This window comes from Streptomyces sp. NA02950, from assembly GCF_013364155.1.
In the GTDB taxonomy this organism is placed as follows: Bacteria; Actinomycetota; Actinomycetes; order Streptomycetales; family Streptomycetaceae; genus Streptomyces.
Genome location: NZ_CP054916.1, coordinates 8708106 through 8818434, shown reverse-complemented (window position 1 = coordinate 8818434; position 110329 = coordinate 8708106). Strand labels below are relative to the sequence as shown.

General features: G+C 71.5%; 112 protein-coding genes and 1 pseudogene (2 of these 113 only partly in view). 55 read left to right on the top strand and 58 right to left on the bottom strand.

All coding sequences use genetic code 11. The annotated features are described in order from the left end of the window. Positions 1–222: the 5' portion of a hypothetical protein gene (locus tag HUT19_RS37940; protein WP_176185348.1), read on the bottom strand. It extends 57 nt beyond the left edge of the window; 222 of the gene's 279 nt are visible here — the first part of the coding sequence; its start codon is at positions 220–222; the stop codon falls past the left edge of the window. Between the two features lie 121 nt (positions 223–343). Between HUT19_RS37940 and HUT19_RS37935 the strand changes: the two genes are divergently transcribed. After that, positions 344–712: an arsenate reductase family protein gene (locus tag HUT19_RS37935; protein WP_176185346.1), complete on the top strand. Its 369-nt coding sequence runs from the start codon at positions 344–346 to the stop codon at positions 710–712. Positions 713–817: 105 nt separating this feature from the next. Here HUT19_RS37935 and HUT19_RS37930 read toward each other — a convergent pair whose 3' ends face one another. Then, positions 818–2452: an AMP-binding protein gene (locus tag HUT19_RS37930; protein ID WP_217712328.1), complete on the bottom strand. Its 1635-nt coding sequence runs from the start codon at positions 2450–2452 to the stop codon at positions 818–820. Between the two features lie 347 nt (positions 2453–2799). Here HUT19_RS37930 and HUT19_RS37925 point away from each other — a divergent pair, with 347 nt between their 5' ends. Both HUT19_RS37925 and HUT19_RS37920 read left to right on the top strand, forming a co-directional pair. Beyond that, complete coding sequence (locus HUT19_RS37925; protein ID WP_176185344.1) at positions 2800–3621, top strand: hypothetical protein; 822 nt, start codon at positions 2800–2802, stop codon at positions 3619–3621. A 153-nt stretch (positions 3622–3774) separates the two neighbouring features. Then, positions 3775–5823: a M6 family metalloprotease domain-containing protein gene (locus HUT19_RS37920; RefSeq protein WP_176185342.1), complete on the top strand. Its 2049-nt coding sequence runs from the start codon at positions 3775–3777 to the stop codon at positions 5821–5823. 119 nt (positions 5824–5942) lie between these two features. On the opposite strand, the gene HUT19_RS37915 is transcribed toward HUT19_RS37920, so the two are convergent. After that, on the bottom strand, positions 5943–6218 hold the full coding sequence (locus HUT19_RS37915; RefSeq protein WP_176185340.1) for a hypothetical protein: 276 nt from the start codon (positions 6216–6218) through the stop codon (positions 5943–5945). Positions 6219–6280: 62 nt separating this feature from the next. On the opposite strand from HUT19_RS37915, the gene HUT19_RS37910 reads away from it, so the two are divergent. Further along, positions 6281–6823 carry a CocE/NonD family hydrolase C-terminal non-catalytic domain-containing protein gene (locus HUT19_RS37910; RefSeq protein ID WP_176187790.1) on the top strand — a complete coding sequence of 181 codons (543 nt, stop codon included), beginning with the start codon at positions 6281–6283 and terminating at the stop codon, positions 6821–6823. 212 nt (positions 6824–7035) lie between these two features. Here HUT19_RS37910 and HUT19_RS37905 read toward each other — a convergent pair whose 3' ends face one another. After that, entirely contained in the window at positions 7036–7899 is an 864-nt protein-coding gene (locus HUT19_RS37905; RefSeq protein ID WP_176185338.1) for a class I SAM-dependent methyltransferase, read from the bottom strand. Between the two features lie 296 nt (positions 7900–8195). Between HUT19_RS37905 and HUT19_RS37900 the strand changes: the two genes are divergently transcribed. Beyond that, positions 8196–9365, top strand: a complete 1170-nt coding sequence (locus HUT19_RS37900) for a CapA family protein (protein ID WP_176185336.1) — start codon at positions 8196–8198, stop codon at positions 9363–9365. A gap of 74 nt (positions 9366–9439) precedes the next feature. On the opposite strand, the gene HUT19_RS37895 is transcribed toward HUT19_RS37900, so the two are convergent. After that, positions 9440–10327, bottom strand: coding sequence for an NAD(P)-dependent oxidoreductase (locus tag HUT19_RS37895; protein ID WP_176185334.1), 888 nt, complete (start codon positions 10325–10327; stop codon positions 9440–9442). 67 nt (positions 10328–10394) lie between these two features. On the opposite strand from HUT19_RS37895, the gene HUT19_RS37890 reads away from it, so the two are divergent. Beyond that, positions 10395–10745 carry a helix-turn-helix domain-containing protein gene (locus tag HUT19_RS37890; protein ID WP_176185332.1) on the top strand — a complete coding sequence of 117 codons (351 nt, stop codon included), beginning with the start codon at positions 10395–10397 and terminating at the stop codon, positions 10743–10745. Positions 10746–10870: 125 nt separating this feature from the next. Here HUT19_RS37890 and HUT19_RS37885 read toward each other — a convergent pair whose 3' ends face one another. Both HUT19_RS37885 and HUT19_RS37880 read right to left on the bottom strand, forming a co-directional pair. Next, entirely contained in the window at positions 10871–13402 is a 2532-nt protein-coding gene (locus HUT19_RS37885; protein WP_176185330.1) for an ATP-dependent Clp protease ATP-binding subunit, read from the bottom strand. A 26-nt stretch (positions 13403–13428) separates the two neighbouring features. Further along, positions 13429–13770 carry a hypothetical protein gene (locus HUT19_RS37880; RefSeq protein ID WP_176185328.1) on the bottom strand — a complete coding sequence of 114 codons (342 nt, stop codon included), beginning with the start codon at positions 13768–13770 and terminating at the stop codon, positions 13429–13431. Between the two features lie 80 nt (positions 13771–13850). On the opposite strand from HUT19_RS37880, the gene sigJ reads away from it, so the two are divergent. The 4 genes from sigJ (at position 13851) to HUT19_RS37860 (ending at position 18896) form a co-directional block, all read left to right on the top strand. Beyond that, positions 13851–14723, top strand: coding sequence for an RNA polymerase sigma factor SigJ (gene sigJ, locus HUT19_RS37875; RefSeq protein ID WP_176185326.1), 873 nt, complete (start codon positions 13851–13853; stop codon positions 14721–14723). Positions 14724–14802: 79 nt separating this feature from the next. Next, positions 14803–15930, top strand: coding sequence for an NAD(P)/FAD-dependent oxidoreductase (locus HUT19_RS37870; protein WP_254886007.1), 1128 nt, complete (start codon positions 14803–14805; stop codon positions 15928–15930). 251 nt (positions 15931–16181) lie between these two features. Beyond that, positions 16182–18104, top strand: coding sequence for a serine/threonine-protein kinase (locus tag HUT19_RS37865; protein WP_176185324.1), 1923 nt, complete (start codon positions 16182–16184; stop codon positions 18102–18104). Positions 18105–18203: 99 nt separating this feature from the next. Next, positions 18204–18896: an FHA domain-containing protein gene (locus HUT19_RS37860; RefSeq protein WP_254886006.1), complete on the top strand. Its 693-nt coding sequence runs from the start codon at positions 18204–18206 to the stop codon at positions 18894–18896. A 61-nt stretch (positions 18897–18957) separates the two neighbouring features. Here the strand turns inward: HUT19_RS37860 and HUT19_RS37855 are convergent, their stop codons facing one another. Further along, on the bottom strand, positions 18958–19527 hold the full coding sequence (locus HUT19_RS37855) for a helix-turn-helix domain-containing protein (protein ID WP_176185322.1): 570 nt from the start codon (positions 19525–19527) through the stop codon (positions 18958–18960). 65 nt (positions 19528–19592) lie between these two features. On the opposite strand from HUT19_RS37855, the gene HUT19_RS37850 reads away from it, so the two are divergent. The 3 genes from HUT19_RS37850 to HUT19_RS37840 all read left to right on the top strand — a co-directional run bounded on the left by HUT19_RS37850 (position 19593) and on the right by HUT19_RS37840 (position 23125). Continuing rightward, complete coding sequence (locus tag HUT19_RS37850) at positions 19593–20261, top strand: AzlC family ABC transporter permease (protein ID WP_176185320.1); 669 nt, start codon at positions 19593–19595, stop codon at positions 20259–20261. Beyond that, positions 20258–20566: an AzlD domain-containing protein gene (locus HUT19_RS37845; RefSeq protein WP_176185318.1), complete on the top strand. Its 309-nt coding sequence runs from the start codon at positions 20258–20260 to the stop codon at positions 20564–20566. The genes HUT19_RS37850 and HUT19_RS37845 overlap by 4 nt, the downstream gene beginning before the upstream one ends. A 138-nt stretch (positions 20567–20704) precedes the next feature. After that, positions 20705–23125 carry a tetratricopeptide repeat protein gene (locus tag HUT19_RS37840; protein WP_254886004.1) on the top strand — a complete coding sequence of 807 codons (2421 nt, stop codon included), beginning with the start codon at positions 20705–20707 and terminating at the stop codon, positions 23123–23125. A gap of 182 nt (positions 23126–23307) precedes the next feature. On the opposite strand, the gene HUT19_RS37835 is transcribed toward HUT19_RS37840, so the two are convergent. The 4 genes from HUT19_RS37835 to HUT19_RS37820 all read right to left on the bottom strand — a co-directional run bounded on the left by HUT19_RS37835 (position 23308) and on the right by HUT19_RS37820 (position 25540). After that, complete coding sequence (locus HUT19_RS37835; protein WP_176185316.1) at positions 23308–23616, bottom strand: hypothetical protein; 309 nt, start codon at positions 23614–23616, stop codon at positions 23308–23310. A gap of 110 nt (positions 23617–23726) precedes the next feature. Further along, a complete protein-coding gene (locus HUT19_RS37830) occupies positions 23727–24197 on the bottom strand; it encodes a hypothetical protein (protein WP_176185314.1) in 471 nt (156 codons plus the stop codon). A 204-nt stretch (positions 24198–24401) separates the two neighbouring features. Next, complete coding sequence (locus tag HUT19_RS37825) at positions 24402–24728, bottom strand: MmcQ/YjbR family DNA-binding protein (RefSeq protein WP_176185312.1); 327 nt, start codon at positions 24726–24728, stop codon at positions 24402–24404. After that, positions 24725–25540: a GNAT family N-acetyltransferase gene (locus tag HUT19_RS37820; protein WP_176185310.1), complete on the bottom strand. Its 816-nt coding sequence runs from the start codon at positions 25538–25540 to the stop codon at positions 24725–24727. The genes HUT19_RS37825 and HUT19_RS37820 overlap by 4 nt, the downstream gene beginning before the upstream one ends. A gap of 108 nt (positions 25541–25648) precedes the next feature. Here HUT19_RS37820 and HUT19_RS37815 point away from each other — a divergent pair, with 108 nt between their 5' ends. Next, entirely contained in the window at positions 25649–26308 is a 660-nt protein-coding gene (locus tag HUT19_RS37815; RefSeq protein ID WP_254886003.1) for a PhzF family phenazine biosynthesis protein, read from the top strand. A gap of 19 nt (positions 26309–26327) precedes the next feature. Here HUT19_RS37815 and HUT19_RS37810 read toward each other — a convergent pair whose 3' ends face one another. Together HUT19_RS37810 and HUT19_RS37805 are read right to left on the bottom strand one after the other, a co-directional pair. Beyond that, on the bottom strand, positions 26328–27260 hold the full coding sequence (locus tag HUT19_RS37810; protein ID WP_176185306.1) for a pseudouridine-5'-phosphate glycosidase: 933 nt from the start codon (positions 27258–27260) through the stop codon (positions 26328–26330). Next, positions 27257–28381 carry a carbohydrate kinase gene (locus HUT19_RS37805; protein WP_176185304.1) on the bottom strand — a complete coding sequence of 375 codons (1125 nt, stop codon included), beginning with the start codon at positions 28379–28381 and terminating at the stop codon, positions 27257–27259. Before HUT19_RS37805 ends, HUT19_RS37810 begins: the two co-directional genes overlap by 4 nt. A 171-nt stretch (positions 28382–28552) precedes the next feature. Between HUT19_RS37805 and HUT19_RS37800 the strand changes: the two genes are divergently transcribed. From HUT19_RS37800 to HUT19_RS37785, 4 genes are all read left to right on the top strand, one after another. After that, the gene (locus HUT19_RS37800; RefSeq protein ID WP_176185302.1) at positions 28553–29461 is read left to right on the top strand and encodes a RimK family alpha-L-glutamate ligase; all 909 of its coding nucleotides are present in this window, start codon (positions 28553–28555) and stop codon (positions 29459–29461) included. Beyond that, positions 29461–30375: a RimK family alpha-L-glutamate ligase gene (locus HUT19_RS37795; protein ID WP_254886002.1), complete on the top strand. Its 915-nt coding sequence runs from the start codon at positions 29461–29463 to the stop codon at positions 30373–30375. The genes HUT19_RS37800 and HUT19_RS37795 overlap by 1 nt, the downstream gene beginning before the upstream one ends. A gap of 140 nt (positions 30376–30515) precedes the next feature. Beyond that, on the top strand, positions 30516–31274 hold the full coding sequence (locus HUT19_RS37790) for a thioesterase II family protein (RefSeq protein WP_176185300.1): 759 nt from the start codon (positions 30516–30518) through the stop codon (positions 31272–31274). A 72-nt stretch (positions 31275–31346) separates the two neighbouring features. Then, positions 31347–31526, top strand: a complete 180-nt coding sequence (locus HUT19_RS37785) for a hypothetical protein (RefSeq protein ID WP_176185298.1) — start codon at positions 31347–31349, stop codon at positions 31524–31526. On the opposite strand, the gene HUT19_RS37780 is transcribed toward HUT19_RS37785, so the two are convergent. Beyond that, on the bottom strand, positions 31487–32701 hold the full coding sequence (locus HUT19_RS37780; RefSeq protein ID WP_176185296.1) for a DUF4032 domain-containing protein: 1215 nt from the start codon (positions 32699–32701) through the stop codon (positions 31487–31489). The two genes, HUT19_RS37785 and HUT19_RS37780, sit on opposite strands and share 40 nt — an antisense overlap. 363 nt (positions 32702–33064) lie before the next feature. Here HUT19_RS37780 and HUT19_RS37775 point away from each other — a divergent pair, with 363 nt between their 5' ends. After that, complete coding sequence (locus HUT19_RS37775; protein WP_176185294.1) at positions 33065–33841, top strand: SDR family NAD(P)-dependent oxidoreductase; 777 nt, start codon at positions 33065–33067, stop codon at positions 33839–33841. Between the two features lie 140 nt (positions 33842–33981). Here HUT19_RS37775 and HUT19_RS37770 read toward each other — a convergent pair whose 3' ends face one another. Next, the gene (locus tag HUT19_RS37770; RefSeq protein WP_176185292.1) at positions 33982–34950 is read right to left on the bottom strand and encodes a helix-turn-helix transcriptional regulator; all 969 of its coding nucleotides are present in this window, start codon (positions 34948–34950) and stop codon (positions 33982–33984) included. A gap of 126 nt (positions 34951–35076) precedes the next feature. Between HUT19_RS37770 and HUT19_RS37765 the strand changes: the two genes are divergently transcribed. Continuing rightward, positions 35077–35451, top strand: a complete 375-nt coding sequence (locus tag HUT19_RS37765) for a DUF6415 family natural product biosynthesis protein (RefSeq protein ID WP_176185290.1) — start codon at positions 35077–35079, stop codon at positions 35449–35451. A gap of 452 nt (positions 35452–35903) precedes the next feature. Next, a complete protein-coding gene (locus HUT19_RS37760) occupies positions 35904–36113 on the top strand; it encodes a DUF397 domain-containing protein (RefSeq protein WP_176185288.1) in 210 nt (69 codons plus the stop codon). A gap of 327 nt (positions 36114–36440) precedes the next feature. On the opposite strand, the gene HUT19_RS37755 is transcribed toward HUT19_RS37760, so the two are convergent. Continuing rightward, on the bottom strand, positions 36441–38789 hold the full coding sequence (locus HUT19_RS37755; protein ID WP_176185286.1) for a pyruvate dehydrogenase: 2349 nt from the start codon (positions 38787–38789) through the stop codon (positions 36441–36443). 451 nt (positions 38790–39240) lie between these two features. On the opposite strand from HUT19_RS37755, the gene HUT19_RS37750 reads away from it, so the two are divergent. The 6 genes from HUT19_RS37750 (at position 39241) to HUT19_RS37725 (ending at position 43683) form a co-directional block, all read left to right on the top strand. Further along, positions 39241–40767 (top strand): AlkA N-terminal domain-containing protein, encoded by a 1527-nt coding sequence (locus tag HUT19_RS37750; protein WP_176187784.1) that lies wholly within the window; start codon positions 39241–39243, stop codon positions 40765–40767. Positions 40768–40876: 109 nt separating this feature from the next. Further along, positions 40877–41419 (top strand): methylated-DNA--[protein]-cysteine S-methyltransferase, encoded by a 543-nt coding sequence (locus HUT19_RS37745; protein ID WP_176185284.1) that lies wholly within the window; start codon positions 40877–40879, stop codon positions 41417–41419. Then, positions 41416–42144: a 2OG-Fe(II) oxygenase gene (locus HUT19_RS37740; protein ID WP_176185282.1), complete on the top strand. Its 729-nt coding sequence runs from the start codon at positions 41416–41418 to the stop codon at positions 42142–42144. The genes HUT19_RS37745 and HUT19_RS37740 overlap by 4 nt, the downstream gene beginning before the upstream one ends. A 95-nt stretch (positions 42145–42239) precedes the next feature. Further along, positions 42240–42449, top strand: a complete 210-nt coding sequence (locus tag HUT19_RS37735) for an Ada metal-binding domain-containing protein (RefSeq protein WP_176185280.1) — start codon at positions 42240–42242, stop codon at positions 42447–42449. Beyond that, on the top strand, positions 42449–43030 hold the full coding sequence (locus HUT19_RS37730) for a hypothetical protein (protein WP_254886001.1): 582 nt from the start codon (positions 42449–42451) through the stop codon (positions 43028–43030). Before HUT19_RS37735 ends, HUT19_RS37730 begins: the two co-directional genes overlap by 1 nt. Continuing rightward, complete coding sequence (locus HUT19_RS37725) at positions 43018–43683, top strand: alpha-ketoglutarate-dependent dioxygenase AlkB (RefSeq protein WP_254886000.1); 666 nt, start codon at positions 43018–43020, stop codon at positions 43681–43683. The genes HUT19_RS37730 and HUT19_RS37725 overlap by 13 nt, the downstream gene beginning before the upstream one ends. 75 nt (positions 43684–43758) lie before the next feature. On the opposite strand, the gene HUT19_RS37720 is transcribed toward HUT19_RS37725, so the two are convergent. Beyond that, positions 43759–45696 (bottom strand): FUSC family protein, encoded by a 1938-nt coding sequence (locus tag HUT19_RS37720; protein WP_176185276.1) that lies wholly within the window; start codon positions 45694–45696, stop codon positions 43759–43761. A 444-nt stretch (positions 45697–46140) separates the two neighbouring features. On the opposite strand from HUT19_RS37720, the gene HUT19_RS37715 reads away from it, so the two are divergent. The 6 genes from HUT19_RS37715 (at position 46141) to HUT19_RS37690 (ending at position 52727) form a co-directional block, all read left to right on the top strand. Beyond that, positions 46141–47376 carry a cytochrome P450 gene (locus HUT19_RS37715; protein WP_176185274.1) on the top strand — a complete coding sequence of 412 codons (1236 nt, stop codon included), beginning with the start codon at positions 46141–46143 and terminating at the stop codon, positions 47374–47376. A 47-nt stretch (positions 47377–47423) separates the two neighbouring features. Continuing rightward, positions 47424–47621, top strand: a complete 198-nt coding sequence (locus HUT19_RS37710; protein WP_176185272.1) for a ferredoxin — start codon at positions 47424–47426, stop codon at positions 47619–47621. After that, positions 47618–48826 carry an NAD(P)/FAD-dependent oxidoreductase gene (locus HUT19_RS37705; protein WP_217712327.1) on the top strand — a complete coding sequence of 403 codons (1209 nt, stop codon included), beginning with the start codon at positions 47618–47620 and terminating at the stop codon, positions 48824–48826. Before HUT19_RS37710 ends, HUT19_RS37705 begins: the two co-directional genes overlap by 4 nt. Before the next feature lie 114 nt (positions 48827–48940). After that, entirely contained in the window at positions 48941–50407 is a 1467-nt protein-coding gene (gene mptB, locus HUT19_RS37700) for a polyprenol phosphomannose-dependent alpha 1,6 mannosyltransferase MptB (protein WP_176187777.1), read from the top strand. After that, entirely contained in the window at positions 50404–51645 is a 1242-nt protein-coding gene (locus HUT19_RS37695; protein WP_176185270.1) for a glycosyltransferase 87 family protein, read from the top strand. The genes mptB and HUT19_RS37695 overlap by 4 nt, the downstream gene beginning before the upstream one ends. A gap of 74 nt (positions 51646–51719) precedes the next feature. Next, on the top strand, positions 51720–52727 hold the full coding sequence (locus HUT19_RS37690; protein ID WP_254885999.1) for a lysylphosphatidylglycerol synthase transmembrane domain-containing protein: 1008 nt from the start codon (positions 51720–51722) through the stop codon (positions 52725–52727). A gap of 11 nt (positions 52728–52738) precedes the next feature. On the opposite strand, the gene HUT19_RS37685 is transcribed toward HUT19_RS37690, so the two are convergent. Continuing rightward, a complete protein-coding gene (locus HUT19_RS37685) occupies positions 52739–53356 on the bottom strand; it encodes a class I SAM-dependent methyltransferase (protein ID WP_176185265.1) in 618 nt (205 codons plus the stop codon). A 14-nt stretch (positions 53357–53370) separates the two neighbouring features. Then, entirely contained in the window at positions 53371–54492 is a 1122-nt protein-coding gene (locus HUT19_RS37680; RefSeq protein ID WP_176185263.1) for a CapA family protein, read from the bottom strand. Positions 54493–54715: 223 nt separating this feature from the next. On the opposite strand from HUT19_RS37680, the pseudogene HUT19_RS37675 reads away from it, so the two are divergent. From HUT19_RS37675 to HUT19_RS37650, 6 genes and pseudogenes are all read left to right on the top strand, one after another. After that, positions 54716–55756, top strand: a pseudogene (locus HUT19_RS37675) (alkaline phosphatase family protein); the annotation flags it as partial. 121 nt (positions 55757–55877) lie between these two features. Further along, entirely contained in the window at positions 55878–56102 is a 225-nt protein-coding gene (locus tag HUT19_RS37670; protein ID WP_176185261.1) for a hypothetical protein, read from the top strand. Next, positions 56102–56458, top strand: coding sequence for a hypothetical protein (locus tag HUT19_RS37665; RefSeq protein WP_176185259.1), 357 nt, complete (start codon positions 56102–56104; stop codon positions 56456–56458). Before HUT19_RS37670 ends, HUT19_RS37665 begins: the two co-directional genes overlap by 1 nt. A 265-nt stretch (positions 56459–56723) precedes the next feature. Further along, positions 56724–57140, top strand: a complete 417-nt coding sequence (locus HUT19_RS37660) for a sigma-70 region 4 domain-containing protein (protein ID WP_176185257.1) — start codon at positions 56724–56726, stop codon at positions 57138–57140. Between the two features lie 348 nt (positions 57141–57488). Next, a complete protein-coding gene (locus HUT19_RS37655) occupies positions 57489–57983 on the top strand; it encodes a hypothetical protein (protein WP_176185255.1) in 495 nt (164 codons plus the stop codon). Between the two features lie 42 nt (positions 57984–58025). Next, positions 58026–58241 carry a hypothetical protein gene (locus HUT19_RS37650; protein ID WP_176185253.1) on the top strand — a complete coding sequence of 72 codons (216 nt, stop codon included), beginning with the start codon at positions 58026–58028 and terminating at the stop codon, positions 58239–58241. Positions 58242–58605: 364 nt separating this feature from the next. Here HUT19_RS37650 and HUT19_RS37645 read toward each other — a convergent pair whose 3' ends face one another. From HUT19_RS37645 to HUT19_RS37595, 10 genes are all read right to left on the bottom strand, one after another. Beyond that, entirely contained in the window at positions 58606–59820 is a 1215-nt protein-coding gene (locus HUT19_RS37645) for a site-specific integrase (RefSeq protein ID WP_176185251.1), read from the bottom strand. Positions 59821–59890: 70 nt separating this feature from the next. Then, complete coding sequence (locus tag HUT19_RS37640) at positions 59891–60376, bottom strand: hypothetical protein (protein WP_176185249.1); 486 nt, start codon at positions 60374–60376, stop codon at positions 59891–59893. Between the two features lie 65 nt (positions 60377–60441). After that, positions 60442–60915 carry a hypothetical protein gene (locus tag HUT19_RS37635; protein ID WP_176185247.1) on the bottom strand — a complete coding sequence of 158 codons (474 nt, stop codon included), beginning with the start codon at positions 60913–60915 and terminating at the stop codon, positions 60442–60444. Between the two features lie 75 nt (positions 60916–60990). Next, positions 60991–61200 carry a hypothetical protein gene (locus HUT19_RS37630; protein ID WP_176185245.1) on the bottom strand — a complete coding sequence of 70 codons (210 nt, stop codon included), beginning with the start codon at positions 61198–61200 and terminating at the stop codon, positions 60991–60993. Positions 61201–61537: 337 nt separating this feature from the next. Beyond that, a complete protein-coding gene (locus tag HUT19_RS37620; RefSeq protein ID WP_176185241.1) occupies positions 61538–61909 on the bottom strand; it encodes an HNH endonuclease signature motif containing protein in 372 nt (123 codons plus the stop codon). A 221-nt stretch (positions 61910–62130) separates the two neighbouring features. Further along, on the bottom strand, positions 62131–62418 hold the full coding sequence (locus HUT19_RS37615) for a hypothetical protein (protein ID WP_176185239.1): 288 nt from the start codon (positions 62416–62418) through the stop codon (positions 62131–62133). Next, positions 62411–62800: a hypothetical protein gene (locus HUT19_RS37610; RefSeq protein ID WP_176185237.1), complete on the bottom strand. Its 390-nt coding sequence runs from the start codon at positions 62798–62800 to the stop codon at positions 62411–62413. Before HUT19_RS37610 ends, HUT19_RS37615 begins: the two co-directional genes overlap by 8 nt. Positions 62801–62949: 149 nt before the next feature. Continuing rightward, positions 62950–63261: a hypothetical protein gene (locus HUT19_RS37605; RefSeq protein ID WP_176185235.1), complete on the bottom strand. Its 312-nt coding sequence runs from the start codon at positions 63259–63261 to the stop codon at positions 62950–62952. Next, entirely contained in the window at positions 63261–63635 is a 375-nt protein-coding gene (locus tag HUT19_RS37600) for a hypothetical protein (protein WP_176185233.1), read from the bottom strand. The genes HUT19_RS37605 and HUT19_RS37600 overlap by 1 nt, the downstream gene beginning before the upstream one ends. Then, positions 63635–65842: a phage/plasmid primase, P4 family gene (locus tag HUT19_RS37595; protein WP_176185231.1), complete on the bottom strand. Its 2208-nt coding sequence runs from the start codon at positions 65840–65842 to the stop codon at positions 63635–63637. Before HUT19_RS37595 ends, HUT19_RS37600 begins: the two co-directional genes overlap by 1 nt. 1095 nt (positions 65843–66937) lie before the next feature. Here HUT19_RS37595 and HUT19_RS37590 point away from each other — a divergent pair. Both HUT19_RS37590 and HUT19_RS37585 read left to right on the top strand, forming a co-directional pair. Next, positions 66938–68089 carry a phospholipase domain-containing protein gene (locus tag HUT19_RS37590; RefSeq protein ID WP_368661730.1) on the top strand — a complete coding sequence of 384 codons (1152 nt, stop codon included), beginning with the start codon at positions 66938–66940 and terminating at the stop codon, positions 68087–68089. A gap of 785 nt (positions 68090–68874) precedes the next feature. Continuing rightward, entirely contained in the window at positions 68875–69447 is a 573-nt protein-coding gene (locus tag HUT19_RS37585; RefSeq protein ID WP_176187775.1) for a MarR family winged helix-turn-helix transcriptional regulator, read from the top strand. Positions 69448–69646: 199 nt separating this feature from the next. Here the strand turns inward: HUT19_RS37585 and HUT19_RS37580 are convergent, their stop codons facing one another. The 10 genes from HUT19_RS37580 to HUT19_RS37535 form a co-directional block, all read right to left on the bottom strand. Further along, on the bottom strand, positions 69647–70375 hold the full coding sequence (locus HUT19_RS37580; RefSeq protein ID WP_254885998.1) for a gamma-glutamyl-gamma-aminobutyrate hydrolase family protein: 729 nt from the start codon (positions 70373–70375) through the stop codon (positions 69647–69649). Further along, on the bottom strand, positions 70372–71868 hold the full coding sequence (locus HUT19_RS37575; RefSeq protein WP_176185227.1) for an aldehyde dehydrogenase: 1497 nt from the start codon (positions 71866–71868) through the stop codon (positions 70372–70374). Before HUT19_RS37575 ends, HUT19_RS37580 begins: the two co-directional genes overlap by 4 nt. A 62-nt stretch (positions 71869–71930) precedes the next feature. Continuing rightward, on the bottom strand, positions 71931–73379 hold the full coding sequence (locus HUT19_RS37570; protein ID WP_176185225.1) for an APC family permease: 1449 nt from the start codon (positions 73377–73379) through the stop codon (positions 71931–71933). Between the two features lie 125 nt (positions 73380–73504). Continuing rightward, positions 73505–74227 carry a TetR/AcrR family transcriptional regulator gene (locus tag HUT19_RS37565; protein WP_176185223.1) on the bottom strand — a complete coding sequence of 241 codons (723 nt, stop codon included), beginning with the start codon at positions 74225–74227 and terminating at the stop codon, positions 73505–73507. A 57-nt stretch (positions 74228–74284) separates the two neighbouring features. Then, positions 74285–75133, bottom strand: coding sequence for a fumarylacetoacetate hydrolase family protein (locus HUT19_RS37560; protein ID WP_176185221.1), 849 nt, complete (start codon positions 75131–75133; stop codon positions 74285–74287). Continuing rightward, positions 75126–76046, bottom strand: coding sequence for a 3,4-dihydroxyphenylacetate 2,3-dioxygenase (locus HUT19_RS37555; protein ID WP_176185219.1), 921 nt, complete (start codon positions 76044–76046; stop codon positions 75126–75128). Before HUT19_RS37555 ends, HUT19_RS37560 begins: the two co-directional genes overlap by 8 nt. Next, complete coding sequence (locus HUT19_RS37550) at positions 76039–77514, bottom strand: aldehyde dehydrogenase (protein WP_176185217.1); 1476 nt, start codon at positions 77512–77514, stop codon at positions 76039–76041. The genes HUT19_RS37555 and HUT19_RS37550 overlap by 8 nt, the downstream gene beginning before the upstream one ends. Before the next feature lie 260 nt (positions 77515–77774). Then, complete coding sequence (locus HUT19_RS37545; RefSeq protein WP_176185215.1) at positions 77775–78581, bottom strand: acetoacetate decarboxylase family protein; 807 nt, start codon at positions 78579–78581, stop codon at positions 77775–77777. Positions 78582–78592: 11 nt separating this feature from the next. Continuing rightward, positions 78593–79843 carry an NAD(P)/FAD-dependent oxidoreductase gene (locus HUT19_RS37540; protein WP_176185213.1) on the bottom strand — a complete coding sequence of 417 codons (1251 nt, stop codon included), beginning with the start codon at positions 79841–79843 and terminating at the stop codon, positions 78593–78595. After that, positions 79840–80037, bottom strand: a complete 198-nt coding sequence (locus HUT19_RS37535) for a ferredoxin (protein WP_176185211.1) — start codon at positions 80035–80037, stop codon at positions 79840–79842. Before HUT19_RS37535 ends, HUT19_RS37540 begins: the two co-directional genes overlap by 4 nt. Positions 80038–80305: 268 nt before the next feature. Here HUT19_RS37535 and HUT19_RS37530 point away from each other — a divergent pair, with 268 nt between their 5' ends. From HUT19_RS37530 to HUT19_RS37515, 4 genes are all read left to right on the top strand, one after another. Next, entirely contained in the window at positions 80306–81661 is a 1356-nt protein-coding gene (locus HUT19_RS37530) for a glutamine synthetase family protein (RefSeq protein ID WP_176185209.1), read from the top strand. Positions 81662–81707: 46 nt separating this feature from the next. After that, on the top strand, positions 81708–82997 hold the full coding sequence (locus HUT19_RS37525; protein WP_176185207.1) for a cytochrome P450: 1290 nt from the start codon (positions 81708–81710) through the stop codon (positions 82995–82997). A 224-nt stretch (positions 82998–83221) separates the two neighbouring features. Further along, positions 83222–84040 (top strand): maleylpyruvate isomerase family mycothiol-dependent enzyme, encoded by an 819-nt coding sequence (locus HUT19_RS37520; protein WP_176185205.1) that lies wholly within the window; start codon positions 83222–83224, stop codon positions 84038–84040. A gap of 131 nt (positions 84041–84171) precedes the next feature. Further along, a complete protein-coding gene (locus tag HUT19_RS37515) occupies positions 84172–84678 on the top strand; it encodes a DUF664 domain-containing protein (protein ID WP_176185203.1) in 507 nt (168 codons plus the stop codon). Here the strand turns inward: HUT19_RS37515 and HUT19_RS37510 are convergent. Beyond that, positions 84675–85103 (bottom strand): tautomerase family protein, encoded by a 429-nt coding sequence (locus tag HUT19_RS37510; protein ID WP_176185201.1) that lies wholly within the window; start codon positions 85101–85103, stop codon positions 84675–84677. The genes HUT19_RS37515 and HUT19_RS37510 overlap by 4 nt on opposite strands. Before the next feature lie 168 nt (positions 85104–85271). On the opposite strand from HUT19_RS37510, the gene HUT19_RS37505 reads away from it, so the two are divergent. Continuing rightward, complete coding sequence (locus HUT19_RS37505) at positions 85272–86033, top strand: metalloregulator ArsR/SmtB family transcription factor (RefSeq protein ID WP_176187771.1); 762 nt, start codon at positions 85272–85274, stop codon at positions 86031–86033. A gap of 43 nt (positions 86034–86076) precedes the next feature. Here HUT19_RS37505 and HUT19_RS37500 read toward each other — a convergent pair whose 3' ends face one another. The 3 genes from HUT19_RS37500 to HUT19_RS37490 all read right to left on the bottom strand — a co-directional run bounded on the left by HUT19_RS37500 (position 86077) and on the right by HUT19_RS37490 (position 88570). Beyond that, complete coding sequence (locus tag HUT19_RS37500; protein ID WP_176185199.1) at positions 86077–87186, bottom strand: diaminopropionate ammonia-lyase; 1110 nt, start codon at positions 87184–87186, stop codon at positions 86077–86079. 100 nt (positions 87187–87286) lie between these two features. Then, positions 87287–87988, bottom strand: coding sequence for a pentapeptide repeat-containing protein (locus HUT19_RS37495; RefSeq protein WP_176185197.1), 702 nt, complete (start codon positions 87986–87988; stop codon positions 87287–87289). A 6-nt stretch (positions 87989–87994) separates the two neighbouring features. Next, positions 87995–88570 (bottom strand): GNAT family N-acetyltransferase, encoded by a 576-nt coding sequence (locus HUT19_RS37490; RefSeq protein ID WP_368661729.1) that lies wholly within the window; start codon positions 88568–88570, stop codon positions 87995–87997. 611 nt (positions 88571–89181) lie between these two features. Here HUT19_RS37490 and HUT19_RS37485 point away from each other — a divergent pair. Continuing rightward, entirely contained in the window at positions 89182–90021 is an 840-nt protein-coding gene (locus HUT19_RS37485; RefSeq protein WP_176185195.1) for a hypothetical protein, read from the top strand. A gap of 52 nt (positions 90022–90073) precedes the next feature. Here the strand turns inward: HUT19_RS37485 and HUT19_RS37480 are convergent, their stop codons facing one another. The 6 genes from HUT19_RS37480 to HUT19_RS37455 form a co-directional block, all read right to left on the bottom strand. Then, positions 90074–91264 (bottom strand): damage-control phosphatase ARMT1 family protein, encoded by a 1191-nt coding sequence (locus tag HUT19_RS37480; protein WP_176185193.1) that lies wholly within the window; start codon positions 91262–91264, stop codon positions 90074–90076. A 38-nt stretch (positions 91265–91302) separates the two neighbouring features. Continuing rightward, on the bottom strand, positions 91303–92136 hold the full coding sequence (locus tag HUT19_RS37475) for a pentapeptide repeat-containing protein (protein WP_176185191.1): 834 nt from the start codon (positions 92134–92136) through the stop codon (positions 91303–91305). A 69-nt stretch (positions 92137–92205) separates the two neighbouring features. Continuing rightward, entirely contained in the window at positions 92206–92490 is a 285-nt protein-coding gene (locus HUT19_RS37470) for a hypothetical protein (protein ID WP_176185189.1), read from the bottom strand. Positions 92491–92556: 66 nt separating this feature from the next. Further along, on the bottom strand, positions 92557–93699 hold the full coding sequence (locus tag HUT19_RS37465; protein WP_176185187.1) for an inorganic phosphate transporter: 1143 nt from the start codon (positions 93697–93699) through the stop codon (positions 92557–92559). A gap of 116 nt (positions 93700–93815) precedes the next feature. Continuing rightward, positions 93816–95045: a flavin-dependent oxidoreductase gene (locus HUT19_RS37460; protein WP_176185185.1), complete on the bottom strand. Its 1230-nt coding sequence runs from the start codon at positions 95043–95045 to the stop codon at positions 93816–93818. Then, positions 95045–95422, bottom strand: a complete 378-nt coding sequence (locus tag HUT19_RS37455) for an SgcJ/EcaC family oxidoreductase (RefSeq protein WP_176185183.1) — start codon at positions 95420–95422, stop codon at positions 95045–95047. Before HUT19_RS37455 ends, HUT19_RS37460 begins: the two co-directional genes overlap by 1 nt. Before the next feature lie 88 nt (positions 95423–95510). Here HUT19_RS37455 and HUT19_RS37450 point away from each other — a divergent pair, with 88 nt between their 5' ends. Further along, entirely contained in the window at positions 95511–96434 is a 924-nt protein-coding gene (locus HUT19_RS37450; protein ID WP_176185181.1) for a LysR family transcriptional regulator, read from the top strand. A 7-nt stretch (positions 96435–96441) separates the two neighbouring features. Here the strand turns inward: HUT19_RS37450 and HUT19_RS37445 are convergent, their stop codons facing one another. Continuing rightward, positions 96442–97125: a GNAT family N-acetyltransferase gene (locus HUT19_RS37445; RefSeq protein WP_176187769.1), complete on the bottom strand. Its 684-nt coding sequence runs from the start codon at positions 97123–97125 to the stop codon at positions 96442–96444. Between the two features lie 264 nt (positions 97126–97389). Between HUT19_RS37445 and HUT19_RS37440 the strand changes: the two genes are divergently transcribed. Beyond that, positions 97390–98343 (top strand): TauD/TfdA family dioxygenase, encoded by a 954-nt coding sequence (locus HUT19_RS37440; RefSeq protein WP_176185179.1) that lies wholly within the window; start codon positions 97390–97392, stop codon positions 98341–98343. 157 nt (positions 98344–98500) lie between these two features. Next, a complete protein-coding gene (gene fumC, locus HUT19_RS37435) occupies positions 98501–99967 on the top strand; it encodes a class II fumarate hydratase (RefSeq protein ID WP_176185177.1) in 1467 nt (488 codons plus the stop codon). Here the strand turns inward: fumC and HUT19_RS37430 are convergent. The 3 genes from HUT19_RS37430 to HUT19_RS37420 are packed head-to-tail and all read right to left on the bottom strand — an operon-like array spanning position 99957 to position 102484. Continuing rightward, positions 99957–100697 (bottom strand): polysaccharide deacetylase family protein, encoded by a 741-nt coding sequence (locus HUT19_RS37430; RefSeq protein ID WP_254885997.1) that lies wholly within the window; start codon positions 100695–100697, stop codon positions 99957–99959. The two genes, fumC and HUT19_RS37430, sit on opposite strands and share 11 nt — an antisense overlap. Next, positions 100694–101659 (bottom strand): DMT family transporter, encoded by a 966-nt coding sequence (locus tag HUT19_RS37425; RefSeq protein WP_176185175.1) that lies wholly within the window; start codon positions 101657–101659, stop codon positions 100694–100696. The genes HUT19_RS37430 and HUT19_RS37425 overlap by 4 nt, the downstream gene beginning before the upstream one ends. A gap of 6 nt (positions 101660–101665) precedes the next feature. Continuing rightward, on the bottom strand, positions 101666–102484 hold the full coding sequence (locus HUT19_RS37420) for an SDR family oxidoreductase (protein WP_176185173.1): 819 nt from the start codon (positions 102482–102484) through the stop codon (positions 101666–101668). A 133-nt stretch (positions 102485–102617) separates the two neighbouring features. Between HUT19_RS37420 and HUT19_RS37415 the strand changes: the two genes are divergently transcribed. Further along, entirely contained in the window at positions 102618–103754 is a 1137-nt protein-coding gene (locus tag HUT19_RS37415; RefSeq protein ID WP_254885996.1) for a galactosyldiacylglycerol synthase, read from the top strand. Between the two features lie 364 nt (positions 103755–104118). Here the strand turns inward: HUT19_RS37415 and HUT19_RS37410 are convergent, their stop codons facing one another. Next, a complete protein-coding gene (locus HUT19_RS37410) occupies positions 104119–104901 on the bottom strand; it encodes a prephenate dehydrogenase (RefSeq protein ID WP_254885995.1) in 783 nt (260 codons plus the stop codon). 381 nt (positions 104902–105282) lie between these two features. On the opposite strand from HUT19_RS37410, the gene HUT19_RS37405 reads away from it, so the two are divergent. The 3 genes from HUT19_RS37405 (at position 105283) to HUT19_RS37395 (ending at position 107796) form a co-directional block, all read left to right on the top strand. Next, a complete protein-coding gene (locus tag HUT19_RS37405; RefSeq protein ID WP_176185171.1) occupies positions 105283–105885 on the top strand; it encodes a TetR/AcrR family transcriptional regulator in 603 nt (200 codons plus the stop codon). Next, the gene (locus tag HUT19_RS37400) at positions 105882–106760 is read left to right on the top strand and encodes an alpha/beta fold hydrolase (RefSeq protein ID WP_176185169.1); all 879 of its coding nucleotides are present in this window, start codon (positions 105882–105884) and stop codon (positions 106758–106760) included. Before HUT19_RS37405 ends, HUT19_RS37400 begins: the two co-directional genes overlap by 4 nt. A gap of 70 nt (positions 106761–106830) precedes the next feature. Continuing rightward, positions 106831–107796: a D-2-hydroxyacid dehydrogenase family protein gene (locus HUT19_RS37395; protein ID WP_176185167.1), complete on the top strand. Its 966-nt coding sequence runs from the start codon at positions 106831–106833 to the stop codon at positions 107794–107796. Between the two features lie 35 nt (positions 107797–107831). Here the strand turns inward: HUT19_RS37395 and HUT19_RS37390 are convergent, their stop codons facing one another. The 3 genes from HUT19_RS37390 to HUT19_RS43660 all read right to left on the bottom strand — a co-directional run bounded on the left by HUT19_RS37390 (position 107832) and on the right by HUT19_RS43660 (position 110100). Beyond that, complete coding sequence (locus HUT19_RS37390; RefSeq protein WP_176185165.1) at positions 107832–109337, bottom strand: FGGY-family carbohydrate kinase; 1506 nt, start codon at positions 109335–109337, stop codon at positions 107832–107834. An 87-nt stretch (positions 109338–109424) separates the two neighbouring features. Next, the gene (locus HUT19_RS43665) at positions 109425–109835 is read right to left on the bottom strand and encodes a LysR substrate-binding domain-containing protein (protein ID WP_254885994.1); all 411 of its coding nucleotides are present in this window, start codon (positions 109833–109835) and stop codon (positions 109425–109427) included. Beyond that, complete coding sequence (locus HUT19_RS43660) at positions 109747–110100, bottom strand: LysR substrate-binding domain-containing protein (RefSeq protein WP_254885993.1); 354 nt, start codon at positions 110098–110100, stop codon at positions 109747–109749. Before HUT19_RS43660 ends, HUT19_RS43665 begins: the two co-directional genes overlap by 89 nt. Positions 110101–110282: 182 nt before the next feature. Between HUT19_RS43660 and HUT19_RS37380 the strand changes: the two genes are divergently transcribed. Next, on the top strand, positions 110283–110329 hold the start of the coding sequence (locus tag HUT19_RS37380; RefSeq protein WP_254885992.1) for a hypothetical protein. 1051 nt of this gene lie beyond the right edge of the window; the window shows 47 of its 1098 coding nt (coding positions 1–47); the start codon lies at positions 110283–110285; its stop codon lies beyond the right edge, outside the window.

The following is a 110329-nucleotide window of genomic DNA, read 5'->3' as shown; positions in this document are numbered from 1 at the left end:
CGGATGCACTCCGATCCGGGTCGCGGTGGTGCGTATCCTGCGGTTGGGTGCCTGCTCGGCGCGGTACACACCGGAGTTGAGCAGGGCGATGGCCAGGCGCATCGCCTTCAGCCGGCGGTTGTGGCACTCGTACCACTCACGCGGACGGCCCGCGGGCATCCGCTTCTTCGGCAGGGTCGGAAAGCTCGGCAGGTCCGGAAGAGGTGGTGCGGCAGTGGCCATCGGCATCCTCCTGAGACGGTCGGGAACCTTCCCTTTCAACTGCCCCCATTCTACTGCCGGGCACTGACAAAGCCCCCTGGTCAGAACCGGTCTGAACCGCTCTCGGGGTACGGTGTGCGGCATGGAGATCTGGATCAATCCGGCGTGCTCGAAGTGCCGCAGCGCGCTCACTCTGCTCGACGCGGAGGGGGCGGGGTACACCGTCCGCCGCTATCTCGACGATGTACCGAGCCAGGACGAGATCCGGGCGGTGCTCGAACGGCTCGGGCTCGAGCCGTGGGACATCACCCGGACCCAGGAGGCGGCCGCGAAGCAGCTGGGGCTGAAGGACTGGCCGCGGGAGGAGAGCGCGCGGGACCGTTGGATCGCGGCGCTCGCGGAGCACCCCAAGCTGATCCAGCGGCCGATCATCACGGCGGACGACGGCTCGGCGGTGGTGGGGCGTACGGAGGAGGCGGTGCGGGAGGCGCTCTCGCGCTCCCAGAACTGACCACCCCGTTGGACCCGGCCACCGGACCCGACCGGGTTGACCGGCCCCGGCTCGCGTGCGGTGCACGTCAGCCGGGGCTGCGGTCCCGGCGGGGGGAGCGGTGGCTCAGCGGCCCCGGCCGGAGCTCTGCTGCGGACGCAGCAGGAAGCGCTGGGTCTTGCCGCTGGAGGTCTTGGGGAGTTCCGTCACGAAGTGGATGCTCCGCGGGTACGCGTGCTTGGCGAACCGGTCCCTGACCAGCTGCTGGAGGTCGGCGGCGAGCGCGTCGCCGGGCTCCGCGCCGGGGCGCAGCACCACGAACGCCTCCACGATCTCGCCGTACTCCTCGTGCGGCACGCCCACCGCGGCCGCCTCCGCCACGGCCGGGTGCTCCAGCAGCACACTCTCCACCTCGAACGGACCGATGCGGTAGCCCGCCATGAGGATGACGTCGTCGCCGCGTCCGGAGAAGAACAGATCGCCGTCCTCGTCGCACGCGGCGGTGTCACCGGAGTAGAACCAGCGTCCGTCGGGGCTGAACTTCTCGGCGGTCTGCTCGGGGGCCTCCCGGTAGCCCTGGAACCACATCAGCGGGCTGGCGGGGATGTCGATCACGACACGGCCGGGGACGTCCGTCTTGGCCAGGGCGGAGTTGGTGTCCTCGCGAAGCACCTTGACCTCCCAGCCGGGCATCGGACGCCCCATGGAGCCGGGCTTGATGTCGGTGCGCAGGGCCGGATGCCAGGAGTTGCAGACGGCCATGCCCAGTTCGGTGGAGCCGTAGTGGTCGCGCACCGGGACACCGAGGGTCTCTCGCGCCCACTCGATCACATCCGGGGGCAGCGGCTCACCTGCCGCGGAGCAGCAGCGCAGCCGCAGGTCGTCGGGGGCGGGCAGCTCCGAGCCGCGCAGCTTCCGGTAGACGGTGGGCCCGGCGGCGAAGTTGGTGACGCCGTAGCGGGAGAGTACCGCCCAGGTGGACTCGGCCGAGAACAGGCTGTTGAACAGCAGGCTGCGCTGCCCGATGCCGAGGGGCCCGATGATGGCGTAGTAGAGGCCGTAGGCCCAACCCGGGTCGGCGGCGTTCCAGAACACGTCATCGGGCCGCTGGTCCAGGCCGAATTCCTGGTACATGGCGAAGCCCGCGACGGCCCGCAGCGGAATCGTGACGGCCTTCGGGTTGCCCGCGGTGCCGGAGGTGAACAGCTCCACGATGGTCGCGTCGCCGCCCATGGCCACCGGCTCGGCCTGCGGGGTGTGTCCCGCCTCCATCTCGGCGAAGGCCAGGTCGCCCGCCTCGACCGGACCGGTGGTGACGATCCGCCAGGGTCGCTCGGCGGGGAAGCCGGACTCCGGGTTCAGTTTCGGGCGCTGATCGGCGTCGGTGATCACGACCTTGGTGCCGTTGCCCGTGATCCGCAGCGCGATGGCGGGCGGTGCGAACGCGGTGAACAGCGGCACCTGGACGGCTCCGAGGCGCCAGATCGCGAGGGTCGCGACCAGCAGCTCGCCGGACTTGCCCATCAAGGTGGCGACGCGGTCACCGGCTCCGACCCCCAGGTCGGCCAGCGCGCCGGCCATGCGCGCCGAGCGGTCGCGCAACTCACCGAACGTCATGTCATGGCCGGTCAGGTCCCCGCCCACCAACGTGAACGCCACGGCGTCGGCCGGGTGCCTGTCGCACAGCAGGTGCGCGGTGCTCGCCGCCGGCTCACCGAAGGTCTTGAGCAGGTCAGCCATGCGCTGTTCCGGGCTGGTCAAGAGGGCTCCTAGTGCTGGTATCCACGAATCGCGCCAGACGGGAAGCCGGTCGGTGAAGCCGCCCGGCCCGGAGGAGCGCGGGTGCTCCTCGCCTTCCGGATGGGCCTCGCCGTCCCGGTGTGCTGATCCCGGGTGCGCTGAGCCGCGTTCCCGGGCCGTTCGGCAGCCTCCCGTTGGCCTGTACACGCTATCGCGCTTTGTCACCTGCTCGGCAGCCGTCTACGGGTACTGAACACCACAGGATGCCGATCCGCGTCCGCTTCGCCCCCAACGCCCGCCTGGCCCGCCCCCCACGACCCCGCATCCCGGTGCATCGCGTTCACCGCCGTCTGGGTAGCGTGGCCCCCATGTGCATCTCGATGGCCCCGGCCACGTTCTCCGGCACCACGGTGTACGCGGGGCGCCGCCACCACCCGGAGCACGGTGTGATCCATGTGCTGGGCTACCAGAACACTCCGGTCAATCTGGCCACCGGACCCAACGCGATGCTGCTGCATCTGCCCGCGCTTCCCATGACCCGGAAGAACTTCCTCTCGGCGGGGCGCGCCGACGACATTCTGAAGCGCATGGTGGACGCGGTACGTCCGATCCCGGTGTCCGCGCCCCCGACGATGGAGTGGATGGGCGCGAGCCGGTCGCCCCGGGTGGAGGTGTTCGACCACGACGTCTTCACGGTGCTGCTCGCCCGCGACGCCACCGCCATCCCCGACGCGCTGCAACAGGTTGCGCCCCACAAGCGGCCCCGGCTCGATCCGCGGCTGCTGGAGTTCTACGCGGACCGGTACCCGTGCCACACCATCGCGGTGTGCTGCTTCGACAACGCCGACGCACAGCGCGCCAAGCCCCTGCTGATGTGGTACGAGCCGCTGGAGCCGGACCAGTTGACACTGCCCGCGCTGGACTGTCACACCGGCGGGCCGCCCGACCTGGACGCCGAGGTGCCGGTGGATCACTGGGTGCTGTTCAGCAGCGACGAGGCTCCGGAGGGCTGGGGCGAGCCCGTCGACTATCCCGCGGATGTACGCCATGAGCTGCGCGAGTTCCTTCCCGACACGGTGATGGGCGCCTACTACGGGCAGGACGCGCTGCCCAACGGGGACTTCACCCTGGCGCACGACGATCTGCTCGCGGCGGACCTGGACCGGATCCGGCGGCTGCGGCCGGAGTGATCCCCGGGGCGGGCTCCCGCGGTTCACCCCGCACAGTCGTCACAGCGGCACTCTGGCGCCTCCCCCTCCCCCGGCTTACCTTGGCAGCGGTAGGCATACCGTTCGCACGGCTTGTCATGTCTGAGCCCCAAGACGCCCGACAAGAGGTGAGCCTTGTTCCTCCGCCGAAGACGAGTCCGCCGCTTAACGCTCGTCGCCACCGTCCTCGCCACCCTGGCGGCCGTCGCCGCCGGACCCGCCCGCGCCACCGCCGACGGCACACCGTCGGCCCGGCCCACCGGGCCACCGCTCGTCCAGCCGATCGACCCCCAGCACTGGCGCAACCCGGACGACATGACCTGGGCCGACTACCGAGCCGTCCCGGGCACCGACTGGGCCGATCCGTCGGTCGAACCCACCCAGCGCACCTTCAAGGGCGCCCTCGTGCTCCTGGACTACCCGGACGAGGAGTTCACGGTCAGCCGACCGGCCGGGTCGAACCGGTTCGGCAATCCGCAGCCCACGGCCGCCGGTATCCCCCGCGGCCGCCTTCCCCGCTTCTACCGGGACTTCCTCAACACACCGGGTCCGCTGAACCACGGTCACACCATCAACGAGTACTGGATGGAGGACTCCGGCGGCCGCATCGGTGTCGATCTGACCGCCTTCGGTGTGTACCGGATGCCGTGGAAGTCGTACCAGTACGGCGTCGAGGACTCGATGAACCGGGGTGCCTGCCGGGCCGGGGACACCTGTGGCAAGGACATCCGCGCCGACGCCAAGGCGGCGTGGACCGGCGACATCGGCTCCGGCGAGGCGGCGAAGTTCGACTTCGTCTTCTATCTGACCGCCGGGGAGGACGAGTCCGCCACCTGGCAGGAGTTCGGCCAGATGAAGTTCGCGAGCGCGGGCGACGTCCCCGCGGTGTGGGGCCCGCCGATCCCCACGGGGAACAACGCGGCCCGGACCCGCTACGTCCCGTGGACGTCCTGGCAGGCCGCCGCCCGTATCTGGCCGAACGCCGCGGACGGCTCGTCCCTTCAGGCCGAGAGCTCCGGCATGGCCGTGTACGCCCATGAGTTGAGCCATATCCTGGGCATCGGGGACAACTACAACAACCCGTACGGCACCCCGCTCAGCCGCTCCTACACCGGTATCTGGGGCATGCTCTCCCGGGGCTCGTTCAATGGTCCCGAAGGTCCGCACACCCGCTGGCGGATCCCCGCCACCGCGGGCGGTTCGATGGGCGCCCAGCATGTGCTGCGCGACAAGCTGAAGCTGGGCATCGTGGGCGAGCGCAACGTCCTGCGCCTTGACCGCGCCGCCCTGAAGGACTCCGGGCTCGTCACCGCCCGGGTCACCGCGCGTTCGGCGCCACCGGGGAGGAAGGGGCTGTCCGGTGTCACCATCGCCCTGGACAAGGACCTCTCCCCGCCCTGCGACCGCGGCACCGATCCGCTGTGCGACGGCGGCGGCTACGACCACTACACGCTCGAGGTCGTGGACCGGATGGGCATGGACTCGTTCACCCCGGACAGCGGAGTGCTGCTCAGCAAGACCAAGCAACAGGACCGGGCACCGTTCGCCTGGGTCGTCGACGCCCACCCCGAGGACATCGACCTGGTGGACTTCGAACGCCCGGACGGCACCCCGCAGAAGATCACCATGGGGGACTACCGTCAGCTCAGCGACGCGCTCTTCCACGCCGGTGCCGACTCCGGCAGCCAGTACGAGTACATCGACAAGGCCAATCGGCTGCACTTCTACGTCCTCGATGTGCGCCGCAACCGGTCCGGAGTGCTCTCGTACACCGTGGCTGTCCGCTCCCTCGACGGCGACGGGGCACAGCGGCGCGGGGTGGCCGTCGGCCGTGGCCAGGCAGCGGGTGAGCCGTCCGGCGGCCGGGCCCGGTGCACCTTCGCCCTCGCCAACACCGGTGAGGCCGGCTCCCGGCAGGGCGACCCGCCCGGGAAGGGCGGCGCCTCCGTCACCTCCGATGTGTACCGGCTGTCGGCCACGGCCATCGGCCGGGGCTGGTCCGCCTGGCTGCCCAACCGGCTCGCCACCACCGAGGCCGGGGCCTCGGTGGACGTGAAGGTGGCCGTGACCGCGAAGACGCGCGCCGACCGGCACGGCACCGTGCTCCTCACCGCCCGTTCCGAGAGCGACCCCCGCCGGACCGCCACGGCCCGCTGCGCACTGACGGCGTCGGGCGGACACTAGATGGACCAGGTGAAACGCGATGACGGCCCGCGGGATCCCGGCGGGCCGTCGTCACGCGCACCCGGCGCTAAGGGCTGTCCCGTCATCCCCAGTGGATCAGCGAGCGGCGCCAGATGCGGTCAATCGCAAGGCGGAGGGCCGCCCTCGTACAGATCCTCCGCCGCGATGGACTCGGCCACCAGCCGCTCCAGCCGCGGCGCCCGGGTGGTGAACCACCAGCGCACCTCGGGATCGTCGGTGGGCACGACCTCGCCGTCGACCACCACCGCCTCGCGCGCGGCGTGTTCCAGGTGCATCTCCAGGACGACCTCGGGGAACAGCTCCGGATGCGCCGCGATGAAGGCCTGGGTGCCCGCGGCACCCGCCATATGGCCGGAGGTCAGTACGAACAGCATGTTGTGCGGCCGCAGTTCCCGCGGCACCGACGCCCAGAACTGGCACCCCGTCCTTCACGGACATCAAGCTGGGCGAGGCGGATCTCGCCGCCGACCCCTCGGCGGACCGACCCGGACGGCTGGCGTTCGTGACCCCGCCGCTGCCGAATGCCGTACGGCTGTCGGGCACCCCCACCGTGGATCTGCGGGTATCGCTGGACAGGCCGACGTCGAACCTCACGGCCCTGTTGGTCGACTACGGCGAGGACGAGCGGATCGACTGGGGACGGAACGAGCCGCAGAACGGGATCCACGACGGTCTGCGGGGGCTGGCCGGGGAGTCGTGCCACGGTGAGAGCACCGCCCAGGACAACGCCTGCTACAAGAAGACCGCCAATGTGACGGCCACGAAGCCGTTCGAGGTGATCGCCCGGGGCTGGATGGACGCGCAGAACCGCCACTCGGCCGGCACCTCCGAGCCGATGACCCCCGGGGAGGACGCCCGGATCACCTGGCGGACCCTGCCGAACGACTACCGGATCAAGCCGGGGCACCGGCTCGGACGTCCTCGGCGGCACCGACCGCCGACTTCCTCTACTTCGAGGACGCCACCGCCGCGAAGGTGACGGTGAACCTGGGTGCCAGCCGGGCAACCGTACCGGTGACCACTACGTGAGGCTTCAACGCCTCGCGCCACCAGGGGCGTTGAACCTCGCCAGGCCCCACCAGGGCGAACAGCACTGAGGCCCGAGTCGGAGGCGGCTCGGGCCTCACCCCCTGCGCCAGCGGGAACACCCCCCGTCATCGTGGCGGGCGCGGCTTGAGCCGGACTAGCACCTCACCGGACCGCGGCCCGCCAGGTGCGCACCACACGGGCGCTCAGATTCGGGGACACCTCGTCCGTATCCGGTCCCGGCCCATCCGTGTAGCGGGCGGCGAGGTCGCTGTAGCGGATGTCCTCTGTCGCGGAGAAGCCCAGGTCACTCAGGGCGGTCAGCAGTTCCTGAGGGGTGAAGTGGCTCAGGAAGGGCTCCCGCGCCTCGGCCGCCCAGGCCGCGCGCGCCTCGTGCGCCGCGCGCTGCTCCGGCGGCAGGGATTCCGATGGCTCACCGTAGTCGAACACCACTCCGGATCCGGCGGGCAGCTCCGCGATGAAGCCGAGGGTGTCGAAGACGGCGGCGCGGGTCAGATACGGCACCACACCCAGCCAGAGGAAGAACGCGGGACGGCCCGGGTCGAACCCCGCCGCCCCCAGTCCGTCGGCCGGTCCCGACCGCTCGAAGTCGACCGGGGCGAAGGTCAGCGACGGCGGTACGGCGATCCCTGACTCGGCCAGCCGGTGCCGTTTCCATTCCTGTGTCGCGGGATGGTCCACTTCGAACACCCGCAGACCGGCGGACATGTGGGGGTTGCGGCAGCCGAAGGTGTCCAGCCCCGCGCCCAGCACCACGGCCTGCCGCACCCCGCGCTCCACGGCCGTGGCGACCGCGTCCTCGGCGAAGCGGGCGCGGGCGGCCACGGTCAGCCGGACACCCTCCCGCTCGGGCCGGAAGGCCGCCTCGACCACGGGGTCATCGGTGTCGGTGCCGAGGATGCGCAGCGCCAGCGGGTCCTGGAACACCCGGCCCCCTTCCAGCTGCTGGTGGGCCGCGCGCAAGGCGGCGGCGGCGCGGGCGGTGATGCTGGGCCGGCCGACCTGCATGGAACGTCCTCCCCCTGAAGTGGCACAGCACCGCCATCCTTTCAGTTCGGTACCCCGTACACCATCAACCTGCCGTGGAATTGGGGTAGTTCGCTCCGCATCACTTCGCTCCGAATCACCGGGCGGCGAGAGCCCATACCACCGCCGGGTCGCGCTCGCACACCCACGGTCGGCTCGGGGTGCATCTGGTCCGCCGATCCGGTGAAGCTCCGCATCACTCCGCAAGGACCCCACACTCCGTGCATATAAATATGACAATCCTACCGATATACCCCCATACGAGTGCGGAGTGAACCGTGTCCCCTCACCGACGCCATCGGACGGCGATCCTCGCCGCCGCACTGTTCGGAACCGTCACCGCTTGCGGCGGCGGGTCGTCCTCCGCCCCGGACGCCGGGGAGAAGCCCTCCAAGACGGCCGCCGCGGCCGAGGCGGAGCCCACCAAGGACTTCACGCTGGTGGCCACCGGTGATCTCCTCGTCCATGACTCGGTCATCCGTCAGGCCCGGGCGGACGCGGGCGGCAAGGGCTATGACTTCCGGCGCATGATCGCCGCGGCGGCTCCCATCGTCGCCCAGGCCGATCTGGCGATCTGCCACATGGAGACGGTCTACGGCGCCGACGAGGGCCCGTTCACCGGCTACCCGACCTTCAAGACACCGCCCCAACTCGCCGAAGCCGTGAAGAAGCTCGGCTACGACTCCTGCTCCACCGCCTCCAACCACACCCTGGACGCCGGAACGGAGGGCGTGGTCCGCACCCTCGACGCGATGGACCACGCCGGGCTCAAGCACGCCGGTTCGGCGCGTTCCGCCGCCGAGAGCACCCGCCCCGCCGTCATGGAGGCCGGTGGCGCCAAGGTGGCGCAACTCGCGTACACCTACGGCACCAACGGCATTCCGGTGCCCGACGGCAAGCCGTGGCTGGTCAATGTCATCGACCCGAAGCGGATCATCAAGGACGCACGGGCCGCCCGGCGGGCCGGGGCGGATGTGGTCGTGGTCAGTGTGCACTGGGGCACCGAGTGGCAGCAGGCACCGGACAAGCTCCAGCTCTCGCTGGCGAAGAAGCTCACCGCGTCCGCCGACCACGGCCGCCGTGACATCGACCTCATCATCGGCACCCACGCCCATATCCCGCAGGCGTACGAGAAGGTCAACGGCACGTGGGTGGTGTACGGCATGGGTGACCAGATCGCCGGTGTCATGGGCGACAAGCGCGGTCAGATGGGCTCGGCGGCCCGCTTCACCTTCTCCCCGCCCGCCACCAAGGGCAAGGCGTGGCGGGTGAAGAAGGCGGAGTACATCCCGCACGCGGTGGACAACGATCCGATCTCCCTGGTGAACCTGCCCCGCGCACTGGAGAAGAGCCCCGGCAACGGTGGCTGGACCAGCGCGCTGAGCACCATCCAGGAGGCGGTGCTCAGCCGGGGCGGCAAGAAGGACGGGCTCGCCATGGGCCGCTGACACCTCAGCGGCCCGGCCCTCAATAGCGGGCCCTCCATGGCGAGCCGTCATGACGGGCCCTCAGTGGCGGGCCCTCAGTGGCGGCCGAGAACCTCGGCGATACGGATGAACCCGTCGGTGCCGTGGCCCAGTCCGATCGCGCGGCGCGCCATGCCCTCCGCCGCCCGCATCACGCCCGCGTCGATGCCATGGGCTTCGGAGGTGTGGACGATATGGGCCATGGACGACACCGCTGAGGTGAGGGGGTTGCCCTCACCGGAGAAGCTGCCGCTCGCCATGTCCTCCGCGGTCTCCTCGAAGAGCGGCGGGAGAATGGCGCCGATGCCCTTGGCGAAGGGTGCCAACTCCCGTGCGGTGACCCCCTCCGCGCGTGCCATCGCGAGGGCGTGCGCGTAACCCGCCATCGCCGTCCAGAAGATGTCGAGCAGCGCGATGTCGTACGCCGCGGCTCGGCCGATCTCCTCGCCGAGGTGGGTGTGGGTGCCGCCCAGCGCGCCCAGCACCGGCCGGTGTTCCTCGTAGAGCTCCTGCGGACCGCTGTGGATGAACACCGCGGCAGACGTTCCGATGGTGGTGGTCGGCGTCATGATGGCACCGTCCAGATAGCGAATGCCGTGCCCGGCGGCCCAGTCCGCCGTGTCCCGGGCCCGGTTCGGAGTATCGGCGGTCAGGTTCACCACGGTGCGCCCCTTGAGTGCGTCGGTGACCGCCGGGCTCCGCAGAACGGCGTCCGAGGCGTCGTAGTTCACCAAACAGACCACGATCAGACCGCTTGCGGCGACCGCCTCTTCCGCCGAGCGCACACCGGTCGCCCCGCGCTCGACCAGTTCCCGGTCCCTCCCCGGCGTCCGGTTCCAGACCGTGGTGCGCAGCCCCGCGTCGAGGAACGCACCGGCCAGGGCCCGGCCCATCGGCCCGAGACCGAGCACGGTGACGGCAGACTGTTCGGACTGCATGGACATGGTCCAACTCCCTGTACACAGTGATGAACGGCAAAGACGAAGAACAAAGACAAAGAAAAGGACGACGATGACGCGCAGCCGTGCCCAGGACCCGGATGTCTGCGGAGTGACCGCCGCGATCGCCGTGATGGACGGCAAGTGGAAGACCGCTCTGCTCTGGCTGCTGGAGTCCGGTCCGCAGCGCCCCGGTGAACTGCGCCGACAGCTTCCCGGCCTCAGTGAGAAGGTGCTGACTCAGGCACTCCGTGAGATGGAGACGGACGGACTGGTGCACCGGGAGGTGCATGATGTGCTGCCGCTGAAGACCGTCTACTCCCTGACCGCGTTCGGTCGTGAACTCTCCGAGGCGCTGGGCCCCGTCGCCGATTGGGGCCACCGCCGCCTGGAAAAGCTGGCCCAGTCCCCACCGGCGTCCTGACGCAACGTCCCTCCGTCCTGCTCAGGCGGCCCCTTGACCGCCTGCGACCAGCTTCGTTCCGTCGGCGGCCGCTGCCAAGTAGCCACAAAAAAGTGGGTACCGGCACGGTCGCCGCGCGATGGGCCTCAACCGCCCCGCGTGTGGAACGCCAGCCTTCCGTCCTCCACGTCCACCTCGACCCGGCTGTGCGGGCGCAGGGTGCCGCCGAGCAGCATCCGCGAGAGCGGGTTGTCGACCTCACGCTGGATCGTGCGGCGCAGGGGCCGGGCGCCGTACTCCGGCTGGTGTCCGCGCCGGGCGAGCCAGTCGACGGCGGCCGGGGTGAAGTCGACGGGCACGTCCTGGGCGCGCAGCCGGCGGCGGGTCTCCTCCAGCAGCACATCGGTGATCTGGCGCAGCTGCTCGTCGGCGAGCCGGCGGAAGATGACGGTCTCGTCGATGCGGTTCAGGAACTCCGGGCGGAAGTGTTCGCGCAGGGGCCGCAGCACACGCTCCTTGCGGGCCTCCTCGTCGGCCTCCTCGTCCCCGCCGCCGAAGCCGAGGACGGCGCCGCGGCCGGTGATGGCCTCGGAGCCGAGGTTGCTGGTCATCACGATGACGGTGTTCTTGAAGTCGACGGTGCGGCCCTGGGCGTCGGTGAGCCTGCCGTCGTCGAGGACCTGGAGCAGGATGTTGAACACGTCCGGGTGGGCTTTCTCCACCTCGTCCATGAGCACCAGGGAGTAGGGGAGTCGGCGTACCGCCTCGGTCAGCTGCCCGGCCTCCTCGTGGCCCACGTAGCCGGGCGGGGCGCCGATGAGTCGGCTGACGGTGTGCTTTTCCTGGTACTCGCTCATATCGAGGCGGATCATCCGGTCCTCGCTGCCGAACAGTGCCTCGGCCAGGGCGCGGGCGAGTTCGGTCTTGCCGACGCCCGTCGGGCCGAGGAAGAGGAAGCTGCCGCTGGGGCGGTCGGGGTCGGCGAGACCGGCGCGGGAGCGCAGTACGGCGTCGGCCACGGCGGAGACGGCCTCCTCCTGGCCGATGACCCGCTGGTGGAGGTGTTCCTCGAGGCCCAGCAGCCGGTCCCGCTCCTCCTGGGTGAGGCTGCTGACGGGGATCCCGGTCTGCCGGGAGACGATGTCGGCGACGTCCTCGACGGTGACCTCGGCGACCCGGGTGCCGTGGAACTGGGTGCCGGACCCTTCGGTGATCCGGGCGCCCAGCTCGGCGATCCGGTCGCGCAGCGCGGTGGCGCGTTCGTACTGCTCGGAGGCCACGGCCTGGTCCTTGTCCCGGGTGAGCTGCTCGACCTCGCGCTCCAGGGCGCGCAGATCGGTGCCCCGGGCGCTGGAGCGCAGCCGGACCCGGGCCCCGGCCTGGTCCATGAGGTCGATGGCCTTGTCGGGCAGAAAGCGTTCGGTGAGATAGCGGTCGGCGAGTTCGACGGCCGCGAGCAGTGCCTCGTCGGTGTAGCGGACCTGGTGGTGGGCCTCGTAGCGGTCGCGCAGCCCGTGCAGGATGGCCACCGCGGACGAGGTGGTGGGCTCGGGGACCATGATGGGCTGGAAGCGGCGGGCGAGCGCGGCGTCCTTCTCGATGTACTGGCGGTACTCCTGGAGGGTGCTCGCACCCATCACATGGAGTTCCCCGCGGGCGAGCGCGGGCTTGAGGAGGTTGCTGGCGTCCATCGAGCCGCCCTCGGAGCCTCCCCCGGCACCGACGACGGTGTGCAGCTCGTCGATGAAGATGATCAACTCGTCGGAGTTGGCGCGGATCTCGTCGATGATGCCGGTGAGGCGCTGTTCGAAGTCGCCGCGGAAGCGGGTGCCCGCCACGATGCCCGCGAAGTCGAGCTGGATGACCCGGCGGCCGAGCAGGATGTCCGGCACATCGGCGTCGGCGATCCGCTGGGCCAGCCCCTCGACGACGGCGGTCTTGCCGACCCCGGCCTCGCCGATGAGCACGGGGTTGTTCTTGCCCCGGCGGGCGAGCACCTCGATGCTCTGCTCGATCTCCTCGTCGCGGCCGATCACCGGGTCGATCCGGCCCTCGCGGGCCAGCTCGGTCAGATCGCGGCCGAACCGGTCGAGGGTGGGGGTGTTCGCCCGGCGGTCCAGGATGGGCCGCTGGTCCACCGGGCCGGGTCCTGCCGCGAGACCGCCCTGCGAGCCGGGCCGGGGTTCGAAGCGGGCGGCGTTCAGGATCTGGCCCGCCGTGGAGTCCCGGTTGGCGGCCAGCGCGATCAGCACGTGCTCGGGGCCGATGTACGAGGAGCCCCGGGAGCGGGCTATCTCATGGGCGTCGAGCAGCGCCCGCTTGACGGCGGGGGTGACGGCGACCGAGTTGCGCGGCGGCCCCTCCCCCGCTTCCCGGTCGATCTGCTCGGCGAGCCGGTCGGGGTCGGCCCCGGCGCGGGAGACCATCGTGCGGGTGGGTTCGGCGATGAGAGCCGCCCGCAGCAGATGCTCGGTGTCCAGGTCGGTGCTGCCGTGCTCGGCGGCGTACGACGCGGCGGAGGAGACGAGGTTCCGCGCCGTCTCGCTCATCAGACGGCCGAAGTCGACATGCCGGGAGTCGGACCGCTGCCCGGCCGGCCCGGTCCCGAGGAAGCGTGCGAGGAAATCGCCCAGTGGGTCTGGCCCGAAGTCGTCAGGGCCATCGTTGCCGCTGCCCATATCACTACTTTACGGCTGATCGCCTGCTATGACCCGCTGTCCGGGGGCGCCGCGGCCGCCGTGATGGCGCCGAGCTGCCCGCGCAGTGTGCCCAGGTGCGGGGCGAAGGCCCCGGCCATGGCCGCCGAGCCGACCGTGAACGCGTCCGCTCCGGACGCCGCCAGGTCCCGTATCCGGGCGGGGCTGTCGATGCCGCCCGCGACGGCAAGGCGGCCGGGGGTCGCCGCGCGGGCCGCGCGGACCAGGGCGAGCGGTGCGGCGTCGGTGGCGCGGCAGGCCAGCAGGGCCACCCCGGCGCAGCCCGCCGCCGTGCAGCGTTGCCACGGACCCGGCGGACTCCACAGCGGCGTGAGGCGCCCGCGAGGCACCGATGTCACACTTCCGCCCGCCGTTTCGTCTCCCCTCCCGGGGCCCTCGAGCCCAGGCCCACGAAACGAGGATCGGGACCATGGCGGAACTGACGGAGTTCGAACAGCAGCGCGACCGGCTGTGGGCGGTGGCCTACCGCATCACCGGTTCGGTGGCCGACGCCGACGACGCGGTGCAGGAGACCTGGCTGCGGTGGCAGGCGCTGCCCGACGGCGAGGCCGAGGACCCTCGCGCTTATCTGACGACCGTGGTCAGCCGGATCTGCTACGACCTGCTCGGCTCCGCCCGCGCCCGCCGTGAGGCGTATGTCGGCCCCTGGCTGCCGGAGCCGGTGGTCGCGGGCGGCGGCCCCGAGGACCGGGTGACGCTCGACGAATCGGTGGGTATCGCCCTGATGACGGTGCTGGAGCGGCTCACCCCGGCCGAGCGGACCGCCTTCATCCTGCACGATGTGTTCTCGGTGCCGTTCCCCGAGATCGCCGAGGTGGTGGGCCGCAGCCCGGAATCCGTACGGCAGTTGGCCTCCCGCGCCAGGCGGCGGGTGCGGGCCGAGGCACCGCGCCGCTCGGTGGACCGCGATGAACACCGGCGTGCGGTGGACGCGTTCCTGCGCGCGGTCATGGGGGGCGACATGGACGCGCTGCTGGAGATCCTCGACCCCGAGGTCGTCTGGCGTTCGGACGGTGGCGGCAAGGTGGCCGCGGCCCGGATCCCGGTCCTCGGCAACGAGAAGGTGGCCCGCTTCGCCCAGCGTCTCACCCGTGGCTTCGACCCGGCGAGAATGTCCGTGCACCAGGTGGACGTCAACGGCGCCCCCGGTCTGGTCATCGTGGACGCGGAGCACAACAGCGGCGTGGTGTTCGCGTTCACCGTGCACGACGGGCGGATCACCGAGATCGACGCCGTCGTCAACCCCGACAAGCTGCGCCACCTGGATCTGCGGAACCTGTGACGGGTGTCACCGTCACACTGCGGACCGCCCTGTCGTCCCCCTCGTGACACCAGCCCCCCCCTGAAGGAGGTCGTTCGGCATGGCGAAACAGGAGAAACAGGAGAAGCGGGAGAAGCGGGAGATGCACGAGAACCGGCGGATCGTGGTGCTGGGCGCGGGCTACGCCGGGCTGTTGGCGGCCCTGCGCCTCGCCCCGCACACCCATGTCACCCTCGTGGACCCGGCCGCCCACTTCACCGAACGGGTCCGACTGCACGAACGGGCCGCCGGGCGCCCCGAGGTGGCACATCCGCTGAACGCGCTGTTGCGTGGCACGGGCGTCACCCATGCTGCCGCCCGCGCCACGCGGATCGACCCCACCGCCCGCCGGATCGCCCTGGACGACGGCCGCGAACTGCCGTACGACCGGTTGGTGTACGCGCTCGGCAGCCGCACCTCCGACCCCGGCGAGCGTGCCTTCACCCCCGAGACCGCCGCCGAGTTGCACAAGCGCCTGCTCGACGGCCCCGGCGAACTGTCGGTGGTCGGCGGCGGGCTCACCGGCCTCGAACTGGCCGCCGAGATCGCCGAAACACATCGCGACTGGCGCGTCCGGCTGGTCACCGGAGGCGAGATCGGCACCGGGCTGTCACCGAAGGGCCGGGCACACGCACGGGCGGCGCTGACCGGCCTCGGCGTCCGGATCGAGGAGGGCCGCACGGTGGCGCGCCCCGAGGACCTCGACTCCGACACCGTGGTCTGGGCCGCCGCGATGACGGCGAACACGGAACTCGCCGCGGCGGCCGGACTGGCGCTCGACCCCGCCGGGCGCATCCGGGTCGACTCGACGCTGCGCTCCGTCTCGTATCCGGAGATCTACGCGGCCGGGGACGCGGCCGCCGTGCGCGCACCGGCCGCCGGACCCCTGCGCATGGCCTGCGCCACCGCCCTGCCGACCGGTTCCTACGCCGCCTCCGCCATCCTCGCCGAGGCGCGGGGGGAGCGGCCGCGGCCGCTGCGTTTCCGCTATCTGGTGCAGTGTGTGAGCCTCGGCCGCCACGACGGTCTGGTCCAGGCCGTCCGCGCCGATGACTCCCCGCGCGATGTGGTGCTGCGCGGCGGCCCGGCGGCCCGTGTCAAGGAACAGGTGGTGCGCTCCACGATCCGCACCCTGCGGCTGGCCGCCCGCCGCCCGGGAGCGATCGCGTATCTGCCGGGCATGGGCTGACACTGTCGTGGGCATGATGGATCACAACTCTCCTCCCTCGCGCTCTGCTCATGATCTCCGCACACATGGTGACGATGTAAACAGAGTGTGAATCCACGTCGTACCGTGCGTAAGCACCGGACCCCCGCTTCCCTCACCCAGTAGGTTCGATCCGCGCGCTGTCCGCAGCGGAAATCCGGCCATGGGCGAGGGGAGTCACGGTGCGCTCAGGGGAGGAAGTCGGTGGGCGGTACCGGCTCGAGAAACAGCCCATGCGCGGCGGAATGGTCGAGGTGTGGCCCGCGTACGACAAGGAGCTGGGCCGCCGGGTGGTACTGAAGCGCACCGCACTGGACGAGGGCGGCGCCCTCGCCTTCGACCGGTTACGCGCCGAGGCCCGGGCGCTGGCGCGGTTCAGCCATCCGCATGTCGTCACCCTGTACGACGCGGTGCGCGTGGGCAGGCGCAACAGCGCCACCTCGTGGCCGGTACCGGAGTACGTACGCGGCGGCAGCCTGGACACGTGGCCGCCGGTGCCACCGGAGCTCGCCGCGTGTGTCGGCGCGCAGCTCGCGGACGCCCTCGCGGCCCTGCACCGCGAGGGCATCGTGCACTGCGACATCAAGCCGGGGAACGTCGTGGTCACCGAGAGCGGCTCCGCGAAGCTGACCAACTTCGGCACCGCCTTCCGGCTCGGCAACCGGCAGTCCATCACCCCCAGCGCCGCCATCGGCTACACCCCCGCCCATGCCGCGCCCGAGGTCGTCCGGGGCGAGCCCGAAGCGGCGTCCGATGTGTTCTCCCTCGGCGCCACGGTGTACGCGCTGGTCACCGGAAGCCCGCCCGGACGGCGCGGAAGGGCCCCTCGGACCGGGGCCGACGGCACCGTGGTGATGCGGGAGCCCGCGGACGACGGTGCCGAAACCCCCGAACTGGACGGTGATCTCGGCCCGTTGGGCGCGGTGCTGCCCGCGATGCTGCGCACCGACCCGGCACACCGGCCCGGCACGGCCGAGGTCCGGGCCCTGCTGGAGGAGGCCGCCGGTGCCACCGACACCCTGCCGAACCCGGCCGATCTCCGCGCCGTCACGACCCTCCCGGCCACCGGCCAGGCCGACGGACGCGGAGGCCGGGACGGCCACGACGGACCGCGGGAGGGGCGGTGGCACCGCGGCCGGCCGGCCCGTCTCGTCCGGCGCCACCCCCGGCTGATCGGGGCCGGGGCAGCCACGGTGGTCCTCGTCGCCGTCCTGCCCTTCACCCCGTTCAGCCCGTTCACCCGGGGTGGTCGGGCGGACGAGGATCACTCCGCACCGGGGCCCTCGTCGTCGAAGGACGTTTCGGCGAAGGACAGGGCGTCGGTGTTCGGCGACCCCCCTACGGCCGATCCGTGCGCCCTGGCCGACGCCTCGGCGCTGCGCCGTTTCGGCGACACCGAACTCGACCGGGACTACGGCGACTTCGACCGCTGTGATGTGCTGGTGACCTCGGACGGCAACGGCGTCGTGGACCTGAACGTGGATTTCGACCACGGGCCGCCGCCGGAGCTTTCGGGACCCGCGAAGACCGTGGGGAAGGTCGGGATCGTCAAGGACCAGGCCGATGGCGAGGCATGCGAACGGAGCCTGGTGATCTCCGGAGAGGACGACGCCTTCGTCAGAGTGACCGCGAAGCAGGTCGAGTCGGGCCGGGCACGGCTGTGCGACATCGCCGACACGGCCACCGGCACGGCGGTGAACGCCCTCAACCGGGGCGTGATCACCCGCCGTTCACCGGAGCTGCCCGCCACCTCCCTGGTCCGGAAGCACGCCTGCGAACTGCTGGACCCCGCCGCCCTGGAGGTCGTCCCCGGGATCAACGCGGACGACCCGGAGGTCGGCTACGCGGGAGGGGACTGCGACTGGTCCAGCAGCACCCGGGACCTCTCGGTGGACCTGCGGTTCGACCGCGGCCAGCCGCTGGACGCGGAGGACGGCACCCCGGCGCTGTTCAGCGGCTGCCACGCGTTCGTCGAACCGGGGGACGGCGAGGGGACCTGTCCGGCCCGGGTGGTGTACCGCTCGTACGCGGACCAGGACGGCCAGAAGGCGGTCGAGACGCTGCATCGGGTGGTGGCCGGGGACTCCTCCGCGGACACGCTGTGCACCATGGCCAGAAAGCTCGCCCGCTCGGCCGCCGCACTGCGCTCGGCCTGATCCGACCGCCAAGGAGAGCCAGGATGAACCACCCCCGGAGTCTCGCCTACGGTGTCACCCCCTCCCGGCCGGGCACCCTGCACGCGCGTTCGGTCACCGGTGGCGCCGCGGCCGGGCGCGACCATCCGGTTCGGGCGCGGCGGTGAGCCGGAGGTCGATCTGCGCGTCGGCGAGGACGACCTCCGGGTCAGCCGACGGCACGGCGAACTCACCTACCGCGACCACCAGTGGTGGTTACGGAACACCGGGCAGCAGCTGCTGCGGCTGCCCCGCGGCCAGCTGATGCACACCAGCACCGAGCCGTTCCCGCTCGCCACCGGGTACACCCCGCTGTTCTTGAAGGGCTCGGGTCCCCGGGAGCACCTGGTCGAGCTGTATGTGACCGACCACGGTGACGAAGGGCTGGTGGCCCGGCACGCCGCCGTCACCCTGCCGCCCAGGCGATGGCATCTCGAGGAGGACGAGCGGCTGGTCCTGGTGGTCCTGGCCCAGCGCTATCTGCTCTACGAGGCGGACCCGCGGCCGCTGTCGTACCGGGAGGCGGCCGCCGAACTCGCCTGTCTGCGCCCGGCGGAGAAGTGGTCCAAGCGCCGGATCGAGCACAAGGTCGAGGCCGTGCGCCACCGGCTGTCCAAGGGCGGCGACGACTTCCCCTGTCCGGTGGTGCGGGACCGGGAGTCCGCCGGCCCGAGCGACCACACCCTGCTGCACCACCTGCTCAGGGAACTGGTGGAGTCGACGACCCTGGTACCGCCCGATCTGGAGCTGATCGAGGACGAGTTCCCCGGCTGAGCGCACCGCCAGGGCACCACCGCGGCACCACCTCGCCACCGCCACGGCCCCGGCCGCGGGGTCACGGGTGCTGCATGATCATGACGCAGGTGGTGCCCGGCTCCAGCGCCTGGCAGATGTGCGGCACATCGCCGGGGTACGACAGATAGTCCCCGGGCCCGAGGTCGACGGGTTCGTCGTCCGGCCCGGCCAGCACCCGCCCGGTCCCGACGATCAGATGCTCGACGGTGCCCGGCATATGGGGGTCCGACTCCCGCGCGGGGCCGGGCTCAACCCGCAGGAAGTACACATCCCGCCGGGCGCCCGGTGGGCTCGAGGACAGCAGGGTGGCGCTGTAGTCGGCCCGTTCCGAGGGCACGGAGGGGCCCTCGCCCGCGCGGATCAGCTGCACCGCGGGGCGGGGCGGGTCGACCAGGGCGCTGAACGGCACATCGAGCGCCACGCTCAGCGCCCACAGCGTCTCCACACTGGGGTTGCCGGTCCCCGACTCGAGCTGGGACAGCGTGGACTTCGCGATCCCGGCGCGCTTGGCCAGCTCGGAAAGGGAGATCCCGGTCCGGGTGCGCTCACGGCGCAGCGACGCGGCGATCCGGTCCAGCGGCAGACGGGGGGAGGCGGCACCATCAGTCATCGTTCGCTCCAGAATACGATCGTTCGCCTTGACGAACATCTTCCCACGTGTCCATTGTAGAAAACATGCGTTCGCCCTTCCGAACAAACGATCCTCGTCTGCTGCACGATGTGGCCCTGGTCTGTCTGGCCGACGGCGTCATCGGCATCTCCTTCGGCGCCATCGCGGTCGCCGGAGGCATGCCCGCGTGGCTGCCCGTGGCCATGTCGCTCGTGGTCTTCGCGGGCGCCGCCCAGTTCAGCGCGGTCGGCATTCTGCTGACGGGCGGCAGTCCGCTCGCCGCCGCGGCCACCGGGCTGCTGCTCAACACCCGCACCGTGCCCTTCAGCCTGGCGCTCACCGACTCGCTGGGGTCCGGCCGGGCCGCCCGGCTGGTCGGTGCGCATCTGATCACGGACGAGACGGCGGCCTTCGCCCTCGCCCAGCCCGATCCGGCCCGCCGCCGGACCGCCTTCTGGCTCTCCGGCCTCGCCCTCTTCGCCACCTGGAACGTCGGTGTGCTGGCCGGGTCCCTCGCCGGGAACGCCCTCGGCGACACCGACACGCTGGGACTGGACGCCGCCTATCCGGCGGTGCTGCTCGCCCTCACCCTCCCCGCGCTGCGGGACACCCGTACCCGCCGCGCCGCGCTCGCCGGAGCCGCCCTGGCGCTGGCCGCCACCCCGTTCCTGCCCCCGGGGCTGCCGGTGCTGCTCGCCCTCGCCGGGCTGCTCACCGCCGGGAGGACATCATGATCCTGGCCGCACTCCTGCTGCTGGCCGTGGGGACCTACGGCTTCCGGCTGGCCGGTCCCCTGCTCCACGGCCGGTTCCAGCCGTCCGCCGAGGTGCGGCGACTGCTCTCCATCGGGGCCGCGGTGCTGCTCGTCGCGCTGCTGGCCACCGCCGCCCTGACCCAGGGGCACGGTTTCGCGGGCTGGGCCCGTCCGGCGGGCGTGCTGGCGGGGGCCGTCCTCGCCTGGCGGAAGGCTCCGTTCATGGTCGTCGTGGCCGCGGCTGCCGCCACCACCGCGCTGTTGCGCCTCGCCGGTGTCCCCTGACCCGCCCCGGCCGACGGGGGCCCGCCGGAACACCGCCCGCCCTGGCCAGCCTGAGAACGGGACGGCCAACGGGAGGGTGGGACGGCCCCGTTGTCCGACCCGGCTGGCAGACTGGGGAGCAACGGGGAGGAGGGGCCGATGGGGCGGGCACGGCCGTCGATGCAGGAGCTGATCCAGCGGCGCAGACGCGCCGGATTCGTGGGGCGCCGGGGTGAACTGGACGCCTTCCGCGCCAACTTCGGTGTGCCACCGGAGGACGAGCGCCATCGCTTCGTCTTCCACATCCACGGGAACGCGGGCGTGGGCAAGTCCTGGCTGCTGCGTCAGCTGGAGCAGACCGCCCGTCAGGAACACGGCGCCCTCACCGCCTGTGTCGACGAGTCGGCCGACGGCGTGGTCGAGGCGATGGCCGCGCTCAGCGCCGCGTTCGCCCGGCAGGGCCACGCGTTCACCGCGCTGGACCGGAAGCTGGCCCTCTATCGGCAGCGCCGTCATGAGGCGGAGGCGATACCGGTGGACGGCGAGCCCGCGGCACCCACCACCGGCAGCCTGGCCGCCACGCGGGCCGGGCTGGCGGTGGCGGGCCTGGTGCCCGGCGTCGGAGCGCTGGCGGGCGCGGTCGATCCGGTGCCGCTCGCCCAGGGCACCGACCGGGTGCGGGCCGCCCTCAGCTCCCGCTTCCGCGACCACAAGGACGTCCAGCTGGTGCTGGATCCCGTCCAGGCCCTGACCCCGCTGCTGGTCCGGGAGTTGTCGGAGGCGGCGGCCGCGGCGCCGTGGGCCGTGCTGTGCTTCGACACCTACGAGCGCACCGGTCCGCTGCTCGATTCCTGGCTGCGCGCGCTGCTCACCAGCGAGCGGTACGGCACCCTGCCCGCGAACACGGTGATCGTGCTCGCCGGGCAGACCCGGCTCGACCCCGGCTGCTGGGGCGATCTCAGCGATGTTGTCAAGGAACTGCCGCTGGAACCGTTCACCGACGCCGAGGCACGGCAGTTGCTCGCCGCCAAGGGGATCACCGACGAGCCGGTGGTGCGCGATGTGCTGCGGCTGTCGGGCCGGTTGCCGGTGCTGGTGTCCACCCTCGCCGAGAACGCGGAAGGGCCGGGCGGTGTGGACGACCCCAGCGGCACGGCCGTCGAGCGGTTCCTGAAGTGGGAGCGGGATCCGGTGCGCCGGTCCGCCGCCCTGGCGGGCGCGCTGCCGCGCCGGCTGAACGAGGACGTGTTCCGGGCGGCCGTGGACGAGGAGGCGGCGGAGCTGTTCGGCTGGCTGCGCGCACTGCCGTTCGTGAGCGAGCGCGCCGGGCTCGCCCGCTACCACGACGTGGTCCGCGCTCCCATGCTGAGGCTCCGGCGGACCACCTCGCCCCAGCGGTGGCGCGCGGCCCACACCCGGCTCGCGGAGTCCTTCGCCCGGTGGCGGGAGACCGACGCTGACGAGCAGGGGCCCTCGGCTGAGGAACAGGCGTCCGCCGCCGCGCCGTGGCGGCGCGAGCGCTGGCGGGCGCTGCGTCTCGAGGAGTCCTACCACCTGCTGTGCGCCCGGCCCACCGCGGCGCTGCCCGGTGTGCTGCGGGACGGCATCGACGCGTGCGACACGGGCCCGGAGGCCGCCCGCCCCTGGGCGCGGACGCTTCTGGAGGCGGGTGAGGACTGCGACGACGACACACTGCGCACCTGGGGGCGGAACGCGCTCATGGCGCTGGAGGATGGACGGCGGCGCGGGATCGAGGTGATGGGCCTGCTGCTGGACCGGGCGGAGCTGGATCGCGCCGGGCGCGTCGAGGCGCTGGTCGTCCGCGGCTGGCACCGCCGCTCGGTCGAGGAGTACCACGACGCGCTGACCGACTTCCGGCGGGCGCTGGACCTCGACCCCGGCTGCGTACGGGCGCACTTCGGCAGCGCGGTGGTGCATCGGGCGGCCGGGGACGTCGACGGGGCGTTGGCCGCGCTGGACCGCGCGGACGCCCTGGAGCCCGGCTCGACCTGGATCCCGCGCGAGCGCGGTGAGACCTGTCGCAGGGCGCGCCGGTACGACGAGGCGCTGGAGTGGCTGGACCGGGTGGTCGAGGCCGATCCGGCGGACCCTGTGGCCCTGGCCAGCCGTGGGCAGACGAAGGCGGCGCTCGGCAGGGCGCGGGAGGCCCTGGCCGATCTCGACCGGGCCATCGGGCTGCGCGGGGACTATGTCTGGGCCCTGGTCCGGCGGGCCCATGTCCGCGGCGCCCTGGGGGATGTGACGGGCGCGCTGGAGGATCTGGACCGGGCGGAGGAGCTGGCGCCGGGCATGGCGGGCACGGTGGGCGAGCGGGGTGATGTCTACCGGCTCGCGGGCCGTCATGAGGAGGCGGTGGCGCAGTACAGCCGTGCGCTCGCGCTCGATGCCGGGTACGCGTGGGCTCTGGGCAGCCGGGCGATGTCCCTCGAGGTCCTGGGCAGGCGCGCGGAGGCGCTGGCGGACCTGGAGCGCGCCGTGGCGCTGGATCCCGGCTACGCCTGGGCCGTGGCGCAGCGCGAGAGACTCCTGTCGAACGGGCCGTCAGGGACCGGCGGGTGAAGGACCGCACCGATGCCGTGACGGTGTGACACGCGGTCCGGTCACCGGCCCCGGCTCGGTCGGCGCGGGGAGTCACCGGTGCGCGTCCGGTCCGTACGGACCGGGCTTCACGGACCGGGCTTCAGGAGTCGATCTGCCCGAACCCGTCTGCCCGAACCCGTCCACGTGCTCAACGGGTGGTGTCACCGGTCCCCGGCCGGTCCGCTCCGGACCAGGGGGAACGACCAGACCCGCTGGAGGGCGCGCGGCAGCGCACCGAGGCGGCGCGGCCTCGGCGGGCGCCGCCGCGGCGCGTTCGCCGGGACCGCCATGGCACCGGTGGTCGGCCGCGCGGACTCGGCGGGACCGGGCGGATCAATCCTCGGGTGCGCCGGGATCATCGGGTCCTCCGGGTCGATCGCGGGCGGAGGCGGCGGGGTGGCGTTGGCGGGGCACCGGGCCGCTTCGGCCCGCATCAGTGCCCGCATGGCGGCGTGGACGTCGAGAGGCATGGGTGTACTCCTGCGGTGTCGGATGTCTGACTGCTGGCCTGGCAGGGCGCACCGTCCCCACGGTCCGCGGGACACACGCGGAGAGCGGGTTACGGACGGCCCGGGGCCGGTCAGCAGCGCAGAACGACGCTGCGCGAGGAGAACTGGGCGGCGGGCGTCTCCGACCCGGCGACGGAGATGCCGGTGCCGGAGGTGTGGTCGGCGAGCCGACCGCGGACCGCGGCGAGCACCACATGGCCCGGCGCGGTCGGCGCCGAGCGGGCGCCGGGGGCCGAGGTGGCGCAGGTCCGTCCGACATGACCGGCGTGCCCGGCGTGGCCGGCGGGATGGCCGTAGGCGTCCCGGACCGGCTGCGCGGCGGGCCGCGACGCGTCGGAGGACTCCTCCTCGGCGCGCGGTGCGGCGGGGACCGGGGCCGGGGCGCGGAGGGCACCGCAATAGCCCAGGTCAGCGGGCGGGGTCGGGGAGGCGCCGAGGGACAGCAGGGTGTGCAGGAGTGTCATCGCCAGCAGCGCGACCAGTACGGTCGCGCAGGGTCCGCGGCGCTCCGCGGAGCGGCTCGTCCTGTGGCCGTGCACCATGCGGCCTCCCTTGCCGATCCCTCTCCAGGGAACCCCGCTCAGCGGAATCCAGCACTCCGATAGCCCGGAAGTGGCCCCGCTTTCACCCGTGTCGGTGACGCCCTCGAACGGAGATACCGGCACATTTCGAGGAGTGGTGCGGACGCGGGGAGGGCGGTGCGGTCGGTCCGGTGAGCGGCGCGACCGGCGGTCCGGAGCCCGGGGTCAGTCCAGCAGTCTGCCGGGGGCGGCCTGCCGCCAGGAGTCGAGGAGGATGTCCCGCAACTCCTCGCGGTCGTCCAGCGCGGCGAGCCGGACCCGGACCCAGGCGAACCAGGCCTCGTGGTCGGCGATCCAGAACTTCTCGGGCTCGGCGAGCACGAGTTCGTCGCGCTCCTCCTTCGGGCATCGGACGGCCATCGAGGTCTCGTCCTCGGGAAGGGTGGCGAACATCTTCCCGGCGACCCGGAACGTGGGCATGGACCAGGCGACCTTCTCCGTCGTCTCGGGCAGCGACAGAGCGATCTCACGGACATCGTCGGACATCGTCATGGCTCGACCGTAGAACACCCCACCGACAATGGGGGCCAGTTAGGATGGACGAACGGGGTCGTGGTGGTCAGGGGCACGAAGCCGAGCCGTCGCAGCACCGGGCGGCTCAGGTCGGACGCGTCGACCTGGAGCCACGGGTAACCGCGGTCGGCCGCGACACGGGCGCGGAACGCGACCAGGGAACGGTAGACACCCCGGCCGCGCCAGTCCGGCACCGTTCCGCCACCCCAGAGTCCGGCGAACGGGGCGCCCGGCGGCAGTTCCAGCCGTGCCGCGCTCACCGGGCGGTCACCGGCCACGGCGAGGACCGCGACGGCCGTGTCCGGTGCCTCGGCGAGCCGGGCGAGCAGCCGGCGTTCGAGGCGCCCGCCGTCGGGGCCGAAGACCCGCGCGTGGACGTCGGACACCGCCTCCACACCGGCCGCGTCGATCACCGGGCACAGCTGCACGCCCTCGGGCGGCCCGCCCCCGGCACCCAGATCGCCGGTCCTGGCGACCATCAGGGTCTCCTCGGGCCCGGCGGTGAACCCGGCCGCCCGGAGCCGCGTCGCGAGGTCGTCCGGCCGGTCGTGCGCGTACAGCTTCCACTCGAACTCGTGGCCCAGGGCCGTGAAATGGCGTATCTGCGCTTCGATCACCGCATCCGCGGTGGACGGGTCCAGATCGGACCACAGGACACCGTTCCAGTCCGCGCGGCCGCCGGTCTGGCGCACCACCGCGCCCGCGCGCTCGATCCGCGCACCGGGGCCGTCGGGCAGGGCTCCCCGGCGCATCCGCCGGTTGTACAGGGCCAGTACCGCGTCACGATCCATGGGCTCACCCCAGCACCGTCCGGGCCGGCCCGGCAACCGGTTTCCGGCCCGATGGGCCGCCCCCGGACGGCGGGACGTCCCGCCCGGCGATCATGTTTGAATGCCGGGGTGACGGATCTCGACGTGCTCAGGGTGTTCTGCGGTCCCTCCGGCCGCGACGGCAACGTACTCGGTGTGCTGCGCGACGGCCGCGCGGTGACCGGTGAGCGGGAGCGGCAACGGCTCGCCGCCCGACTGGGGTTCAGCGAGACCGTGTTCGTCGACGACCCGGAGCGCGGCGTCGTGGACATCTACACCCCGAGCGCCCGGCTGCCCTTCGCCGGTCATCCCCTGGTGGGCACGGCCTGGCTGCTGGATCTGCCCGAGCTGCTGCCGCCCGCCGGTGAGGTCTTCGCCCGCCAGGACGGCGAGTTCACCTGGATCACCGGCCGCCCCGAGTGGGCCTCGGGGCGGCGCACGCATCAGTACGCCTCGGCGGCCGAGGTCGACGCCCTCCCCGCCCCGCCGGAGGGCGAGGGCTGGCTGTACGCCTGGGCGTGGCTGGACGAACGGGCCGGGCGGGTCCGGGCCCGTGGCTTCCCGCGCCGGGGCGACGCGATCGTCGAGGACGAGGCCACCGGCTCGGCCGCGCTGACCCTGTCGAGCGAGCTGGGCCGCGCCCTCAACATCACACAGGGGGCGGGGGCGCAGATCCTCACCAGCCCCCAGCCGGACGGCTCCATCGAGATCGGCGGCCGGGTCGTCCTCACCGAGACCCGCTCGCTGTAGCGCCGGGGGCCGGTAGCGCCTAGGTGTCCGCCCCCGCCCCGGCGTAGCTGATGGCGATCCGCGCCCCCAGCCGCGCGTTGTTCTTGACGAGGGCGATATTGGTGCGCAGGCTCTCCCCCTTCGTCAGCTCGACGATCCGGCCGAGTAGATAAGGGGTGGTGTCCTTGCCGGTGACCCCCGCTTCCGTCATCTCGGCGAGCGCCCGCTCGATGATGCCGTCGATGCGCTCGGCGGGGATCTCGTCGGTCTCGGGCACCGGGTTGGCGATGGACAGCCCCGCCGTCAGGCCCAGGTCCCACTGGGCGCGCATGATGGCGGCGATCTCCTCGGGGGAGTCGGCGCGCAGCGGGGAGGGGAAGCCGCTCACCCGGGAGTAGAAGGCGGGGAAGTCGTCCGTGCCGTAGCCGAGGACGGGCACCCCCAGGGTCTCCAGGGTCTCCAGCGTCAGCCCGATGTCGAGGATGCTCTTCACCCCGGCGCTGATGACCGCGACCGGTGTGGTGGCGAGTTCGGTGAGGTCGGCGCTGATGTCGAAGGAGGTCTGCGCCCCGCGGTGCACTCCGCCGATGCCACCGGTGACGAACACCTTGATACCGGCGAGCGACGCGAGCCGCATCGTGCTCGCCACGGTGGTCGCGCCGTGGCCGCCGCGCGCCATCACCTGGGCCAGGTCGCGCACACTGACCTTGCCCACCTCGGGGCTGGTGGCGAGCAGTTCGAGGTCGTCCCGGCCCAGCCCGACGCGGGGCCTGCCGTGCAGCACGGCGATGGTGGCGGGGACGGCGCCCTGGGCGCGGATGATCTCCTCGACCTCGGTGGCCATCTCCACGTTCTGCGGATACGGCATCCCGTGGCTGATGATCGTGGACTCCAGCGCGACCACGGGGCGGCCGTCGCGCAGCGCGTCCCGGACCTCCTCGGCGAGGGTGAGCCGGGGGTGAGGGCTGGTCATGGGGTCCTCCGGAGGGGGGCGTTCAGCGCGTCCTCGATCAGACGCGGGGTCAGGTCGGGTCGTACGGTGGCGGTGGTGGCCACGGTCAGCGCGGCCGCGGCGTGGCCGAAGCGGGCGGCCCCGGCCGGTTCGGCACCGGTGAGCAGGGCGTGGACGAAGGCGCCGAGCATGGCGTCACCGGCGCCGGTGACGTCGTGCACCTCGGCCTCCGGCGCTTCGAGGAAGGTGTGGCCCGCGCCGGTGGTGCTGAGCAGGCTGCCGCGCTCCCCGAGCCGTACCCACACCTGCTGGACGCCGCGCTCGTGGAGGGTGGCCACGGCAGCGAGCAGTTCACGGTCGTCCCCGCCGACCGGGTGGCCGGTCAGGGCGCCGAGCTCGGCCAGGTTGGGGGTGACGGCGAACACCGGGCGCTCGCCGGAGAACAGCGGGGCGAGCAGCGCCGCCTTGGGGACGCTCACCGGGTCGACCAGGGTCTGGACACCGGTGGCGGACGCGATGTCCAGCGCGTAGGACAGCACCTGGGGGGAGAGATTGCCGTCGAGTACCAGCATGCTCGCGTGACCGATGAGCTCCCGTGCGTGGTGCAGGTGTCCCGGGCTCAGCCCGTCGGTCGCGGCCATGTCGGCGATGGCCACCACCAGATCGCCGTCGGCGTCCAGCACCGCCGTGTAGGTGCCGGTGGGATGGGTGCTGCGGTGCACATGGTCCACCCGCACCCCGGTGGCCCGGGTCTCGCTCAGCAGCCGCTCCCCCGCCGCGTCCTGGCCGACGGCGGCGATGAGATGGGTGGGGGTGCCCAGCCGTGCCAGGTTCTCGGCGATGTTGCGGGCCACCCCGCCGGGGCTGGTGTGGGACCGGCCGGGGTTGCTGGTGTGGTACGCGACCGGGGCGAGGCTGCGCACCTTGACGTCCACGTTGGCGCCGCCGATGACCACCACCGCGTTCTCCTGGCGCAGGATGTAGCCGCGGCCCAGGACGGCGCCCTTCTTGCCCAGGTTCGACAGATGGACGTTGACCGCCGCCCGGGTGGTCCCGAGGGCGTCGGCGATGGCCTGGGGTCCGGCCAGCGGATCCCGTCGCAGCAACGCGAGGATTTCGCGCTCCCGGCGCGTCAGCATCATGGTTCAGCAGAGTAAAGGAAGTTTAGTCGAATAAATAGAGCCCGGTCGGTGGCGGTCGACGGGCCAGAAGATCAGGCCGGAACGGCGGATGACATCCTGGGGGATCTCGGCTGGCCGGACACCCTCGGCAACAGCCCGCGGCGACCTGTCCGGTGATGAGGAAGAAGGCCGATGAGACTCTGCTTTCTGGTGGAGGAGCGCTATCGCCACGACGGGATGCCCCGCGAGGTGATCCACCGGCTCGCCGCCTGGGGGCATCAGGTCGATGTGATCCGCCCGGGCACCTCCCTGACGCGGATCTCGGACGCGGTACGGGTGGGCAGTCATGACGCCTGGGTGCTCAAAACCGTCTCCGGCGGCCCCGGCCTGACACTGCTGGAGGCCGCGGCGGCGGTCGGGCTCACCACCGTCAACGACGCACGCTCGATCCGCGGTGTGCGGGACAAGGCGCTGGCGGCGGCCATCGGACACAGCCACGGGCTGCCGGTGCCACCGACCTGGACGGCGGCCCGGGCGGAAACCCTGGCCGAGATACCGGAGTCGGCGTACCCGCTGGTGGTCAAGCCCGCGGACGGCAGTTCGGGACGGGCGGTGCGGCTGGTGTCCTCACCGCGGCGGCTGGCCGCGCTCAGCCCCGAACTGGCCGCGGAGGGCGTGCTCATCGCCCAGCCCTATGTGCCGAACCCGGGCCTCGACCTCAAGGTGTACTGCGTCGGCGGCGAGCTGTACGCGACCGAGTGCCCCTCACCGCTCGGCCCCCACCGGGGCGCAGGCGGGCGGCGGGTGGCGCTGTCCGCGGAGGTGGCCGCCCTCGCCGCCGAGGTCGGGGCGGTCTACGGCCTCGATCTGTACGGGGTCGATGTGCTGCTGGGGCCGGATGGACCGGTCGTCGTCGACGTGAACGACTTCCCCAGCTTCCGGGAGGTGCCGGACGCGGTGGCGCGGGTGGCGCGTGCGGTACTGGACTTGGCGCGCGGCGACGGCGCGCGGGCCCCGGTCCAGGGTGCGATGGCCGTCGAGGCCGTGGCGCCGGTGGGGGCTTCGGCGCCCGTGCCCGCGACAGCGGTGAGCGGCGGCTGATGCGTATCGGCCTGATCACCTCCGACCCCGGCCATCAGCTTCTCGCGGACACCACGGCCCTGCTGACACCCCGCCACGACGTGGTGGCCCTGGACCCCGCCACCTGCGACCCCGCGACGCCGGACGCGCTCTCCCGCGGGTCGCTCGCCGATGTGTATCTGCTCAAGGCCAGAACGCCCAGGGCCCTGGCGCTCGCACGGCTTCTGGAGCGACGCGGTGCCCCGGTGGTGAACTCGGCCGCGGCCACCGGACTCTGCCAGGACCGGACGGCGATGGCCGAACGGGCCCGCCGGGCCGGGCTGCCGTTCGCCGCCACCCGTACGGCGGCGGCGCTCGGCGGGCTGACGGCGGAAGGGCTCGACGGCCCGGCCGTGGTCAAGAGCCGCCACAGCCGGCGGCACGATCTGGTGGCCCGGGCCGATGACACCGCGGCGCTGCGCGCCCTGGCCGCCGACTGGCCCGAAGAGCCCGTGGTGGTCCAGGACTTCATCCCGAACGACGGCTGGGACCACAAGCTCTGGGTGATCGCGGGCACGGTGTTCGCCGCGCTGCGCCGCTCGGAGCTGGCCCCCGGCGGCCGTGGACCCAGCCTGCCGCTGCCGCTCGGCGATCTGCCGCGGGGCTGGCCGGAGCTGGTGCGCGAGGTCGGCTCGGTCTTCGCGCTGGAGGTGTACGGCGTGGATGTCATCGACGCGGGCGGGGGCATCCCGCTGATCGTGGACATCAACGCGTTCCCGGGCGTACGCGGGCAGGTGGGCGCCCCGCGTGCGCTGGCGGAGCTGGCGCTGCGCACCGCCGCGCGAGGCGCACCCGACCGGCGCGGCGGCAACAGCGCGCGCGGAGGGCGCGGCGCTGCGGACACGCTCCCCGGCTTCCCGAAACCGCTGGTGGGCGAGGGGCGGGCCGCCCCGTAGGGGCCTGGACGTCTGAAATAGGGGTTGTCAGCGCTCCGTTGGCCCCGGCAGGCTGACATCCTCCTCCGCGCGAGGTCCAGGTATGCGTACGTCGGTCCGTTACGGCGGCCGGTCGATCCAGCGGTACGAAAGGACGTCAGGTGACCGCACAGCCCACCGGCACCAGTCTGTGGATCAGGCAGTTCCATCCCGCACCGGACGCGGCGACGCGACTGGTGTGCCTGCCCCACGCCGGCGGTTCGGCCTCCTACTTCTTCCCCGTCTCCAAGGCCCTCTCCCCGAAGGTCGACGTCCTCGCCGTCCAGTACCCGGGCCGCCAGGACCGCCGGAACGAGAAGTGTTTCGACTCCATCCGCGACCTGGCCGACGCCCTGGTCCCGGAGCTGCTGCCATGGACGGACAAGCCCCTCGCGCTGTTCGGCCACAGCATGGGGGCGACGCTCGGCTTCGAGGTCGCGCTGCGTCTGGAGCAGAAGGGCGTGGTGCCGGTGACGCTGTTCGCCTCGGGGCGCCGCGCACCGTCCGCCCACCGCGACGAGACGGTGCACCAGCGGGACGACGAGGGCCTGATCGCCGAGGTGAAGTCGCTCAGCGGCACCGACTCCCAGCTCCTCGGCGACGACGAGATCCTGCGGATGGTGCTGCCCGCGATCCGCAGCGACTACAAGGCCGCCGAGACCTACCGCTATCTGCCGGGCCCGCGGCTGGCCGCCCCGATCCAGGCCCATGTGGGCACCAGCGACCCGAAGGCGACGGTCGAGGAAGCCCGTGCCTGGAGCGAGCACACCACGGGTGATTTCGCCCTGCACACCTACCCCGGCGGCCACTTCTATCTGAACAGCCAGGCGTCGGGCGTCATCGCGTCGATCTCCGAGGTGCTGTCCTCGCCGCCTTCCTGACACCTCTTCCCGACGCCTCACGGCTCACGCGCCCCGTCGCCCGGACACCGGGTCCCGGCGGGGCGCTGTGGTGTGCGCACCGCCCGGGACCACTTCGGTGTCCCGGTCGGTTTCGGTGTGCACGACCTCGGCCCGGATGCCGACGCCGAGCGGACCTCGGAGGTGTGGCGGTCCTGGCTCGCGGGTCTCTTCGCCTGGGGCGGCCGGGTCGCTCAGCCGTGCGGGCGTCTGGCCAGGACGGTCCGGGTGTAGTCCTCGACGGTGGCTTCCAGGCCCACGTCATGGCGGGCCCGCTCGGACAGCAGCCAGCGGTGTTCCAGCAGTTCGTAGTAGATCTGCGCGGTGTCGGTCGCGCCGCGCAGTTCCCGGGGAACGGCGCGTACGGTCGGCCGGAAGACATCACGGACCCAGCGGTGGGCCAGCACCTCCGGCCGTGCGCCCAGCGGATCGCCGGGCGCGTAGTCGTCCTGGCTGGCCATCCAGGTCTCCAGGTCGTTCAGCAGGCTGCGGGCCTGGTTCTCCTCCGCGTCCAGACCGGTCAGCCGCAGCAGCTGGCGCTGGTGGTGGCCCGCGTCGACGACCTTGGGCACAAAGGTGACCGTGTCTCCGTCGGGCGAGCGCTCGATCTGCATCTCGGCCACGTCGAAGCCCAGGTCGTTCAGGCGCCGCACCCGCCGGTCGATGTAGTGGCGCTTGGCCAGCGGATAGACCGACTGCCGGGTCAGCTCGTGCCACAGCTCGCCGTACCGCTCGGCGATGGCCTGGCCGAAGAGCACGGGGTCGACCGAGGGGTGCAGTGAACCGCTGGCCTCCAGGTCCATCAGCTCCCCCGCGATGTTCACCCGGGCCACCTCGACGTCGTACTCCCGCTGTCCGGTGGTCAGCCGTGGCTGGAGCTGCCCGGTCTCGGCGTCCACCAGATACGCGGCGTACGCGCCCGCGTCCCGTCGGAAGAGGGTGTTGGACAGCGAGCAGTCGCCCCAGGCGAAGCCCGCGAGGTGCAGCCGGACCAGCAGCACGGCGAGCGCGTCGAGCAGGCGTTTCATGGTGCTCGGCCGCACCGTCGTCTCGAACATCGAGCGGTACGGCAGCGACCCCACCAGATGCCGGGTGACCAGCACCGGTTCCAGTGGCTCACCGCCTTCGCCGGTGCGCCCGGTGACCACCGCGAGCGCGTCCACCGCGGGGATGGTGAGCCGGTCCAGGTCCCGCAGCAGCCCGTACTCGCGGACCGCCGCCCACTCGCCGACCTCCTTGACCGCCACCACTTCTCCGCCCGCGCGGGCGAACCGGACGACATGGCGGGAGATACCGCGGGGCAGCGAGACCAGATGCTCGTCCGGCCACTGCTCCAGCGGGATGTTCCACGGCAGATCGAGGAGGGATGCCGGGTGCTCGGGCGAGGTGGCGGTGATCTGCAGCTCCATGACACACCAGTGTGCGGTACGGAGGTGTGATCGGGGACAGCCCCGTCAGGAGGCACCGGCCGCCGGTGCCCGCGTCCTGTCGAGGACCACCCTGACGCAGCGCTCGACCCGGAGCCCGCCCGCGCGCCGGGCGCGTTGGGTCAGCCGCCGTAGGTCCGCTCCGCGGAGGGCATGTCCTCAACCCTAGACAGAATTGGACAGAGTCTGTCCACATATCTACGCTGCGGAAGGGTTAGCCGGACGTGATCTGTCCATGCACGGCCTGTCCATCCAGAGGTCGAACTCCAGCCGGCCGTCGGCTCTCCCCGCCCGTCCGGACCCCCGCTGTCCTCCCCCGAAGTCCACCCCCGAAGGAGCGCGGCCTTGCCCCATCTCGTCGGCACCACCGCAGTGATCACCGGCGGCAGCGAGGGCCTCGGCTACGCCATCGCCGACGCGTTCGCCACGGAGGGCGCCGACCTCGTGCTGATCGCCCGCGATCAGGACAAGCTGGAGCGGGCCCGGCAGACCCTGTCCTGCCACGGGACCACCGTCCGTACGCTCAGCCTCGATCTGGCCGACCACGGTGCCGCGAGCACCGCCGCACGGCGTGTGCTCGCGCTGACCGACCGGGTGGACACCCTCGTCAACAACGCGGCGACGGCGCACTTCAGCCCGCTCGCCCAGACCTCCGCCGACACCTTCGACACCATGCTCCACCTCAATGTACGGGTGCCGTTCCTGCTCGCCCAGGCGCTGCTCCCGGCGCTCACCACCGGGCGCGGCAGCATCGTCAACATCACCAGTTACTGGGCGGATTCGGGGGGCACCGACCGCCCGTCCGCGGCCTACTCCGCCACCCGCGGCGCGATCAACGCGATGACCCGGGCGCTCGCCGGCGAGCTGGGTCCGTCGGGAGTGCGGGTCAACGGCATCGCCCCGGGCGCGGTGCGCACCCTGGCGTACGAGCGCGAGCACATCGTCCCGATGAGCGACGAGCAGCGCACGGAGCACGACCGCCGCACCGGTGACGCCTATCCCCTCGGCCGGTTCGGGGCGCCGAGGGAGGTGGCCGCCGCGGCGGCCTTCCTCGCCTCCCCGCAGGCCGCATGGACCACCGGCACCATCATGAACGTGGACGGCGGGCCGGCGGTCCGCTGAGCGCTCCGCAGGAAGTGCCGCGGGGTGCGGTCGTTCGTCCGCGGCTGCGTCATGGCCGGTCGCGCGTTCCCCGGGAGTCTGGCTTAGCCAGTCACGCATTCCACGCGCTGGAACGTTCATGACCAGAAGGACAATAATCCCTAAGCGCTCTCAGCTTCTTCCAGCGCGGCACGTGCCTCACGTGTCCATAGCGCGTTTCTGTGCTCCGGCGGCAGGCTGTCCAGGCCGTGCCTGATGCATTCGGCCGCCTGTTGCGGTCTTCCAAGGTGATGGTGCACGTGACCAATAGGAAGTGACAACCACTCAGGCGACAACCAATAGGCTGTTCCGGGCGGAGTCTCGTCAACCGCCTTCTCACGAAGCGCCTCAATCTCGCTGAGCATCCGTTCGGCTTCGCTACGCCTGCCGAGTAGCGCCAGCGCCGAAGCGGCCTGCGCCCCGTTGACAACTCGCTGCCGTTTTGCCGACTCGCTGACGTAGGCCGCTACGAAATTACGGTGTACTGCATGGTGTTGTCCGCGCTGGCGTGCGATGTTCCCTTTCAGGTTATACGCCTGTGCAACAAGTGAGCCGTCGGCAATGTCGTCTGCCAGCGCGATTGCCTCGTTCAGGAGCACGTCAGCGCGTGCGTACTGGCCAAGTTCGATGTTCAGCCATCCCGCAAATTGCGCTGACTCCGACACGACAGCACACAATGCGTCCCGGTGACTTCCGCGCGCGTCACGGAGCATGGGCAACAAGGCTTCTCGCTGGGCTTCCGCTGCCCCAATTAGCGGCCCCGGTCCGACTATGTCGTCAGCGTGCCGCTGAGCGGCTAGAGCGCCTGCCAGGGCACTTACGGCGGCACCATCAATGCGGGAAGGGTGCGCGGCAACGTGGGACAGACGTTCATCCTGTTGCAAGTTGCCAGCCAGTGTGCCGCCTGTGCCTGTGAGTTCGTCCAACGCGCGGGCAAGGGCAGGCGAAGGCTTCTGTTTGCGGTTGAGGACGCGACTCAGGAACGCAGGATCATAGTGAGTTTCCCGCGCCGCAGCCTTCATCGAATACCCGGCATTGCGAAGCGCACGGCGGGCAAGGTCCGCGAAGTCGCCGGAGGGGTTGACTGCCATGCCTCTAAGTGTAGTCAACCCCGGTCAACTCCCGTGTGAGCAAGACGAACCGGAAACATCGGTCCACACGCGAAGTACCCCGGCGGTGCGCGAACACCCCGGGGCGTGGCCAGAGGAGCGCCAACAGTGGACAAGATTACGGCTGAGGAGATCACGCCGGGAAGTCCCGACGAACACCTGTCCGTGGACATCGCAACGATCCGGTCGGTTGCTGAGTCGGCCCGGGACCTGTTGCGCCTCGGCGCCCCGCTGCCCCGGTACGCAGACCTTGTCACTCTGGCCGAAGGCTTGCGCGGCATGCTCCGGGTCCTGGTGCAGGACCTTGCGGACCGGTGCCCGGACGAACACAGCGAGAGCGTTGCCCCTGCCGTCCTGGAAGGGCTGCACCACGTGCGCCTGCCGCTGGGCAGCGGACTCCAGAGCGCCGCGGACGCCACGCGGAATCTCGCTGACGTGACGCGCAACTTGTGCGACCACCACGAGAAGGTGATCAGCGCATGAGTGCACACAGACGGCTCAGTCCAGTCCGGCGCCACCTGACCGATATAGCTTCCGCCGTGCTTGGCATCGCCGCCCTTGCTGGTCTGTGGCTGTGCGCCGTGTTGGTGGTGACCAACCGGTGAGCATGAGCGGCGGGCACAAGATGACATGGCTGGCCGTGCTGGACAGCGAAGACTGCCCGCTTGACGGCTGCACAGGGACGCGAGAACGGACCACCACCTACGAAGGAGGGGGAGCCGTACAGGTAGTGGAAACCGTGCTGGACGTGCGGCTACGAGGACTCGCCCGAGGAGTAGACCCCGCCGCCGGGCGCTTGTGAGGACACCCGCCCGGTAGCGGATGGCGCCGGATGTCGCTGATCCGGTGCAGCCCCGTCCGTCCCTTTGTGGGTACGAACCCTCCCCCGTCCGGGGACGGGCGGGGCACCCAACTACAAGAGAAGGAGAGAGCACATGACCGACAGTCCCGGCTTCACCTTCACCCGGGCGGCAGCTTGCCGCGACAAGCGCGTCAACAACTGTCCCGAAATCGCGCTCAACGTTCCCGGCACGGTGGCCATCCGTGACAGCGAGCGTCCCGGCGTAGTCGTGACCATGACCGCTGACCAGTGGCGCACCCTGGCTACTGCCGTCAAGGCCGGTGAGTTCGACCTGAGCGCGTAGCCTGACGCCCATGGACGCATGCCCACACTGCGGCACAGAGCCCCTGCCGGACCCCGATAGCGGAGTCCCCTGGTGCGCCCAGTGCGCGGTGTTCCTGGTGCTTCCGCAACCCCGGTGTCCCGGACTCTGGCAACACCGGGAGGCAGCAACCAGAGCGCCGCACGGGCCGCGTACTCACTGAACAGCATAGCGCCCCACCTACCAGCATGAACGCCGGTAGGTGGGGTTATTTGCGCATCTAGGCCGTTCGAGCGAACGGTGCACGCTAATATGGCTGGACAAGCCGCACACTCGCCCGCGACCCTTCGGGGCGTAGCCCTGAGCCCGTCAGGACACGTCGAGCGCGGCGCCGACGATGCTGTCGGCGTCCAGACCGTGGGAGCGGTACACCGACTCCAGATCGCCGGACTGCCCGAACCGGGTCACTCCGAGGTGGGTGGCGCGCACCTGGTTGATGCCGCTGAGGAACGCCAGCGTGTGCGGATGGCCGTCGAGGACGGTGACCAGGGGCGCCGACCGGTGCGCGGGGAACGCCGCGTCCAGGATCCAGCTGTCGCCCTCGCCCCGGCCGGAACGTGCCTGCACGGCGTCGAAGAGCAGCCCGGGGCTGGTCACACAGACGACGTCCGCGGGGACGCCCTGGGCCTCCAGCCGCTCGGCCGCCAGCAGCGCCTCGGGCACCACCGCACCCATCGCGGCGATCGTGACCGCGGGCCGCCCGGCGGAGCGCACCAGCGGATACGCCCCGGCGACGGCCTGACGGCGGCGGCGCTCACGGGCCGCCGGGTCGCCGGGCACGGCGGCGAGGCCCTGGTCCACCGGGCGGGTGGAGAGCCGCAGATAGGCGGAGGTGCCGTCGGGCCGCCCGAGCCGGGCCAGCGAGGCCAGCAGCGTCCACTCCACGTCGATCGCGAAGGCGGGCTCGTAGGTGATGCAGCCGGGCTGTTCCAGCCCGACCGAGGGGGTGGTGACCGACTGGTGCGCCCCGCCCTCGGGGGCCAGGGTGACCCCGGAGGGCGTACCGACCAGGATCGACTGCCCACCCGAGTAGATCCCGAACGACCAGGGCTCCAGGGCCCGTTCGACGAAGGGGTCGTAGAGCACCCCGATGGGCAGCAGCGGCTGGCCCCAGCGGCTCCAGGTGGCGCCCAGCTCGGCGAGCAGCCCCACCAGGTTGCCTTCGGCGATGCCGAGTTCGAGGTGCTGGCCGGTGGGCCGCTCGCGCCAGTGCAGGATGGTCTCGGGGTCGTCCTCGAACCAGTCGCGGCGGTCGTCGGCCGCCGACCACACCCCGACCTTGTTGACCCAGCCGCCGAGGTTGGTGGAGGAACTGACGTCGGGGCAGAGCGTCACCACGCGGCGCGCGGCCTCCGGGGCCGCCCGGGTCAGGTCGAGCAGGGCGCGGCCGAGCGCGGCCTGGGTGGTGGCCTTCCCCGAAGGGGTACGGCCGATGTCCACGGGCAGTTCCGGGACGGGGGTGAGGGTGACCGGTTCACGCCGCAGCCGGGCGGCCACCCGGTTACACAGCTGCCCCGCCGCCGAGTCCGGGGCGAACCGCTGCCACGGGTCGTGGAGCGACATGCCCACCCGCCGCCCCAGCTCGGCCATCTGCTCGGCCGACAGCAGAGAGGAGTGGTTCTGCGGATGGCCCTCGGTGGCCAGGCCGTTCCCCTTCACCGTGTACGCGAAGATCACGGTGGGCCGGGTGTCGTCGATGGCACCCAGCGCCTCGTCGAGCGCGCGCAGATCGTGTCCGCCGAGGTTGCGGATGGCGGAGTGCAGGGTGGCGTCGTCCAGCGGCGCCATCAGCCGGCGCAGGACCGCGGCGTCCGGGCCCTCGCCTGGCAGCCGGGTGCGCAGCTGCTCCGGGGTGCAGCGCAGCAGCCGCTGGTACTCGGGGTTGGTCATCTCCTCGATCCGCCGCCGCAGGGCGTCCCCGCCGGGCCGGGCGAACAGCTCCCGCAGCAGCCGGCCGTACTTGACGGTGAGCACCTGCCAGCCCGCGGCCTCGAACATGCCCTGCAACCGGATGGCGCCGATGTTGGGCACCACCCGGTCCAGCGACTGCCGGTTCACATCGACGATCCAGCAGATCTCGCCCAGCTCGCCGACCATCGGGTCGAGGATCGCCTCCCAGCAGGCGCCCTCGTCCAGCTCCGCGTCCCCGACCAGCGAGTACTGCCGTCCGGTCCCCGCGCCGCCCGCCACGGAGTCGGTGTAACGGCGGGCCAGCGCACCCCAGATCGGCGCGGTGGCGCCGATGCCCACCGAACCGGTGGAGTAGTCGACCGGATCGGGGTCCTTCGACCGCGACGGATAGCTCTGCAGTCCGCCGAACTCCCGCAGCGTGGTCAGATACCGCTCGTCCAGCTCCCCGAGCAGGTAGTTGATCGCATGCAGCACCGGAGAGGCATGCGGCTTCACCGACACCCGGTCGCCCGCGCGCAGCCGGTCGAACCACAGCGCCGTCATGATCGTCGTCATCGAGGCGGACGACGCCTGGTGCCCGCCCACCTTCAGCCCGGTGGGGTTGGGCCGCACCCGGTTGGCGTGATCGATGATCGCGGTGGCCAGCCAGAGCACCCGCCGCTCCACCTCGTGCAGCAGCGCGTCCTGCGCCGCGAGCGTGTCGGAGACCTCGGCCCCGGGGGTTCTCGCGCTGGTCTTCGTGGTCATGAGGGTCGGTCTCCTCGGCGTTCGGGACCGTCGTGGTGGGACGGCGTGTTCGGCAGGCGCGCTCTGGTGAGAATGCGCCTCGGTCGCGCGCGTCCTGGTGGGACGCGTCGTGGCCGGCGGATTCGGAGATCACCAGCGAGACGTAGTCTCCGTTCCCCCCGCGCGCTCCGCAAGGGGCGCCGGGTCCGGCCCCCGGCAGACGGCGCCGCTGTCGCGCTCGTGGCCCTCGTGGTCGCGGCCCTGCCCTGGCGGCGTGGCCTGGGCTCGCGGACGGTGGCCACCGGTGCCCCCAACGCCGCCGGCACCCGGGATGCCACCGGAGCTGCGGCCGGCCCCGCATCGCCGGAGGCGTCCCCGCGCGAGCGCTGCCCCCGCTGAGCACCACGGCCCGAACACGGTGTCCGATTTCCGCCAGCGCCGCTCCCCCGGCATGGCGCACAGTGGGAGGGTGATGAGCGAGGACGGCAGGTACGAGGCGGTGCGTGGCCGGGACGCGCGGTTCGACGGTGAGTTCTTCTTCGCCGTGGCCACGACCGGTATCTACTGCCGTCCGAGCTGTCCGGCGACCACACCCCGGCGGAAGAACGTGCGGTTCTTCCCCACGGCCGCGGCCGCCCAGGGCGAGGGTTTCCGGGCGTGCCGCCGCTGCCGTCCCGACGCCGTGCCCGGCTCGGCCGCGTGGAACACCCGCGCCGATGTGGTCGGCCGTGCCATGCGGATGATCGGGGACGGGGTGGTGGACCGCGAGGGCGTGGCGGGGCTGGCACGACGGCTGGGCTACAGCCCGCGCCAGGTGCAGCGGCAGCTCAACGCCGAACTGGGCGCCGGACCCATCGCACTCGCCCGCGCCCAGCGCGCCCACACCGCCCGTATCCTCCTCCAGACCACCGGGATGCAGGCCACGGAGATCGCGTTCGCCGCCGGATTCTCCAGCGTGCGGCAGTTCAACGACACCCTGCGCGAGATCTACGCCGCCACCCCGAGCGAACTGCGCGCCGCCCGGCCACGAACGGAGCGGACAGCCCGGTCGGCACGGGCGGGGCGGGACGGCGTGCGGCCCGGGGTCGCGCTGCGGCTGGCCCACCGCGGGCCGTATGCCGCCACCGAGGTGTTCGACTATCTGGCCCGGCGCGCCCTTACGGGTGTGGAGGAGGTCATCGGCGCCCCCGGCGCCCGCACCTACCGGCGCACCCTGCGGCTGCCGCACGGCCACGGCATCGCCGAGGTCGACGAGCGGCACGGCGACGGCGGTTGGCTGGAGTGCCGGTTGCGGCTGACGGAGCTGCGTGATCTGACGACGGCCATCCAGCGGGTCCGCCGCCTGTTCGACCTGGACGCCGATCCGTACGCGGTCGCCGAGCGGCTGGGCACCGACCCTGCGCTCGCGCCCCTGGTGGCCGCGCGGCCGGGGCTGCGTTCCCCGGGCGCCGTCGCCCCGGAGGAACTGGCCGTGCGCGCCGTCCTGGGCCAGCAGGTGTCGGTCGCCGCGGGACGCGGTCTGGGAAACGCGCTGGTCGCGGCGTACGGCGAGCCACTCGCCGAAGCCGGCGGCGCGCTCACCCGTCTCTTCCCGCGCGCCGAGGACCTGGCCGACGCGCCGTTCACGGAGATCGGTATGCCCGGGAGCAGGCGCGCGACCCTGCGCACGCTCGCCACCGCGCTGGTCGACGGCTCCGTACGTCTGGACGCCGGAGCCGACCGGGAGCGGAGCGAGCGGGAGCTGCTGGCGCTGCGCGGTATCGGCCCGTGGACGGCGGGTTATATCCGGATGCGGGCGCTGGGCGACCCCGATGTGCTGCTGGCGGGCGATGTCGCCGTACGGGCGGGGGCGCGCCGCGCCGGAGTGCGGCTGGAGGACGCGGCGAGCTGGCGGCCGTGGCGTTCGTACGCCATGCACCACTGCTGGAACGCCCCGTCCGATGCCCCGATCGATGCCCCGTCCGGCGTCGCGGTCAGCACCCCGGCCACTCGCCGCTGACCACCTCCCGGCACCATGACCACGATGTCCGAATCCCGCCAGCATCCGGTGTCCGATTTCCGCAGACTGGACAGCGATCAGGACACTTCACAGGAAAGGGCTCACAACCATGACGCTCTACACCATGTTCGACAGCCCGCTGGGCGAACTGCTGCTGGCGGGCGAGGAGTCCGCGACCGCCCTTGGCGGTGTCGCGCTCACCTCGCTCTCGGTGCCCGAGCAGAAGGGCGGGGCGACGGTCGGGGAGGACTGGCGGCGCGACGACGCGGCGTTCACCACGATCGTGGACCAGCTGCGGTCGTACTTCACCGGGCGGCGCACCCGGTTCGACATCGAGTTCACCTCCGGTGGCACCCCGTTCCAGCAGCGGGTCTGGCAGGCGCTGGAGGAGATTCCGTACGGCACGACCCTCAGTTACGGGGCGCTCGCCCAGCGGGCCGGGGCGTCGCGCACCGCGGTGCGCGCGGTCGGTACCGCCATCGGCCGCAATCCGCTGCTGGTCGTGCGCCCGTGCCACCGGGTCATCGGGGCCGACGGTTCGCTGAGCGGATATGCGGGCGGCCTGGAGCGCAAGCGCAGTCTGCTGCGGCTCGAGGGCGTCAGGGAGCCCGAGGGCATCGGGGAGCCCGAGGGCATCGGGGAGAAGGCATGATCACCAAGAGCACGGCCACCCGGGTCCGCCGCGCCCTGGACTCGGCCGACTGGCAGGCCCTGACCGGGGAGCTGGACACCCACGGCTGTGCGCTCACCCCGAGGCTGCTCACGCCTTCGGAGTGCCGCTCCCTGGCGGAGCTGTACGACCAGGAGACACGGTTCCGTTCCACGGTCGACATGGCCCGGCACCGCTTCGGCTCCGGCCAGTACCGGTACTTCAGCCATGAACTGCCCACCCCGGTGGCGGAGTTGCGTGCCGCCTTCTATCCGTATCTGCTGGCGGTGGCGCGCGACTGGGCGGCCCGTCTGGGGCGGCCCGCGCCCTGGCCGGACACCCTCGACGCATGGCTCACGATGTGCCATGCGGCGGGGCAGAGCCGGTCCGCCCAGATCCTGCTGCGGTACGGAGCGGGCGACTGGAACGCCCTGCACCGCGATGTGTTCGGCGACATGGTCTTCCCGTTGCAGGTCGTCATCGGGCTCGACGAGCACGGCAGGGACTACACCGGCGGGGAGTTCCTGCTGGTGGAGCAGCGGCCCCGAGCCCAGTCGCGCGGCACGGTCAACGTGCTGGAACAGGGCCACGGTCTGATCTTCACCACCCGCGACCGGCCGGTGCGCTCGGCGCGCGGCTGGTCCGCCGGGGCGATGCGGCACGGAGTGAGCACCGTGCGCTCCGGCCGCCGCCACGCCCTTGGCCTGGTGTTCCATGACGCCTCCTGAGCGCGGTCGCCGCGCTGGCCACCGCCTCGGCCACTCCGCGTACATACACGCTGCTGGGCACCGACGGGCGTCCGTACCGCGCCACGGCACCGGGCATGCTCGGCGGGCATCGGCGGGGCAGGCTGTACGGACGGCTGGACTGCTCGTCGGCGCTGCGGGCCCTCGCCCGCGGCGGCTACCGGCGGCACCGGGTGTTCTTCGCGGACGAGGCCACCGCCGTCGCGGCCGGATACCGGCCGTGTGCGGTGTGCCTCCCCGCGCGGTACGCCCACTGGAAAGCGAACCGGGAGACCACGGAACCGTGATGAACACCCCACGACACCCCGACGGGCGGCCCGTCTCGCCCCTGCTCGGCGACGGCGAGGAGACGGCGTACGGCGCGCCACCGTGTCCCGTCCCGCACACCGCCGCCGAACTCGCCGCCGTCATCGGCCTGGTGACCGGTCTGGCGTCCCGCACCGGGACGGTGGCCGTCGGCCACAGCCGTGACACCGCCTCACGGGCCGCCGCCACGGCCTTCGGCACCGCCTGGCAGGAGCTGGGCGGGGAGGTCGTCGCGGTGGTGGACTGGCCCGAGACCGCGGCGTCATGGCTGCGTCCGGCCCGTCGGCTGACCGCACCGGCGCCGGACACCTGGGTGGTGGCCGCCGCACCGCTGGGCTGGATCCGGATGAGCCGCCGGCTGCGGCACAGCACCGACTGGGATCCGGCCCGCACCGTCGCGTTCGCCTCGCTGCGCGATCCCCGCGTCCCGGCATCGGCCGGTCCGGAGACGCTGCACGGGCTGCGCGGGGCCACCGCCGAGGGCGGGACCTGGGACATCCGCCGCCGCTGGGTCACCTCCCACCCGGCGCCGGAGGGCGGTGGCACCCCGTGGACGCGCTGATCCCCCGGCCCCGGACGTCCGTGGCTCCCGGCGCCGTGCATATGCCCGGCTGGCTCGGCCTCGACGAACAGCGCCGCCTGGTCACGGCCTGCCGTGCCTGGGCCACCGGTCCGGTACCGATGCGCCGCACCGGGCTGCCGAACGGCGGGGTGATGTCGGTGCGCACGGTGTGCGTGGGCTGGCACTGGAAGCCGTACGCCTACACCCGGACCGCGGACGATGTGAACGGCGCGCGGGTGGCCGCGTTCCCGGACTGGATGGTGGAGCTGGGCCGCCGCGCACTGGCCGAGGCGTACGAGGACGAACGGGCCGGGGACGGCTACACCCCCGACACGGCGCTCATCAACTTCTACGACGCGCAGGCGAAACTCGGCATGCACCAGGACAAGGACGAGCGCTCCAGCGCCCCGGTGGTGTCCCTCACCGTCGGCGACACCTGTGTGTTCCGCTTCGGCAACACCGAGACCCGCACCAAGCCCTACACCGACCTCGAACTCGCCTCCGGCGATCTGTTCGTCTTCGGCGGCCCCTCGCGCTACGCCTACCACGGGGTGCCCCGGATCCTGCCCGGTACCGGCGATCCGGCGACCGGGCTGACGGCGGGGCGGCTGAACATCACCATGCGCGTCACCGGGCTGACGGACTCGGACTGACACGGCCGCTCTGACGGACCCGGGCCCGGCGGGACCGGGCCGATGAACACGGCCACCGCCTGTCCCCGGCCGGCTCTACGAGGACGCCAGTTCGCGCGCCCGGCGCAGCCCGGCGGTGACATCCGCGAGGGTGGCGCACTCCTCCAGCACACCGCCCGCGGGCAGCGTCAGGTCCGTCGGAGGGCGGCGGGTGGCGACGGCGTCGGCGAGGTCCGAAAGAGCGGTCCGCAGCCGCTCGGCCAGTTCCGCGTCGGGGGCCGGGGCGCCCTGGTCGAGCCGGACACCGCAGGCCGTCGCGGTGTCCACGATCTCCTCCAGCGCGGAGACCACCGGGGCCCACACCGCCAGGTCACGTCCGAAGGGCGGGTGTTCGGCACTGGCCACCGCCACCGCGCGGCGGGCGTCGGCCAGGGTGCGGTACGCCTCGCGGCGCAGCCGGAGCCGTACCGCGTAGGGGGTACCGGCGGTGAGCACCCGGTCGAGGTGGTCGCGGGTGGCGCGTACGGCGAGTGAGAGCCGGACGGACACCTGGGCCCGCGGGCCGCCGAGCCCCGGCAGCGCCCCGGCGGCCAGCACCACCACGCAGGCCAGCAGGGTGTCCATCAGCCGGGTGTACTCGGGGTCGGTGTCCCCGCCGAGGTAGACCAGGGAGAGCAGCAGCGGGGTGAGCACGGCGGTCTGGAGCGCGAAGTGGCGTACGGAGACGGGGATCAGCGCCGAGCAGAGCGCGGCCACGGCCACCGGCCAGACCCCGGGAACCCCCGCGACCGGGCCGAGGAGGGCGGCGAGCGCGCCGAAGACGGCCACGCCCACCGCGGTGCCGAGGGCGCGTGAGACGGCCCGCGAGAACAGCGGGCCCATATCCGGTTTGACGAGGAAGGCGGCCGTGGCGGGCAGCCAGTACCAGTGGTCGCCGGGGAGTGTGCGGGCGAGTGCGGTGCTGCCCCCGACGCACAGCGCCACCCGGGCCGCGTACTCGCGCCCTGCCGCGCCGGACGCACGGCGCAGCCGCTGCGGGAGTCCGGGCCCCACGGGGCCGACGGCGGGCGCCGGTTCGCCGTCGAAGACCCGGGCGGCGAGCAGTACCGCGCGGTGCACGGCCACCTTGCCCGCGGTGTCCGGGACGGGCGCGGGCAGCGGGCCGGGGGGCTGCCCGGTGCGTATCGAGCGGGCGAGCAGGGCGGGGGTGCGGGCCAGGTCGTCGGACAGGGGCTCGTTCTCCCACAGCAGGGTGAGCGCCGCCTCGCTGAGCGCTCCGGCCACCGCGAGGCGGTCGCGCAGCCGCCGTTCGCGGGTGTCGGGGCGGTACAGCGGCAGCCGGTGGGCGTAGAGCGCCTCGTAGGCGGTGTCGTACGCGGTGGTCAGCCGGCGCCGGGCCGGGCGGCCGCCTTCGGTGCCGACCGCGGCCATCAGGTCGGCGAGGGCGTCGTAGACGGCGGCCACCGCACCGCCCGCGTCGGCGCGGGTGGCCGGGCGGTGCCGGACCAGCCCGACCAGCCGGGGCAGCAGCGCCGCCATGGCGATCACCCAGACGGCGCCGGTGAGGACCAGCACGGCGCGTCCGGCCGGGGTTTCGGGCAGCGGCATTCCGGCGCCGACGACGCACAGCACCATCAGCTGCACCCCCGCCGCCGAGCAGACGGGGCCGATGGCGCTGAGCGCGCCCGAGACCAGTCCGACGGCGGCGAGCGCGCCCGCGATCCCCGCGCCGAGGCCGAGGGTGCCCAGCCAGGCCCCGATGAGCATGCCGACGGCTCCGGCGAGGGCGGGCAGTCCGATGCGGACGACCCGGGTGTTGTGGGTCGCGGGGCGGTCGTTGATATGAGCGAACATCGCACCGAGCCCGGCGGTGACCCCGGCGGAGGTGTGTCCCGAGGCGACTCCGGCGGCCACCACCGGGCCGACCCCGAGCGCTCCGCGGGTCACGGCGCCCCAGGGCACGGGGCCGCCGATCCCCCGCACCCCGCGCAGGGGGTGGATCAGCCAGTCGGGCGGGATGGGGCGGACGCGCAAGGATCCTCCGTGGTGCGGGCGCTGTGTCGGAATCCGGGTCGGGTGGATATCAGGCCAGGTCTCCTCGACCGTAAGGGAGTCATGCGGAACTTCCGTAACCCGCGTATTTCCGCCATGTGAGATCGGGGTGATCCGGGGGTGTCCGGCGGCGGTCGTGCGCCGGAGCGGGAAGATGTGTGCGGCAGCCGGTCAGCTGCGTGATGAACGGCGCACGGTCGGCATGATTCAGGTGATGACAGAACCCGATCACATAGCACTTCGAAGTGCACATGCCAGGCTCATATGTGTCCGAAGCGTGGCCATCTTTAGACGGAGCGTGTTGTGTTCCCCGGCCGGACCCAACTAGCCTCCGTAGCCGCCGCGTTACCGAACGCACATTTAGTACCCGCCTCGGTACACGCGTTGAGCAACTGCTCCAGGCCCTGCACCGGCAACGGAGGAGAGATGACCGACACCCTCACGGACACCTCGGGCGACACCGGCCCGGAACCGGCGTACCCGATCGACAGAAGCCCGCGCTGCCCCTTCTCCCCGCCCGCCGGGCTGCGGGAGTTACAGTCCACGGCGCCACTGCGGAAGGTACAACTGTGGGACGGCAGCGGTGCCTGGCTGGTCACCCGCTACGAGGAACTGCGCGCCCTGGCCCAGGACCCCCGCATCAGCAGTGACATCCTGCGCCCCGGCTATCCGCACGTGGGCGTCGGCAGCCTGGAGCGCGCCCGCCGCCAGACCCTCTTCATCAGCATGGACGACCCCGCCCACGCCCGGCTGCGCAGACTGGTCACCGCCCCGTTCGCGGTCAAGCGGATCCAGGCGATGCGTCCCGAGATCCAGCGGCTGGTGGACGAGCTGATCGACACCATGCTGGCCGGGCCCTGCCCCGCCAATCTGGTGCGGGAGTTCGCGCTGCCGCTGCCGTCCCTGGTCATCTGCCGGCTGCTCGGTGTCCCCTACGCCGACCACGCCTTCTTCCAGCGCAACAGCGCGGCCCTGCTCAACCGGAACTCCGCGGACCAGGCCACCGAGGCCCAGCGAGTCCTGATGGACTACCTGGACCAACTGGTCGGCGAGAAGCTGGCCCGCCCCGCCGACGACCTGCTCTCCGCCCTGGCCACCGGGCAGGTGGCGGCCGGTCTGCTCGAGCGGCGGGAGCTGACGGCCATCGCCATACTGCTGCTGGTCGCGGGGCACGAGACCACCGCCAACATGATCTCGCTGGGCACCCTCGCCCTGCTCCGCCACCCCGATCAGCTCGACGCGCTGCGGGCCACCGACGATCCGGCGCGGGTGGCCGCCGCGGTCGAGGAACTGCTGCGCCACCTCACCATCGTCCAGTCCGGACTGCGCAGGGTGGCGCTGGAGGACATCGAGATCGGTGACCGGGTGATCCGCGCGGGCGAGGCGGTCATCCTCGCCATCGACGCGGCCAACCATGACGCTGCGGTGTTCTCCGAGCCCGACCGCCTCGACCTCGGCCGCGACGCCCGCCACCACGTGGCCTTCGGCTACGGCGTCCACCAGTGTCTGGGCCAGCAGCTGGCCCGGGTGGAGCTCCAGGTCGTCTACAGCACGCTCTACCGGCGCGTCCCCACCCTGCGCCTCGCCGCCGACCCGACCGAACTCCCCTACAAGCACGACTCCATCGTCTACGGGGTCCATGAACTACCCGTCGCCTGGTGACGGCCGCTCCGGCAACCCCCACCCCCCATCGAGGAGAAGAAAGCCCTATGCGGGTGACTTTGCATCAGGACAAATGCGTGGCCTCCGGCCAATGCGTGCTCGCCGCGCAGGACGTGTTCGACCAGCGTGACGAGGACGGTGTCGCGGTCCTGCTCGACGACAACCCGCCCGCCGAAGCGCACGACGACGTCCGGCACGCCGCCGCCGTCTGCCCCGCCCTCGCGATCACCCTGGCAGAGTCGTGAACACCACCCGCAACGTGGTCATCGTGGGAGCCTCCGTGGCCGGGCTCACCACGGCCGTGACCCTCCGCACCCTCGGCTACGACGGCCGCCTCACCCTCATCGGGGACGAGCCGCACACCCCGTACGACCGGCCCCCGCTGTCCAAGCAGATCCTGGCGGGCACCTGGGAGCCGGACCGGATCACACTGCGCACCGACGAGGAACTGTCCGCGCTCGACGCCGAGCTGCTGTTCGGCAGGTCAGCCACCGGGCTGGACATCGCCGCCGGACGGGTACTGCTGGACGGCGGCGACAGCGTGTCCTACGGCTCGCTCGTCATCGCCACCGGTGTCAACCCGTGCCGGCTGCCCGGCACCGACCTGGCGGGCGTGCATCTGCTGCGCACCCTCGACGATGCCCTCGCACTGCGTGCCGCGCTGCTGCGCGGCCCCAAGGTGGCCGTGGTCGGCGCCGGATTCCTCGGCGCCGAGGCGGCCGCGGCCGCCCGCGGGATGGGCCTGGACGTCACCCTGATCGACCCCCGGCCGGTGCCCATGCGGCGCCAGTTCGGCGACCGGGTCGGCGCGCTCGTCGGACAGCTCCACCAGGACCACGGGGTGTCCGTGCGCTGCGGCACCGGTGTGAACCAGTTCCTCGAGATCGACGGCCGGGTGACCGGCCTGGAACTGACCGACGGCATCAAGCTGGACGCCGACCTCGTCGTGGTCGCGGTCGGCGCCGCCCCGGCCACCGGCTGGCTCCGCGGGTCCGGGCTGCTGCTGACCAACGGTGTGGAGTGCGACGCCACCTGCCGGGCCGCCCCGGGCGTCTACGCGGCCGGGGACGTGGCCTCCTGGCACAACAGCCACTTCGACGCCCCGATGCGGCTGGAGCACCGGCTGAACGCGACCGAGCAGGCGCAGGCCGTCGCCCGCAATCTGCTCGGCGAGGAGCTGCCGTTCGCCCCGGTGCCGTACTTCTGGACCGACCAGTACGACGCCCGTATCCAGGCGTACGGCGTCTTCCCGGCCGACGCGGACCTCGCCGTGCTCCACGGCGAGCTGGAGAACCGCCGCTTCGTCGCCGCCTACGGCCACCGGGGCCGGGTGGTCGGGGTGCTCGGCTGGAACTGCCCACGCGAGCTGCGCAAACTGCGCCAGCTCGTGGTCGACCGGGCGCCCTGGTCGTCGATCGGGGCACAGGAGTGTCTGACCGCCGCCTGGTGATGCCCTGACCCCACGCGGGCCTGGCCCCACGCGGGCCCCAGCCGACACCTCGCGGCCAGCCGCCGGTGACCGCGACGTCAAGTTTCGGCCATGCGCCCTGGCGAGGCTGGCCGGATGCTGGTCCGTCGTGTTCTCGTCCAAGGGGTCACCGTCGCTCCCCGCCACTGCCGGCTGCTCGGGCTCGCGGGCTCGGTGGCGCTGGCGCTGGGGGGAGCGACGGCCGGAGCGCTGCCGGTGGCGGATGTCCTCACCCCCGACTCCGGCAGAGCCGCCCTCGGCCTGGTCAGCACGTACTTCGGTCTGGTGCTGCTGATCGCGGCCTGGTGGTGGCTGGGGCGCGCGGTGCGTGGTCCGCGGCCGCCCGGGATCCGGAGCATGCTGCTCACGCTCGCCGTCTGGGCGGCTCCGCTGGTGCCCGCTCCCCCGCTGTTCAGCCGGGACGTGTACAGCTATCTCGCCCAGGGCGCGATGGTGCACGCGCGGATCGACGTCTACTCCCACGGCCCGGTCCGGCTGGGCGGACCGCTCGCGGCCGAGGTGGCACCGGTGTGGCAGCACACCCCGACCCCGTACGGACCGGTGTCCCTGGCGTTCGAGAGCGCGGTCGCGCACGCCTCGGGCGCCGAGCCGTCCCTCGGGGTGCTGGGGCTGCGGCTGGTCGCGCTGCTCGGGGTGGCGCTGATGGTGCTGGCGCTGCCGGTGCTCGCACGGCGCTGCGGCACCGATCCGGCCGGTGCGCTGTGGCTCGGGGCGCTCAATCCGCTGTTGCTGCTGCACCTGGTGGGCGGGGCGCACAACGACGCCGTGATGCTCGGGCTGCTGGGCGCCGGACTGGTGGCCGCGACGGGGCGGTGGCCCGCGTGCGGCGCGGTGCTGGTCACGCTCGCCGCCCTGGTCAAGGCGCCCGCCGCGCTGGGGCTGCTGGCGGTGGCCTCGCTGTGGGTGCGCAGAGTGGAGGGCCGCGGACGGCGGATGGGAGCCGTGCTGGCCACGGCCGCGCTGGCGCTGGCCTCCACGGGCGCGGCCACGGCCGTCACCGGTACCGGATACGGCTGGATCAGCGCGCTGGCCACCCCGGCCTCGCCCGGCAACTGGGCACTGACCAGCACCCTCGGACGCGCCACCGGCGCCCTGCTGGACACGGTCGGCAGCGGTCTGGCGCCGCTGGCCACCCCGGCGTGGCAGGCACTGGGGCTGCTGGCCACCGCCGTGGCCGTGGTGGTCGTCTGGCTGCGCCCGTCCCGGCGGCGGCCGCTGTACGCACTGGGGTTGAGCCTGACGGCGGTGGCGGTGCTCGGCCCGGCGCTGCGGCCCTGGTACGTGCTCTGGGGGCTGTTCCTCATCGCGGCGGCGGCGCCGGGCGGACCGGTGCGCCGGGCGGTAGCGGCGGGCAGCGCGGTGCTGGCCCTGGCCGTACTGCCGAGCGGATTCGCCCCGGACGCACGGCAGTTGACGTTCGCGGTGTGCGGCGGGGCGCTGGCGCTCCTCGCCCTGTGGGGTGCCCGGCACGCCCCGGGATTCGCCACCGGGCCCGCCCTGTCCGCCGCGTCCGGCGGCCACCGCCCGGAGCGTCCGGTATGAGCGGGCCCGCTACCCCGCGCGGACGGCTGCTGCTGGCGTCCGGCCTGACGGGGGCCGTGGCGCTGTTCCTGGTCACGGTCCCGCTGCACCGGCACTGGTTCGATCTCCAGGTGTACTACGGAGCGGTCGGCCACTGGCTGCGGGACGGCCACATCTACGAGTTCACCACCTCCGGGGCGGACGGCGCGGACTACGGCTTCACCTATCCGCCGTTCGCCGCCCTGTGCATGCTGCCGATGACACTGGTGAGCTGGCCGGGCGCGGTCACCATCAGCACGGTGCTCAACGTGGCCGCCTCGGCCGCCGTGCTGCGTTGGCTGATCGGGCCGCTGGTGCGCAGACAGGGCTGGATCCCGTGGTTCGCGTTCACCGTGGCGGCCTGTCTGTTCGCGCTGCTGGAGCCGGTGCGGGACACCTTCAGCTTCGGTCAGGTCAATCTGCTGCTGCTGGTCCTGGTGCTCTTCGACGCCTGGCTGCTGTCGGCGGGACACGGCCGCGGCCGGTTCGCCGGATACGGCACCGGCCTGGCCGCGGCCATCAAACTCACCCCGGCGATCTTCATCGTCTATCTGGCGGTGACCCGGCGGTGGCGCGCCGCCGCCACCGCCGCGGTCACCGCGGTGGCCGCCACGCTGCTGGCCGCGTGGGTGGCGCCGGGCGCCTCGCGGGTGTACTGGACCGAGGCGCTGTGGGACACCGACCGCATCGGTGTGCTCGCCTACGTCTCCAACCAGTCCTTGGAGGGGGTGCTGGCCCGGCTGGTCGAACCGCTCCAGCCGAGCGGGGCGGTGTGGGGGCTCGGTGTGCTCGCCGTACTGGCCGTCTGGGCGCACCGGGTGCGCGGTGCGGCCGCCGCCGGGGACGATACGGCCGGGTTCGCGCTGACCGGTGTGGCCGCGTGTCTGATCAGCCCGATCACCTGGGTGCACCATCTGGTGTGGCTGATACCGGCGTTGACGGTGCTGGCCGAGTCCGCGCTGCGGCCCGGTGCGCCCCCGGACCGCCGCCGGATCCTGCTGCGGACGGCCGCGGTGGTCTACGCGCTGCTGTGCAGCAGTCTGGTGTGGCTGTGGCGGTTCGACTCCACGGGGGTGGGCGGCTTCCTCGGCAGCAACGCCTATGTGTGGATCTGTCTGGGGCTGCTGATCGCCCTTCCGCTGCGCGACACGCTGCCGGATACGGGCCCGGCACCGGCCGGGGGTACTGCGGGGCGGATGACGGGGCAGACGGAGCGATGAGCACGGAACCGGGCCCGGCCCGTATCCCAGCAACAGAGACGTCCGGACCGAAGCCGAAAGCGAGGTCGCGGCCCATGTCGCAGACGATGTCGCGGGCCCTGCCCCAGCCACTGCCGAGCCCGGTGCCGCAGCAGGCACGCCGTCCGGTGTACCGCAGGGTTCCGGTGCGCCGGATCCTGTGTCTGCTGCCGCTGGCCGCCGTCGCCGTGTGGGTGCTCCAGCACCGGTCGCTGATCGGCTCCGGCGCCCGTCAGACGCTGGCCGCGAACCCCTGGTGGCTGCTGGTGGCGGTGGCGACGACCGGGTTCGGCTGGGTGGCGGTGTCGTTCGCCCGGCAGGGCACGGTACGGGAACGGCTACCGGCCCGGCGGCTGTTCGCCACCCAGTTCGCGGCGGGCGCGGCCAACCACCTGCTGCCGTCGGGGATCGGCGCGAGCGCGGTCAACATCCGCTTCATGACCGGCTGCGGTCTGCCGCCCGCCCGCTCCTCGGCCGCGCTCGCGCTGTACTTCCTCGCGGAGGGGGTGACCCGGATCGGTCTGCTGGCCGTGCTGTTCCTGGCCTTCCCCGAGGCGCTGCGGCTGGGCCCGATGCTGCCCGACCGGTCCGGCGCCATGGTGGTGGCGGCGGTGGCCGCCGGGGTGGTCGCCCTGCTGGTGGGGGCGCTGCTGATCCGCCCGGTGCGCCGGCTGGCATGTACGTTCCTGTGCACCGCGCTGTCCGACGCGCGGTCGCTGCACAGGCGGCCGTCCCGGGCACTGGCGCTGTGGGGCGGTTCGCTGGCCTTTCCGCTGCTCCAGGGGGCGGGGCTGGTGGCGGTGGCGCTCGCGCTGGAGCTGGAGGTGCGCCCGCCGCATGTGATGCTCGCGTACCTGGCCGCCACGGCGGTGGCCGCCCTGGTCCCCTCCCCCGGTGGTATCGGATCGGTGGACGTCGCGCTGGTCATCGCGCTGGTCGCGGCGGGCGCACCGGCCGAGGCCGCCACGTCCACCGTGCTGGCCTACCGCTTCATCACGGTGTGGCTGCCGTTGGTGCCGGGGGCGCTGGTGCTGGGTGCCCTGGTGCGCGCGAAGATCGTCTGACGTCCACGGGCTCATCTGCCGGGGTGGTGCAGCAGCAGTTGTACGGCGGGGCCGAGGACACGGCGGTCGCGCAGGGTGAGCTCGACACCGCCGAATCCGGCTCCGGTCGCCTCGGTCACCAGCCGCTCGGGCGGAAACCCGAGGACATGGCGGTGCACGGTGAGCACCATCCGTCCGCCGGGGCGCAGCACCCGCAGCAGTTCGCGGAATCCTGCCGGGCGGTCCCAGAGCATGACGTTGTTGACGGACAGCACGGCGTCCACCGCGGCGTCCGGGCATCCGGTGCGCTCCGCGGTGCCGTCGTCGACCCGGAGCGTGCCCGCAGCGATCTGGGCCGCGCACCGCCGGATCGCCGCCCGGCGCATGGTGGCCGAGGGGTCGACGGCGATGACCCGGCCGCCCGGTTCCACGGCGGCCACCGCCGGTGCCAGTCCGACGCCCGGACCGGGCCCGACGACCAGCACGCGTTCGCCGGGGCGCAGGGCCGCCCGGTCCACGGCCCAGCGCTCCTGCGAGGCGTTGAAGCGTGCCATCAGCCCGCCGCCGACGGTGCCCGCGGGGCCGCGGGGACGGCCGAAGGCCGCGTCCAGAAGACGCGGGGTCCTTCCCGGGTGTTTCTCGGGGGGCATGTGCGCCTCCTCGCTCATCGGTGCCGGAGGGTCAGGACGTCGTACGGCGCGTCGTGCGAGACCTCGACGCGGGTGCCGAGGCGGACGCAGACCCGGTCGAGGGTGCCACCGAGCCACTCCGTGTCGCGGTGCGTGGCGTGGCGCAGCCGCATCCGGCGCGACTGGAGGGGCACCATGCGCAGCTCCACCAGACGTCCGGTGTGGGCGGCCACCCGCACGAGGTGGAGCAGCCGCAGATCGTCCCGGTACCGCTCGTAACCGGTGATGCCCTCGTAGTCGTCGATGAGGTCGCCGCAGCCGTAGAGGATCAGCTTGCCGCGGTGGACCTCGGCCGGGCGGGGGTGGTGGGAGGAGTGGCCGTGGACGAGGTCGACCCCGCCGTCGATCAGGGCGTGGGCGAAGCGGATCTGGTCCGAGGGGATGTCGTAGCCCCAGTTGCCACCCCAGTGGACCGAGGCGACCGCGATATCGCCGGGCCGCTTGATCTGCCGCACCCGGCCCGCGATCGCGGCGGCTCCGGCGTCCGTCAGCTCGGGCACGAGGTCGACCCCGGGGCGGTCGTCGGTGGCGGCCCAGCGGCGCGGGATACCGCTGGAGGGCGTACCGAAGGCGAAGACCAGGATCCGCCGGCCCGCCCTGGCCGGGACGACGGCGGGGCGCCGGGCAGCGGTGAGGTCCCGCCCGGCTCCGGCCACCTGGAGTCCGGCCCCGGCGAGGCAGTCGAGGGTGTCCTCGAGGCCGTCCGGGCCGCTGTCCAGGACGTGGTTGTTGGCCAGCACGCAGACATCGGGCCGGGCCGCGGACAGACAGGGGAGGTTGGCGGGGTTCATACGGTAGTGGAGGCTTTTGCCGGGCGCGGCTTCGCCACCGGCCGTGACGCTGGTCTCGAGATTCACCACCCGGGCGTCGGGCGCGGCCTCGTCCAGCACCGCCAGCGCGTCGCCCCACGGCCAGCTGAAGTCGACCGGGCGCGGGATCGGGCCGTTCTTCTCCTCGGCCAGCTCGACATAGGCGCGGGAGTCACGGATGTACGGCTCCCGCAGCTCCGGGTCGCCGGGGTGCGGCAGGATCTGGTCCACGCCCCGGGCGAGCATCACATCGCCGCAGAGGAAGAGCGTCACCGTGTCGCCGTCCATGGTTTCAACGTACTGCCTCGGCCATCGCGATGCCCGTCGCCCGCGGACGGTCCGGACGGGCGGCGACAGCGTACGCGGTGACCACGGTTCGCGGCGAAATGACCAAGGTTTACTGAGCCTTTCCCGCCGTTTCTCTTCCGGGCCGTTGTGCCGGGCGGCCTGAGCGGAAGAGACTGCCCCGGTTGCTTGTCACACCTCGTACGTCACAGGAGACCGGACCGATATGACCTCCATCGACCGTCGCAGATTCATGCAACTGGCCGGTACCAGCACGGCCCTGTCCCTGCTGTCCACCAGCATCGCCCGTGCCGCCGCGATTCCGGCGAACCGTCGCACCGGCAGTCTGAAGGACATCGAGCACATCGTGGTGCTGATGCAGGAGAATCGTTCCTTCGATCATTACTTCGGAACACTGCGCGGAGTGCGCGGATTCGGCGATCCGCATCCGGTGCGGCTGCCCAGTGGCAAGCCGGTCTGGCACCAGTCCGACGGCAGCAAGGAAATCCTGCCGTTCCGGCCCGAGGTGAACGACCTGGGGCTCCAGTTCCTCCAGGACCTCCCGCACGGCTGGGGCGACGGCCACGCCGCCTTCAACAAGGGGGCCTACGACAAGTGGGTGCCCGTGAAGTCCGCCACCACCATGGCGTACCTCACCCGTGAGGACATCCCGTTCCACTACGCACTGGCCGACGCGTTCACCATCTGCGACGCGTACCACTGCTCGTTCATCGGCTCCACCGACCCCAACCGTTACTACATGTACACCGGTTACACCGGCAACGACGGCAAGGGCGGCGGCCCGGTCCTCGACAACGCCGAACTCGGCTACAGCTGGACCACCTACCCCGAGCGCCTGGAGAAGGCCGGGGTCTCCTGGAAGCTCTACCAGGACATCGGCGACGGGCTGGACGCCGACGGCGGCTGGGGCTGGATCGACGACGCCTACCGGGGCAACTACGGCGACAACTCGCTGCTGTTCTTCAACCAGTACCGCAACGCCAAGCCCGGCGACCCGCTCTACGACAAGGCCCGTACCGGCACCGACGCCAAGCACGGCGACGGCCTCTTCGACATCCTGCGGGCGGACGTGCGGGACGGGAAGCTGCCCCAGATCTCCTGGATCGCGGCGCCCGAAGCCTTCACCGAGCACCCCAACTGGCCCGCCAACTACGGAGCCTGGTACATCGCGCAGGTGCTGGACGCGCTGACCTCCAACCCCGAGGTGTGGAGCAAGACCGCGCTGCTCATCACCTACGACGAGAACGCGGGTTTATGGGGCGTTCCCGCAGGTAGAAGCCGTTTCAGGGTCGGGCATCCCGGCGAGATCCCGGCCGAGGTGGCCTGAAACGGTGCTGCACAGGGACCGATTGTGGGACTGTTGGGGCATGCGCCTGACCTGGACAATCGCCCTCCGCTCTGGCCCGGCTGTTGGCTCCGCCGAGGCCGCCACGCTCGACGAATGCACAACACAACTTGAATTGGCACTCAAGGAAGCCTTGCCCGACTGGACACCCGAGCACACAGAGGCGCTGGCCCGTGTCCGCTCTGCCCTGGCCGGGGGTCGCCGCTCCGTTACCGCCACGGCTTTCATGGTCACCCTGGAGGACTGATGACCACTGCCGCAACCCGCTATCACATCCAGCGCACAGCCCCGAACGGGCCGTTCGTCATCTATGACAACGCACTGGACGGCTTCTGCACGCTCAAAGACCAGCACGACAACCTCTTGCCTCTGGAGTGGGACGACGAGCGCGGCGCTCTGTCCTGGCTCAATCGCTGCGCCCGGCTCTGGTCACTGGGTGCTGTTCCCGCGCCGCGCAACTGGTCCACATGGCGCGCACCACGGCAGTCACCATGGCAAGGGCTCCCTTATGTGGACTGCGCTGTCTGCGGCTGCGGCACATTCGAGTTCCGCCCGAAGCTCGTCAACAATGTCTGGCGCAATGCCTGTCCACGCTGCCAGTAACCCCGCGCCGAGAAACGGCCCCTCCCCGTGCCGATCTCCGACCCGCCCAACGCGGGGCCCCGACCCGCCCCCTTATCTCGGCAAATCGGAGCGTAGACCCCTCCCTGGGCGTTCTCCGGGGTCGCGTAAGCGTTCCCGTCCGACAGACGTGAACGCTTACGCGGTAAAAGCCCGATTCGCCCGAAGCTCGAATGCCGTCCCCAGTTGAATTGCACATCCGAATTCCTCTCCTCGAAGTAGCCTTAACGCGACGAGAGGAGGAACAATGCCCGCGAACAACCGCAAGCCGCCCGCCAAGATGCTGGAAGAGGCGCGCAAGTGCTACGAACTCCAGGTGGCGGGATTCAGCACATATCAGATCGCAGAGAAGATGGGGTTCTCACAGAAGACCGTGCGGAACCGAATCGACCTGCACATCACCAAGCGCGTTCACCCCAAGGTCGACGAGATGCGCACCCGCCAGATCACCCGGCTGGAGGCTTACATTCGGAGCCTCTGGGAGAAGGCAATGTCCGGTGACGAGAAGGCCATCAACGCTGCCATCCGCACCGAGGAGCGCATTGCCCGGCTGTTCGGCACCGACTCCGCCACGGCGTTCGTGGTGAAGGTCGATACTCCGAACGACGATATCGAAGTGCAGCGGATGATCGATCAGTACTACGCCAAGAAGCCCAAGGACTGACCCGCACACATTCCGAGGTAGGCTTCACCTATTCGCCCGGTGTGTGCCGGGTACCGACAAGGCATTACAGCCCGAGGATTCCCCGGAGATGGAGGTCAAAGGGAAATCCAGACGGCTGAGTCGGAGCCCCGATAGACGACACAGGACAACGCTGACTAGCGACCCTGGAGAGTCTGGCAGAACAACCGAATATCGAGTGTTCCACGCTGCTTAGCCGACGAACACAGTAGCAAGTGCCGAATGTCGCTGACGAGCGACGGTGGCGGAACGGCCCGTGTGGGCGACTTGGACAACAGCAACGATGACTTTTGTCCCTTTGTCACACCCAACACGGAAGGCTGACCAACAATGGCAGTGAACAAGATCAAGCGCGGCAAGGCGATCCAGGCGCTCATTTCGGCCGGGATGGACAGCGCCACGGCCAACAATCTGTGGCGCGCCCTCGACCTCGACAAGCCGCTCAAGGCGCAGATCGTCGAATTCGCCAAGGAAGACCCCGAGCTGTTCGGGATGAATGCCGACGGCACCCCTCTGGACAACGAGGACGAGGACGACGAGGACACCCGCCCCATGACCGCCAAAGAGGCTGTCGCCGCGCGGGCCAGGGGTACGGCCCATCTCAAGGGCATGACCTACCGCCGCAAGGCCACGCCGCGCCCCTCCACGGCGAGCAAGTCCGCCCAGGAGGCCGCCGCGCATCTGGTCAGCAACTCCAAGACCAGCCCGCCGCCCACGCGCAAGTACATCGAGCCCGTCCGCGACATCAACGGCGGACACAAGCCGCTCACTCGCGAGCCCAACGCCTCTGCCAGGGCTCTCGCCGCGCGCCTCAAGGGCAACTGAACTCTCAACACCTCATCCCCGCCACACAGTTAGGACAAGCCCATGGCTGCTGTATCCCTGGAGACGACCGAGCTGGAAACGCTCGTGGAGTCCGCCCTCAACAACCCCAACGTCGGCATGCAGCTGCTCAACGCGCTGCGCGTCAAGAACGGCAAGGCCGCGTACCCCGACAACTTCGGTCGCGGCGACGTCACCAGTCCGCACGACGCGGCGTGGCGTACGGCGCTCACCGGTGTCCAGGCCGACCTGAACGCCTAACCCCCAGACCGGGGCGCGGCGACAACAGGGATCGGAACCCCTCCGGCCGCCGCGCCCCACCCTCTTGGACTCTCGTTGCCGGGCTTTGTACCACCCGGCGCAAGGTTGGGTTACGTGCCGAAGCGAATACACCCCTCCTGCGAGATGTCCAGCAGAGCGCCCCGGTTCCCTTGTTCCCGGGGCGCTCTGTGTTTCGAGGTAGCGTTGAAGGCGCTCGGGTGTTCAGCGCAGTCCACATGAGCAACACTTCAGCCCCGACTCTCCACCTGCGGAGCCGGGGCTGTCGTGCGTTGCGGGCCGAAGCCGTAGGCTCCGACGTAAGGGCCGTTCTCCGGACGGCCGGACGCGGTTACCGGACCGACCCCTACGAGCCCGCAGAGGCCCCAAAGATCGGCGTCACGGACGCTTCCCGAGCGAGAGCCGCGCCCGCTCCGTCGAGGAACGCCCCAACGGCCGACATCTTGTCGGTGTAGTCCGTGCGGAACAGGTGAATGTATGTCTTCTGTGTTGTGCTGATGTCGGCGTGTCCCATCCAGTTGCACACGTCGTAGATGGTGATTCCCGGTGCAGCCGCCATGATCGAGGCGTACGTGTGGCGAAGGTCGTGCCAGCGCAGTGCACTGGAGATGCCGGCGGAACCGAGTCCAGCACGCACAATCTTGCGGAAGTGCGATTTCACGAGATTGTTGATGTCGAACGGGGTGTTCCAGTCAACAACTGAGGACTGAAAGCGCTTCCGGCTGCCCGGCCACAGCGCCGCGTCTACATCGGAGCGGTTGGGGTGCTCGGCCAGATACGCCCGGAGCTCCTGGGCGAGCCGGGGGAGCAGCGGCACCTCCCGAACGGACCGCTTGGACTTCGGAGAGCTGTAGACCCATTCGCCGCCCTTGGCTCGGCGCATTGTGCGGCGCACCTCAATCGTGTTCCGGAACAGGTTGACATCCCGAATGCGCAGAGCGGCCAATTCACCAGAGCGCAGCCCGGTATACGCGGCCATGCGCACGATGAGCCCGTAGTGTTCGCGCCGTTTGGACATCTCAGCGGCCAGAGCCTCAACCTGTGCAGGCGTCAGAAACTGGCGGTCGTCCCCTACTGTGTCGTGATTCTGGGGCAGGGCCACGTTTGTGCAGGGGTTATTGGCCAACCAGTCGTGCCGAATGGCGTATTTGCACAGCTTGTTGAGGACCACATACGCATTCCGCACAGAGCCATAACCGAGCTTTCGCGTAAGGCTGGCAATCCACTTCTCAACGTCCGTGGCGGTGAGGGACGTTATCCGGCGACGCCCGAACTCCTCCGCAATGTGGTTGCGGTAGAGAGACCGCTGTCCCTCAATCGTGCGCGGCTTCAGGTGGCCCTCTCCAGCCGTCATGCACGCCTCGAACACTTCCCGGACGGTCCGCCGCTCCACAAGCTGAGCCGTGCTGCGCCCGGCGGCCAACATGTCCTCAATGCGGACCTTCTCGCGCAGTGCAGCGCCCTCGGTCTTACAGGTGAGCTGTCGCTTCTGTCCGTGATCCCGCCAGTGCACCTCATAGGCGTGCCCCTGCGCACGAGCGACTTTCTTGATGCTCGCCATTGCTGAACTCCTTAACGTGGGACAGGCCCGAGGTAAGCGAATTTCGCTTACCTCGGGCACAGGGAATTGGTCAGAACATCCAGCCGACGAGCAGGCCCGCGATGGCCTTCATGCCGTCCCATCCGAGAACCCACCCCAGGGCCACGGCCCAGATGCAGGTGAGGGGCGCGCCGATGGTGAAGAACTCGCGCTCAGCGTTGGCCCTGGACCAGCGCACGAACCGGCGCCAGCGAGAGGGCTTCGGACGGCTCCACGCCTCTCCGATCTCGGGCTCAGCCGACAGGCCAAGGGACATCCGGTCGGCGGCGAGGGTGGCGTCCAGATACGCGGCTGTCGGAGCGCCCGACTCGGGGTCCAGGGCGTCAACGGTGGTGTAGGAGTCGCCCTCCGGACGAGCCCAGAACGAGTAGCCGCACTCGGGGTACGACTCGTCGAACTCCACCCACGGACCGGCTACGCGGCCTGTAGGGGTGGCGGGGTAACGGGGGTCCTGAGAGTTGGCGGTCACCAGATAGGCCAGCCGCTCGGGGGTGATGGCGGTACGCTTGTGCTTCACAGTTGATCCCTTCGGGGTTCGCGACGGGCCGGGTCTGGACACCCGGCCCGTCGGCTTTTGTGTTGTCAGGCGGTCTTCTTGGCGGCCGTCGTCCGGCGCGTACGGGCCGCGCGGGGCTTCGTCGGAGCCGGGGCCTCGGACGCCTTCGCGGGCTCGGCAGGCTCGGACGTAGCGGCCTTGCTGGGGGTGGCCTTGCGGGTGCGAGCGGCCGGTGCGGGGGTCTCAGCCGGCATGTCCTCTGCGGTCTCGTCGGACAGCTCGGCCTGGAGCTTCTTCAGCTGCGCCTCAAGGCGAGCCCGCTTCTCCGCCGCGCGCTGCTTCTTGGCCGCCTCGGCGGCTGCGCGCTTGTCGGCCAGAGCGGTCTGGTTCTCCTCGGAGCGCTGGAACTCCATCCGGAAGATGCAGGCCAGCTGCACCGACTTCAGGTCGACCTTCTGGCCCGTCTTCTCCTCGATCCAGTCGGCGAAGTCCCGGTGAAGCTGGGTCTCCTCAGCAGCGGCACGCTCGGCGTAGGTCTTGGCGTTGGGCTTGCTGGACATGGGGTCCTCCTGGGGAATTTGCGGTTGGTGAGAGGGGTCGGAGCCCGCCCCCCGGGCAGGGGCGGGCGAGACGAGCTAGCAGGGAAGGACGGAACCGGCCGGAGCCACCGCACCGCCGCCACAGTCCAGGCAGACGTGCGACAGGCAGTAGGAGCCGGGGCGGAGCGCGGCACAGGCCGAGCAACCCGCCACCCGAGCCGCGAAGGCGGCCACGGCCACCCACAGAGCGGCGACCGGGACAAGCGCAGAGACCGGAGCGGCGGGGGCGTTCGTTGTCGTGTTCATGACAGGAACTTTACTCCAAAACTGGACATTTCAAAACTCTGCACACGAACTGCACATGTCGCCGCAGGTGACGGTGTGGATCAGAGAACTTTGAACGACCTACGCCTTCGCCTAAGCACTCCGCGTGCACAGAGCAGGCACAGGGCCTTCCGGGCCACCTCCACGGTGACGCCGGACTCTTGAGCGATCCGGTTCGGGTGCAGGATCTTGCGATGCTTCAGGTCTCCATCGCGCAGACGCTGCACGTACGCCTCAGCCACGTCACGAGCCTCGGCCTGCTCCAGCCGTTCTCGCCCGTTAAGCCCCACAACCCACAGCGGCGCTCGCGCCGGTTCACTCATGCCGCCTCGTCCAGCTCGGTCCACACCCACACGGAGGCCCTCCAGCGCAGCGCGGCATCCCGGCGACGCGTGTTCTCCTCGTGCGTCACCAGCTCCAAGTGATCGGTGTTGACGCACCTCTTGGACCGACAGCCGCGCAGATAGACGTGGTCCAGTTCGAGCCCCTCGGGGATGGGTCCGTGGCGCAGCGTCCAGGCAACACGGTGCGCCAGGACAGACCGGCGGTTGAGCTTGAACTGCCCATAGCCACCCGCGAACGTAGAGGCGTTCCACAGCGTGCACCCGTCGATGTTCGGCGGGTCCACCTTCTCCAGGAACCGGGCCAAGTCAGCATCGCTCAGGGCGAGTTGGATAGTCGCCAGCGACATGTCAGCCCTCCCCTTCGGTCTCGGGCTTGTGCGGCTCCAGTCCTGCCGCCTTCCATGCGGGCACGGTCGGACCCGGCGGAGCCTTCCGGCGCTGCCGCTCGCGGGGCTCGGTGACCCTCGTAGTACGAGCGTCATCCCCAACACCCTTGCGCCGCCTGCGAGTTGGCTTCTTGGGCTCGTCCGGGCCGACCTCACGGCGAACCATGGCGCGGCGCTGTCGCTTAATGGGTCCCATTGCACACCTCGCATCGCTTGTTCTTGGACGCCGCAAGGCCCATAGCGGCGGACTCGCTGATGACATAGCTGCGAATGGGATTCCGCCCGCCGGGGAACGCCACATCCACAGTCCTGATCCCGGATGCGTCAGCATTTGTGATGGCATGGTGACGCTTGATCCCGACGGCCCTGCACACATCCCCCAGCAACAGCCAGGATTCGCCGTCGATCTCCAGCGTCCGGAATCCACCTTCGAAGGCTGCCGGGCGGATCTCGTGCACCTCGTCAGCCACGGTCGCCGCCTGTCTGCACCCGGTACGGAGCGCGGAGGATCTCGGCCTGCCGGGTGGACTGCCCCTCGGGGCGAAGCGTCCGCATGTACGGGGTGCCGTCCACCTCGGCCTGAGCGATGGCCTCTGCGCTGGCCACGATGAAGTAGGCCACGAAATCCGTTTCCAACATGTCGTCCTGCTGGAGTCGCTCGTACGCCTCGGAGATGCCCGCCACCGGGTATTGCACGACCGTTACGCGATTGGTCGTGGCCGTGCGCACCAACTGCAAGATGAGCGCTCGCTGTTCGGAGATGCAGCGGGTCACACCGCTCAGCACCTCGCGCGCACCGAGCGCCTTCACGAGCGCATCTCGCGCCCACGGCTGGAACTTCCGGAAGTTCATTGTGTGCATCCTCTCGTACATGTGTTCGATTGCTGGGACAGACGGAGCCCGTAGAAGCCCGCCTAAGGGCTCCGTCTGTCGGGGTTGGGCCGGTGGGCCCGGACCGGGCCGTTCGGCGCTTACGTGGGAGCTGAGAGCGGTCTACGGGGTCAGTTCGCTGCGGGTCGGAGCGAATCGGCGACCCGGGCGATGTCCTCGGCGGGGTGCATGCCCTCGAAGTACCTGTAATGCGGGTCGCACGGTAGACCGGCGTTGTCCGAATCGATCTCAACCCCGGCGAGAGCGAAAATGTGCCCTCCGCCATGTATCACGACGGGCACAATCTGCTGCTGTCCATCCCGCTCCTCGAATGTCGCGATGGCCACGACAGGTGCAGTCCTGAAGAATTCATCCTCCCAGTACAGCGCCTTGTACGCGCCGGGCTGAAGGGGTGTCATGCTGATAATTCGAGCCTTGGGCATTACTTGCTCTCCTCGGTGGTGGCGTAGCGGTAGACGCGGACGGTGCGGCGGGTTGCGGGGTCGAGAATCTGAGTGCCCTTGTCGATATTGGGCAGATTGGCCAGACGGCATTCCAGCTCGATCACGTCGGGGAAGACGACGAACATGGTGACCGGTATATCCCGGAGCCACTCCAGCGCGAACAGGAAGTCGTCGAAGCTGGAGAAGTCCCGGACTGTCAGAAAGCCCGACAGGGCTTCGACCCCTTGTGTTGCAGCGGCGATCTTGTTGCTGTCCAGGGACATCCGCACGGCCTCAGAGACGGCTATGTCCATCTCGCGGCTGCCGAACACTGCTCGGGTGCGCTTCGGCTTATTGGGCTTCTGGCGCCCCATTAGTTGGACTCCTTGTTGTCGCCAGGGGTGATGAGTCGATATCCGAGAATTACGTACTGCTGAACGCCGTTGACGCGCTTGCGCTGACCCTTGGGTTTCTGATTTCCACAGGCAGCAGCGATAGCGCGCGTGCATTCGGCCTGGCTCTTGAATCCGTCGCGCACGTCGTTTGCGTGTGCCCATGTCTGATATGCGGGCCACAGCTCGTTTGTGGTGAAGAATTCGTCAGCCTCGCCCTTGAGAATGCAGGATTCGAAGAATCCGCCCTGTCCAGACGCATCCCGAAGGAATTTGTTGGTTCGCTCCTGGATGGATTCGGCTTGCTCGGTGAGCTTGTGGGCGCAGTACTCGTCCCAGCCCTTGACGAGCCAAGCCAGCGTGCCCCGCTTGGCCGTCTCGCTCGTCTTCAACCGCGTGCGGATGGTGGGGTCTTCATCGGCCTTGGAGATCGACACATCACACGGGATAGCGCAGATGCGGCGCGCGGTGGCCTCGTCAATTCCAGTGATCTTGGGGGCGCTGTTGGTCGACATCCAAGGGGTGTACATCGGCTCTCGACGGATCGTGTCGTCTGCCCCGGCGAACAGGTCGCGCATCTTCAGCGGCTCAGCGCCGGTCAGGTTCTTGATGCGGTCTCCGTGCAGCGTCCATCCCTCGCCTGCCTCGGAAGAGGAGATAACACGGCGCGGCATGAGCGAGAGCAGGTCCGGCCGTGGCTTGTCGGAGACGTTGCCGTGAAACAGCGACTGCTGATAGGTGTCCGCGTAGTCCCCGAGGGCAGATGCCACGGCTTCCGCGAGCGTCGTCTTACCGCCCGTGGTGACGCCCATCATCACGAAGAACCAACGCTCAGGATTTCCGCCCAACAGGCTGTAGCCCATCGCCCGGTGGAGGTAATCCCGAACCTCGTCTTCCGGCCAGAATGTCGTGAGCACCTTATCCAGGTCGGCGCAGAACGCGGCCGGAATGTAGTCCACACCCGTGCTAAGCGTTGTCCAGTCGTCCGGGCGCAGCTCTGTGCGGAAGGTGTGGCCTGTCTCCTTCAGCTCAACAACACCGTTCTTGCACACCAGGATGTTCGGGTTGGTGTCGAAGCGCTCGGAGAATCGGTCGATGATCACCATTTCCGTGCTCTGCGACATTACCTCCATGATGTTCTTCTGACCGGGGTTGCTCAGACACATGTAGCCGGACTTGATGAGCTGAGCGCCGCGCGCCTTCTGCTTCTCGGTGGCCCCCTCTTCGGACACCAGAGCCATGCCGGCCTTCAGCTGCTCCTCGCCCATCTGCTGAATGATCCTGCGCACAATGCTGCGGTCTCGCCTCCAGCCCTCGCGTTGGACGAACGCGTAGTACTCCTTGTGATCGCGGACGTAGACCACCTGTCCCGCGAGACGCTCGATAGCCACGGCCGCGTTGTGCGTGTGGGAATCCGTCTTGGGCAGCCTGGAGCTATTCAGTACGGCTTTCTTCTGGCGATCCAACAGCCTGTCAACATCCTTTTGCGGAATGTCGAGAGCCTTGCACACCTCGTCGAATCCACATCCGGCAAAGCAGTACAGCTTGACGGCCTTGTCGTCACCCTCGTCGCAGGAGAATGACGGATTGTCGTCCGTGTGCGCGGGGCAAGGCGTCGGCTGACCGGGCTTGATGTCCTTGGGCTCGTCGTTGTAGAGAGTGAGCGCTCGCAGAAGGCGGTGGAGATAAGGGTTAGCCGTGCGCTCCTCGATGTCCTCGGGTGTGAGCTGCCACCAGTCCTCGGGGTTGTAGCCCAGAGCCAGAGCGTCTGTCGCGTCCTTGCCCTCCGGAACGCCGCGCACCTCATAAGGGATGTTGTGCTTCTTCAGGGCTGCAATCTTCTTGGCGAGCAGCTTGTATCCAGCCTCGTCCTCGTCCGGCACAACCACGACCAGCGTGATTCCGGGGCCGAAGTACGCGACCGAGGATTCCTTGAAGTTGGGCACCCCGCCGTGTGTCGTAGTGGCGAGATAACCGGCCTCTCGCAGGCTTTCGGCGTCTTTGGGCCCTTCTACCCAGTACACGGTGCCCGTGGCCGTAGCGAGCGCGTCGGCGCGGTACAGGAGGTCGGCGTACTTCTTGGGCAGACCGGCCTTCCAGGTGCCACCCGCATACGTCTGGACGAAGAAGCCCTTGCCCTCTGTCTTGACTTCGCGGAATACAGGCTTGGCTTCCGGCGTCTTGTACACAAAGGTCGCCTCGTGCTTGGGGCGACCTGGCTTTTTCGCGACAGGGCGATCTTCGACCTTTCGCGGTATACTGGAACTCGGCAACGAGTTTCCTTTCTCTGCGGCCCCGATTGTGGCGATCGGGGCTGTTGTCATTTCAGGACTGCGGCAGTCGCCGGGGGCGTCTCGACGTCTAGTCCGAACTCCGTACGCGCGTACTCGTAAAGCAGTTCGCGGACCAGGGCGCGGGTACTGATGCCCTGCTCCGATGCGCGCGCCTTGAATGCCCTGGCGACTTCCTCGTGAACCGATGCACCCAGGCCGGGCATGTGCTGAATGCCGTTACTGGGGCGCCCGTGAGAAGCCATAGCGGAGCCTTTCTGTGCGTCGTTGATTGCCTAGGTCAACCTTACCTTGAATTCTTAAACGGCGACGGGGCACACGAATTGCGATGTGGTGAGTCGTATATGCAGACATGAATGTCGAGGCTGAAATCTGCACATCGTATGTGCAGAGAGGCGGAAATAGTGCGGCTCTACAGGGAAAACGAGTCCCTTCGAGTCCCTTCGAGTCCCCTGAGGGACTCGGCTATTCGAGCAGGTCAGAGGCTGTTTTCTGGGCGGGCGAGTCCCCGAGGCCCTATCCGACAAAAGCTCCCCTATACGTACGGGGATTTAGGTCGGTGAGAGGCGTTAATTAATCACCCCTTACGCGTAGCTTTTCAAAAGAGGGGACTCGGGGACTCGGAAGGGGTCGTAAACATGGGCTGACCAGGGGTTTTGGGGCGAGTCCCCTCCGAGTCCCCAGGGGCCTCGGGAGCGGCTATTCAGCCGTCTACATGCGGAAACAGCGAGTCCCCAGGGGCCTCGGGAGCGGAATGCGACCTGGTGAAGAGGGCCGAGTTGACATGTCTGCGCAGGTGAGGGTGTGAGTGGTGTGTGCACACTCGTACTTGAATGTTGGTACTCGGACATGCAAAAGCTCCTTTGGATAGCAGCGGCGCCCCGAACCAGGAGGTCCCGGACAAATCGGATGCTGCTCTCTTCAGGAGCTGGACTGCACATTATCACAGACCCGTCCGCACAGCCGTTCGACCCGGCGGAATCCCGGCGCTCCGTGTCCCCGCAGGTAGGGGGCGATTTCAAGCCGCCCGGACGGCCGGAAATCGCCTTTCTGCAGTTCAGACAGGGTGCGATAAGCCCTGGCCCCGAGGGTGCCGCGAGCCCGGCGGGGCTCAGGCTTACGTACGACGAGAACGACGGCTTCTTCGACCACGTGATACCGGCGTACGCGCCCGCCGAGGACCGCGGCGCCTCGACCGTGGACACCACCGGTGAGCTCTACCCGGGCTCCGCGTCCCAGCCCGCGGGCCCCTACGGCCTCGGCCAGCGGGTCCCGATGCTGGTGGTGTCGCCGTGGAGCACCGGTGGCTATGTGTGCTCCCAGACGCTGGACCACACCTCGATCATCCGGCTGATGGAGGAGCGCTTCGGTGTCGAGGAGCCGAACATCTCGCGGTGGCGCCGCGCGGTGTGCGGTGACCTGACGGGGGCATTCGACTTCGCGCGCAGCGACACCAAGGTCCCGTCCCTCCCGGACACCGACGGCTATCTGCCGCCGGACCACGACCGGCACCCGGACTACGTGCCCACGCCCCCGGCCAACCCCTCGCTGCCCCACCAGGAGTCCGGGCTGCGGCGCGCCCGGCCGCTGCCGTACGACCTGTCCGCCGACGCCACCGTGGCGAACGGCAGCCTGCGGCTGGACTTCGCCAACCGCGGCAAGGCAGGCGCGCACTTCCACGTCACCTCCGCGAGCCACCCGGACGGACCGTGGGGCTACACCGTCGAGGCGGGCAAGCACCTGTCCGGCACCTGGGGGACCGCCGAGGGCAAGGACACCTACGACGTCGAGGTGCACGGGCCGGGCGGCTTCGTCCGCCACCTCACCGGCCGGATCACCGGCCGCGGGCCCGAGGTGTCGGCCCGTCACGTCCGGGCCACCGGCGAGGTGGAGCTGACCCTGACCAACCAGGGCGACACGGCGGTACGGCTCACCGTCACCGATGGCTACCACCACCAGAAGAGGGCCGAGTACCGGCTCCGGCCGGGCGGGCGGGCCGTGCACACCGTGGACACCAAGCGCAGCCACCAGTGGTACGACGTGTCGGTGGCCTCCGACGGGGACAGCGGCTATCTGCGGCGACTGGCCGGCCATGTCGAGACCGGGCGGGCGGGCACGAGCGACCCCGCGCTCTCCGCGGGCTGACGCTCCGCGCCCGGCTCACCTCCGCGTGCGTCCGCCCGGCGGCTTCCGCCGGGCGGACGTGTGTGCGTCCACCGGTCGTTCATTCAAGACTGAAATACACCGCGTCTCCGCCGTGCCCGGGTAGGGCCCGTGCCCGGAACGTGATACGGAGGAAACAAAGCAGGCGACGGAGTCACGGGGGCGCTGTGCTACGCATTCATTTCACCGGTCAGGACCTGGGACTCACCCGCGTGGCCGCGGGGCCGGTGGCCATGTGGGAAACCGTGCTGAGCCCGCACACCCTCCGCCCTCAGAACCAGGGGCTGGTCCCCGGACAGTGGCGGCGGTCGGTCGGCCCCAAGCTGCCGCGCTCGACCGGCCTGTTGACCGCCCTGGTGCCAACGAGGGGCTATTTTCCGGACTTTCTCACTCCGGCGACCCCGCTGTACGACGCGGACGAGGGTCTTGACGAGGTGCTGAGCACCCCGCGGGCCCGGCTGCGGCGCGATATCGGGCTGCTCGCCGGAGGGCGGCGGCTGCCGCCCTGGACACGCTCGCTGGCCGACGGCGACCCCGATGCGCTGACACTGCTCGGCCGTGCCGTCCAGGCGTACCACGAGGCCGCCATCGCCCCGTACTGGGAACGCATCCGGGCCCAGGTCGACCACGAGCGGTCCGGGCGGTCAGCGGGCGGCCCCCGCGGTCCGCGCCCCGCTCACCGGCGGCACGGTACATTTGACCTCGAACGATGGAAACGCCGGTTCGCCGTCGCGTCACCGTTCGAAGCCGATGTGAGGAGCCCGCCCGTGCCCGGCCACCGTTCCATTACCGACACCGAGAAGCTGGTCGCGGCCAAGCTCGGTGGCATTCCGATCCGCCGTGAGCAGATGGCCATGGTGTCCAACATCTACCGGGCCGCGTCGGCGGTGCGGCAGCATCTGGAGAACTCGGTGCTGCGCGGCTGCGATCTGACCTGGACGGCCTTCGTGGTGCTCTGGGTGGTGTGGATCTGGGGCGAGTCGGAGACCCGGAACGTGGCGGAGGAGGCGGGCATCTCCAAGGGCACGCTCACCGGCGTCGCCCGCACCCTGGAGTCCCGCGGTCTGATCCGGCGCTCCGGCCACCCCAGCGACGGCAGGCTGGTGCTGCTCGGCCTCACCGAGGAGGGCGAGGCGCTGATGCGGCGCGTCTTCCCGGACTTCAACGAGGAGGAGGCGTTCGTCGTCGGGCAGCTGTCCGACGAGGAGTGCCTGCGCACCGCGGAGGCACTGCGCCAGGTCGTGCTCCAGGTCGAGACGCACGGCGAGGAGCGCCGGCTCGCCCTCCTGGACGGCGCCGAACCGGCCCCGCGCCGCAGCGGGCGCCGTCCGAAGTCCTAGTGCCGCGTCAGCCAAGGTTCGCCTCGCTCGCCGCCCTGGCACGCTCCCCCGGCTACCGCTGGGAGGTGCCCCCTCTCGCCGCGTTGGCCGAAAGCCCGAGTAGGCCCACTACGAGTGCTTCCCCGCCGCCTTGCGATCGCACGTGCCAGGACGCCTCGCCACCGGGCACACCTTGACTGACGCGGCACGAGGCGGGGGCTCAGCTGCGTTCGCGGGCGGCGCGCACCAGTGCGTCGAACAGCCCCTGCTGGGCGGGGTCCCGGTGGGCGGTGTCCTCGGGATGCCACTGGACGGCGGTGAACCAGCCGCGCGCGGTGGGCCGTTCGCATGCCTCCACGGTGCCGTCGGCCGCGGTGGCGGTGACCTCGAGCCCGGCGCCGAGGCGGTCGGTGCGCTGGTGGTGGTAGCAGGAGACGTCCACCTTCTCGGCGCCGGTGGCCCGCGCCACGAGCGACCCGGGGCGCAGGGCCACCGGGTGCACCAGATGGCGGTGGTCGCGGTCCTGGCCGCCCATGTCCTGTTCGAGGGTGCCGCCGAGCACGGTGTTGACCACCTGGAGACCCCGGCAGACCGCGAGCAGCGGCACTCCGGACTCCAGTGCCCGGCGGGCCAGTTCGAGGTCGAAGCCGTCCTGTTCGCCGTCCACGTCGTAGACGCTGGTGTGGGCCGGACCGCCGCCGTAGCGGCGGGGGTCCAGATCGCCGCCGCCGGGCAGCAGCACCCCGTCGAACCGCTCGAGGCGGGCGGCCACTTCGGCGGGGTCGGCGGTGCCGCCGGGCGCGTGGGGGTGGATGGTTGCGGGTTCGCCGCCGGCCCTCCAGACCGCCTCGGCCAGGGCACGGGCGGTCACCTCGGCGGCGAAGCGCAGGGCCGAGGTGGTGGCGGAGAAACGGGCCGGAACGGCGATCAGCGGACGCGGGCCGGTCACAGCCGGATCCAGGTGGTCTTGAGTTCGGTGTACTTCTCCAGCGCGTGCGCGGACTTGTCGCGGCCGTTGCCGGACTGTTTCATCCCGCCGAAGGGCACGGTCAGATCGCCTTCCTCGTAGCAGTTGACCCAGACGGTCCCGGCCCGCAGGGCGCGGGAGACCCGGTGGGCGGTGGTGAGGTCGGAGGTCCACAGCCCGGCGGCGAGCCCGTAGTCGGTGGCGTTGGCGAGGCGCACCGCCTCGTCGAGGTCGTCGAAGGTGAGGACGGACAGCACCGGGCCGAAGATCTCCTCGCGGGCCAGCCGGGCGCCGGGATCCACCCGGTCGAAGACCGTGGGTTCCAGATAGCTGCCGCCGGTGCCGGTGAGGGTGGCGCTGCCGCCGGTGAGCAGCCGGGCGCCCTCCGCCGCTCCGGTGCCGATGTGGTCCAGGACCCGCCGCAGATGGGCCGCTCCGGCCAGGGCACCCATCTCGGTGGCGGGATCGAGCGGATCGCCGACGCGCAGGGCCCGGGCGCGTGCCACCACGGCCTCGGTGACCCGCTCGGCGACGGCGGAGTGCACCAGCAGCCGGGAGGGCGCGGTGCACATCTCCCCCTGGTTGAAAAAGATGCCCCAGGCGGCGGTGGCGGCGGCGAGGTCCAGATCGGGGGCGTCGGGGAGGATGATGTGCGGGGACTTGCCGCCCAGCTCCAGCCAGACGCGTTTGAGGTTGGAGTCGGCGGCGTAGCGCAGGAAGTGGCGGCCGACCGGTGCGGAGCCGGTGAAGGCCACCACGTCCACGTCGGGGTGGAGTCCGATGGCGCGCCCGGCGGTGGGGCCGTCGCCGGTGACCACGTTCAGCACCCCGGGCGGCAGGCCCGCCTCGGTGGCCAGTTCGCTCAAGCGCAGCGCGGACAGCGGTGAGCACTCCGACGGTTTGAGGACGACCGTGCAGCCCGCGGCCAGGGCGGGTGCCACCTTCCATGCGGCGAGGGTCAGCGGGAAGTTCCAGGGCACGACGGCGCCGACCACCCCCGTCGGCTCCCGGGTGACCAGGGCCAGCGCGTCGGGCGCGGTGTGCGGGGAGGCGTCGGCCAGCTTGTCGGCGAGTTCCCCGTACCAGCGGAAGGTGCTGATGGCGGCGCGCAGTTCGATGTCATGGGCATCGGTGACGGGTTTGCCCATCTCCAGGCTGATGATGAGGGCGAGGGCCTCCCGCCGCTCCTCCAGCAGCCCGGCGATCCGTACCAGCACCCGTCCGCGCTCGGCCGGGGAGAGACGTGGCCAGGGTCCGGTGTCGAACGCCCGGCGGGCGGCGGCCACCGCGAGGTCCACCTCCTCCGGCCCGGCGTCGGCCACCTTCGTCAGCACCGCGCCGTCGCGGGGCGAGACCACCGCGAACGCGGCTCCCGCCCCGGGCTCTGACACACCGTCGATGTGGTGGTGGACGGGCAGTGCGGCGGGCAGCGCCGCGGCGCGGCGCTGCCACTCCTCATGGGTGAGGTCCGGCATGGTGTCCTCTCGTTGGGTGGCGTCTCGTCGAGTGGCGTCCGGGGCCGTTCACCGGGTGCGGCTCAGGCGGTGGGACGGCGGGTGAGGCGGGCCGCCGCGGCGCCCAGCACCAGCACCGCCGGGACGGTGAGCGCGAGCCAGCCGGCAGTGGTCCTGTCGCCGCCGATGAGGGTGGTGAAGTTGGCGAGGATCAGCCAGATGGCACCGGCGATGCCGAGCGCGCCCAGGGCGGGTGCGATCAGGGTGTTCCAGGGCCGGGGGTCCAGCCGTTCCCGGCGGAAGAAGACGATCACGGAGACGGAGGTCAGGAAGTAGAGCAGCATGATGCCCAGCACCCCCACCCCGCTGAACCAGGAGAACAGGGACAGCACCGGGTCCTTGCCGGTCAGCGCGAACGGCACCACCAAAGCCACCGCGACCAGGGTCTGTACGGCACCGGCCGCCCAGGGCGCGTGGCGGCGGTTGAGCGCGCTGAGCCGCGCGGGCAGCAGTCCTTCGCGGCCGAGCGAGAACAGATAGCGGTTGGCGGAGTTGTGGAAGGCGAGGATGCCCGCGAAGAGGGAGGTGGCGAGCAGGATCGGCAGCACATCGCCGGCCCAGGTGCCGAACCGGTCGGCGACGGGCGCGAAGACGAACACCGTGGAGTCGCCCCCTGCCAGCGCCTTCCCGGCGGCGCCGGTGGCCTTCGAGGGTCCGTAGGAGGAGACCAGCATCCATGAGGTGAAGGCGAAGAAACCGGTGACGACGGCGACCGACAGATAGGTGGCGCGCGGGACGGTGGTGCGCGGCTCACGGGCCTCCTCGCCGTAGATGGCGGTGGCCTCGAAGCCGAACATCGACGCCACGGCGAACATCAGCGCCACCCCCGGCGCGCCCTGGAGGACCGCGTCCGGTGAGAAGGACCGGGTGAAGGCGAGTCCCTCGGGGCCGCCGCCCTGGACGAAGGTGACCACACCGAAGGCGAGCAGGATGCTGAACTCCGCCAGGACGAACACGGCGAGCACCTTGGCGCCCACCTCGATCCCGACCGCGCCGAGCGCCTGGACGACGGCCATGGTGACCAGCGCCCACACCCACCACGGCTGGTCCACCCCGGTGTGGTGGGCCATCAGGGCGCTCATGGTGGCGCCGTAGAGCCCGTACATGGCGGCCTGCACGGTGCAGTACGCGAGCAGCGCGACCGCCGCGCTGCCGCTGCCCGCGGTCCGACCGAGGCCCTTGCCGATGTAGGTGTAGAAGGCGCCCGCGTCCACGACATGGCGCCCCATGGCGACGAAGCCGACCGAGAACAGCAGGATCACGGCGCCCGCCACGGTGTACGCGGCCGGGGCGCCCGGTCCGCTGCCGAGCGCGATGGCGATGGGGACGGCTCCGGCGATACCGGTGAGCGGGGCCTGGGCGGAGAGGACGAAGAAGAGGATGCCCAGGACGCCGAGGGCGTTGGGCTTGAGCTGGGCGGTACGGGGGGTGTCCTGCACGGTCTGGCTTCTGGCGACCGTTTGACTGTCCACGCGGATCACCTGTCCGGGGAGAGGAGCGAGCTTTCGTTTTGAGCCAAACGAGTTGCCTCATGGTGTGCCGAACGGACACGTTTGGCAAGGGGCGGGACCACCGGATCTCCCCCGGCGGACGTCCGTCAGTCGTCGTCGGCGGTACCGGCGTCCGTGTCGGGGCCGGTGCGCGCGCCGGGGTCGATGTCCGCGTCCGGGCCGGTGTCCGCCGTCAGGGCTCGCAGCAGGGAACGCAGCTCCTCCAGCGCGGCATCGGTGTGCTCCGCGCCGCCCAGCACCAGCTGGTGCAGCACCAGGCCGTCCAGCGCCGCGAAGACCAGCCGGGCCAGCGCCCGGTTCGCACCCGCGGGCAGCATCCGGGACAGCTCGCGCTGGGCCGCGTCGAAGTACTCCTCGTACAGCGCGCGGAGCCGGGGCAGCAGCTCCGGCCTGCGCCGCGATTCGAGCAGCAGCTCGTACTGGAACGCCTGGGCGTCCGGGTCGCCCGTCACCATCGCCGACAGACCGGTGGCGAAGTCGGTGGCCCGGCCGGTCCCGGGTTCGACCGCGCTGACGCTGAGACTGGTGCGTACGGAGTGGGCCAGCGCCTGTTCGATCAGCGCGTCACGCGAACCGAAGTGGTGCACGACCAGACCGTGGGTCACCCCGGCCTCCTCCGCCACCGCGCGATAGGTGAGGTGGCGCAGACCGCGGCGGGCCACCACCCGCACGGCGGCGGCCAGCAGCGCTTCGCGGCCCGCCCCGTAGGACACCCGTCTGCGGGGCCTGCCGCCACCGGCCGCGGACCCGGACTTCCCGCCGTTCCCGGCCGCCTCGCCGCTTCCGGCCGTCCCGGCGGATTCGGTCATGCCCGCGACCCTACTCGCCACCCGGCCGGAAGCGGCCGGGCGGCGCCCCGGTACGGCTCAGCCACGCCGCGGCGGCCGGATACCGCGGTACTCCCAGTCGCCGCCGAGGGCGGTGGACAGTACCTCCTCCGACTCCGTGGGCTGGGCGCCGACGTCGGTGCGGATCGGGGTGGGCCCGGCCACGATGTGGTTGCTGAGCCTGCCCAGGCCCTCCACCTCGACCTCGACCACATCGCCGGGCCGCACCGGGCGGGAGCCCGCCGGGGTGCCGGAGAGCAGCACATCGCCGGGGTGGAGGGTGATGGTGCGGGCGATGTCGGCCACGAGGTAGTGCATGTCCCACTCCATCTCGTCGGTCGAACCGTCCTGCACGACACGCCCGTTGACATAGGTGCGCAGATACTTGCCGCGGAAGTCCCAGTCGGTGACCAGCCCCGGGCCGAGCGGGCACAGCGTGTCCGCACCCTTGACGCGCAGCATGGATCCGGCGTCGGTGTCCCGGAAGTCGTGCAGACCGTAGTCGTTGGCCACGGTGTATCCGGCGATGTACTCACCCGCCTCGTCCGGGGAGACATTGCGGCAGGTCCCGCCGATGACGATGGCCACCTCGCCCTCGTAGTTGAGCCACTTGCAGCCCTCGGGACGGACCACCGCGCCCCGGTGGGCGTTGAGCGCCGAGGTGGGCTTGTGGAAGTAGGTGGGGGCCGGGGCCAGCGACACCTGGAACTCCTCCACCCGGCTGCGGTGGTTGAGATGGACGGCGATCACCTTGGTGGGCACCACGGGCGGCAGATGGTGTGCCTCCTCGGCCTTGACCCGCCGGCCGTCCCCGGCGACCAGTTCCTCGCCGTCGCGGACGGCCTGGACGGCGGCGCCGTCGAGGAGGACACGGCGGTACTCAGGCATGGGCGGACTCCTGTGTCACGGTGCGGGGCGCGGTCCAGCCGGCGGCGGGACGGTCGAACCAGAGATGGGCCTGGCCGGTGCCGATGGAGTTCTCGTAGGCGCCGTACTGGCGGGCGGTGGCGGTGCACTCCGCCCCGCCGAGGGCTCCGGCCATCATGAAGTAGTGGGAGAAGCGGGCCTCGGGCCTGTGGGCCCAGAACTCCGGCATGGTGCGCAGCACCTCGTCGTGGCGGCCCTCCTTGAACCACGCGATGCGCCGTTCGTCGGCGGCGCGGGCCTCGGGGGTGAAGATGTGCGCGGGGTCGCTGGACTCGTGGTCGCGCAGTTCGCGCAGCGGCCAGAAGGTGTGCGAGAGAGCGCCGGAGGCGATCAGCAGCACCCGGCGGCCGGGGGTGGCGGCGATACCGTCGGCCAGGGCCCGGCCGAGCCGCAGATGGTCCTCCATGTCGCCGGTCTGGCAGACGCCGATGGACACCCAGCGCTTGTCCGGCAGGCCCGCGCCCAGGAACGTCCACAGATTGATGGTGGCGTAGTAGACCGGCAGATACGGATCGTCGATGGCGGTGATCCAGGTGCCGTGCTTCTCGGCGAACCGGGCCACGTTGTGGGCGAGTTCGGGGTCGCCGGGGAAGTCGTAGGGCATCCGGCACATCCCGCGCGGCAGTTCCTCGGAGGTGAACAGGCCCGCGCGGCGCGGCTGGGCGGTGACCACGAACTCCACGGTGGTGGCCCAGTGGGAGTCGAGGACCACCACGGTGTCGTAGTCATCACGCTCGAACACCTCGCTGCGGAGCTGTTCGAGCCCGGTGACGAGGGTGATCTCCCGGCCCTCGTTCAGCCGCAGCCGGTCCTCCTTCGGGAGCACGATGGTCGGCACATGGGCGAGCAGCCCCGCCCCGGCGATCTCACCCATGGCTCTGCCATCCCTTCGGGGCGGTGACGGTGTTCTTGAGGTCGCAGTAGAAGTCGAAGCTCCAGGTGCCGCCCTCGCGGCCGATACCGGAGCTGCGGGAGCCGCCGAAGGGTGCCTGGAGGTCGCGGACGAAGAAGCAGTTGACCCAGACGGTGCCCGCGACGAGCCGGTCGGCCACCCGCTCGGCCCGTGCGCGATCGCCGGTGGCGAGGGTGGCGGCGAGGCCGAAGCGGGTGTCGTTGGCGAGGGTGACAGCCTCCTCCTCGGTGTCGAAGGTCTGGAGGGTCAGCACCGGCCCGAACACCTCCTCCTGGACGATCTCGGAGTCCTGGGCGACATCGGTGAGCAGCGTCGGCCGGTAGTAGAGGCCGTCGAGTCCGGTGCGGGGTCCGCCGCCGACCACCGCGCGGGCCCCCGCGTCCAGGGCGCGGCGCACAAAGCCGTCGATCTTCTCCAGCTGGCGGGCGTGGATGGTGGGGCCGATGTCGGTGGCCTCGTCGCGTGGGTCGCCCTGGACCAGGGTGGCGGCCTTCGCGGTGAAGCGCCGGGTGAACTCCTCGGCCACGGAGGACTCGACAAGCAGCCGGGTGGCGGCCAGACACACCTGCCCGGCGTTGTCGTACTGCTCCACCGCCAGGTCCACGGCCAGGTCGAGATCGGCGTCGGCGAACACCAGCAGCGGCGACTTCCCGCCGAGTTCCAGGCTGAGCGGGGTGAGATGGGCGGCGGCGGCCCGGGCGATCCGCCCGGCGGTCGGCACCGAGCCGGTGAAGCTGATCCGGCGGACCCCGGGGTGGGACACCAGGGCGTCGCCCGCCTCGGCGCCGTAGCCCTGGAGGACGTTGAGCACCCCGGGCGGCAGACCGGCCTCGGCGGCGATGTCGGCGAGCAGGGACGCGGTCAGCGGGGACCACTCGGCGGGTTTGAGGACGACGGTGTTCCCGGCGGCGAGGGCCGGGGCCACCTTCCAGGTGGCCAGCATCAGCGGCGCGTTCCACGGGGTGATGAGGGCGCAGGGCCCGGCCGGGTCCCAGGTGATGTGATTGGTGTGGCCGCGGGTGGTGAAGTCCTCGTGCTCGCTGTCCAGTTTGAGCAGCCAGTCGGCGAAGAAGCGGAAGTTGTGGGCGACGCGGGGCATCACACCGCGGCGGTGGGAGCGCAGCAGTGCGCCGTTGTCGGCGGTTTCGACGGCCGCGAGGTCCTCGAGCCGCTTCTCGACACCGTCGGCGATGGCGTGCAGCAGCCGGGCCCGCTCGGTGTGCGGGGTCGCGGCCCAGCCGGGGAAGGCGTCACGGGCGGCGGCCACGGCTGCCTCCGCCTCGGCGGCGCCGCCGCGGGCGATTTCGGCGAGGGGGGTGCCGTCGATCGGTGAGACATCGGTGAAGGTGTCCGGGGAGGCGACACGCCGGCCGCCGATCCAGTGCCGGGTGTCGACGGGGATTCCGGCGACGGTGGTCCGGTGGGTCATCCTGCGCTCCATGTGACGAGGGGTCGGGTCGCCCGGCTCGAGCCGACGGCGGTCGAGGGGCTGGGGGCCGTGGGGTGGGGGGCGGCCCCGGTGAGGGTGTCCAGTGCCGCGTCCGTCAGGGTTCGCCCGGTGGCGAGGCGTCCTGGCGCGTGCGATCGCAAGGCGGCAGAAGCCCTCGTAGGGGGCCTGCTCGGGCTTTGGGCCAACGCAGCGAGCGTGTGCCGGGGCGGCGAGCGGGGCGAACCTTGGCTGACACGGCCCTAGGAGGAGCCGGAGGTGTTGGACTCCAGCAGGTGGCCACCGTCCCAGACGACGCCGACCTGCCGGTAGTACGCGGCGATCGGTTCGCGGATCTCCAGCCGCGCCAGTTCCTCGGTGGGCGCCTCGAACAGCTCCAGCTCGGCGTCGCCCGTCCATGCCTGCCCGGCCTCGAACTCGGCGGCGCCGGAGGCGATCAGCTCGTCCAGGGCCAGGCCCTTGCCCTTCTCGATGGAGGGGAGCCAGCGGTGGTGGGCCATGGGGTGGCCATTGACGAAGCCACCGGTCTCCGAGGGTTCGCGCAGGGTCAGCACCGTCTGGGCCAGCCGGCGGTCCGCGGCGGCCAGGGTGGCGCCGAAGCGTGCGCCCGGGGCGATCCGGGGGGCCGGACCGTAGGGGTGGGGGCGGGTGAGATGGACCGAGCCCAGTTTCTTGGGGTAGCCCTGGTGCAGTCCGCGGGCGATGGCGAAGTCCTTGTCGACCCAGATGTAGACGCAGCGCGAGTACGTCTGCCCGCGGTAGGCGCAGCGGACCACCGCGAACACCTCCTTGTACTGGGCGCGCACCGGGTCCAGCAGCTCTTCCTTGCCGGCGGAGCACGACTGCCAGTCGGCCCAGATCAGCGCGACCGCGCCGGGGTCCTCCTCGGCGAGTTCCAGTGGTTCGGGCAGCAGTTCCCGTACCCGCGCGGGGTCGGTGCGGTACTCGACGGTGAGCAGATCGCCGGAGTAGTGCCAGGGGGGCGAGGGGATGAGGGACGACGCTCCGGTCGCCGTCTTGGGGTGGAAGTAGCCGCGCGGGCCGGACATGGTGTGGCTCCTCAGACAGTCGCGGGGGTGGGGGCGGTGAGGGCGGGCTGCTGGAGCAGCCGGGCGCGGTAGCGGGCGGCTGCGGCGACGGCGGTCCGGCCCCCGAGGGCGACCACACCGGTCAGCCGCCCGTCCGCGGTGTGGTAGCCGGCCACCACATCGCCCGCCAGGTCGCCGTCGAGGATCCGGATGTCGGCGGTGCCGAACCCGGGGGCGCCGAAGGACTGGAGCCGGAAGTCGTGCTGGTCGCTCCAGAAGGTGGGCAGCGGTGCGAACGGGGTGGGGTCCGGCTCGGCCCCGGTGAGGGCAGCGACCAGGGTCCTTGCGGCGCGTTTGGCGGTGTCACCGGGGATGGACCAGTGCTCGACCCGGCGCGCCACCGTGTCGTAGCGGGCGTTGGGGAAACGGGCCACATCGCCCACCGCGACCACCTCGGGTACGGCGTCGCCGTGTGCCACCGCCCGCAGCAGTGCGTCGGTCAGCACCCCGTCGGACAGGTCGAGTCCGTTGCCCTCCAGCCATGTGGTGGCGGGGAGCGAGCCGACCGCCTCCACCACCACATCGGCGGGCAGCACCGAGCCGTCCTCGAGCACCACACCGCTGATCCGCTCCCCGCCCTGGAAGCGGGTGACACCCCGGCCGAGCGCGAAGCGCACCCCGCGCAGCTCGTGGCGGCGGCGCAGTTCGCGGGCGAGTGGCGCGCCGAGCGGGCGGAGCATCGGGAGCGGTTCGGGGGCGACCACGGTCACCTCCGCGACACCGAGTCCGGTCGCGGTGGCGGCCACCTCGCAGCCGATGAATCCGGCGCCGATCACGACCACCCGCGCCCCGCGGCGGGTCAGCGCGGCCCGCAGACCGTGGGCGTCGGCGAGGGTGCGTACGGTGTGGCGGCCGCTGCCGGGGCCGGAGGGGCCCGCGCAGCGCAGCCGCCGGGGGCGCGTTCCGGTGGCGACCACCAACCCGTCGTAGCCGAGCCGCTCACCGCCGTCGAGTTCGACGATCCGCTCCATGAGCCGGGCGGCGGTCACGGTGGTGTTCAGCCGCCAGGTCACATCGGCGGTGCTCGCCCGCGGGGTGAAGGCGAGGGAGGAGAAAGGGGTCTCCCCGGCCAGTGCCTCCTTGGAGAGCGGGGGCCGGTTGTAGGGCATATGGGGCTCGTCGCCCAGTACCGTGATCTCGCCGGTCCAGCCCGCGGCGCGCAACTGTTCGGCGGCGCGCAAGCCCCCCATGGAGGCTCCGGCGACGACGATGCGGCCGGTCACGGGGTGGTGTCCGCGACCCGGATGGCCTGCAACGGGCAGACGTCCGCCGCGTCCTCGACATCGGCGCGCAGCGCCTCGTCCGGCTCGCTCACGAACACCAGATGTCCCGCGTCGTCGAGCTGGAAGACGTCGGGGGCGGCGAAGACGCACTGGCCGTGGTCCTGGCATTTGTTCATGTCGACGACGACCTTCATGGCCGGTTCCTCCTGGAGGTGAGGGCGTCCGGGGGGTGCGGGGAGAAAGGGGCCCGGCACGGTGGCCGGGCCCCGGCCACAAGGGGTGCGAGAAGCATCCCTTGACTCGTTTGGCTTCAAACAAGATATGCAGCCATCGGACCCTGGTCAATGCCTGTCCAGATGGATAAATATGTGGCCCGACCCCCTTGCGGGGCGAGACCTCCCTCCATAACGTTTGGCATCAAATGAAAGCCCTGAGGCATCCGAACCGCCCGAGGAGGCATCGGTGACTGCCCACGACCCAGCGCACGTCCGCCACCACATGGACCGGCTCGCCGCCGAGGGCATCGATGTGGTCCGGGTGTCCTTCCCCGATCTCATCGGGATCGACCGGTCCCGCGATGTCCTGCTGGAACACCTTCCCGCCGCCTGTGCACACGGTCTGGCCTTCTGCCGCGCCGTCTACCACACCAGCCCGCAGGGGGATGTGGTCCCGGTCTCCGGCGGCCTCGACGCGGGGCTGCCCGATGTGGTCGTCACCCCCGATCCGGAGACCCTGGTCACCCTGCCCTGGGAGCCCGGGGTCGCGTGGTGCCTCGGCGACACCATCGATCCGGCCACCGGCGCACCGGCCCCCGAGTCACCGCGCGATCTGCTGCGCTCCGTCCTCGCCCGCTGCGCGGACGCCGGACTGCACCCGGTCATCGGCCCCGAGCTGGAGTACTTCCTGCTCGAACCGGACCCGGCCGCCCCCTCGGGCTGGCGCCGCCACTCGGAGGTCCCCGGTGCCGTGTACACCGCGGGGCTGCGCGCCGACCCGGACAACCATCTGTTGCGCACCCTGCGGATGCTGCGCGACCTGGGCATCGGCGTGGTCACCGGCAACCATGAGTTCGACGGCGGGCAGTACGAGATCAATCTGACCCACTCCGCCGGTCTGGACGCCGCCGACCGCGCCTTCCGCTTCAAGTCCGCGGTCAAGGAACTCGCCCGAAAAGAGGGCAAGTTGGCCACCTTCATGGCCAAGCCCCGCAATGACGCGGGCGGCTCCGGCTTCCATCTCCATCTGTCCTGCGACACCCCCGAGGGCCACAACGCCTTCGCGGACCCCGTCGCCCCCTTCGGGCTCTCCGACTCCGCGCGCCACGCCGTCGCGGGCATTCTCGCCCACGCCCCGGCACTGGCCGCGCTGCTCAACCCGACCGTCAACTCCTACAAGCGGTTCGGCCCCGACACCCTCGCCCCCTGGCTGATCGACTGGGGCCTGGACAACCGCAGCGCCATGGTGCGCATACCGCCCGAGCGCGGCGCGGGCACCCGTCTCGAACTGCGCCTCGGCGACGCGGGCGCCAATCCCTACCTCGCCATCGCTGCCGTGTGCGGCGCCGCGCTGCTCGGTGTCCAGGAGGGTACGGAGCCGCCCGCCCCGCTCGAGGGCTACGGCTACGACCCCGAGAAGTCCCGGCTCCTTCCGCGGTCCCTGGCGGCCGCCCTGGACGCGCTGGAAGCCGACGAGGCCCTGGCCGGTGTCCTCGGCAAGGACTTCACCTCGTCCTTCCTCTCCTACAAACGCGATGAGGTCCAGCGCTTCGAACGCCACGTCACCGACTGGGAGTTCACCGAGTACGCCTACCACCTGTGACGGCCGATGACCCCCGCCTGACGCCCCCGCCTTCGAAGGAGCCAACGTGACCTCCCCCGCCACCGCCCGCACCGGGGTGCCCGAACCCCTCCCCCTCGACGAGGTGGACCTGACCGACCTCGACAGGTTCCGCGACGGGACCACTCCCTGGCGGATGTTCCACACCCTGCGCCATCAGGACCCCGTCCACTGGCAGCCCGAGGCCGCGCCCCACCACGGGTTCTGGGCCGTGACCCGGCACGAGGACATCGTCCGGGTCGACCGCGACCCCGAGACGTTCACCTCGACCAAGTTCGTCAACCTGGAGGAAGTGGACGAGGACCAGATCGCCCGCCGCGCCTCCATCCTCGAACTGGACGGACTGCGCCACCAGGCGCTGCGCCGGCTGCTCCAGCGCCAGTTCGGCGCCGGGGTCATCAACACCTACACCGACTTCCTGCGCGGACTGACCGCGAAGACCCTCGACACCGCCCTCGCCCAGGGCCGCTTCGACTTCGTCCAGGAGGTGTCCGCGGATTTCCCCATCAATGTACTCGCCCGCCTCCTCGACGTCCCCGAGGACGACACCCAGCAGCTGATCGACTGGGGCAACCGCATCATCGGCAACACCGACCCCGACTACGCCGATGTGCTGCTCGACAGCGCGGAGAGCGAGAACTACCGCGATCTGCCGTTCCGCTCCCCCGCCTCCCTCGAAGTGTTCGCCTACGGTCGGGAACTGGCGCGTCAGCGGCGCGGCGGTGACGGCACCGACCTGGTGTCCCGGCTGGTCAACGAGACCCCACGGGACGGGGTGCCGCTCTCCGGGCAGGACTTCGACAACTACTTCCTGCTGCTGGTCGTCGCGGGCAACGAGACCACCCGGCACGCCATCTCGCACTCCATGCTCGCGCTGATCCAGAACCCGGGCCAGCTCGATCTGCTGCGCCGGGACCCCTCCCTGATCCCGGGCGCCGTGGAGGAGTTCCTGCGCTGGGCGTCGCCGGTCTACCACTTCCGCCGCACCGCGACCCGCGATGTCGAACTGGGCGGCAGGCACATCAAGGAGGGCGACAAGGTCGTCATGTGGTACGCCTCGGGCAACCGCGACGAGGCCGTCTTCCCCGACCCGTACGCCTTCGACGTCACCCGGCGCTCCAACGACCACGTCACCTTCGGCAAGGGCAGCCCCCATCTGTGCCTGGGCAATCTGCTGGCCCGCACCGAAATGCGGATCATGTTCGAGGAGCTGATCCCGCGGATCGCCGACATCCGGCTGACCGGCGAAGTACCCCGGGTGCGCTCCAACTTCGTCAACGGCATCAAACATCTGCCGGTCGAGGTGGTCACCATCTGACGGTCCCTCAGCACCCCGCCATCACGTAGAGATCACCTCAGGATGCCGCGTACTGGCCCTGCTGGGCGTTCCGGAGGAGCGGATGGTGGCGGACTTCACGCTCACCGAGCGGGCCACCGAGCGCCTGTGCGCACGTGCGGGCGGCGTTCGGCTCTCGGCCGAGAAGCTCCGCTGCGGGCGAACGCGTGGCGCACGGCGGAACCGTGGCGGGAAGAGTGTCACGTATGGACTTCACCGCGCATTTCCACCGAGAGATCACGGCGTTCGAGGCCGTCGCCCGCCAGGCCGCCGATGGCGGCGACGCACCACTGGTCCCCTCCTGCCCCGACTGGTCGATGTCCGATCTGGTGTTCCACCTGGGCGCCGTGCACCGCTATGTCGCCCACACCGTACGGGAACGGCTCGCGGAGCCGCCGGACACCACGGACATCAGCCTGTTCCAGCCGCCGGAGGACCGCGAGGGCTGGCCCGCGCCCGAGGGCGGACCGCATCTCGGGCCGGTTCCGGGGAGCCTCGTCGACTGGTTCGCCGACGGGGCCGCCGCGCTGGACGCCCTGTTCCGGAGCGTCGATCCGGACGAGCGGGTGTGGACCTGGTCCACGGAGCGGTCCGCCGGATTCTGGCTGCGGATTCAGAGCATCGAGGCGGCCCTGCACCGCTGGGACGCCGAGCTCGCCGCCTCCGTACCGCCCCGGCCGATGGCGGCCGAACTCGCGGCCTACGCGGTCCCCCACACCTTCGAGGTGATGGCACCGGCCCGGCGTGTCTGGAAGCAGGCCCCGCCCGGCGCGGGCGAACACTTCCGGTTCCGCCGCACCGACGGTCCCGAGGTGTGGTCGGTCCGCTTCGAGGGCGACGCCGTCCGGCTCACCGAGCACACCGCGCCCGGCGCCCCGGACGAGCCGTGCGATGTCGAGCTGACCGGTACGGCCTCGGATCTGATGCTCTTCCTCTGGCAGCGCGTCCCCGCGGACCGGCTCGCGTCGGTGACCGGCGACCGTGCGGTGCTCGACCGGTATTTCACCCTCGTGCCACCGGTCTGAGCCCGTGGCTCCGCCGCCCCCGGGTGCAACGATGGTACGCAAGCCGAGTGGCGGACCGACCGAAAGGCCGAGTGGCGGACCGGCCGGGCGGCGGACCGGCCGACGACGGACGAGCGACGAGGGAGCCGCGTATGAGGAGCGCAGATCTGCTGGCCGACGCCTTCGACCGGGTGTCCGAGGCCGTGCACATGGCCGTGGACGGTCTCAGCGAGGACGAACTGGCCGTACGGCTCGACGCCGGGGCCAATTCCATCGCCTGGCTGGTCTGGCATCTGACCCGTATTCAGGACGACCATGTCGGCGACGCCGCGGGCACCGAGCAGCTCTGGACGACGGACGGCTGGTACGACCGGTTCGGGCTGCCGTTCCCCCCGGCGGCCACCGGCTACGGCCACCGCGGCAAGGACGTGGCGGCGGTCCGGGCGGACGCCGAGCTGCTCACCGGGTACTACGACGCCGTGCACGAGAACACGCTCGCGTACGTCCGGGGGCTCCGGGACACCGACCTCGACCGGATCGTGGACGAGGCGTGGACCCCGGCGGTGACCCTCGGCGTCCGGCTGGTCAGCGTCATCGCCGACGATCTCCAACACGCGGGACAGGCGGCCTTCGTCCGCGGGGCGCTGCGGCGGCGTTAGGACGCGCCATCCGCCACCGCCGTCTCGCCGGTCCCCTCCGGGGGGACGGCGTACTGCGCGATCCCGTGGCCGAAGGACCAGTCGATCGACTCGTTCTCGGTGATCGTGATGAACACATTGCGCGGCTCGGTCCCGGCGTACTCCTCGGCCAGTTCGGCGATCCGCCGGTACAGCGCCCGCTTCCGCTCGGACGGGCGCCCGGCGCGCATCGTGATCGCGACGAACACGATGCCGTCGTCGCGGTGCACCCCGAGGTAGTCGTCGTAGCGCAGGGCGCCGCTGGCGCCGTCGTGACCGGTGAGGATCTGGAACCGGTCGTCGGGCGGAAAGCCGATCGTCTCCACGAGGGCGTCGTGCACGGCGCGGCCGAGCGCGTCCAGCCGCTCGCTGTCGGCCCTCAACGCGTCGATACGGACCAGGGGCATGGCGGGGTTCTCCTTCGTCGGTCGCCGATCTCGTCGGTCGCCGATCTCGTCGGTTGCCGATCGCGGCCATCGCGGTCGACTGTACATACTAGTAGGTACAAAGCGCGACCAGTCAGATCGATTGACATGCAGGTAATCGCCTGCATAACGTGAAGCGTGAGCTCGGACATGGACAAGGTCTTCAAGGCACTGGCCGATCAGACCCGGCGCTATCTGCTGGACCGGCTGCATGAGCACAACGGGCAGACACTGGGCGAGCTGTGCCACCGCCTGGAGATGACCCGTCAGTCCGCCACACAGCACCTGGCCGTGCTCGAGGCCGCCCATCTCGTCACTACGGTCCGGCGGGGCCGCGAAAAACTCCACTACCTCAATCCCGTCCCCCTCCAGGAGGTCCAGGAGCGGTGGATCGCCACGTTCGAGCGCCCGCGGCTGAGCGCGCTGAGCGCGGTGAAACGACAAGCGGAGGAAGCCATGGCCGACAAGCCGACGTTCGTGTACGTCATCTACATCGAGTCCACACCGGAGAGGGTGTGGCAGGCGCTGACCGATGCCGATCTGACGGCCGAGTACTGGGGCCACAGCAATGTGTCCGACTGGCGGCCCGGTTCCGCCTGGGAGCACCGGCGTACGGACGGCTCGGACATCGCCGATGTGGTCGGCACGGTCGAGGAGAGCGTGCCGCCGACACGACTGGTGACCACCTGGGCCGCGCCCGGCGAGGAACCCGCCGGAGGGCCCTCGCGGGTCACCTTCGACATCCAGCCGCACAACGAGATCGTCCGGCTGACCGTGACCCACGAGAACCTGGCCGACGAGGCCGAGCGGGAGGCGGCGGCCGGAGGCTGGGCCGCGGTGCTGTCCAACCTGAAGTCGCTGCTGGAGACCGGGAGTCCACTGCCGCAGCAGCCCTGGCTGATGACCCGCTGACCGGCCGTCCCGCCACCCTGTGCCTCGGTGGCCACCGGAGCCGTCAGGGCGAGGCTCCCGGGGTGGTGGCGGGATTGGCCGCCGTGCCTTCGGTACTCAGCAGCACGAGGGTGGCGGTCGGTGCGACCCCGAGCGCGCCACGTCGGTCGTCGGCGCCCTCCCCGGTGAGGGCGGCGCGCACACCGGCCAGCGAGGCGGCGCCGCAGGGCCCCGAGGAGACACCGAGGGCGGCGAGGTCACGGGAGGCGCGGGCGCTGTCGGCATCGGTGACGGCGACGGCCGCGTCCAGCCCGTCGCGCAGTGCGGGCCAGGCGAGACCGGAGGGCGTACCGCAGTTCAGGCCGGCCATCGCCGTCTCACCGGTGTCCACGGCGACCGGCTCCCCGCGGACCAGACTCGCCAGCACACAGGCCGCGGCCACCGGCTCCACGGCCAGCAGGGCAGGAGCGGGGCCGGCGGGGCGGCTCCGGTAGTGGGTGACGGCGGCCTGGGCGAGCGAGCCCACCCCCACCGGAACGGCGAGCAGATCCGGCAACTGAGCCCTCATGGCCCGTAGTTGCTGATCGATCTCATGGAACAGGGTCGCGTAGCCCTCAACGATCCAGCCCGGGATCTCCTCGTACCCGGGCCAGGAGGTGTCCTGGACCAGTACGGCCGACGGCTCGTCCGCGGCCTCGGCCGCGCGCCGCACCGCCACGTCGTACGGCCCGTCCACCCGGGTCACCCGCGCGCCCTCGGCCTCGATGGCGGCCACCGCGTCCGGGTGCACACCGCGGGGAACGAACACATGGGCGGGCCGTCCGTTCAGCCGCGCCATCCGGGCCACGGCCCGGCCGTGGTTGCCGTCGGTTGCGGTCACCAGCCGTACGGGAGCGCCGGGCGCCCGCCCCGCCAGGATCCGGTGGATCGCCCAGGACGCGCCGAGCGCCTTGAACGCGGGCAGCCCGAGGCGGGACGACTCGTCCTTGACGAACACCCGGCCGACACCCAACTCGGCTGCGAGCGAGGGGAGTTCGGTCAGCGGAGTGGACGCGTAGTCGGACCGCGCCGTATGGAAGCGGCGTACGTCGTCCGGGGCGGGCGGACACCTCCAGGTCCGGGCCGCGGGCCGGGCGAACCAGGTGGCGGGAGGCTGAGCGGGGGAGGAAGGCATCGTTTGCACCCGACCACCGTGCCGCCCGCCCCCGGGTCCGGTCCAGCGTATGGCCCGCCGCCGCAGAGGGCCGACGGCGTTCTTCTCCCCGGGTCAGCCCTCAGCGTCTGCCGCCGTGTCGGCCGGACGGGCGGCGCGCCGGACCGGATCCGGTCTCCGCCACCCTGACCCCGAGCACATCGGCGAACATCGGGGCGAGCTCCAGCAACTGCGCGCCGGTGATGACGGCGCCGCGCAGGGCGTCATGGCCGTCGGTGAGCTCCAGCCGGGTGGCCTCCCGCAGATCGGTGTCGGCCATCCGCGCCCCGGCGAACCGGACGCCCTCCAGCGCCGAGCCCGGGAACTCCACCCGGGTCAGCGCGGCCCCGCTGAAGTCGACGTCCCGCAGCAGGCAGTCGGCGAAGGCGACCTCCCGCAGGGTGGCGGTGCGCAGGTTGACCGACTCGAACTTACAGCGGTGGAAGGTGACCCGGTGCAGCTTGGCGCCGAACGCCTCCGGACCGGCGAGCACACAGCCGATGAGCTCGGCGTCCAGCCAGTCGGTCTCCGCCAGGTCGGTGCCGACCCAGCGCACCCCGTCCAGCCAGACGTCATTGAACCGGGCGCCGCGGAAGCGCCCCGCGGTGAAGGTCACGGAGGAGAAGGCGCACTCGAGGAAGCGGGCGTCGTCGCCCTCGGCCCCGTCGAAGTCGGCGCCGTCCAGATGGACGGTGTCGTAGTCGCCCCCTTCGGCCAGGGGCCCGTCGAACCCGCGGAGATGGCGTGCGAACGGCAGATCGGCGAGCCGACGAGGGGGTGGCACGGGATCTCACTCCTCCGGAGGGCGGGACGCGGGCTTCGCCCGCTTGCGGCTTCCATCATGGGGCAGCGGCGCCGGGGGGCGCGGATCACCACGGTGCACCGCCCACTCCCGGTCCAGCAGGGACATCAGCACGGCGTCGATCCACGCGCCCTCGTGCAGCAGCGCTTCGCGTTCCACTCCCTCGGTGACAAAGCCGACCTTCTCGTACGCCCGGCGGGCCCGGGGGTTGAAGGCGAAGACCCCCAGCGAGATGCGGTGCAGCCCGAGCCGTTCGAAGCCATGACCGACGATCAGGCGGATGGCCTCCGTGCCCAGGCCCCGGTCCCGCCCCCGTGGGCCGAGCAGCGTACGGAAGGCGCAACTGCGGTTGGGCTCGTCCCATTCGTGGAGCACGACCTCACCCACCAGCGCGCCGTTCGCCCGGTCGACGACCGCCAGGTCCAGCCGGTCCGGTTGCGCGCCCCGGCTTCCGTACCACTCCCGCAGCCGCCGCTCCCCGAAGGCGGGAGCGCCCGACCCACCGGTGAAACCGCGGACCTCCTCGTCCTCGAGGATGACGGCCATGGCCGGTGCGTCGTCCACGGTGAAGGGCGCAGCAGCGCCTTCTCGCCGACGAGGACGGGTTTGGTGGCGAAGTCGGCCGCCGGGCCGGGGGGCAATGAGGTCATCCGTGGATTCTGCGGGGAGGGGCGGGTCGTCCGCCACGGCATTTCGCCGCCCCCGTGGCGGCGCCCGGGACACCCGTCCACCCGCGCCCGCGCGCGAAATCCCGCCGCCGGTTTCGAGATTGGCCGACGGATGTGCCCTGACGGGGCCTGAATAGGACGACCTGGAGGTGTCCGCCCGGAACCGAGCGATCCTCCAGCGCGGCGGGAGTCCGGGACGGCACCCTCGGCGGAGGGGTTTCTCCAGGTGGCGGCGGTGTGAGCGGCGGGTGGGACACGTCCCCGATGGCATGGGGCATTGTCAATCCGTCATTTCGGGGAATATCCGTGTATTGCGGGGCACGGCTAGTTTTCTGCTCGCCCTGACACAAGGTCAGTTGTTACGAAGAAGGCGGGTTGGCAGAGATGATGCGTAGCCGAAGGGACATGCTGAGGGCGGCGACAGCCGTGGCGGGGGCCGCCGCGGTCGGTGGCATGGGGGCCGGAGCGGCCGCCGCCGTGTCCAAGGCACCTGAGGGGACCAGAGGTGTGCTGAGTTCGGTGGGGACGCGGCTGAACACCTTCCACGACGCCTCGGGCCGGGTGACCGTATCGGTGTTCTCGCACCGGGGGAATCCGCCGCAGCAGCACTGGATCGACGAGACCGTGCTCGTCGGCGACGGGGACATGGTGGCCATCGGCGGCGGTGCCACGGCGGTGGAGTACCCCCAGGGCGCGCTGCTGACCGCGTCGTACCCCAATGACGACCTGTCGGGGTGGACCGTCAGCGCGAAGGACCATGTCGACGCGCAGGCGTACGAGCTGGTCTCGTACGTCATCGGTCTGAAGATCGCCGGGATGAGCCGGGACGAACTGCTGCGGTCGGTGTACATCGCGCGTGCGGACAGCGGTGTGGCCCCGCATCCGGAGGCCGAGGCCGGGCTGCCGTCGTCGAACGACTACGTCCTGGTCGGCGGCGGCTTCCGGGTGGACTGGCACGGTGCGGGCAATCTGGCCACCGCGTCCTTCCCCGCCACCGAGACCTCCTGGAAGGTGCGGTCGAAGGACCACCTGGTCTCCGACCCGGCCAACATCCGCGCCTATGCGATCGCCCTGCGGCGGCAGCTGCGAGTCGGGACGGTGTACAACACCTTCACCCGGGCCGACGCCGGACGGTCCCCGCACCCGGCCGCGGTGGCGTCACTGACCCCCGGTTTCGCGCTGACCGGCGGCGGTGCCGAGGTGCACTGGAACGGCTCGGGCAATCTGCTGTGGAAGCTGGAACCGGCCACCGCTCAGACGCCCAGCTTCACCGCCGCCTCCAAGGACCACCACGTGCCCGATCCGGCCACTCTCACCGCCTACGCGGTGGGCATCCGCCTCGGCTGACCGCGGCGTCCGGCCACAAACTCCCGGAGCCCGGCCCCGCGCCGGCGGTGTCTCACCGCCGGCGCGGGCCGGGGTCGACCTGGATCAGCGCATGGGTGCCGGTGGTGCGCCACCCATCCGGGTGCGCGGTGTCGAGCGCGGCCACCGTGCGTTCCTCAAGGCCCACGATCACATCCGACTTCAGGGTGCGCAGCGCGGCCACCGGCCCGGGGAAGTAGGCAGTGCACTCTGCGAAGGGAGTGGTCGGAGGCCACAGCCGGTCGCCCACCAGTCGGCGGTAGTTGAGATCGCCCTTCATGACGGTCACGGTGGCCGAGGCGAATTCACGCCGCAGGCTGTCGGGCATCTCGGTGTAGGGCAGCGGTGCGCGGAAGAAGTCGTGGGCCCGGATCGTGAGTCGGCCGCTGCCCATCGCCGACCACAGCCGTCCGCCGATGTCGGCGACGGCTCCTTCGGACCGGGTCAGACGGCGCAGACAGTCGATGACATCGGCGGTGGTGGCGTCGGAGACGTAGTACGGATACGGCTTCACCGCCAGCACGGCCCGGTCGGCGCGGCCGTGGCACAGCAGATGGTCGAGGAGGACGAGGTCGGGCAGCAGCTCCCGCCCGGCGTTGTCCGCCACCAGATACACGGTGGCCGGGGAGCCGCTGGGCAGCAGTGACCACAGGGTGTCGATGTCGTCCGCGACGAGGGGCGCGTCGGCCTCGTCCGCCGTGCCCCCGGCGGCGGAGAGCCGGAAGCCGAGGTCCGCGCGGTTGCCCCACAGCGAGCCGTGCACCAGCGCGCTCGCCTGCCGCTCGGCGGGGGCCCGCAGCACCGTGCCGAGCGCGGCCAGTTCCTCGGTGGCCTCGGGGGTGTGCAGTTCGGCGTGTTTGAAGGGGCGGAACGGATCGATGCCCTGCCAGGGGCCGGGGCCGAAGTAACCGACCGCTTCGAGGAGTTGACGGTAGAAGTAGCTCTCGGCCCACAGGAAGGGCACATCGAACCAGGACCGGCCGAAGTGCTTGCGCCCCCACTCCTGCCACCGGTCGTGGTCGTGGGCGGTGGTGGGGAGCGGTGCGATGACGCCCTCGGTGCACTCATGGCGCAGGGCGTCGAGCGCGCGGTGCTGTTCGGGGCCGTACGGGAAGGCGTCGCGCACCTTTGCGATGAGCGCCGGATGCCGCTCGGCCAGCACGCTCCGGGCGAACGATCCGGGCCTGTCGCTCAGAATCACGGGCGCGTCGGATGCGTCGGGCATGGCAGCCAGGATTCCACACCGAGTCCCGGGCCGGGGAGCTACCAGTGCGCGGGGCGGGTGAGCGCGCTCGGCACCCGGGTGGCGGTGTCGCCCCGGGCCGCGTTGAGCTGGGCCTGGGTGAGGAACAGGGCGCCGGTGAGATCGGCTCCGCTCAGATCGGCGTCCCGGAGGTCGGCCCCGATCAGATCGGCCGCGCTCAGATCGGCTCGGGTGAGGTCGGCCGCGATCAGCAGGGCCCCGCGCAGGTTGGCGCCCCGCAGATCGGCACCGCGGAGCCGGGCCCCGATGAGATCGGCTCCCCGGCGGTTCTTCTTCTTTCCGGGGACCGTGGACCGTACCCGCTCACTGGTGCGCAGCAGCAGCCCGTTGACCTTCTCCCGGTGGGCCGCGAGGTCCAGGGCCCGCAACTCGTCGGCGCTGCCGCGGGTGAGGCGTGCCGTCTCGTCCAGCGCGTCGCGCAGTTCGTGGTGGAGCGACCGGACGGCGGGGAACGCCAAGGACTCGGTCAGGTACCACAGCAACTCGTGGAGCACACGCATCACCGGGAACACCGCGAACATGTCGGCGGCGGTGTGCGGGTGGCGGCGCCAGTCCCGTCCGGCGAACGTGTGGCGGGAGACCTTCTGCCCGGCGCCGAAGCAGTCGAAGACCGTGCAGCCGGAGAAGCCCTTCCCCCGCAGCTGGGCGTGGACACCGCAGCGGAAGTCCTCGCGCAGATTGCGGCAGGGCCGTCCCGCGTCCTTGTCGAACGCGAAGTCCGCCGAGGCGGCGAAGGGCAGCGCGACACAGCAGAGCGCGAAGCAGCTGCCGCAGTCGGACCGCAGGTCGAGGCGGTCCACCTCGCCGGAGGGGGCGTCGGACTGGTGTGACACCGTGTGTGATCTCCCGTTTCCGCGACGCGCCGCGGCTTGGGCCGGCGCTGGGCACAGGGCCTTATTGTCTCAGCCGGGAATGATCAGGTCGATTCCATAAGCGGCGACCGCCAGGCAGGCGGCGAAGCACACCGCCGCGGTGGCGGCGGCCACGGTGCCGGGGCGGCGGTGAAGGACACCGCGGCGGGTGGCCCCGGGACGAGTGACGCCGGAGCGGGTGGCGCTCGCGCGCTCGCCGTACGTCTCGGTGCGGCTCCACGCAGCGATGCCGAGCGAGAACAGGACGACGACCGCCACGGTGATCCCCAGACTGACGCCGAGAACGCCGCCGAGACTGCCCCATTCGATGTCCATCCCGTCCGGCTCCTCTCGTGTCCCCCGCGGTTTCCACTCCCCCGGTGGTCAGGCTCCCCGACCGTGTCAGGCGGCCCAGCGCGCCGTGCTCTCGGCGGCGTCGGGGGCGGGTAGCTGATTGACGTTGTCCGGGTTGACCGGCCGACGGCGCGAGAGCGCGTAGAACCCGGCCGCCGCCGCCACCGCCACGCCCGCCACCAGGGCCACACCCGCGTCGCCCCGGTCGGCGACCCACGCGGCGGTGCCCCCCACGGCCGCCGCCGCGGGCAGGGTGAGCAGCCAGGACATGGCGATCCGACCGGCCACGCCCCACCGCACATGGGCCAGTCGGCGGCCGAGCCCGGTGCCCAGGATGCTGCCCGTGCACACCTGGGTGGTCGACAGCGCGAAGCCCAGGTGCGAGGAGGAGAGGATGACCGCGGTCGCGCTGGTCTCGGCCGCGAAACCCTGGGTCGGCTGGATGTCGGTCAGCCCCTTCCCCATGGTCCGGATGATCCGCCAGCCACCGGCATAGGTGCCCAGCGAGATCGCGAGACCGGCGCTGAGCACGACCCACCACGGTGGTCCGGCGCCATGGCTGAGCACACCGCCGGAGATGAGGGTGAGGGTGATGACCCCCATCGTCTTCTGCGCGTCATTGGTGCCGTGGGCGAGGGCCACCAGGGAGGCCGAGCCCACCTGTCCCGCGCGGAAACCCTTGCGCACCGTACGGCCGGACACCCGCCGGGTGATCACATAGGCGAGATACGTCGCCAGCAGAGCGACCAGACAGGCCACGACCGGGGAGGCGAGCGCCGGAATCACGATCTTCTCGGTGATGGCGTCGAACCGCACGGCGGAACCGCCCGACCCCACCCACACCGCGCCGATCAGCCCGCCGAAGAGGGCGTGCGAGGAGCTGGAGGGGAGTCCGGCGAGCCAGGTGATGAGATTCCACAGGATCGCCCCGATGAGCCCCGCGAAGATCATCACCGGGGAGACCTCGGTGTCGTCGACGATGCCGTTGGAGATGGTCCGGGCCACCTCGGTGGACAGGAACGCCCCCGCCAGGTTGAGCACTCCGGCCACGGCCACGGCGACACGCGGGGACAGCGCCCCCGTGGCGATCGAGGTGGCCATCGAGTTGGCCGTGTCGTGGAAGCCGTTGGTGAAGTCGAACGCCAGCGCGGTGAGAATCACGGCGCCCAGAAGGAAGGTGACGGATTCCACCTCGGACCTCCCACCACCCACGCGCCGGACCGTCCTCGCCAAGACCGCTGTCTGATTCCACGCTAAGCGCGGAGCCGGACAGCCGCCAACGCGGTGCGGAGCGCCGTCCCCGGAGCCTAGCGACGCGTCGGGGTCAGCGACGGGCGGGTGTTGAGCTCCCGCACTGCGCCGCCCGAGGTGTGCCGATAGGTGTCGGTGACCCGGGCGAGGTCGCGCGGGGTCCGCCCGCCGTCCTCGTTCATGGCCCGGTTCGCCCGTACCACCGCCGCGGTCGCCTCACGGCGCGCGGCCTCGTAGCGGGCCAGCCCCTCCGGTACCGCGCTCGCCGTGGCGAGATGGTACGCCAGCACCCGGGCGTCCACGACGGCCTGGGAGGCGCCGTTGGCACCCACCGGATACATGGGATGGGCGGCGTCGCCGAGCAGTGTCACCCGCCCGCGGCCCCAGGACGGCAGCGGCTCCCGGTCGACCATCGGGTACTCCAGGATCTCCTCGCTCCCGGTCAGCAGGCCCGGCACATCCAGCCGGCCGAGCCGCCAGTCCGCGAAGTACGGCAGCACATCGGCCACCCGGCCCGCGCGGTTCCAGGCCGCGTCCCCGGCCAGCGGCGCGGGTTCGGACACCCGCACCTGGCAGACCCAGTTGATCCGGCCGCGGCCGATCGGGTACGCGATCAGCTCCGCGTCGCCGTCGCGCACGATCACCATGGAGCGGCCGGTCAGGAAGGGCGCGGCCACCGTCGTGCCGCGCCACATCCGGATGCCCGACCACAGCAGCGGCCCGCCGTCCGGATGCAGTCGGGCGCGCACCGCCGAGTGCAGCCCGTCGGCCCCGATGAGCGCCTCGGCGGCGACCTCCTCGACCGTCCCCTTCGCACGGTCGAGGAGCCGGGCCCGGACGGGACCCGGCCCCGGGCCGGGGCCCCGCGCGGGGACGGATCCGAACTCCTCCTGCGCGAAGTCCTCCACGCGGGCCCCGGTGCGGACCGCATCCCCGCCCAGCCGCTCGCGGACCGCCTCGAGGAGCAGCAGTTGCAGTTCCCCGCGGTGCACCGAATACTGCGGCCAGCGATAGCCCTGGGCCACTCCGCGCGGCTCGGCGAAGATCCGGCGTCCGTACCGATCGCAGTACACGTTCTCGGCGGTGGCCACACCGATGGCGGCCAGTTCACCGCCGAGGCCGAGTTCGGTCAGCTCGCGCACGGCATGCGGCAGCAGGTTGATCCCGACACCCAGGGGCCGGATCTCCCGGGCGCTCTCGACGACGGTGGCGTCGATGCCCACCGCGTGCAGGCTCAGTGCGGCGGTCAGCCCGCCGATCCCGGCCCCGGCGATGAGGACGGTCATCACTCGCCCCGGTTCGGGGAGCGGACCTCGGGACGGTCCATGATCCGCAGCCAGCTGCCGTCCGGCTGCCGCCGGGCCACCTGCACCCGGCCGCCGGTGTTGTCGGCGGGGCGGGTCGAGGTGAGGGCGAGGTCCCCGTAGCGGACGGTCGGCAGCGCCTCCTCCAGCTGGAAGGGTTCGGTGGTGTGCGCGAGCAGCCGCTCGCACGCCGCGCGGATGGCGTCCCGGCCGACGGTCGCGGACCCCGGCGGGTACGCGAGCACCGCGTCCGGCGCGTACAGCTCGGCCAGCCCCTCGGCGTCACCGGCGTTGGCCCGTTCCACGAACAGCCGCGCCAGGTCCTCGGGAGTGGTGGCGCGTTCACGGGTCTCGGTCATGCTCGGCTCCTTTCGTCTGCCTCCACCCTGTCGCCGCCGGAACCAGAAGTCCAAGAGATGATAGATCTGGTTGCTAGAATCAACGGTTATGGAACTGCGACAGCTCGCCTACTTCGTGGCGGTGGCCGAGGAGCGGAACTTCACCCGGGCCGCGGAGCGGGTGCATGTGGCCCAGCCCGGGGTCAGCGCCCAGATCCGGCGGTTGGAGCGGGAACTCGGACAGGAGTTGCTGGACCGCTCCGGCCGCTCGGTGCGGCTGACCGAGGCGGGCACGGCGGTCCTCCCCTACGCACGGGCCGCGCTCGCGGCCGTGGAGGGTGCCCGGCTCGCCGTCGACGAGCTGACGGGGCTGCTGCGGGGACATGTGGCGGTGGGCACCGTGACCTCGCACAGCGTCGATCTGCCGGGACTGCTGGCGGAGTTCCACAACGCCCATCCGGCGGTGGAGATCACCCTCGCCGAGGCCACGTCCGACGAACTCCTCGACGGACTGCGCAACGGACGGCTCGACGCGGCGATCATCAGCGTGGGCAACACAACCCCGGCCGGTGTGGAGATGGAGGTGATCACGGATCAGCCGATCGTCGCCGCGGTCAGCCACGACCACGAACTGGCCGTCCACACGGCCGTCTCCCTGGACACCCTGCGCGGCCGCGCGCTGATCAGCCTGCCCTACGGCACCGGGCTGCGCACCCGGCTGAACGAGGCGTGCGCCGCGGCCGGTTTCACCCCGCACATCGCCTTCGAGGCCAGCGATCCCGAAGTGCTGGCCCAGCTCGCCGAGCGCGGACTCGGCGCGGCCATCCTGCCCCGCGCGTTCGCCGAGGCGCGGTCTGACCGGCTGCGGACGGTCGCCATCGACCCGCCCGCGCTGCGCGGGCGACTGGCCTTCGCCTGGCGGGCGGGGGGCCCGAGCGGTCCGGCCGGACGTGCCCTGATCGCCCGCGCCCGCGAGACGGTGGCCGGGGCCGTGAGCTCGAGCGCCCCGGCCGTCCCGCCCCGGTCTCCCTGATGCGACCTCAGACCTTGGGCGCCGCCGAGGGGTTGCGGATCAGACCGGTCAGCGGGGCATCGGTGCGCCACCCCAGCGACTCGTACAGCGCCCGTCCCTCGGGGGTCGCCCCGAGCACCGCGGACCGCGCGCCCACCGCCAGCGCCTCGTTGGCCAACGTCCGCATCACGAGGCTGCCCAGACCCTTGCGGCGCTGGTCGGTGGCGGTCTCGATCTGGTCGACCACGGCGGTGTCGGCGCCCGGCGGCAGCGCGAGCTGGCCGCGGGCGGCGAAGGTGCCGTCGGCGGTGACCACCAGCACCCGGGTGAGCCCGCCCCGCGTCCAGGTGCGCACGCGGTAGCCGTCGGGCGCCGGCGCGGACACCGGGGCCAGCGCCGTCGACATCAGGAACCCGGGGTCGTCGAAGCCCCAGCCGGGCGCCATCCAGGGGCCGACGACCTCGCGGGGCAGCAGTGTCTTGAGCCAGGTGCCGGGCGCCGTGATGGTGCTGGTGAGCTCGCGCACCTGCGCCTCGTCGGCCTCGGGCAGGACATGGCGGGTCACCTGACGGGGCTGGGTGCCCACATCGAAGACGAACCCGTACGCGGTCCGCTCCGGCGGTGACGCCAGCCGCGAGATGACCCAGCCCTCGACCCAGGCCCGCACCAACTCCTGGTCCACCGGCCCGGCGTCCACGCGCTCGGCAGCCATCTGATACATCGCCACACCATCCCCCGGATGTAATAGGTAATCATGCAGTGCGCATATTACACGGCATTGACAGCACGGCACCGGGAATTCCAGAATCACTCCCATGACCAGGCGCCGGTACACCACCACGGGACATCCGCGCACTCCGGACCGCACCGGGTGTGAGCGCTCCGGCCGATAGCCGGACCCCGCCGCGCGGACCACTGCGCTCCGCGCATTCCGCCCGCCCGCACCGCCCGCATCCACACCGGTCAGGAGTCCGTCATGACCATCACCGCCGCCACGTCCACCGCCACCGCACCGCCGCCGGCCCTGCGCGAGGCACGGATCCCACCGGACGGTCTGTACGAGGGACCGCGCACCCTCACCCGGCTGCCCGATGGCTGGACCGAGCGCCCGTACCAGCGGTTCGGCGTCGTACCGCTGGCCGCCACCCTCGGGGCCGAGATCCAGGGCGTCGATCTGTCACGGCCCCTGGAGCCCGCGCTGCGCGAGGAGTTGAACCGGGCACTGCTGGAGTGGAAGGTGCTCTTCTTCCGCGCACAGCACCTCACCCCGGCTCAGCAGCGCGCGTTCGCCCGCCACTGGGGGCCGCTGGAGACCAACCCGCTCCTCGCCGCCGGTTCCAGTGATGAGGTGGCCCGCTTCGACAAGAGCGACGGTGCCGCCGTCACCTTCGAGAACGTATGGCACACCGATGTCACCTTCCGCGAGCGGCCCGCGCTCGGCGCCGTGCTCCAGCTGCGCGAGGTCCCGCCGTTCGGCGGGGACACGATGTGGGCGGACATGGCCGCCGCGTACGACAACCTGCCCTCGGAGGTACGGGAGGCGATCGAGGGTGCCACGGCCGTCCACGACTTCATCCCCGGTTTCGCCCGCTTCTACGGGCCCGAGCGGCTCGCCCCGTTCCAGGAGATGTTCCCGCCGGTGGAGCACCCGGTGGTGCGCATCCACCCGGAGACCGGGCGCCGGACGCTCTTCGTCAACACCTCCTTCACCACCCGGATCACCGGTCTGGAGCGGGAGGAGAGCGACCGGCTGCTGAGCCTGCTCTGCCGGCAGGCGCACGTCCCCGAGTACCAGGTGCGTTTCCGCTGGCAGCCGGGCGATGTGGCGTTCTGGGACAACCGCGCCACCCAGCACTACGCGGTGGGCGACTACGCCCCGCACCGCAGGATTGCCGAGCGCGTGGCCATCGAGGGCGACCGCCCGTTCTGACGGGCCCGGTGTCCGGCCCGCCCTTTGTCGCGACCGGCCGGGTGGGCGGTCGCGACAAAGGGCGGGCCGGATGCGACCCGGCCGGTGCGGGGCCACACTGGCAGGGGGAGGTGGATCTCTGCGATGCGGGGTGTGTGCGTATGGGTGGGCTGCGGCGATGACCAAGCGCCCCGGGCGCCAGGGCGGGGAGAGCGTCCCGAAGGTGTGGGATCTGCCCACGCGGATCGACGCCACCGGCCGCCGCCGCGAGTCGGACGCGCTGGGGACGATCGATGTGCCCGCCGACCGGTACTGGGGGGCCCAGACCCAGCGGGCGCTGATCCACTTCTCGATCGGCGAGGACCGGATGCCCCGGGCCGTCCACCACGCCTACGGCTCCATCAAGAAGGCCGCGGCGCTGGTCAACGGCCGTGAGGAGCGACTGGCGGGCTGGCAGGCCGATCTGATCGCCCATGTCGCCGACGAGGTCGTCTCGGGCGCGCTGGACGACCACTTCCCGCTCCCCGTGTGGCAGAGCGGGTCGGGCACCCAGGTCAACATGAACGTCAACGAGGTCATCGCCAACCGTGCGATCCAGCTGGTCGGCGGGGTGCTGGGGTCGAAGGACCCGGTGCACCCCAACGACCACGTCAACATGGGACAGTCGTCCAACGACACCTTCCCCACCGCCATGCACATCGCCACCGTGCGCTCCCTGCACGACGATGTGCTGCCCCGGGTGAGCCTGCTTCAGGAGGCCGTCGCCGCCAAGTCCCGCGCCTGGTACGACGTCGTCAAGACCGGCCGCACCCATCTCCAGGACGCGGTCCCGCTCTCCGTGGGACAGGAGTGGTCCGGCTACGCGGCCCAGCTGTCCGACGCGATCGAGGGGCTGCGCGCCACCCTGCCCGGCCTGTACCAGCTGGCCATCGGCGGCACCGCGGTCGGCACCGGTCTCAACGCGCCCGAGGGCTTCGGCGCCGCGATGGCCCAGGAGATCGCACAGGCGACCGGGCATCCGTTCCGGGTGGCGGCCAACTCCTTCGCGGCGCAGGGCAGTCTGGACGCCATGGTGGCCGCGTCCGCGGGGCTCCGGGCCCTCGCCGTCCCGCTGATGAAGATCGCCAATGACATCCGTTGGATGGCGTCCGGCCCCCGCTGCGGTATCGGGGAACTGATCCTGCCGGCCAACGAACCCGGGAGTTCCATCATGCCCGGCAAGGTGAACCCCACCCAGTGCGAGGCGATGATGATGGTGTGCGCCCAGGTGCTGGCGGAGGACAGCAGTGTGGCGCTGGCGGGCAGTCAGGGCAATTTCGAGCTCAACACGATGCGGCCGCTCGTCATCAACAACGTGCTGCACTCCGCCCGGATCCTCGCCGACGCGTGCGAGAAGCTGCGGGTCCACTGTGTCGAGGGCGCGGAGCTGAACCGTGAACGCATCGACGACCAGCTGGCGCGTTCGCTGATGCTGGTCACCGCTCTCTGCCCGGAGCTCGGCTACGACAAGGCGAGCCAGATCGCGCACATGGCGGCCGACGAGGGAACCACCCTGCGCGAGGCCGCCATCGCCAGCGGCCACATCGGCGCCGAGGACTTCGACCGCATCGTCGACCCCCGGAGGATGGCCCGGCTCACCGAATGAACCCGGGCGGTCCGTGGTCGGCCAGCGGCCCCACCTCCAGGCCGTTCGCCCGGCATTCGGCCACCAGGGCGGGCAGTGCGGCCAGCGTGGCGCGCCAGCAACCCATCGCTGACGCCCGGTCGGAATCGTGCAGCAGCACGGTGGCGCCGCCGCGCAGATCGCGCCGTACGGTGGCGAGCACCGAGCGGGGGGTGGCGTCCGCCGACCAGTCGCGCCCCCAGGCCGACCACAGAACGGGCCGGAGCCCGGCCCGGAGCGCCGCGAGCCAGCGGCCACCCGTCAGAATGCCGTACGGCGGCCGGTACCACAGCGGCACCGAGCCGGTGGCCATCCGCACGGCCCGGGCGGCCTGGGCGACCTCACGGGCGTCCCGGGTCACCGTGGGCAGCCAGGGGCGGCTGTGGGTCCAGCCGTGGACGGCGAGTTCATGGCCGCGGCGGGCGATGTCGAGCGTGGTCCGCGGATAGCGCACCACACTGTCGCCCAGGACGAAGAACGTGGCCCGCACCGCCAGCACGTCGAGGACGTCCAGGAAACGCGGGGTGGACCGGGGATCGGGGCCGTCGTCGAAGGTGAGCGCCACATGGTCGTGGCGGCCGGAGCCCGCGAGCGCCGGGAACAGGGCGCGCCGCGGACCCGCCAGCCAGGTACCGGCCGGGACCGCGTGGGCGGCGGCCACCAGCAGCGCCGTGTTCCGCGCCATCGCTTGGGACCGGTGGCGGGCGCTCATCGGTCCCGCCCCCGGTCCCCGGGTCCGTCCCGTCGGCCGGGGACGTCCGCCGTGGGGGCGGCGGCGGGCCGGGCCACTTGGGGTGCGTCGGCGTCCCAGCCGCCCGCCATGGCGGGCGAGCGGGTCAGGCCGACGATCCCGGCGGCCATCAGGGCGACACCGACCGCCTCCGGCAGGACGCGCAGCCCCAGTTCGACGCGTTCACCGAACAGCACCCAGCCCAGCACGATGCTCACCAGCGCGTCACCGAGGGTGAGCGCGGGCTGCGACGCCGCCAGGGTGCCCGCGCGCAGGGTGCTCTGCAACAGCAGGAAGCTCAGCAGCCCGACCACGCACACGGAGTAGAGCGGCCAGCTGGTGAACAGCGCGGCCACGCCGTCGGAGAACCTGCCGGTGAACTCCTTGATCAGGGCCGCGGTGCAGGCGAAACACGCGGCGGTGGCACAGCCGAGGACGGCGGCGCGCGCCGCTCCGTGCACAGCGCGGGCGACCGCCGCCAGGGCCGCCACGGCGAGCACCACGGCCACACCCACCGGGAGCCAGCGGCCGTTCTGCGCCGTGCCCTGTCCCCGCGAGGGGTCGGCGGCGAGGAGGAACAGCGCGAGACCGGCGGCGAGCATCACAAACGCCAGCCAGGTGCGGCCGTCCGGACGCTGCCGGAACACCAGACTGCCGACGACCAGGGTGAACAGCAGCTCGCTGACGAGCAGGGGCTGGACGACGGAGAGCCGTCCCACGGCCAGCGCCCCGACCTGGGCCACCGCCGACACCACCATCGCCGCTCCCCCGGCCAGCCAGAACGGGCGGCACAGCAGCCGGCCCAGCCGCCGTGCGGCGTGGCCGAGGCCCTGTCCGCCCGGCTCTTCCCGTTCCTGGTCCATCGCGGCCCGTCGCTGGAGCACCGACGCCGCTCCGTTGCCCAGTGCGGACAGCAGGGCGAGCAGGACGGTCAGGGCGTCCACCGGGTGTCACCCGAAGCGGGAGGCCAGCCGGTGGTAGAGCCCCGGCGCCACCTCGTGGACCAGTGCGGGCAGCCGCAGCCAGGCGGGTACGTAGACCTCGTCGCGGCCCCGTGCGACGGCGTCCCAGACCGCGTCGGCGACACGTTCGGGCGGCAGCGGCCGGGGGTGTGCGCGGGTGTACGGGGTGCCGCGGCGGGCGAAGAACGGGGTGTCCACCACACCGGGGACCACATGGGTGACCCGTACTCCGCCCCGCCGCAGCTCGTAGCGCAGGGAGTCGGCGAAGACACCGAGGGCCGCCTTGGCGGCGGAGTACACCGCCTCGCCGCGGACACCCAGGCTGCCCGCGATCGATCCGATCAGCACGATGTGTCCGCGCCGCCGTTCGAGCATATGGGGCAGTGCGGTGCGGACGAGCCGTACGGCGGCCAGCAGATCGACTCCGACCACCCGCTCGATGGCGGCCGGTGGCATGGTGGCGAACGACCCGGCCCAGCCCACGCCCGCCCCCGCCACCAGCAGATCGATCCGGCCGGCGGCGCCGAGGGCGTCGCGCACCAGCTCCCGGCTGCCCTCCGGGGCGGCCAGATCGGCGGGGAGGGCGATGGCCGAGGTCCTCCCGGCCACCCGGGCCAGCCGTTCCCGGTCGCGCCCGCTGACCAGCAGCCGCCAGTCGTCCTCGGCGGCGAACCGGTCGGCGATGGCGGCGCCGATACCCGACGAGGCGCCGGTCACCAGCGCGATCCTGGTCCCGGCACCGGTGGGCCGCCCCGTGTCCCGGACCGTGCCGTGGTGGAGGTGTGCGTCCGGGAGGGGGCGGATCATGGCATCTCCCTGTCTCACTGCGGACCGGCGGTGGTCGGGTCACCGGCCGTGGGGTGCGCCGTTTGACGGCACGCGGAGCGGATACCTCCAGTGAGCCATGTCCTGGCGCGCCTCGCACCATCGGAGGTGTTTCATGCGTCCCCTGCCCGATCGTTCCGGCACCCCCGCCACCGGCCGTCTGCTGGTGGTGAGCGCCGGTATGGGCGCGGGGCACGACGCGGTGGCGGGCGAGCTGGTGCGCAGACTGGAAGCGATGGGGCACCGGGCGGACCGGGTCGATGTGCTGGATCTGCTGCCCGCCGGGGTGGGTGTGGGGCTGCGGTCCTTCTACCGGACGACGATCCGCCGTGCCCCGGTGCTGTACGCGGGCATCTACCGGGCGTTCTTCCGCCCCGGCCCCGGTCCGCGGCCCGGTACCGCGCCCCTGGCCGCACTCGCCGAGGGCCGTCTGCTGGACACCGTGGAGCGGCTGCGGCCGGACGCGGTCGTCCCGGTGTTCCATCTCGCCGCGCAGCTCACCGGGAGGCTTCGGGAGCGCGGTGCGCTGTCCGTACCGAGCGTGGTTGTCGTCACCGATTTCTCGGTGCACCGGCAGTGGCTGCATCCGGGCAACGACCGCTACCTGTGTGTCTCCGCCGAGGCCGCGGAGACCGTGCGCCGGGCGCTGGGACGTCCGGCCACGGCCACCGGTCCGGTGGTGGCCGCGCGGTTCTTCGCCCCGGCGGCGGGCGCCGACGACTGGCGGCGGCGGTTCACCGCCGCGGCGCCCGGAAGGCCACCGGTGCTGCTGTCGGTCGGGGCGTGGGGGGCCGGGTCACGGGTGGCGGAGACGGCACGGCTGCTGTCCGGCGGCGGATATCTGCCGGTGGTGCTCTGCGGCCGGGACGAGCGGCTGCGCCGTGGGCTGGCGCGGTGGCCGGAGGTGCCGGCCCTCGGCTGGGAGCCGGACATGCCGGGTCTGCTGGCGGCCTCACGGGCCCTGGTGGACAACGCCGCCGGGCAGACCGCACTGGAGGCGCTGGCGACGGGTGTCCCCGTGGTGGGCTACCGCCCGATCCCGGGGCACGGCCGGGAAGGTGTCCGCAGAATGGCCGCCCTGGGCCTGTCCGACCACGCGGCGGACTCATGGGAGCTGCTGCGGCTGCTGGATGTGCTCACCGTGCCGTCCGGGACACGTGAGCGCCGGATCGCGGCGGGCCGTGAGCTGTTCGCGGACGACGCCGCCGCCCGGCTCGCCGAGACGGTGCGGGGCACGGCGGCGCCGCGCTGAACGGAGCGCCCGGGCGCGGATGGGTTACCGACGCGGTGGCCCCGCCGGTGTGGTGGCGACGGTGCCACCCCGCGGCCGGGGTGCCCGGCGGCTGATGGCACCGGCGGGCGCGGCGGGACCGGGCGGGAGAGGATGGACCGTGTCTTCGGCGGGTTCCGGACCGCCGAAGCTTGCGGATCCACCCTCTCCCGGGGCCGCTCCGCGCCGGCCGTCGACCCCGCGGACCGCGTCAGCCCGGCCTCATGTGCCGTGCGACCGGCCGTCGCCAACACCGCTGCCCGTGGGTGGCGGTGGAGTGGCGGGGTCGCGGCGGTGAGGAGGGCCGGCCGGTACGCAGGTGCCGACCGGGCGCGACACCAGGCCGTCAGCTCGTGGCCGCGGCCTCGTACAGGCCACGGCCGGAGCGCTGGGCCCGGTCCGTCGAGCGCAGCCGCTCGAGGGTGTTGCGCACCGAGTTGACGTTGGTACGCGTCTCCTCGCGCCCCAGCGCGTCGTTGACCTCGGAAGCGCGCATCGGGCGACCGGCCTTGCGCAGGGCGGCGAGCACGTTGTCCGCGAGGCCGGTGGCGCGCTCGGAACCGGTACCCGTCTCCTTGGCCTTGTCGGTGGCCTTCACCACGGACTTGGCGGCCTTGGCGGCGGTCCTGGGCGCCTTGGTGGCCTTCACCGCGGTCTTGGTGGACTTCGGTGCCTTGGCCGCGGCCTTCTTGGTGGCCTTCTTGGCGACGGCGGTCTTCTTGGACGCGGTCTTGGTGGCCCGTCCGGTGGCCGGCTTCGCCTTGCCCCTGCTGCGCTGACGGCCGATGGCCGCCTTGCGCGTGGCGGCGGACGTGCGGGCGGCGGCACCGCCCTCCTCGGCCACCTCGGTGGCCACGTCCGCGGCGGGGGCGGCCCCGTCATCGGCGGCCGGCTCGGAAACCGACGCCGCCACGGCCACGGCGGTCGCCGCCTCCGTGGGCGACACCGCTCCGGTGGAGAGCAGCTGAAGGCTGCTCAGAGCGGTGCTGACCGCCTCCAGCCGCTTGGTGACGGCCTCCAAATCGTCCTTGAGGGCCTGCTGTTGCTTCTGGAGCTCAGGGAGTTCCGCCTCCAGTGCCTCGATGGTGGATCCGACACTGCTGTCCGCGCTCAACGCGTGCGCCATCATTCGTCCCCTTTCTGGGCCTCTGCGCCCATCGCAGCTGCGATTATGCCTGCTATCAGGAGTGTGCGGTGCCCGGTGTGCAACGACGCAAAACAACTGGAGCCGTCCGGATCCCTCGTGAGAGGCCAACTTCCGGTGAAGAAACGGGCCGGGGACATCGTGTGCGGACCTGGGATGTCATCCGGAAGAGTGGCGCCGTAAACGTGATGACGAGACGTCAGAACACCTGATGGTGGCGTTGGTTGCGGTGGTGTGTGCGGCAGTCCGCGGATCGCCGGACCCGGCCCCACCGGCGGATCAATCGATGTGCGCATCCACACTTCCTGTGTATATTAGCTTTGTTCCTAGGAGCCCTAGGTTTTATGAGCAACACGGAGGTGGCACATGGTTCGTGCCGGTCTGACGACCGATCGCGTGGTGCGGGCGGCAGCGGATCTGGCGGACATCGTCGGACTGGACAACGTCACGATGTCCGCGCTCGCGCGGAGTTTCGGCGTCAAGGACGCGAGTCTCTACTCGCACATCAAGAACGTGTCCGAGCTCCGGGCACGGATCGCCCTGCTGGCCGCGGACGAGATCGCGGACCACTTCGGGGCGGCGGTGGCGGGCCGGTCGGGCAAGGACGCGCTGGTGGCGTTCGCCGACGCCTACCGCACCTACGCACTGGAGCGCCCCGGCCGGTACGCCGCCACCCAGATCCAGATCGACCCCGCCCTGGCCGCCGAATCGGCGGGCGCACGGCGCAAGATCGAGCTGACCTACTCGATGCTGCGTGGCTACGGGCTGTCGGAGCCCGATCTGACCGACGCGGTTCGGCTGCTGCGCAGCACCTTCCACGGCTTCGTCAGTCTCGAGGCCGGTGGCGGCTTCGGACACCCCCGTGACCTCGGGGCGTCATGGGAGCGGACCGTCGCGGCCCTGCACATCGCACTGGAGCACTGGCCCTCTACTGGGTCCCGAACGAGCGGAAAGCGACGCACCTCATGAACACGCACCTCAGCGCCGAACCCACGACCGGCACCCTGCGGGTGCCCGGCGCCACCCTTCACTACGAGGTGCGCGGCAGCGGCCCGGTGCTGCTGCTGATACCGGGCGGATCCGCCGACGCCGCCCTCTTCGACGCGGTGGCGCCCGTCTTCACCGACCGCTGGACGGTGGTCTCCTACGACCCGCGCGGGATGTCCCGCAGCCCGCTCGACGGCCCGCTGGAGGATCAGCGCCCCGAGCGGCACAGCGAGGACGCGTACCTCCTGCTCGAGCAGGTGGCACCGGACGGCGAACCGGCCTGTGTGTTCGGCACCAGCTCCGGCGCCATCGCCGCGCTGGATCTGCTGGCCCGCCATCCGGAGCGGCTGCGGCGGGTGGTGGCCCACGAGCCTCCGGTGGTGGAGCTGCTGCCCGACGCCGAGCACCACCGGGCCTTCTTCGCCGAGGTGCACTCGGCGTACCGCCGTGAGGGGGTCGCGGCGGCGATGGCCACGATGAGCGCCGGAACCGGCGGCGGGGACCAGGAGAGCGAGCGGCGGCCGCCCGAGGACCGGCCGCAGAGCCCGCCGATGGACGAGCTGCCGCCGCATCTGGCCCCGGTGCTCGGCCGGATGCAGGCCAATACCCCCTACTTCCTGGAGCACATCCTGCGCCAGTTCACCGCCCACGTCCCGGATGTGGCCGCGCTGGAGAGTGTGGCGGACCGGCTGGTTCTGGCCGCGGGCCGGGACTCCCGAGGTCAGCTCCTCCGGCGTCCGGCCGCGCTGCTCGCCGAGCGATTCGGCGGTGAGGTGGTGGAGTTCCCCGGTGGACATGTGGGCCTCGCCGAGCATCCGGCGGAGTTCGCCGAGGTGCTGTCCGCGACCCTGGGGTGAGCCCCGGCCCGCCACGGCCGCATCCGCCCGGTGGTAGAAACAACCTACCCGTACCGGCGGAAGGACAACGATGAAGCGGCGTTGCGCGGTGCTCGACGACTACCAGGACGTGGCGCTGTCGATGGCCGACTGGTCGCAGGTGCGCGACACGGTGGACGTGGTCGTGCACCGGCAGCACATCGCCGATCAGGACGCGCTGGTCGAGTCGGTCGGGGACTGCGAGATCGTGGTCGTCATGCGGGAGCGCACCCCGTTCCCGGCAGAGGTGTTCGCCCGGCTGCCACGTCTGGAACTGCTCGTCACCACGGGGATGCGCAACGCCTCCGTGGATCTGGCGGCGGCCGCGCGGCACGGGGTCACCGTCTGCGGTACGGCGAGCGGTTCGGAGCCGGCCGTCGAGCTGACCTGGGCGCTGATCCTCGGCCTCGTCCGCCATCTGGTGCCCGAGAGCACCGCGCTGCGGGACGGCGGGCCATGGCAGAGCACGGTCGGCACCGACCTGTACAGCAGCCGTCTCGGACTGCTGGGGCTGGGCAGGATCGGCACCAACGTGGCACGGATCGGCCAGGCGTTCGGCATGGAGGTGGCCGCCTGGAGCCGGAATCTGACGGCGGAGCGGGCGGAGGCCGAAGGTGTCCGGCTTGCCTCGTCCATGGAGGACTTGCTGGAGACCAGCGATGTCGTCTCGGTGCACCTGGTGCTCAGCGAACGCAGCCGGGGTTTGCTGGGCGCGGCGGAGCTGCGGCGGATGCGGCCCGGCGCGTTCCTCGTCAACACCGCGCGCGCGGCGATCGTGGATCAGCGGGCGCTCGCGGACGCCCTGCGCGGCGGATGGATCGCGGGCGCGGGGGTCGATGTGTTCGAGCAGGAGCCGCTGGCGTCGGACCACATCTACCGTTCGCTGCCGAATCTGCTGGCCACACCGCATCTGGGCTATGTGACGCGGAACAACTACGAACGGTTCTTCACTCAGGCGGTCGAGGACATCCGTGCCTTCCTCGCGGATGAGCCGGTCCGGGTACTCGCCCCACGGTAGGCGGTGGCACGGCAGCGGTGCCACCGCCGACGCGACTAGGACGGTGTCCAGCCCGCGGCGGCGTGCTGATGCGCGGCCAGGGCGTGTGCCGCGTCGCGGGTGGCCGGGTACAGCTCGCGGTAGAGGCGGTAGAGGTCGTCGTACGTCCCCGCGGTCGCCGGGTCGGGTTCCACCGTGTGCGCGACCGGATTCCACGCGGCGATGTCCGCCGCCGTCGCACGGCCCGTCCCGGCCGCCGCGAGGAACGCGTCACCATAGGCCGCGCCCGTGGTGTACCGGGGGACGTCCTGGGCCCGTCCGGTCACATCGGAGACGATACGGGTCCACAGCGCCCGGGCGCCGCCGCCCACGGCGGTCACCCGGCGGATGTCCCCGCCCGCCGCCTCCATGGCGGACAGGTTGTGCCGTACCCCGAAGGCGGTGGCCTCCAGCGCCGCGCGGTAGAGGTGCCCCCGGCCGTGGCGCAGTGTCAGCCCCAGGACGAGCCCACGTGCGTCGGGGTCGAAGAGCGGGGTGCGCTCGCCCGCGAAGTACGGGAGCATCAGCAGCCCTTCCGCGCCGGGGGCGATGGCCGCGGCCTCGGCCACCAGAGTGTCGTAGTCCGTGCCGGTGAGGTCGCGCAGCCATCCGGTGACGGCGCCGGAGGTGGCCATGCCCGCCGCCAGGCAGTAGGTGCCGGGGAAGGCGCCCCGGGTGGACCACAGACGGGGGTCGGGGGCGGCCTCGGCGACCACGTTCACCAGGAACATCGTGGTGCCGTACATCAGCATCAGATCACCGGGCGCGGTGGCCCCGACGGCCGTGGCCTCGGCCCAGGCGTCGATGGTGCCCGCGATCACGGGGGTGCCCGCGGGGATGCCGCTGGTGTGCTGGGCCTCCTGGGTCACCTCGCCGGCCACCTCCGACGGCCAGACCAGGGGCGGCCATTGCACACCCGGTGCGATCTCCTCGCACCACTCCTCGATCCAGGTGCCCTGCCGCAGGTCGTAGAGCGGCGTGCACTGGCTGGCGGAGTGGTGGTCGAGGACGTACGCGCCGGTGAGCCGGTGCACCAGATACGAACTGGCCATGAACCAGCGGCGGGTGCGGGCCCAGACCCCGGGCTCCCGCTCCCGCACCCAGGCCAGTTTGGGGCCGATGGCCTGGCTGGTCAGTGGTGAGCCGCAGCGCTCGAGCACCCGCCACTCGCCGTAGCGGGCCCGCTGGGCGGCGATCTGCTCGCCCGCCCGGGTGTCCACCCCGTACAGGATCGCCGGGCGCAGCGGGGTGGCGTCGGCATCGGTGGGCAGCAGACAGGGGCCGATACCGCTGACGCCCACCGCGCCGATCCGCTCCCCCGCCGGGGCGGCGGCGAGCAATTCGGCGCTGAGATGGGTCAGATCCCGCCACCACACCGTCCGGGCGTCATGTTCGGCCCAGCCGGGGTGAGGGGTGTCGGTGGGGTGTTCCCGGGATGCCTGGGCGAGCAGGGTGCCGTCGGTTCTGACCAGGACGCCCTTGGAGCCGGAGGTGCCGATGTCGATGCCGATCAGCAGGGTCATGTCGTTCCTCGGGATCTCTCGTCGCGCCGGATCGTCCTAGTGTCCACCAGGGTGCCCCCCGGCTCGGCCCCGGCCGTCAGCCCTCCGTCAGCGGGTGTCCGGGCGCCCCACCGGCCTCCTCGGACGACACACCTGGAGCGTGTTGCAGGAGCGGGCGCGGCTCAGCAGCCGGTCGCGGACGAGGGCGACGGCGGGCCGGCCGAGTCCGTCGGGGCGGGTGGCGGGGTAGACGGTGTTGAGCGGCGGCACCTCGGGGCTGTGCAGCGTCTCCACGGACCCCGCCGCCAGGGCGGGTTCGGCCGGACAGCGGGGCAGTACAAGGATCCCCGCGCCCGCGACCACAACGGCCAGGACCGCCCGGAGGCCGGGTACGACAACCGTGGTGGGGTTGGGCGGACGGCGGCCGAACTCACTGCGCCAGTAGCGCCGGATGATCGGCAGATCCTCCGCGTAGGCGGCCGGCGGCAGATGCGCGAGCCGCTCCGACCGGGTCCTCACCGAGCCGTCCGGGGTCGATGGTACGGGCCAGTGCGGGCGATCCGACGAGCACGAACTCCTCGTCCGTCAGCGGGGTGGCGGTGATCCCCCACCCGGTGGGCCGGACGGCCGAAACCACCAGATCCGCCCGGGCGTTGGCCAGAGCCGACAGCAGGTCCTGGGCCGGCCCCAGGGTGATCCGCAGCCGAAGACCCCGGGAGGTGAGCGGGGCGGGCGCGGGCAGCACCCGTGCGGCGATGAGCTCACTGGGACCGGCCAGATGCACGGTGCCGCGGTACGCGGCGGACCGCCCGTCCGCGCCGAGCGCACCGCGCAGTTCATCGAGCGGGCCACCGATTCCGTTTCACCTCCGGCCCTTCCGGAGAGGCTCGAGGGCACGGACAGCCCCATCGGCCCGCAGAACAGACCGGTGTCCGGCGTCGGCCGGGCACCGCGGACGGAGGGAACGTGGCTCACAGCACATCGGGGAAGACCACACCGGATGGCGATGCGTC

Excerpts from the sequence above, each read along its gene's own strand:
- HUT19_RS37935 (WP_176185346.1), top strand. The coding sequence starts at position 344 with ATGGAGATCTGGATCAATCCGGCGTGCTCGAAGTGCCGCAGCGCGCTC.
- HUT19_RS37925 (WP_176185344.1), top strand. The coding sequence starts at position 2,800 with ATGTGCATCTCGATGGCCCCGGCCACGTTCTCCGGCACCACGGTGTAC.
- HUT19_RS37915 (WP_176185340.1), bottom strand. The coding sequence starts at position 6,218 with ATGCTGTTCGTACTGACCTCCGGCCATATGGCGGGTGCCGCGGGCACC.
- HUT19_RS37905 (WP_176185338.1), bottom strand. The coding sequence starts at position 7,899 with ATGCAGGTCGGCCGGCCCAGCATCACCGCCCGCGCCGCCGCCGCCTTG.
- HUT19_RS37895 (WP_176185334.1), bottom strand. The coding sequence starts at position 10,327 with ATGTCCATGCAGTCCGAACAGTCTGCCGTCACCGTGCTCGGTCTCGGG.
- HUT19_RS37890 (WP_176185332.1), top strand. The coding sequence starts at position 10,395 with ATGACGCGCAGCCGTGCCCAGGACCCGGATGTCTGCGGAGTGACCGCC.
- HUT19_RS37885 (WP_176185330.1), bottom strand. The coding sequence starts at position 13,402 with ATGGGCAGCGGCAACGATGGCCCTGACGACTTCGGGCCAGACCCACTG.
- sigJ (WP_176185326.1), top strand. The coding sequence starts at position 13,851 with ATGGCGGAACTGACGGAGTTCGAACAGCAGCGCGACCGGCTGTGGGCG.
- HUT19_RS37870 (WP_254886007.1), top strand. The coding sequence starts at position 14,803 with ATGGCGAAACAGGAGAAACAGGAGAAGCGGGAGAAGCGGGAGATGCAC.
- HUT19_RS37865 (WP_176185324.1), top strand. The coding sequence starts at position 16,182 with ATGCGCGGCGGAATGGTCGAGGTGTGGCCCGCGTACGACAAGGAGCTG.
- HUT19_RS37855 (WP_176185322.1), bottom strand. The coding sequence starts at position 19,527 with ATGACTGATGGTGCCGCCTCCCCCCGTCTGCCGCTGGACCGGATCGCC.
- HUT19_RS37850 (WP_176185320.1), top strand. The coding sequence starts at position 19,593 with ATGCGTTCGCCCTTCCGAACAAACGATCCTCGTCTGCTGCACGATGTG.
- HUT19_RS37845 (WP_176185318.1), top strand. The coding sequence starts at position 20,258 with ATGATCCTGGCCGCACTCCTGCTGCTGGCCGTGGGGACCTACGGCTTC.
- HUT19_RS37840 (WP_254886004.1), top strand. The coding sequence starts at position 20,705 with ATGGGGCGGGCACGGCCGTCGATGCAGGAGCTGATCCAGCGGCGCAGA.
- HUT19_RS37835 (WP_176185316.1), bottom strand. The coding sequence starts at position 23,616 with ATGCCTCTCGACGTCCACGCCGCCATGCGGGCACTGATGCGGGCCGAA.
- HUT19_RS37830 (WP_176185314.1), bottom strand. The coding sequence starts at position 24,197 with ATGGTGCACGGCCACAGGACGAGCCGCTCCGCGGAGCGCCGCGGACCC.
- HUT19_RS37825 (WP_176185312.1), bottom strand. The coding sequence starts at position 24,728 with ATGACGATGTCCGACGATGTCCGTGAGATCGCTCTGTCGCTGCCCGAG.
- HUT19_RS37820 (WP_176185310.1), bottom strand. The coding sequence starts at position 25,540 with ATGGATCGTGACGCGGTACTGGCCCTGTACAACCGGCGGATGCGCCGG.
- HUT19_RS37810 (WP_176185306.1), bottom strand. The coding sequence starts at position 27,260 with ATGACCAGCCCTCACCCCCGGCTCACCCTCGCCGAGGAGGTCCGGGAC.
- HUT19_RS37805 (WP_176185304.1), bottom strand. The coding sequence starts at position 28,381 with ATGATGCTGACGCGCCGGGAGCGCGAAATCCTCGCGTTGCTGCGACGG.
- HUT19_RS37800 (WP_176185302.1), top strand. The coding sequence starts at position 28,553 with ATGAGACTCTGCTTTCTGGTGGAGGAGCGCTATCGCCACGACGGGATG.
- HUT19_RS37795 (WP_254886002.1), top strand. The coding sequence starts at position 29,461 with ATGCGTATCGGCCTGATCACCTCCGACCCCGGCCATCAGCTTCTCGCG.
- HUT19_RS37780 (WP_176185296.1), bottom strand. The coding sequence starts at position 32,701 with ATGGAGCTGCAGATCACCGCCACCTCGCCCGAGCACCCGGCATCCCTC.
- HUT19_RS37770 (WP_176185292.1), bottom strand. The coding sequence starts at position 34,950 with ATGGCAGTCAACCCCTCCGGCGACTTCGCGGACCTTGCCCGCCGTGCG.
- HUT19_RS37760 (WP_176185288.1), top strand. The coding sequence starts at position 35,904 with ATGACCGACAGTCCCGGCTTCACCTTCACCCGGGCGGCAGCTTGCCGC.
- HUT19_RS37755 (WP_176185286.1), bottom strand. The coding sequence starts at position 38,789 with ATGACCACGAAGACCAGCGCGAGAACCCCCGGGGCCGAGGTCTCCGAC.
- HUT19_RS37750 (WP_176187784.1), top strand. The coding sequence starts at position 39,241 with ATGAGCGAGGACGGCAGGTACGAGGCGGTGCGTGGCCGGGACGCGCGG.
- HUT19_RS37745 (WP_176185284.1), top strand. The coding sequence starts at position 40,877 with ATGACGCTCTACACCATGTTCGACAGCCCGCTGGGCGAACTGCTGCTG.
- HUT19_RS37740 (WP_176185282.1), top strand. The coding sequence starts at position 41,416 with ATGATCACCAAGAGCACGGCCACCCGGGTCCGCCGCGCCCTGGACTCG.
- HUT19_RS37735 (WP_176185280.1), top strand. The coding sequence starts at position 42,240 with ATGCTCGGCGGGCATCGGCGGGGCAGGCTGTACGGACGGCTGGACTGC.
- HUT19_RS37730 (WP_254886001.1), top strand. The coding sequence starts at position 42,449 with ATGAACACCCCACGACACCCCGACGGGCGGCCCGTCTCGCCCCTGCTC.
- HUT19_RS37715 (WP_176185274.1), top strand. The coding sequence starts at position 46,141 with ATGACCGACACCCTCACGGACACCTCGGGCGACACCGGCCCGGAACCG.
- HUT19_RS37710 (WP_176185272.1), top strand. The coding sequence starts at position 47,424 with ATGCGGGTGACTTTGCATCAGGACAAATGCGTGGCCTCCGGCCAATGC.
- mptB (WP_176187777.1), top strand. The coding sequence starts at position 48,941 with ATGCTGGTCCGTCGTGTTCTCGTCCAAGGGGTCACCGTCGCTCCCCGC.
- HUT19_RS37695 (WP_176185270.1), top strand. The coding sequence starts at position 50,404 with ATGAGCGGGCCCGCTACCCCGCGCGGACGGCTGCTGCTGGCGTCCGGC.
- HUT19_RS37690 (WP_254885999.1), top strand. The coding sequence starts at position 51,720 with ATGTCGCAGACGATGTCGCGGGCCCTGCCCCAGCCACTGCCGAGCCCG.
- HUT19_RS37685 (WP_176185265.1), bottom strand. The coding sequence starts at position 53,356 with ATGCCCCCCGAGAAACACCCGGGAAGGACCCCGCGTCTTCTGGACGCG.
- HUT19_RS37680 (WP_176185263.1), bottom strand. The coding sequence starts at position 54,492 with ATGGACGGCGACACGGTGACGCTCTTCCTCTGCGGCGATGTGATGCTC.
- HUT19_RS37670 (WP_176185261.1), top strand. The coding sequence starts at position 55,878 with ATGCGCCTGACCTGGACAATCGCCCTCCGCTCTGGCCCGGCTGTTGGC.
- HUT19_RS37665 (WP_176185259.1), top strand. The coding sequence starts at position 56,102 with ATGACCACTGCCGCAACCCGCTATCACATCCAGCGCACAGCCCCGAAC.
- HUT19_RS37660 (WP_176185257.1), top strand. The coding sequence starts at position 56,724 with ATGCCCGCGAACAACCGCAAGCCGCCCGCCAAGATGCTGGAAGAGGCG.
- HUT19_RS37655 (WP_176185255.1), top strand. The coding sequence starts at position 57,489 with ATGGCAGTGAACAAGATCAAGCGCGGCAAGGCGATCCAGGCGCTCATT.
- HUT19_RS37650 (WP_176185253.1), top strand. The coding sequence starts at position 58,026 with ATGGCTGCTGTATCCCTGGAGACGACCGAGCTGGAAACGCTCGTGGAG.
- HUT19_RS37645 (WP_176185251.1), bottom strand. The coding sequence starts at position 59,820 with ATGGCGAGCATCAAGAAAGTCGCTCGTGCGCAGGGGCACGCCTATGAG.
- HUT19_RS37635 (WP_176185247.1), bottom strand. The coding sequence starts at position 60,915 with ATGTCCAGCAAGCCCAACGCCAAGACCTACGCCGAGCGTGCCGCTGCT.
- HUT19_RS37630 (WP_176185245.1), bottom strand. The coding sequence starts at position 61,200 with ATGAACACGACAACGAACGCCCCCGCCGCTCCGGTCTCTGCGCTTGTC.
- HUT19_RS37620 (WP_176185241.1), bottom strand. The coding sequence starts at position 61,909 with ATGTCGCTGGCGACTATCCAACTCGCCCTGAGCGATGCTGACTTGGCC.
- HUT19_RS37610 (WP_176185237.1), bottom strand. The coding sequence starts at position 62,800 with ATGAACTTCCGGAAGTTCCAGCCGTGGGCGCGAGATGCGCTCGTGAAG.
- HUT19_RS37605 (WP_176185235.1), bottom strand. The coding sequence starts at position 63,261 with ATGCCCAAGGCTCGAATTATCAGCATGACACCCCTTCAGCCCGGCGCG.
- HUT19_RS37600 (WP_176185233.1), bottom strand. The coding sequence starts at position 63,635 with ATGGGGCGCCAGAAGCCCAATAAGCCGAAGCGCACCCGAGCAGTGTTC.
- HUT19_RS37575 (WP_176185227.1), bottom strand. The coding sequence starts at position 71,868 with ATGCCGGACCTCACCCATGAGGAGTGGCAGCGCCGCGCCGCGGCGCTG.
- HUT19_RS37565 (WP_176185223.1), bottom strand. The coding sequence starts at position 74,227 with ATGACCGAATCCGCCGGGACGGCCGGAAGCGGCGAGGCGGCCGGGAAC.
- HUT19_RS37560 (WP_176185221.1), bottom strand. The coding sequence starts at position 75,133 with ATGCCTGAGTACCGCCGTGTCCTCCTCGACGGCGCCGCCGTCCAGGCC.
- HUT19_RS37555 (WP_176185219.1), bottom strand. The coding sequence starts at position 76,046 with ATGGGTGAGATCGCCGGGGCGGGGCTGCTCGCCCATGTGCCGACCATC.
- HUT19_RS37550 (WP_176185217.1), bottom strand. The coding sequence starts at position 77,514 with ATGACCCACCGGACCACCGTCGCCGGAATCCCCGTCGACACCCGGCAC.
- HUT19_RS37545 (WP_176185215.1), bottom strand. The coding sequence starts at position 78,581 with ATGTCCGGCCCGCGCGGCTACTTCCACCCCAAGACGGCGACCGGAGCG.
- HUT19_RS37535 (WP_176185211.1), bottom strand. The coding sequence starts at position 80,037 with ATGAAGGTCGTCGTCGACATGAACAAATGCCAGGACCACGGCCAGTGC.
- HUT19_RS37520 (WP_176185205.1), top strand. The coding sequence starts at position 83,222 with ATGGACTTCACCGCGCATTTCCACCGAGAGATCACGGCGTTCGAGGCC.
- HUT19_RS37515 (WP_176185203.1), top strand. The coding sequence starts at position 84,172 with ATGAGGAGCGCAGATCTGCTGGCCGACGCCTTCGACCGGGTGTCCGAG.
- HUT19_RS37510 (WP_176185201.1), bottom strand. The coding sequence starts at position 85,103 with ATGCCCCTGGTCCGTATCGACGCGTTGAGGGCCGACAGCGAGCGGCTG.
- HUT19_RS37505 (WP_176187771.1), top strand. The coding sequence starts at position 85,272 with ATGGACAAGGTCTTCAAGGCACTGGCCGATCAGACCCGGCGCTATCTG.
- HUT19_RS37500 (WP_176185199.1), bottom strand. The coding sequence starts at position 87,186 with ATGCCTTCCTCCCCCGCTCAGCCTCCCGCCACCTGGTTCGCCCGGCCC.
- HUT19_RS37480 (WP_176185193.1), bottom strand. The coding sequence starts at position 91,264 with ATGCCCGACGCATCCGACGCGCCCGTGATTCTGAGCGACAGGCCCGGA.
- HUT19_RS37470 (WP_176185189.1), bottom strand. The coding sequence starts at position 92,490 with ATGGACATCGAATGGGGCAGTCTCGGCGGCGTTCTCGGCGTCAGTCTG.
- HUT19_RS37460 (WP_176185185.1), bottom strand. The coding sequence starts at position 95,045 with ATGACCGTCCTCATCGCCGGGGCCGGGATCGGCGGGCTGACCGCCGCA.
- HUT19_RS37455 (WP_176185183.1), bottom strand. The coding sequence starts at position 95,422 with ATGACCGAGACCCGTGAACGCGCCACCACTCCCGAGGACCTGGCGCGG.
- HUT19_RS37450 (WP_176185181.1), top strand. The coding sequence starts at position 95,511 with ATGGAACTGCGACAGCTCGCCTACTTCGTGGCGGTGGCCGAGGAGCGG.
- HUT19_RS37445 (WP_176187769.1), bottom strand. The coding sequence starts at position 97,125 with ATGGCTGCCGAGCGCGTGGACGCCGGGCCGGTGGACCAGGAGTTGGTG.
- HUT19_RS37440 (WP_176185179.1), top strand. The coding sequence starts at position 97,390 with ATGACCATCACCGCCGCCACGTCCACCGCCACCGCACCGCCGCCGGCC.
- fumC (WP_176185177.1), top strand. The coding sequence starts at position 98,501 with ATGACCAAGCGCCCCGGGCGCCAGGGCGGGGAGAGCGTCCCGAAGGTG.
- HUT19_RS37430 (WP_254885997.1), bottom strand. The coding sequence starts at position 100,697 with ATGAGCGCCCGCCACCGGTCCCAAGCGATGGCGCGGAACACGGCGCTG.
- HUT19_RS37420 (WP_176185173.1), bottom strand. The coding sequence starts at position 102,484 with ATGATCCGCCCCCTCCCGGACGCACACCTCCACCACGGCACGGTCCGG.
- HUT19_RS37415 (WP_254885996.1), top strand. The coding sequence starts at position 102,618 with ATGCGTCCCCTGCCCGATCGTTCCGGCACCCCCGCCACCGGCCGTCTG.
- HUT19_RS37410 (WP_254885995.1), bottom strand. The coding sequence starts at position 104,901 with ATGATGGCGCACGCGTTGAGCGCGGACAGCAGTGTCGGATCCACCATC.
- HUT19_RS37405 (WP_176185171.1), top strand. The coding sequence starts at position 105,283 with ATGGTTCGTGCCGGTCTGACGACCGATCGCGTGGTGCGGGCGGCAGCG.
- HUT19_RS37400 (WP_176185169.1), top strand. The coding sequence starts at position 105,882 with ATGAACACGCACCTCAGCGCCGAACCCACGACCGGCACCCTGCGGGTG.
- HUT19_RS37395 (WP_176185167.1), top strand. The coding sequence starts at position 106,831 with ATGAAGCGGCGTTGCGCGGTGCTCGACGACTACCAGGACGTGGCGCTG.
- HUT19_RS37390 (WP_176185165.1), bottom strand. The coding sequence starts at position 109,337 with ATGACCCTGCTGATCGGCATCGACATCGGCACCTCCGGCTCCAAGGGC.